This window comes from Caballeronia grimmiae, assembly GCF_000698555.1.
Classification (GTDB): Bacteria; Pseudomonadota; Gammaproteobacteria; order Burkholderiales; family Burkholderiaceae; genus Caballeronia; species Caballeronia grimmiae.
The window spans coordinates 113,711-229,053 of the sequence record NZ_JFHE01000004.1 but is presented as its reverse complement, the minus strand read 5'-3'; the positions used below and the strand labels follow the sequence as shown (position 1 = coordinate 229,053).

The 115,343-nt window shown below is 63.5% G+C and carries 101 protein-coding genes and 1 other RNA gene (2 of these 102 running past the window's edge); 57 read left to right on the top strand and 45 right to left on the bottom strand.

Annotation, left to right across the window (positions count from 1 at the left end; all coding sequences use genetic code 11):
- Nucleotides 1-1,476 carry the 5' portion of a threonine ammonia-lyase, biosynthetic gene (gene ilvA / locus BG57_RS07050; RefSeq protein WP_035961749.1) on the bottom strand. The gene continues 48 nt to the left of window position 1, outside the view, so 1,476 of the gene's 1,524 nt are visible here — the first part of the coding sequence; the start codon lies at nt 1,474-1,476; the stop codon falls past the left edge of the window.
- 523 nt (nt 1,477-1,999) lie between these two features.
- Between ilvA and BG57_RS07045 the strand changes: the two genes are divergently transcribed.
- From BG57_RS07045 to BG57_RS06960, 18 genes are all read left to right on the top strand, one after another.
- Nucleotides 2,000-6,094, top strand: a complete 4,095-nt coding sequence (locus BG57_RS07045; RefSeq protein WP_035961748.1) for a DUF3683 domain-containing protein — start codon at nt 2,000-2,002, stop codon at nt 6,092-6,094.
- Between the two features lie 37 nt (nt 6,095-6,131).
- Nucleotides 6,132-6,566, top strand: a complete 435-nt coding sequence (locus BG57_RS07040) for an HIT family protein (protein ID WP_035961746.1) — start codon at nt 6,132-6,134, stop codon at nt 6,564-6,566.
- Nucleotides 6,567-6,587: 21 nt separating this feature from the next.
- Nucleotides 6,588-6,998 carry a gamma-butyrobetaine hydroxylase family protein gene (locus BG57_RS07035; RefSeq protein ID WP_035961744.1) on the top strand — a complete coding sequence of 137 codons (411 nt, stop codon included), beginning with the start codon at nt 6,588-6,590 and terminating at the stop codon, nt 6,996-6,998.
- Between the two features lie 83 nt (nt 6,999-7,081).
- Nucleotides 7,082-7,813 (top strand): bifunctional demethylmenaquinone methyltransferase/2-methoxy-6-polyprenyl-1,4-benzoquinol methylase UbiE, encoded by a 732-nt coding sequence (gene ubiE / locus BG57_RS07030; RefSeq protein ID WP_035961923.1) that lies wholly within the window; start codon nt 7,082-7,084, stop codon nt 7,811-7,813.
- Nucleotides 7,814-7,839: 26 nt separating this feature from the next.
- The gene (locus BG57_RS07025) at nt 7,840-8,844 is read left to right on the top strand and encodes a Tim44 domain-containing protein (RefSeq protein WP_035961743.1); all 1,005 of its coding nucleotides are present in this window, start codon (nt 7,840-7,842) and stop codon (nt 8,842-8,844) included.
- A 176-nt stretch (nt 8,845-9,020) separates the two neighbouring features.
- The gene (locus BG57_RS07020; RefSeq protein WP_035961742.1) at nt 9,021-9,725 is read left to right on the top strand and encodes a ubiquinone biosynthesis accessory factor UbiJ; all 705 of its coding nucleotides are present in this window, start codon (nt 9,021-9,023) and stop codon (nt 9,723-9,725) included.
- Between the two features lie 20 nt (nt 9,726-9,745).
- On the top strand, nt 9,746-11,320 hold the full coding sequence (gene ubiB, locus BG57_RS07015) for a ubiquinone biosynthesis regulatory protein kinase UbiB (protein ID WP_035961741.1): 1,575 nt from the start codon (nt 9,746-9,748) through the stop codon (nt 11,318-11,320).
- A complete protein-coding gene (locus BG57_RS07010; RefSeq protein WP_035961738.1) occupies nt 11,317-11,925 on the top strand; it encodes a methyltransferase domain-containing protein in 609 nt (202 codons plus the stop codon). Before ubiB ends, BG57_RS07010 begins: the two co-directional genes overlap by 4 nt.
- A 132-nt stretch (nt 11,926-12,057) precedes the next feature.
- On the top strand, nt 12,058-12,408 hold the full coding sequence (locus BG57_RS07005; RefSeq protein WP_035961737.1) for an FmdB family zinc ribbon protein: 351 nt from the start codon (nt 12,058-12,060) through the stop codon (nt 12,406-12,408).
- Nucleotides 12,409-12,568: 160 nt separating this feature from the next.
- Nucleotides 12,569-13,234 (top strand): DUF502 domain-containing protein, encoded by a 666-nt coding sequence (locus tag BG57_RS07000; RefSeq protein WP_035961735.1) that lies wholly within the window; start codon nt 12,569-12,571, stop codon nt 13,232-13,234.
- 88 nt (nt 13,235-13,322) lie between these two features.
- Nucleotides 13,323-15,125 carry an aspartate--tRNA ligase gene (gene aspS / locus BG57_RS06995; RefSeq protein ID WP_035961734.1) on the top strand — a complete coding sequence of 601 codons (1,803 nt, stop codon included), beginning with the start codon at nt 13,323-13,325 and terminating at the stop codon, nt 15,123-15,125.
- A 114-nt stretch (nt 15,126-15,239) separates the two neighbouring features.
- Complete coding sequence (gene nudB / locus BG57_RS06990) at nt 15,240-15,716, top strand: dihydroneopterin triphosphate diphosphatase (RefSeq protein ID WP_035961733.1); 477 nt, start codon at nt 15,240-15,242, stop codon at nt 15,714-15,716.
- Nucleotides 15,713-16,993, top strand: a complete 1,281-nt coding sequence (locus tag BG57_RS06985; protein WP_035961732.1) for a phospholipase D-like domain-containing protein — start codon at nt 15,713-15,715, stop codon at nt 16,991-16,993. Before nudB ends, BG57_RS06985 begins: the two co-directional genes overlap by 4 nt.
- A gap of 261 nt (nt 16,994-17,254) precedes the next feature.
- Complete coding sequence (locus tag BG57_RS06980; protein WP_035961729.1) at nt 17,255-17,950, top strand: TetR/AcrR family transcriptional regulator; 696 nt, start codon at nt 17,255-17,257, stop codon at nt 17,948-17,950.
- Nucleotides 17,951-18,018: 68 nt separating this feature from the next.
- Nucleotides 18,019-19,809: an acyl-CoA dehydrogenase C-terminal domain-containing protein gene (locus BG57_RS06975; protein ID WP_035961727.1), complete on the top strand. Its 1,791-nt coding sequence runs from the start codon at nt 18,019-18,021 to the stop codon at nt 19,807-19,809.
- A 735-nt stretch (nt 19,810-20,544) separates the two neighbouring features.
- Nucleotides 20,545-22,974: a 3-hydroxyacyl-CoA dehydrogenase/enoyl-CoA hydratase family protein gene (locus BG57_RS06970; RefSeq protein WP_035961726.1), complete on the top strand. Its 2,430-nt coding sequence runs from the start codon at nt 20,545-20,547 to the stop codon at nt 22,972-22,974.
- A 25-nt stretch (nt 22,975-22,999) separates the two neighbouring features.
- Nucleotides 23,000-24,199: an acetyl-CoA C-acyltransferase gene (locus BG57_RS06965; protein ID WP_035961725.1), complete on the top strand. Its 1,200-nt coding sequence runs from the start codon at nt 23,000-23,002 to the stop codon at nt 24,197-24,199.
- A gap of 59 nt (nt 24,200-24,258) precedes the next feature.
- Nucleotides 24,259-25,023, top strand: a complete 765-nt coding sequence (locus BG57_RS06960; protein WP_035961723.1) for an enoyl-CoA hydratase — start codon at nt 24,259-24,261, stop codon at nt 25,021-25,023.
- A gap of 6 nt (nt 25,024-25,029) precedes the next feature.
- Here the strand turns inward: BG57_RS06960 and fdhD are convergent, their stop codons facing one another.
- Nucleotides 25,030-25,857, bottom strand: coding sequence for a formate dehydrogenase accessory sulfurtransferase FdhD (gene fdhD, locus BG57_RS06955; RefSeq protein WP_035961720.1), 828 nt, complete (start codon nt 25,855-25,857; stop codon nt 25,030-25,032).
- A gap of 205 nt (nt 25,858-26,062) precedes the next feature.
- Here fdhD and BG57_RS06950 point away from each other — a divergent pair, with 205 nt between their 5' ends.
- Both BG57_RS06950 and BG57_RS06945 read left to right on the top strand, forming a co-directional pair.
- Nucleotides 26,063-26,542: a nitrate reductase associated protein gene (locus BG57_RS06950; protein WP_035961719.1), complete on the top strand. Its 480-nt coding sequence runs from the start codon at nt 26,063-26,065 to the stop codon at nt 26,540-26,542.
- A gap of 171 nt (nt 26,543-26,713) precedes the next feature.
- Nucleotides 26,714-29,827 carry an EAL domain-containing protein gene (locus BG57_RS06945; protein WP_035961717.1) on the top strand — a complete coding sequence of 1,038 codons (3,114 nt, stop codon included), beginning with the start codon at nt 26,714-26,716 and terminating at the stop codon, nt 29,825-29,827.
- A gap of 13 nt (nt 29,828-29,840) precedes the next feature.
- Here the strand turns inward: BG57_RS06945 and BG57_RS06940 are convergent, their stop codons facing one another.
- Nucleotides 29,841-30,236: an acyl-CoA thioesterase gene (locus tag BG57_RS06940; RefSeq protein WP_035961716.1), complete on the bottom strand. Its 396-nt coding sequence runs from the start codon at nt 30,234-30,236 to the stop codon at nt 29,841-29,843.
- Between the two features lie 235 nt (nt 30,237-30,471).
- Between BG57_RS06940 and BG57_RS06935 the strand changes: the two genes are divergently transcribed.
- Together BG57_RS06935 and BG57_RS06930 are read left to right on the top strand one after the other, a co-directional pair.
- Nucleotides 30,472-32,358 carry an ABCB family ABC transporter ATP-binding protein/permease gene (locus tag BG57_RS06935; RefSeq protein WP_035961713.1) on the top strand — a complete coding sequence of 629 codons (1,887 nt, stop codon included), beginning with the start codon at nt 30,472-30,474 and terminating at the stop codon, nt 32,356-32,358.
- A gap of 124 nt (nt 32,359-32,482) precedes the next feature.
- A complete protein-coding gene (locus BG57_RS06930; RefSeq protein WP_035961712.1) occupies nt 32,483-32,686 on the top strand; it encodes a membrane protein in 204 nt (67 codons plus the stop codon).
- A 10-nt stretch (nt 32,687-32,696) separates the two neighbouring features.
- On the opposite strand, the gene BG57_RS06925 is transcribed toward BG57_RS06930, so the two are convergent.
- The gene (locus BG57_RS06925; RefSeq protein WP_035961711.1) at nt 32,697-34,085 is read right to left on the bottom strand and encodes an MFS transporter; all 1,389 of its coding nucleotides are present in this window, start codon (nt 34,083-34,085) and stop codon (nt 32,697-32,699) included.
- 271 nt (nt 34,086-34,356) lie between these two features.
- Here BG57_RS06925 and BG57_RS06920 point away from each other — a divergent pair, with 271 nt between their 5' ends.
- The 6 genes from BG57_RS06920 to BG57_RS06895 all read left to right on the top strand — a co-directional run bounded on the left by BG57_RS06920 (nt 34,357) and on the right by BG57_RS06895 (nt 40,118).
- Nucleotides 34,357-35,328, top strand: a complete 972-nt coding sequence (locus BG57_RS06920) for a LysR substrate-binding domain-containing protein (RefSeq protein ID WP_035961922.1) — start codon at nt 34,357-34,359, stop codon at nt 35,326-35,328.
- A gap of 108 nt (nt 35,329-35,436) precedes the next feature.
- Nucleotides 35,437-36,729: a Glu/Leu/Phe/Val family dehydrogenase gene (locus BG57_RS06915; protein ID WP_035961710.1), complete on the top strand. Its 1,293-nt coding sequence runs from the start codon at nt 35,437-35,439 to the stop codon at nt 36,727-36,729.
- Nucleotides 36,730-37,014: 285 nt separating this feature from the next.
- Nucleotides 37,015-37,908, top strand: a complete 894-nt coding sequence (locus BG57_RS06910) for a glutamate/aspartate ABC transporter substrate-binding protein (protein WP_035961709.1) — start codon at nt 37,015-37,017, stop codon at nt 37,906-37,908.
- Nucleotides 37,909-37,978: 70 nt separating this feature from the next.
- Nucleotides 37,979-38,719: an amino acid ABC transporter permease gene (locus tag BG57_RS06905; RefSeq protein WP_035961707.1), complete on the top strand. Its 741-nt coding sequence runs from the start codon at nt 37,979-37,981 to the stop codon at nt 38,717-38,719.
- Nucleotides 38,719-39,396 (top strand): glutamate/aspartate ABC transporter permease GltK, encoded by a 678-nt coding sequence (gene gltK, locus BG57_RS06900; protein ID WP_035961704.1) that lies wholly within the window; start codon nt 38,719-38,721, stop codon nt 39,394-39,396. Before BG57_RS06905 ends, gltK begins: the two co-directional genes overlap by 1 nt.
- Nucleotides 39,393-40,118, top strand: coding sequence for an amino acid ABC transporter ATP-binding protein (locus BG57_RS06895; protein WP_035961703.1), 726 nt, complete (start codon nt 39,393-39,395; stop codon nt 40,116-40,118). The genes gltK and BG57_RS06895 overlap by 4 nt, the downstream gene beginning before the upstream one ends.
- A 59-nt stretch (nt 40,119-40,177) precedes the next feature.
- Here BG57_RS06895 and BG57_RS06890 read toward each other — a convergent pair whose 3' ends face one another.
- Both BG57_RS06890 and BG57_RS32940 read right to left on the bottom strand, forming a co-directional pair.
- Entirely contained in the window at nt 40,178-41,080 is a 903-nt protein-coding gene (locus tag BG57_RS06890; RefSeq protein ID WP_075583096.1) for a class II glutamine amidotransferase, read from the bottom strand.
- A 62-nt stretch (nt 41,081-41,142) separates the two neighbouring features.
- Nucleotides 41,143-41,301, bottom strand: a complete 159-nt coding sequence (locus tag BG57_RS32940) for a hypothetical protein (RefSeq protein ID WP_160174712.1) — start codon at nt 41,299-41,301, stop codon at nt 41,143-41,145.
- A 6-nt stretch (nt 41,302-41,307) separates the two neighbouring features.
- On the opposite strand from BG57_RS32940, the gene pyrC reads away from it, so the two are divergent.
- From pyrC to rnpB, 3 genes are all read left to right on the top strand, one after another.
- Complete coding sequence (gene pyrC, locus BG57_RS06885; RefSeq protein WP_035961699.1) at nt 41,308-42,405, top strand: dihydroorotase; 1,098 nt, start codon at nt 41,308-41,310, stop codon at nt 42,403-42,405.
- Between the two features lie 6 nt (nt 42,406-42,411).
- Nucleotides 42,412-43,221, top strand: coding sequence for a DUF3025 domain-containing protein (locus BG57_RS06880; protein WP_035961698.1), 810 nt, complete (start codon nt 42,412-42,414; stop codon nt 43,219-43,221).
- A gap of 12 nt (nt 43,222-43,233) precedes the next feature.
- Nucleotides 43,234-43,648, top strand: an RNA gene (gene rnpB / locus BG57_RS31140) — RNase P RNA component class A.
- A gap of 63 nt (nt 43,649-43,711) precedes the next feature.
- Here rnpB and BG57_RS06875 read toward each other — a convergent pair.
- Nucleotides 43,712-44,134, bottom strand: coding sequence for an OsmC family protein (locus BG57_RS06875; protein WP_035961697.1), 423 nt, complete (start codon nt 44,132-44,134; stop codon nt 43,712-43,714).
- A 595-nt stretch (nt 44,135-44,729) separates the two neighbouring features.
- Here BG57_RS06875 and rplM point away from each other — a divergent pair.
- From rplM to erpA, 3 genes are all read left to right on the top strand, one after another.
- The gene (rplM, locus tag BG57_RS06870) at nt 44,730-45,158 is read left to right on the top strand and encodes a 50S ribosomal protein L13 (RefSeq protein WP_035961695.1); all 429 of its coding nucleotides are present in this window, start codon (nt 44,730-44,732) and stop codon (nt 45,156-45,158) included.
- 11 nt (nt 45,159-45,169) lie between these two features.
- A complete protein-coding gene (gene rpsI / locus BG57_RS06865) occupies nt 45,170-45,562 on the top strand; it encodes a 30S ribosomal protein S9 (RefSeq protein ID WP_008351569.1) in 393 nt (130 codons plus the stop codon).
- A 209-nt stretch (nt 45,563-45,771) separates the two neighbouring features.
- Entirely contained in the window at nt 45,772-46,137 is a 366-nt protein-coding gene (erpA, locus tag BG57_RS06860; protein ID WP_035961693.1) for an iron-sulfur cluster insertion protein ErpA, read from the top strand.
- 72 nt (nt 46,138-46,209) lie between these two features.
- On the opposite strand, the gene BG57_RS06855 is transcribed toward erpA, so the two are convergent.
- Entirely contained in the window at nt 46,210-47,340 is a 1,131-nt protein-coding gene (locus tag BG57_RS06855) for an anhydro-N-acetylmuramic acid kinase (protein WP_035961921.1), read from the bottom strand.
- Between the two features lie 258 nt (nt 47,341-47,598).
- Between BG57_RS06855 and tyrS the strand changes: the two genes are divergently transcribed.
- From tyrS to BG57_RS06840, 3 genes are read left to right on the top strand one after another with little or no spacing between them, the layout of a single operon-like run.
- Entirely contained in the window at nt 47,599-48,855 is a 1,257-nt protein-coding gene (gene tyrS, locus BG57_RS06850) for a tyrosine--tRNA ligase (protein WP_035961692.1), read from the top strand.
- Complete coding sequence (gene dtd, locus BG57_RS06845; protein WP_035961691.1) at nt 48,852-49,310, top strand: D-aminoacyl-tRNA deacylase; 459 nt, start codon at nt 48,852-48,854, stop codon at nt 49,308-49,310. The genes tyrS and dtd overlap by 4 nt, the downstream gene beginning before the upstream one ends.
- Nucleotides 49,307-49,954: a histidine phosphatase family protein gene (locus BG57_RS06840; protein ID WP_035961690.1), complete on the top strand. Its 648-nt coding sequence runs from the start codon at nt 49,307-49,309 to the stop codon at nt 49,952-49,954. The genes dtd and BG57_RS06840 overlap by 4 nt, the downstream gene beginning before the upstream one ends.
- On the opposite strand, the gene BG57_RS06835 is transcribed toward BG57_RS06840, so the two are convergent.
- The 10 genes from BG57_RS06835 to BG57_RS06790 form a co-directional block, all read right to left on the bottom strand.
- Entirely contained in the window at nt 49,951-50,850 is a 900-nt protein-coding gene (locus BG57_RS06835) for an oxygenase MpaB family protein (protein ID WP_035961688.1), read from the bottom strand. The genes BG57_RS06840 and BG57_RS06835 overlap by 4 nt on opposite strands.
- A 3-nt stretch (nt 50,851-50,853) precedes the next feature.
- Nucleotides 50,854-51,915: a Holliday junction branch migration DNA helicase RuvB gene (ruvB, locus tag BG57_RS06830; RefSeq protein WP_035961686.1), complete on the bottom strand. Its 1,062-nt coding sequence runs from the start codon at nt 51,913-51,915 to the stop codon at nt 50,854-50,856.
- Nucleotides 51,916-52,088: 173 nt separating this feature from the next.
- Complete coding sequence (gene ruvA / locus BG57_RS06825) at nt 52,089-52,670, bottom strand: Holliday junction branch migration protein RuvA (protein WP_035961684.1); 582 nt, start codon at nt 52,668-52,670, stop codon at nt 52,089-52,091.
- Between the two features lie 24 nt (nt 52,671-52,694).
- Entirely contained in the window at nt 52,695-53,237 is a 543-nt protein-coding gene (gene ruvC, locus BG57_RS06820; protein ID WP_035961683.1) for a crossover junction endodeoxyribonuclease RuvC, read from the bottom strand.
- Between the two features lie 89 nt (nt 53,238-53,326).
- Complete coding sequence (gene purH / locus BG57_RS06815) at nt 53,327-54,892, bottom strand: bifunctional phosphoribosylaminoimidazolecarboxamide formyltransferase/IMP cyclohydrolase (RefSeq protein ID WP_035961680.1); 1,566 nt, start codon at nt 54,890-54,892, stop codon at nt 53,327-53,329.
- A gap of 64 nt (nt 54,893-54,956) precedes the next feature.
- Nucleotides 54,957-55,190 (bottom strand): Fis family transcriptional regulator, encoded by a 234-nt coding sequence (locus BG57_RS06810; protein ID WP_035961679.1) that lies wholly within the window; start codon nt 55,188-55,190, stop codon nt 54,957-54,959.
- Nucleotides 55,187-56,278: a tRNA dihydrouridine synthase DusB gene (gene dusB / locus BG57_RS06805; protein WP_035961678.1), complete on the bottom strand. Its 1,092-nt coding sequence runs from the start codon at nt 56,276-56,278 to the stop codon at nt 55,187-55,189. The genes BG57_RS06810 and dusB overlap by 4 nt, the downstream gene beginning before the upstream one ends.
- A 451-nt stretch (nt 56,279-56,729) precedes the next feature.
- Nucleotides 56,730-57,929, bottom strand: coding sequence for a UbiH/UbiF/VisC/COQ6 family ubiquinone biosynthesis hydroxylase (locus BG57_RS06800; protein ID WP_035961675.1), 1,200 nt, complete (start codon nt 57,927-57,929; stop codon nt 56,730-56,732).
- A 10-nt stretch (nt 57,930-57,939) separates the two neighbouring features.
- Complete coding sequence (locus tag BG57_RS06795; protein ID WP_035961919.1) at nt 57,940-59,337, bottom strand: aminopeptidase P N-terminal domain-containing protein; 1,398 nt, start codon at nt 59,335-59,337, stop codon at nt 57,940-57,942.
- An 82-nt stretch (nt 59,338-59,419) separates the two neighbouring features.
- Nucleotides 59,420-60,721: a THUMP domain-containing class I SAM-dependent RNA methyltransferase gene (locus tag BG57_RS06790; RefSeq protein WP_035961673.1), complete on the bottom strand. Its 1,302-nt coding sequence runs from the start codon at nt 60,719-60,721 to the stop codon at nt 59,420-59,422.
- A 317-nt stretch (nt 60,722-61,038) separates the two neighbouring features.
- Between BG57_RS06790 and BG57_RS06785 the strand changes: the two genes are divergently transcribed.
- Nucleotides 61,039-61,680: a hypothetical protein gene (locus BG57_RS06785; RefSeq protein ID WP_152562536.1), complete on the top strand. Its 642-nt coding sequence runs from the start codon at nt 61,039-61,041 to the stop codon at nt 61,678-61,680.
- 44 nt (nt 61,681-61,724) lie between these two features.
- On the opposite strand, the gene BG57_RS06780 is transcribed toward BG57_RS06785, so the two are convergent.
- From BG57_RS06780 to BG57_RS06770, 3 genes are read right to left on the bottom strand one after another with little or no spacing between them, the layout of a single operon-like run.
- Entirely contained in the window at nt 61,725-63,167 is a 1,443-nt protein-coding gene (locus tag BG57_RS06780; protein WP_035961671.1) for an NAD(P)(+) transhydrogenase (Re/Si-specific) subunit beta, read from the bottom strand.
- Nucleotides 63,168-63,488 carry an NAD(P) transhydrogenase subunit alpha part 2 gene (locus tag BG57_RS06775; RefSeq protein ID WP_035961918.1) on the bottom strand — a complete coding sequence of 107 codons (321 nt, stop codon included), beginning with the start codon at nt 63,486-63,488 and terminating at the stop codon, nt 63,168-63,170.
- A 14-nt stretch (nt 63,489-63,502) separates the two neighbouring features.
- A complete protein-coding gene (locus BG57_RS06770; RefSeq protein ID WP_035961669.1) occupies nt 63,503-64,648 on the bottom strand; it encodes a Re/Si-specific NAD(P)(+) transhydrogenase subunit alpha in 1,146 nt (381 codons plus the stop codon).
- 203 nt (nt 64,649-64,851) lie between these two features.
- Here BG57_RS06770 and BG57_RS06765 point away from each other — a divergent pair, with 203 nt between their 5' ends.
- The 4 genes from BG57_RS06765 (at nt 64,852) to BG57_RS06750 (ending at nt 68,449) form a co-directional block, all read left to right on the top strand.
- A complete protein-coding gene (locus BG57_RS06765) occupies nt 64,852-65,334 on the top strand; it encodes an NUDIX hydrolase (protein ID WP_035961917.1) in 483 nt (160 codons plus the stop codon).
- A gap of 30 nt (nt 65,335-65,364) precedes the next feature.
- Nucleotides 65,365-66,504 carry a tRNA 2-thiouridine(34) synthase MnmA gene (gene mnmA / locus BG57_RS06760; RefSeq protein WP_035961667.1) on the top strand — a complete coding sequence of 380 codons (1,140 nt, stop codon included), beginning with the start codon at nt 65,365-65,367 and terminating at the stop codon, nt 66,502-66,504.
- A gap of 125 nt (nt 66,505-66,629) precedes the next feature.
- Nucleotides 66,630-67,187, top strand: a complete 558-nt coding sequence (locus BG57_RS06755; protein WP_035961665.1) for a TetR/AcrR family transcriptional regulator — start codon at nt 66,630-66,632, stop codon at nt 67,185-67,187.
- A gap of 236 nt (nt 67,188-67,423) precedes the next feature.
- Nucleotides 67,424-68,449, top strand: a complete 1,026-nt coding sequence (locus BG57_RS06750) for an alpha/beta hydrolase (RefSeq protein WP_035961664.1) — start codon at nt 67,424-67,426, stop codon at nt 68,447-68,449.
- A 39-nt stretch (nt 68,450-68,488) separates the two neighbouring features.
- On the opposite strand, the gene BG57_RS06745 is transcribed toward BG57_RS06750, so the two are convergent.
- The 5 genes from BG57_RS06745 to BG57_RS06725 all read right to left on the bottom strand — a co-directional run bounded on the left by BG57_RS06745 (nt 68,489) and on the right by BG57_RS06725 (nt 73,082).
- The gene (locus tag BG57_RS06745; protein WP_174447196.1) at nt 68,489-69,100 is read right to left on the bottom strand and encodes a glutathione S-transferase N-terminal domain-containing protein; all 612 of its coding nucleotides are present in this window, start codon (nt 69,098-69,100) and stop codon (nt 68,489-68,491) included.
- Between the two features lie 299 nt (nt 69,101-69,399).
- Nucleotides 69,400-70,083 (bottom strand): PqiC family protein, encoded by a 684-nt coding sequence (locus tag BG57_RS06740; RefSeq protein WP_035961662.1) that lies wholly within the window; start codon nt 70,081-70,083, stop codon nt 69,400-69,402.
- Nucleotides 70,080-71,741, bottom strand: a complete 1,662-nt coding sequence (locus BG57_RS06735) for a PqiB family protein (RefSeq protein ID WP_035961658.1) — start codon at nt 71,739-71,741, stop codon at nt 70,080-70,082. The genes BG57_RS06740 and BG57_RS06735 overlap by 4 nt, the downstream gene beginning before the upstream one ends.
- Nucleotides 71,734-72,423, bottom strand: a complete 690-nt coding sequence (locus tag BG57_RS06730; RefSeq protein WP_370888566.1) for a paraquat-inducible protein A — start codon at nt 72,421-72,423, stop codon at nt 71,734-71,736. Before BG57_RS06730 ends, BG57_RS06735 begins: the two co-directional genes overlap by 8 nt.
- Nucleotides 72,420-73,082: a paraquat-inducible protein A gene (locus BG57_RS06725; RefSeq protein WP_035961654.1), complete on the bottom strand. Its 663-nt coding sequence runs from the start codon at nt 73,080-73,082 to the stop codon at nt 72,420-72,422. The genes BG57_RS06730 and BG57_RS06725 overlap by 4 nt, the downstream gene beginning before the upstream one ends.
- Nucleotides 73,083-73,492: 410 nt before the next feature.
- On the opposite strand from BG57_RS06725, the gene BG57_RS06720 reads away from it, so the two are divergent.
- The 3 genes from BG57_RS06720 (at nt 73,493) to BG57_RS06710 (ending at nt 75,367) form a co-directional block, all read left to right on the top strand.
- Nucleotides 73,493-74,062: a cytochrome b gene (locus BG57_RS06720; RefSeq protein WP_035961649.1), complete on the top strand. Its 570-nt coding sequence runs from the start codon at nt 73,493-73,495 to the stop codon at nt 74,060-74,062.
- 113 nt (nt 74,063-74,175) lie between these two features.
- On the top strand, nt 74,176-74,739 hold the full coding sequence (locus tag BG57_RS06715; RefSeq protein WP_035961647.1) for a YceI family protein: 564 nt from the start codon (nt 74,176-74,178) through the stop codon (nt 74,737-74,739).
- Nucleotides 74,740-74,803: 64 nt separating this feature from the next.
- Nucleotides 74,804-75,367, top strand: coding sequence for a YceI family protein (locus tag BG57_RS06710; RefSeq protein ID WP_371875839.1), 564 nt, complete (start codon nt 74,804-74,806; stop codon nt 75,365-75,367).
- A 74-nt stretch (nt 75,368-75,441) separates the two neighbouring features.
- On the opposite strand, the gene secF is transcribed toward BG57_RS06710, so the two are convergent.
- The 5 genes from secF to queA form a co-directional block, all read right to left on the bottom strand.
- The gene (gene secF, locus BG57_RS06705) at nt 75,442-76,392 is read right to left on the bottom strand and encodes a protein translocase subunit SecF (RefSeq protein WP_035961633.1); all 951 of its coding nucleotides are present in this window, start codon (nt 76,390-76,392) and stop codon (nt 75,442-75,444) included.
- An 18-nt stretch (nt 76,393-76,410) separates the two neighbouring features.
- Nucleotides 76,411-78,480, bottom strand: coding sequence for a protein translocase subunit SecD (gene secD, locus BG57_RS06700; protein WP_035961629.1), 2,070 nt, complete (start codon nt 78,478-78,480; stop codon nt 76,411-76,413).
- 130 nt (nt 78,481-78,610) lie between these two features.
- Nucleotides 78,611-78,940: a preprotein translocase subunit YajC gene (gene yajC, locus BG57_RS06695; protein WP_035961628.1), complete on the bottom strand. Its 330-nt coding sequence runs from the start codon at nt 78,938-78,940 to the stop codon at nt 78,611-78,613.
- 206 nt (nt 78,941-79,146) lie between these two features.
- Entirely contained in the window at nt 79,147-80,307 is a 1,161-nt protein-coding gene (gene tgt / locus BG57_RS06690; RefSeq protein WP_035961623.1) for a tRNA guanosine(34) transglycosylase Tgt, read from the bottom strand.
- A gap of 47 nt (nt 80,308-80,354) precedes the next feature.
- The gene (gene queA, locus BG57_RS06685; protein ID WP_035961622.1) at nt 80,355-81,401 is read right to left on the bottom strand and encodes a tRNA preQ1(34) S-adenosylmethionine ribosyltransferase-isomerase QueA; all 1,047 of its coding nucleotides are present in this window, start codon (nt 81,399-81,401) and stop codon (nt 80,355-80,357) included.
- Between the two features lie 81 nt (nt 81,402-81,482).
- Here queA and recG point away from each other — a divergent pair, with 81 nt between their 5' ends.
- From recG to BG57_RS32220, 8 genes are all read left to right on the top strand, one after another.
- Nucleotides 81,483-83,672, top strand: a complete 2,190-nt coding sequence (gene recG / locus BG57_RS06680; protein ID WP_035961619.1) for an ATP-dependent DNA helicase RecG — start codon at nt 81,483-81,485, stop codon at nt 83,670-83,672.
- Nucleotides 83,673-83,824: 152 nt separating this feature from the next.
- Complete coding sequence (locus BG57_RS06675) at nt 83,825-84,784, top strand: hydrogen peroxide-inducible genes activator (protein ID WP_035961612.1); 960 nt, start codon at nt 83,825-83,827, stop codon at nt 84,782-84,784.
- Nucleotides 84,785-85,018: 234 nt separating this feature from the next.
- On the top strand, nt 85,019-85,384 hold the full coding sequence (locus BG57_RS06670; protein WP_035961603.1) for a DUF805 domain-containing protein: 366 nt from the start codon (nt 85,019-85,021) through the stop codon (nt 85,382-85,384).
- Nucleotides 85,385-85,684: 300 nt separating this feature from the next.
- Entirely contained in the window at nt 85,685-87,163 is a 1,479-nt protein-coding gene (locus BG57_RS06665) for a catalase (protein WP_035961597.1), read from the top strand.
- Nucleotides 87,164-87,205: 42 nt separating this feature from the next.
- The gene (locus BG57_RS32935) at nt 87,206-87,376 is read left to right on the top strand and encodes a hypothetical protein (protein WP_160174711.1); all 171 of its coding nucleotides are present in this window, start codon (nt 87,206-87,208) and stop codon (nt 87,374-87,376) included.
- 191 nt (nt 87,377-87,567) lie between these two features.
- A complete protein-coding gene (locus tag BG57_RS06660) occupies nt 87,568-88,062 on the top strand; it encodes a Dps family protein (RefSeq protein ID WP_035961595.1) in 495 nt (164 codons plus the stop codon).
- A gap of 135 nt (nt 88,063-88,197) precedes the next feature.
- Nucleotides 88,198-89,058 (top strand): 4-hydroxybenzoate octaprenyltransferase, encoded by an 861-nt coding sequence (gene ubiA / locus BG57_RS06655; RefSeq protein ID WP_035961913.1) that lies wholly within the window; start codon nt 88,198-88,200, stop codon nt 89,056-89,058.
- 379 nt (nt 89,059-89,437) lie between these two features.
- The gene (locus tag BG57_RS32220) at nt 89,438-90,601 is read left to right on the top strand and encodes a methyltransferase domain-containing protein (RefSeq protein WP_229753822.1); all 1,164 of its coding nucleotides are present in this window, start codon (nt 89,438-89,440) and stop codon (nt 90,599-90,601) included.
- A gap of 70 nt (nt 90,602-90,671) precedes the next feature.
- Here BG57_RS32220 and BG57_RS33650 read toward each other — a convergent pair whose 3' ends face one another.
- The gene (locus tag BG57_RS33650; RefSeq protein ID WP_229753821.1) at nt 90,672-90,965 is read right to left on the bottom strand and encodes a hypothetical protein; all 294 of its coding nucleotides are present in this window, start codon (nt 90,963-90,965) and stop codon (nt 90,672-90,674) included.
- 21 nt (nt 90,966-90,986) lie between these two features.
- Between BG57_RS33650 and BG57_RS06645 the strand changes: the two genes are divergently transcribed.
- Nucleotides 90,987-91,538 (top strand): FkbM family methyltransferase, encoded by a 552-nt coding sequence (locus BG57_RS06645; RefSeq protein ID WP_229753820.1) that lies wholly within the window; start codon nt 90,987-90,989, stop codon nt 91,536-91,538.
- A 16-nt stretch (nt 91,539-91,554) separates the two neighbouring features.
- On the opposite strand, the gene proC is transcribed toward BG57_RS06645, so the two are convergent.
- The 6 genes from proC to BG57_RS06615 form a co-directional block, all read right to left on the bottom strand.
- Complete coding sequence (proC, locus tag BG57_RS06640) at nt 91,555-92,367, bottom strand: pyrroline-5-carboxylate reductase (protein WP_035961586.1); 813 nt, start codon at nt 92,365-92,367, stop codon at nt 91,555-91,557.
- 21 nt (nt 92,368-92,388) lie between these two features.
- Nucleotides 92,389-93,084 (bottom strand): YggS family pyridoxal phosphate-dependent enzyme, encoded by a 696-nt coding sequence (locus tag BG57_RS06635; RefSeq protein ID WP_035961584.1) that lies wholly within the window; start codon nt 93,082-93,084, stop codon nt 92,389-92,391.
- Nucleotides 93,085-93,140: 56 nt separating this feature from the next.
- Entirely contained in the window at nt 93,141-94,367 is a 1,227-nt protein-coding gene (gene glcF / locus BG57_RS06630; protein ID WP_035961579.1) for a glycolate oxidase subunit GlcF, read from the bottom strand.
- A 22-nt stretch (nt 94,368-94,389) separates the two neighbouring features.
- Entirely contained in the window at nt 94,390-95,478 is a 1,089-nt protein-coding gene (gene glcE / locus BG57_RS06625) for a glycolate oxidase subunit GlcE (protein ID WP_035961572.1), read from the bottom strand.
- Between the two features lie 118 nt (nt 95,479-95,596).
- Nucleotides 95,597-97,150 carry an FAD-linked oxidase C-terminal domain-containing protein gene (locus BG57_RS06620; protein ID WP_052005654.1) on the bottom strand — a complete coding sequence of 518 codons (1,554 nt, stop codon included), beginning with the start codon at nt 97,148-97,150 and terminating at the stop codon, nt 95,597-95,599.
- Nucleotides 97,151-97,267: 117 nt separating this feature from the next.
- On the bottom strand, nt 97,268-98,692 hold the full coding sequence (locus tag BG57_RS06615) for an FAD-binding oxidoreductase (RefSeq protein WP_035961570.1): 1,425 nt from the start codon (nt 98,690-98,692) through the stop codon (nt 97,268-97,270).
- A gap of 170 nt (nt 98,693-98,862) precedes the next feature.
- On the opposite strand from BG57_RS06615, the gene BG57_RS06610 reads away from it, so the two are divergent.
- On the top strand, nt 98,863-99,411 hold the full coding sequence (locus tag BG57_RS06610; RefSeq protein ID WP_035961569.1) for a cob(I)yrinic acid a,c-diamide adenosyltransferase: 549 nt from the start codon (nt 98,863-98,865) through the stop codon (nt 99,409-99,411).
- An 18-nt stretch (nt 99,412-99,429) separates the two neighbouring features.
- On the opposite strand, the gene BG57_RS06605 is transcribed toward BG57_RS06610, so the two are convergent.
- From BG57_RS06605 to BG57_RS06580, 5 genes are all read right to left on the bottom strand, one after another.
- On the bottom strand, nt 99,430-100,902 hold the full coding sequence (locus tag BG57_RS06605) for a hypothetical protein (RefSeq protein ID WP_152562535.1): 1,473 nt from the start codon (nt 100,900-100,902) through the stop codon (nt 99,430-99,432).
- 184 nt (nt 100,903-101,086) lie between these two features.
- Nucleotides 101,087-102,160 carry a 3-deoxy-7-phosphoheptulonate synthase AroG gene (gene aroG / locus BG57_RS06595; protein WP_035961556.1) on the bottom strand — a complete coding sequence of 358 codons (1,074 nt, stop codon included), beginning with the start codon at nt 102,158-102,160 and terminating at the stop codon, nt 101,087-101,089.
- Nucleotides 102,161-102,484: 324 nt separating this feature from the next.
- Nucleotides 102,485-103,951: a metalloprotease TldD gene (gene tldD / locus BG57_RS06590; RefSeq protein ID WP_035961553.1), complete on the bottom strand. Its 1,467-nt coding sequence runs from the start codon at nt 103,949-103,951 to the stop codon at nt 102,485-102,487.
- A 118-nt stretch (nt 103,952-104,069) separates the two neighbouring features.
- A complete protein-coding gene (locus BG57_RS06585) occupies nt 104,070-104,903 on the bottom strand; it encodes a carbon-nitrogen hydrolase family protein (protein ID WP_035961551.1) in 834 nt (277 codons plus the stop codon).
- A 61-nt stretch (nt 104,904-104,964) separates the two neighbouring features.
- The gene (locus BG57_RS06580; RefSeq protein WP_035961548.1) at nt 104,965-109,251 is read right to left on the bottom strand and encodes a YhdP family phospholipid transporter; all 4,287 of its coding nucleotides are present in this window, start codon (nt 109,249-109,251) and stop codon (nt 104,965-104,967) included.
- Between the two features lie 215 nt (nt 109,252-109,466).
- On the opposite strand from BG57_RS06580, the gene glnE reads away from it, so the two are divergent.
- Nucleotides 109,467-112,262 carry a bifunctional [glutamate--ammonia ligase]-adenylyl-L-tyrosine phosphorylase/[glutamate--ammonia-ligase] adenylyltransferase gene (gene glnE, locus BG57_RS06575; RefSeq protein WP_035961546.1) on the top strand — a complete coding sequence of 932 codons (2,796 nt, stop codon included), beginning with the start codon at nt 109,467-109,469 and terminating at the stop codon, nt 112,260-112,262.
- 48 nt (nt 112,263-112,310) lie between these two features.
- Here glnE and recN read toward each other — a convergent pair whose 3' ends face one another.
- Nucleotides 112,311-113,963: a DNA repair protein RecN gene (gene recN, locus BG57_RS06570; protein WP_035961541.1), complete on the bottom strand. Its 1,653-nt coding sequence runs from the start codon at nt 113,961-113,963 to the stop codon at nt 112,311-112,313.
- A gap of 34 nt (nt 113,964-113,997) precedes the next feature.
- Entirely contained in the window at nt 113,998-114,891 is an 894-nt protein-coding gene (locus tag BG57_RS06565; protein WP_035961539.1) for an NAD kinase, read from the bottom strand.
- A gap of 199 nt (nt 114,892-115,090) precedes the next feature.
- On the opposite strand from BG57_RS06565, the gene hrcA reads away from it, so the two are divergent.
- On the top strand, nt 115,091-115,343 hold the 5' portion of the coding sequence (gene hrcA, locus BG57_RS06560) for a heat-inducible transcriptional repressor HrcA (RefSeq protein ID WP_035961537.1). The gene runs 764 nt beyond the window's last position; 253 of the gene's 1,017 nt are visible here — the first part of the coding sequence; its start codon is at nt 115,091-115,093; its stop codon lies off the right edge, out of view.

Below are 115,343 nucleotides of genomic sequence, written 5' to 3'. Positions count from 1 at the left end.
CGGATAGCCAAGCGTCGCGAGGAAGCGCTCGAACTCGGCGTTGTCCGACTGCGGCACCTGAATGCCGACCAGAATCGAGCTGTAATCCGCGCCCTGGTTCCGATAATGGAAGAGGCTGATGTTCCAGTCCGGCGCCATCGACGAAAGGAACTTCATCAGCGCGCCCGGCCGCTCGGGGAATTCGAAACGCAGCAGCCGTTCGTCTTGCGCGAGCGGCGAGTGGCCGCCGACCATGTAGCGGATGTGCTGCTTCGAGAGTTCGTCGTGCGACAGGTCGACGGTCGCGAAGCCATGCTCGACGAACGACGACATCATCTGCGCCGTCTCGACGCGCGACTTGATCTGCACGCCGACGAAGATATGCGCGGCGCGCGCATCCGCGATGCGGTAGTTGAACTCGGTCACGCTTCGGTCGCCGACCAACTCGCAGAAACGCCTGAAGCTGCCGCGCTCTTCGGGAATCGTCACGGCGAACACCGCTTCTCGCGCCTCGCCGACTTCCGCGCGCTCCGCGACGAACCGCATGCGGTCGAAGTTCATGTTCGCGCCCGAGGTCACGGCGATCAGCGTCTTTCCTTCGATGCCCTCGCGCTCCGCATACAGCTTCGCGCCCGCCACCGCCAGCGATCCGGCCGGCTCGAGCACGCTACGCGTATCCTGAAAGACGTCCTTGATCGCGGCGCAGAGCGCGTCCGTGTCGACGGTCAGCACTTCGTCGAGCAGTTCGCTGCACAGGCGGAACGTCTCTTCGCCGACGAGCTTCACCGCCGTGCCGTCCGAGAACAGGCCGACCTCAGTGAGCGTCACGCGTTCGCCGGCCTTGATCGAGCGCGCCATCGCGCAGGAATCTTCCGTCTGCACGCCGATCACCCGGATTTCCGGACGCACCGATTTCACATACGCCGCGACGCCCGCCGCCAGCCCGCCGCCGCCGATCGGCACGAAGATCGCGTGAATCGGACCCTGATGCTGGCGCAGGATTTCCATCGCGACGGTGCCTTGCCCGGCGATCACGTCGGGATCGTCGAACGGATGCACGAAGGTCAGGCCGCGTTCTTCCTGCAACTCGACGGCGCGCGCGTAGGCGTCGCTATACGATTCGCCCGCCAGCACGACTTCGACCGTCGGGCCGCCGTGAGCGCGGATCGCGTCGATCTTCACCTGCGGCGTCGTCGTCGGCACGGCAATGACCGCCCGGCAGCCGAGCCGCGCCGCCGACAGCGCCACGCCCTGCGCATGGTTGCCCGCCGAAGCCGTAATCACGCCGCGCGACAGCACGTCGGCGGGAAGATTCGCCATCTTGTTATAGGCGCCGCGAATCTTGAACGAGAACACCGGCTGGTTGTCCTCGCGCTTCAGATAGACGGAATTGCGCAGCCGCGCCGACAGGTTGCGGGCGGGCTCGAGCTCGCTTTCTCGCGCGACATCGTAGACGCGCGCGGTCAGCACTTTCTTCAGGTAGTCGGGATGTTTCATGCGGGAAATCGTCAGGCAGGCCGAAGCTGCGGTTTTTCAGGGCGAAAACATCAATGATAGCCGCAAAGAGACGCTTTCCCGGTTACGGGCGCGACCAACCGGCCGGACGGACGGCGAAAAGCGCGCAAATGCGCGATTTTGCGTCGAAAAAAGACGCGCAAAGACGTCTTTCGGCTGCTAGCGCCGGCAAACGGCCTTTTTCGCGATGGGTTAGAATTTCCTTTTACAAATCAGCAATCAGGATCGGCAGATGCACTGGCAGCTTCGGATCGATATGTCGGCGCGCGTCGCCCGCGAGCGTCACGCCGCGTCCGAGCGACACGCGCGCCATACGCGATCGTGGCGCTGATCTTGGGCACATCGAAGGCGTCGTCGTGAGGGTAGCCGTCACCGGCATGCCGCCACATATCGGCCATTCACCCGCCTTCGCAAGAAAAGTCTCATTCGAAAATCTGCGCCCCACGCGCATCGTCGGCGTCTCCGCTCGCAAAAGCACACGCGCCGATACACCGAACCGTCGACCATGAACGCACCTCAAGCCTTCGATCCGAACGGCGCCCATGCCGCCTTGGCGCTCGATATCGAGCCCCGTCTGCGTGAGATTCCGTATAACTACACGTCGTTTTCCGATCGCGAAATCGTCATGCGTCTGCTTGGCGACGAAGCCTGGGCCGCGCTCGACGAGCTGCGCGCGGAACGCCGCACCGGCCGCTCGGCGCGCATGCTGTACGAAGTGCTCGGCGATATCTGGGCCGTGCGCCGCAATCCGTATCTGCAGGACGACCTGCTCGACAACCCGAAGCGCCGCGCGATGCTCGTCGAGGCGCTGAATCACCGGCTCGCGGAAATCGAAAAGCGGCGCAGCGCCGACTTGTCCGAGCACAGCGCCGAAGCGGGCAGCCGTGAGCGCGCCGAACGCGTGCAACTGCTGGTCGCGGCCGCGCGCCGCGCCGTCGACGACTTCGCCGCCGAATTCGACCGCATGGCGGACTTGCGCCGCCGCGCGTCGCGCGTGCTGGGCAAGCAAACGCAGAAGGACAACATCCGCTTCGATGGCTTGTCGCGCGTCTCGCACGTGACCGACGCGACCGACTGGCGCGTGGAATATCCGTTCGTCGTGCTGACGCCGGACACCGAAGCCGAAATCGCCGGGCTCATCAAGGCGTGCTTCGAACTCGGTCTCACCGTGATTCCGCGTGGAGGCGGCACCGGCTACACGGGCGGCGCGATTCCGCTCACGCCGTTCTCGGCGGTAATCAACACGGAAAAGCTCGAACAACTCGGGCCGGTCGAGATGACCGACCTGCCGGGCGTGGATCGCAAGGTCGCGACGATTTTCTCCGGCGCGGGCGTCGTCACGCGGCGCGTCACGGAAGCGGCCGAGCAGGCGGGCTTCGTGTTCGCCGTCGATCCGACCTCGCTCGATGCGTCCTGCGTCGGCGGCAACGTGGCGATGAACGCGGGCGGCAAGAAGGCGGTGCTGTGGGGCACGGCGCTCGACAATCTCGCGTGGTGGCGCATGGTCGATCCCGAAGGCAACTGGCTCGAAGTCACGCGGCTCGGCCATAACATCGGGAAGATTCACGACGTGGATGTCGCGCGCTTCCGCCTCGACTGGTTCGACGGGAGTCGCGCGCCGGGCGAAAAGCTGATCCGCACGGAGAACCTCGATATCGCGGGCCGCACGTTCCGCAAGGAAGGGCTCGGCAAGGACGTGACCGACAAATTCCTGTCCGGTCTGCCGGGCGTGCAGAAGGAAGGCTGCGACGGGCTCATCACGTCGGCGCGCTGGATTCTGCACAAGATGCCGGCGCATACGCGCACCGTCTGCCTCGAATTCTTCGGCCAGGCGCGCGACGCAATTCCGAGCATCGTCGAAATCAAGGACTATCTGTTCGAAACGTCGAAGCAGGGCGGCGCGATCCTCGCCGGTCTGGAGCATCTCGACGAGCGCTATCTGCGCGCGGTCGGCTACGCGACGAAGAGCAAGCGCAACGCGTTCCCGAAGATGGTCCTGATCGGCGATATCGTCGGGGACGATGCCGATGCTGTCGCGCAGGCCACGTCGGAAGTCGTCCGGATGGCGAACGGCAAGAGCGGCGAAGGCTTCGTGGCAGTGAGCGCCGAGGCGCGCAAGCGTTTCTGGCTCGACCGCTCGCGCACGGCCGCCATCGCGAAGCACACGAACGCGTTCAAGATCAACGAAGACGTCGTGATCCCGCTCAATCGGATGGGCGAGTACACGGACGGCATCGAGCGCATCAACATTGAACTGTCGATCAAGAACAAGCTGCAATTGCTCGACGCGCTCGAAACCTTCTTCCGCAACGGCAAGCTGCCGCTCGGCAAGAGCGACGACGCCAACGAAATTCCGAGCGCCGAACTGCTCGAAGACCGCGTGCAGCAGGCGCTCGATCTGCTCAAGCGCGTGCGAAACCGCTGGAACTTCGTCGGCGAAAAGCTCGACATGCCGTTGCGCGAGGCGCAGCACTATCTCGTCGGACTGGGCTACGAGGCGCTCGCGGAGAAGTTCGCCGATCGCGTGGACGTGCAGCCGGACGCCAACGTGTTCCATCTCGCGCAGGACCGCACGCTGCGCGTTTCGTGGAAGCAGGAAATTCGCGCGGAACTGCGCCAGATCTTCAACGGCGGCGAGTTCAAGCCGATCCTCGACGAAGCGCAGGCCATCCACAAGCAGGTGTTGCGCGGCCGCGTGTTCGTCGCGCTGCACATGCACGCGGGCGACGGCAACGTCCACACGAACATTCCGGTGAACTCGGACAACTACGAGATGCTGCAGGACGCGCATCGCGCGGTTGCGCGCATCATGAAGCTCGCGCGTTCGCTCGATGGCGTGATCTCGGGCGAGCACGGCATCGGCATCACGAAGCTGGAGTTCCTGACCGAAGACGAGATCGGCGAGTTCCGCGCGTACAAGCGGCGCGTCGATCCGCAAGGGCGCTTCAACGCCGGCAAGCTGCTCGAAGGCGCGGACCTGCGCAACGCCTACACGCCGTCGTTCGGGCTGATGGGCTATGAATCGATCATCATGCAGCAGTCGGATATCGGCGCAATTTCCGATTCCATCAAGGACTGCCTGCGCTGCGGCAAGTGCAAGCCGGTCTGCGCGACGCACGTGCCGCGCGCGAACCTCCTGTACAGCCCGCGCAACAAGATTCTCGCGACCTCGCTGCTCGTCGAAGCGTTCCTGTACGAGGAGCAGACGCGCCGCGGCGTGTCGATCAAGCACTGGGACGAGTTCAACGACGTAGCCGATCACTGCACGGTCTGCCACAAGTGCGCGACGCCGTGTCCGGTGAAGATCGACTTCGGCGATGTGTCGATGAACATGCGCAACCTGCTGCGCAAGATGGGCAAGAAGAAGTTCAACGCCGGCAACGCGGCGGGCATGTTCTTCCTGAACGCGACGAATCCGCAAACCATCAACCTCGCGCGCACCGCGATGATGGGCGTCGGCTACAAGGCGCAGCGTCTCGGCAACGACCTCTTCAAGCGGTTCGCAAAGAAGCAGACGGCCAAGCCGCCGGCGACGGTCGGCAAGCCGACCGCCGTCACGCAGGTGATTCACTTCGTGAACAAGAAGATGCCGGGCAACCTGCCGAAGAAGACGGCGCGCGCGCTGCTGGATATCGAGGACAACAAGATCGTTCCGATCATCCGCAATCCGAAGACGACGACCGTCGATTCGGAAGCCGTGTTCTACTTCCCCGGCTGCGGCTCCGAGCGTCTGTTCTCGCAAGTCGGCCTCGCCACCCAGGCGATGCTGTGGGAAGCGGGCGTGCAGACCGTCCTGCCGCCGGGCTATCTGTGCTGCGGCTATCCGCAGCGCGGCGCGGGTCAGTACGACAAGGCCGAGAAGATCGTCACGGATAACCGCGTGCTGTTCCATCGCGTGGCCAATACGCTGAACTATCTCGATATCAAGACCGTGGTCGTGTCGTGCGGAACGTGCTACGACCAGCTCGCGGGCTATGAATTCGAAAAGATCTTCCCCGGCTGCCGGATCATCGACATTCACGAATTCCTGCTCGAGAAGAACATCAAGCTCGAAGGCGTGAAGGGCACGCGCTACATGTATCACGACCCGTGTCACTCGCCGATCAAGACGATGGACCCGGTGAAGCTCGTCAACGAACTGATGGGCTCGGAGAACGACGGCTACAAGATCCAGAAGAACGATCGCTGCTGCGGCGAGTCGGGCACGCTGGCGGTCACGCGCCCGGACATTTCGACGCAAGTGCGCTTCCGCAAGGAAGAGGAAATCCGCAAGGGCGCGGCGCAACTGCGCGGCATTCCGATCGCAGCCGTTGCCGGTTCGAACGCGATCAATCCGATGAACGCATCCGCGGGCACGGCCGGAGCGGCGCCGGGCTCGGTGTTGTCGGCGGGCGATGGCGCGCAGACCAGCGGCACGGACGTGAAGATCCTGACGAGCTGCCCGTCGTGCCTGCAAGGGCTTTCGCGCTACAACGAGGACGCGAACATCGAGGCGGACTATATCGTCGTGGAAATCGCGCGCAAGACGCTCGGCGAGAACTGGATGGAGCAGTACGTCGAACGCGCGAACAATGGCGGTATCGAGCGCGTGCTGGTGTAATAGCGGAATCGAAGTTCGATTTCGTTAGAGGGTCGCGATGGACTGTGTGTTTTGCCGTGAAGACGGCGGCGAAGTGCTATGGGCGGACGACGCATTGCGCGTCGTCCTCGCCGATGAACCCGACTGGCCGGGCCTGTGCCGGGTCGTCTGGGGCGCGCACGTCGCCGAAATGTCCGATCTGCCGGACGCGGACCGCATGCGCGTGATGACCGCCGTCAACGGCGTCGAACGTGTAATGCGCCGCGTGCTCGTGCCCGAGAAGATCAATCTGGCGAGCCTCGGCAATCAGGTGCCGCACGTTCACTGGCACGTCATCCCTCGCTTTTCCAACGATTCCCGTTTCCCGCTGCCCATCTGGGCGCCGCGTCAGCGCACGGTCTCCGAGGCGCAGCTATCGAAACGCCGCGCGCAGGCGACGCTCTTGCGCGAAGCCATCCGCAACGAGCTGAATCAGGCGTTCGGCCACCATTAATCTCAAAAGACAAGGCTCATCATGAGCGGACTGACATCGACGACGCCGATTCCCACCGGCGTCGTTCTGCATTCGAAATCCCGCGTGCTCGAACTGCAATACGGCGACGGCGAGTCGTATCGCGTGCCGTTCGAACTGCTGCGCGTCTATTCTCCGTCCGCCGAAGTGCAGGGCCACGGGCCGGGGCAGGAGACCCTGCAGACGGGCAAGCGCGAGGTGGGCATCATCGGCGTGGAGCCGGTCGGCCATTACGCGCTGCAACTCAATTTCTCGGACGGCCACAACACCGGCATTTATTCGTGGGACATTCTTTACGATCTCGCGACGCGGCAGGAAGCCCTGTGGCGCGACTATCTGGCGAAGCTGGAAGCCGCCGGTATGGACCGCGACGCGCCAATGGAGGCGAAGGCGTCGGGCGGCCACTGTCACTGAACGAACGATTCGCGGCATAACGCCGCATGGCCGGCGCGACGATTGCACGGCATATAACGAACAACAGGCGAGGAACGAGCGCGATGAGCAAGACCCACTTCGGATATGACACGGTCGACGAGCAGGACAAGGCGAAAAAGGTGGCGGGCGTGTTTCACTCCGTCGCGAGCAATTACGACCTGATGAACGACCTGATGTCCGGCGGGCTGCACCGCGTCTGGAAGCACTTCACGATCGGGCAGGCGAAGGTGCGGGCTGGGTACAAGGTGCTGGACATCGCGGGCGGCACGGGCGATCTGGCGATGGCCTTCGCGAAGCAGGCGGGCGATACCGGCGAGGTCTGGCATACGGACATCAACGAATCGATGCTGCGTGTCGGCCGCGACAGGCTCGTGGACAAAGGCGTCATCACGCCGACGCTGCTTTGCGACGCGGAGAAGATTCCATTTCCCGACAGTTATTTCAATGTGATTACAGTTGCCTTCGGTTTGCGCAACATGACGCACAAGGACCGCGCGCTTGCCGAGATGCAGCGGGTTTTGAAGCCGGGCGGCCGTTTGCTGGTGCTGGAATTCTCCACAGTGTGGGAGCCGCTCAAGAAACCGTACGACCTGTTTAGTTTCAAGGTGTTGCCGTGGCTGGGCGAGAAAGTTGCGAAAGACGCTGACAGCTATCGGTATCTGGCGGAGTCGATTCGCATGCACCCGGACCAGGAAACTTTGAAAACAATGATGGAACAAGCCGGTTTGGATCGAGTCGAATATTACAATTTGTCAGGTGGCGTGGTAGCGTTACACGTCGGGACAAAATTTTGATGTTCCACTCAACTTAAGGATTCGAAATGTCCGATTCGCGCTCACCCCAAACCCGGGGCTTCCTGAACGTCTTCTTCAGGAAGGCCGGAATCGTGGCGCTGGCTGGCGTTATTGCGGCCGGCGCAATCTTCGCGGAAACGGCGGAAGCCAAGCGCATGGGTAGCGGCCGCAGCATGGGCCGGCAGTCCGCCACGGCGACGCAGCAGCATCAGGCAACGCCGCCGTCGCAGTCTATGCAGCAGGGCCAGGCCGCGCAGCCGCAGCGTGCCCAACCCGCGCCCGCCGCGCCGGCGGCAGCCCAGCCCGCGCGCAATCGCTGGCTTGGGCCTATCGCCGGTCTGGCGGCAGGTCTCGGCATCGCGGCGCTGCTGTCGCACTTTGGCCTCGGTGAAGCTTTCGCCGGCGCCATGGCGAACATGATCATGATCGCGTTGATCGTGCTGGCCGCCGTCATGCTGTTCCGCTTCATCATGCGCAAGCGGCAGGGCAACAACGCCACGCCGGCCTACGCAGGTGCGGGTTCCGCTTCGCCTTATGGCCACACGACCGCACGCACCGGGCTGAACCAGGAGCCGGCGCGCACGTTGCAGCCGCAGGCGGGCGGTTTCGGCAGCAATGCGATCGATGCCCCGGCGACGGCCGCCGTGCAGCCGGAAGTTCCGGCAGGCTTCGATACCGAAGCCTTCATCCGTAACGCGAAGGTGTACTTCGTGCGCCTGCAGGACGCGTGGGATCGCGGCAACGTCAACGACATCCGCGAGTTCACGACGCCCGAAATGTTCGCCGAAGTAAAGCTGGACGTCGATGCACGCGGCAGCACGCCGAACCGCACGGACGTCGTGCAACTCAACGCCGACCTGCTCGGCGTCGAAGACCGCGCAGGCGAATACCTCGCGAGCGTGCGCTTCCACGGCCTGATCCGCGAGTCGGAAGGGGCGGCGGCTGAACCGTTCGTCGAGATCTGGAACCTGTCGAAGCAGAAGGCGGGCAACGAAGGCTGGCTGCTGGCCGGTATCCAGCAGGTAAGCTGATCGATGGCGGGCCGCAACGCCCAAAGGCGCTGCGGCCTGTGCGTTAGCGACAAACTGACGTCGTTGTTTCAAAAAGCCTCACCGTACGGCATGACCGCGCCGCCTGCGCGGTTATAAACCGTAGAATAGAACCCGCGCGAGCTGCCGCTTGCGCGGGTTTTTTCATCTCAGAGCCGATGACGAACGCACACGAATCATCCCGTCCCGCCACGAATCCCGCCTTAAGGACCGCGTCCACTGCGTTCGCGGCGGTCGTCAATCATTTGCTGGTGCGTGAGCCGTGGGCGCGCGAGCGCGTCAAGCCGTATGCCGGCAAGTGCGTGAAGCTCGTGTGCGGGCCGGTTTCGATTGCGCTCGTCGCGCAAGCCGACGGCCTTCTGGCGGCGATCACCGAAGCGCAAACGCCGCTCTTCGACGTAACCATCGCCGTGCCGCTCGACGCGCTTCCCGCATTCCTGCAAGGCGGACAGGCGGCGGTGATGAAGCACGTGCGCATCGAAGGCGATGCCGAATTCGCGACGACGCTTGCGAAGCTGGCCGAACATTTGCGGTGGGACCCGGAGGAAGACCTGTCGCGCGTGATCGGCGATGCCCCCGCGCATCGCGTCGGCCGCATCGCCCGGACGGTGCAGGAACAGACGCGGCGCACGAGCCGCAATGTGCTGGATTCGGTCGCCGAATATCTGCTCGACGAACGCCCGCAACTCGTGCGCAAGAGCGCGCTCGACGCATTCAACGCGGAGCTTTCGCGTGCGCGCGATGCGCTGGCGCGCGTCGAGAAGCGCATCGAGAGGATCGAACACGCAGTCCAGCAACAACCCACGGCCCGCGGCGCCTCAGCGCGGACTGGCGGCGAGTCCGTGCGCGACTCGCACGAATAACGAGCTGAAGCCAACCGACCATGCGTTTTCTGCGTTTCCTCAAGATTTTTTTCACGATCGTCCGCTTCGGCCTTGACGAGCTGGTGATGAGCGGCATCAACGATCGCCGCGTGCGCTATCTGATGCGCATCACCACCTTCGGGCGCCGCTTCGACATCGAGCGCGGCATCCGGCTGAGACTTGCGCTGGAAAGCCTCGGCCCGATCTTCGTGAAATTCGGTCAGGTGCTCTCGACGCGGCGCGATCTGTTGCCGGTCGATATCGCCGACGAGCTCGCCAAGTTGCAGGATCGTGTGCCGCCGTTTGATTCGAACCAGGCGGTCTCGTTAATCGAGAAGGCGCTCGGCGCGCCGATCGAACAGCTCTTCGACGAATTCGAGCGTGTGCCGGTGGCGAGCGCGTCGATCGCGCAGGTGCACTTCGCGAAAATCAAGCACGGGGAGCACGCGGGTAAGCCCGTCGCGGTGAAGGTGCTGCGGCCCGGCATGCTGCCCGTCATCGATTCCGATCTGGCCTTGCTGCGCGACATCGCGATCTGGGCCGAACGCCTGTGGCCCGATGGCCGTCGCCTGAAGCCGCGCGAGGTCGTCGCGGAGTTCGACAAATATCTGCACGACGAACTCGATCTCATGCGCGAGGCCGCCAACGGCAGCCAGTTGCGGCGCAATTTCGCGGGACTGGACCTGCTGCTCGTCCCGGAGATGTACTGGGACCTGTCCGCGCCGACCGTGCTCGTGATGGAACGGATGGTCGGCGTGCCGATCAGCCAGGTCGAGACGCTGCGCGCCGCGGGCGTCGATATTCCGAAGCTTGCGCGCGAGGGCGTCGAGATTTTCTTCACGCAAGTGTTTCGCGACGGCTTCTTCCACGCGGACATGCACCCGGGCAACATCCAGGTCAGTCTCGATCCGGCCACCTTCGGGCGATACATCGCGCTGGATTTCGGCATCGTCGGGGCGCTGTCGGACTTCGACAAGAATTACCTCGCGCAAAACTTCCTCGCGTTCTTCAAGCGCGACTATCACCGCGTCGCCACCTTGCACCTGGAGTCCGGCTGGGTGCCGCCGAGCACGCGCGTCGAGGAACTGGAAAGCGCCATTCGCGCGGTCTGCGAGCCGTACTTCGATCGCGCGTTGAAAGACATATCGCTGGGACAGGTGCTGATGCGGCTCTTTTCGACGTCGCGGCGCTTCAACGTCGAAATTCAGCCGCAACTCGTGCTGCTGCAGAAGACGATGCTCAACGTCGAAGGTCTCGGCCGTTCGCTCGATCCGGAACTGGATCTCTGGAAAACCGCGAAGCCGTACCTCGAACGCTGGATGAATGCGCAGATCGGCTGGCGCGGCTGGTATGAACGCCTGCAGATGGAAGCGCCGCAGTGGAGCAAGACGATCCCGCAACTGCCGCGGCTGATCCATCATCTGCTCGCGGAACGGCATGACGTGCCGAGAAGCGGCAACGAAGACACGATGCGCCTGTTGCTCGCCGAGCAAAAGCGCACGAACCGGCTGCTGATGACGCTGCTGGTCGCCGGGCTTATTACGGTGGCGGGCGCGGGCGTGGTCATCGCGCAAATGTGGATAGGCTATCCATGAGCGATCCGACTTTCACGCACCGCGATCCCAACTCGCCCGGCTTCTGGGACGAGCGGTTCGACCAACGCTTCACTCCTTGGGATCAGGCGGGCGTGCCGGAGGCGTTCCAGTCGTTCGTGGCTGCGCTGCCCGAGCCTCGCGCCAGCGAGGTGCTGATTCCCGGCTGCGGCAGCGCCTACGAAGCGTCGTTTTTGGCCGAGCGCGGCTGCACCGTGCGGGCGATCGACTTTTCGGCAAGCGCCGTCGCGGCGGCGCGCGGTCAGTTGGGCGCGCGGGCGGATATCGTCGAGCAGGCCGATTTTTTCTCCTATGAGCCGCCGTTTGCGCCGGACTGGATCTACGAGCGCGCGTTTCTATGCGCGCTGCCGAAGGGTCGCTGGGCGGATTACGCCGGCCGCATGGCGGCGCTGTTGCAACCGGGCGCGCTGCTGGCCGGCTTCTTTTTCATCGGCGCAACGCCGAAAGGACCGCCGTTCGGCGTCGAGCGCGACGAACTCGATGCGCTTCTCACGCCGCATTTCGAACTCATCGACGACCGCGAAGTCAGCGGCTCGCTTCCTGTCTTTGCCGGCCGCGAGCGCTGGCTGACCTGGCGGCGCGCTTGAAATCCATCGACCGCGCCCTCATCTGACTCGATGCTGCACGGCTCCACGCGCCCAAAAATCCGGGCCCGGGGCGGTTTGCGGCTATAATTCAAGGCTTTGCAAGCGTCGACAGATCATTGTAGGAAGAGTGCCATGCCGATTTATGCATACCGCTGCGCATCCTGCGGCCACGAAAAAGACGTGCTCCAGAAACTGAGCGATGCACCGCTCACGCAATGTCCTGCCTGTGGCAAGGACGCATTTTCCAAGCAAGTGACCGCGGCGGGTTTCCAGCTCAAGGGTTCGGGCTGGTACGTCACCGATTTCCGCGGCGGCAATAACGGCGGCTCGTCGAATGCCGCGACGGCGAAAGCCGGCGAAACGGCTGCCGCGAGCGATGGCGCAAACGCTGGCGCCGCGTCGTCATCCGATGCGTCGACGCCTGCAAGTACGACGCCCGCAGCCGCTGCGCCGGCATCGTCCAGCTCGTCGGACGCGGCCTGACGCCCGAGCGCCAGACGCGCGGCGCGGCTGAAGTCGCGGCGGCCGACGGCCCGGACCGCCGCGCATCCCGGGACGCGCACGAGCCGCAGCAAGCGCGAGCGCCGCGCTCACCCCACGCCCAGCCCGCTCAACCGCTCGCAGCGACCATACCGACTACAACGTGACGACGAAAAAGACTACGCTCAAAACCGTGTTCCTCACCGGCCTGCTCGTGCTGGTGCCGCTTGCCATCACCCTGTGGGTGCTTGGCCTCGTCATCGGAACGATGGACCAGACGCTGTTGCTGTTGCCGTCCGCGTGGCAGCCCGAGCGTGTTTTCGGTTTCCACTTGCCGGGCTTGGGCGCATTGTTGACGCTGGCGTTCATCTTCATCGTCGGCCTGCTCACGCAGAATTTCATCGGGCAGAAGCTCGTGCTGTGGTGGGACGCGATCGTTCGTCACATTCCTGTCGTCGGCCCGCTCTATACCAGCGTCAAACAAGTCTCGGACACGCTGCTCTCGTCGAGCGGCAATGCGTTTCGCAAGGCGCTGCTGATTGAATATCCGCGCAAGGGTTCCTACACGATCGGCTTTCTGACCGGCATTCCCGGCGGCGACGTGCTGAACCATCTGAAGGAAGATCACGTGAGCGTCTATGTGCCGACGACGCCCAACCCGACCTCCGGCTTCTTCCTGATGATGCCGAAGAGCGAGGTCGTCGAACTCGACATGACCGTCGACGCGGCACTGAAATACATCGTCTCGATGGGCGTGGTCGCCCCCGCTCCGAGCGCGCCGCTCGCGCCGGTTGCGCCCGCGCGCCGCCCCACCGAGCCGCCGATGTAATGCCGGCGCGCGCGCCGGGAATCGAGCCGACGAAGAGCCGACCCGCACGCGAGCCGTTGATTAACGAACAACGAAACACACACACATCATGTCGATGCGATCTGAATATTGCGGTCTGGTGACCGAAGCCCTGCTGGGCCAAACCGTCTCGCTGTGCGGCTGGGTCCATCGCCGCCGCGATCACGGGGGCGTTATCTTCATCGACTTGCGCGATCGCGAAGGGCTCGTTCAGGTCGTCTGCGATCCGGACCGCGCCGAGATGTTCAGCGTCGCGGAGGGCGTGCGCAACGAATTCTGCGTGCAAGTGAAGGGCGTCGTGCGCAACCGTCCGGAAGGCACGGCCAACGCGAACCTCACGAGCGGCAAGATCGAAGTGCTGTGCCATGAGCTGACGGTGCTGAACGCATCGGTCACGCCGCCGTTCCAGCTCGACGACGACAACCTCTCGGAAACCACGCGCCTCACGCATCGCGTGCTGGACCTGCGCCGCCCGCAGATGCAGAAGAACCTGCGTCTGCGTTATCGCGTGGCAATGGAAGTGCGCAAGTATCTGGACGAACAGGGCTTCATCGACATCGAAACGCCGATGCTCACCAAGAGCACGCCGGAAGGCGCGCGCGACTATCTCGTGCCGTCGCGCGTGAACGCGGGCCAGTTCTTCGCGTTGCCGCAATCGCCGCAATTGTTCAAGCAATTGTTGATGGTCGCGAACTTCGACCGTTACTACCAGATCACAAAGTGCTTCCGCGACGAAGACCTGCGCGCCGACCGGCAGCCGGAATTCACGCAGATCGACTGCGAAACCTCGTTCCTCACCGAGCAGGAAATTCGCGATCTGTTCGAGAACATGATCCGCCACGTCTTCAAGGAGACGATGGACGTCGCACTGCCGGAGAAATTCCCGGTGATGCTGTACTCGGAAGCGATGCGCCGCTTCGGTTCCGACAAGCCCGACCTGCGTGTGAAGCTCGAATTCGCCGACCTGACCGACGCCGTGCGCGACGTCGACTTCAAGGTGTTCAGCATGCCGGCGAACTCCAAGGACGGCCGCGTTGCTGCGCTGCGCGTGCCGAAGGGCGGCGAGCTGTCGCGTGGCGATATCGACGGCTACACGGAATTCGTGCGCATCTACGGCGCGAAGGGCCTGGCCTGGATCAAGGTCAACGACAAGACCAAGGGCCGCGACGGCCTGCAAAGCCCGATCGTCAAGAACCTGCATGACGCCGCGCTCGCTGCGATCATGGAGCGCACCGGCGCCGAGAACGGCGACATCATCTTCTTCGCGGCGGATCGCGCGAAGGTCGTGAACGACAGTCTCGGTGCGTTGCGCCTGAAGATCGGTCATTCGGAATTCGGCAAGTCGAACGGTCTGCTGGAAACCGGCTGGAAGCCGCTGTGGGTGATCGACTTCCCGATGTTCGAGTACGACGAGGAAGAGAACCGCTACGTGGCCGCGCACCATCCGTTCACGAGCCCGAAGGACGAGCACCTCGAATACCTCGAAACCGATCCGGCCCGCTGCCTCGCCAAGGCGTACGACATGGTGCTGAACGGCTGGGAAATCGGCGGCGGTTCGGTGCGTATCTTCCAGGAAGACGTGCAGAGCAAGGTGTTCCGCGCGCTGAAGATCGGCGCGGAAGAAGCGCGCCTCAAGTTCGGCTTCCTGCTCGACGCGCTCCAGTACGGCGCGCCGCCGCACGGCGGCATCGCGTTTGGTCTGGACCGTGTCGTCACGCTGATGTCGGGCGCCGATTCGATCCGCGACACCATCGCCTTCCCGAAGACGCAGCGCGCGCAGGACCTGCTCACGCAAGCGCCGAGCGAAGTGGACGAGCGCCAGTTGCGCGAACTGCATATCCGTCTGCGTCAGCCGGAGCAGAAAGCGCAGTAAGCGTCGCATTTGTCGGAATGAGAAAGGCGCGGGACCGTTTTGGCCCGCGCCTTTTTCGTTTTTTGCGTTACAGTTTCCGGGCCAAAGACATAACGAAAGCGCGTTCCTCACGTCATGCAGAAGCCGTCCAAAATCCCCGAATCGGTACTGGTCGTCATTCATACGCCCGACCTCGATGTCCTCATCATCGAGCGCGCGGACCACAAAGGGTTCTGGCAATCCGTGACAGGCTCGAAAGACACGATCGACGAACCGCTCATCGAGACTGCCGCGCGCGAAGTGCAGGAAGAGACGGGAATCATCATCGGCAGCCCGCTCGTGCCGCACGCCGCGCTGCTCGACTGGCATCACAGCATCCAGTACGAAATCTATCCACAGTGGCGGCATCGTTATGCGGAAGGCGTCATGCACAACACAGAACACCAGTTCAGTCTCTGTGTGCCGCACTGTCTGGAAGTGACACTCGCGCCGCGCGAACACACGTCCCATCTCTGGCTGCCGCTGCGCGAAGCCGCCGACCGCTGCTTCTCGTGGTCGAACCGCGAAGCGATCCTCCAACTGCCCGAGCGCCTCGCGGCGCATAGCCGATGATCGGTGTTCGGCCGCGGCGCAAATTCAAACGGTTGCGCCAGGCGCTGTTTTCCGGGCGGCGTCCGCCACGGCTTTGCTTCACCGTCGGCAACGAGGTGCGCATTTTTCAAGGCGGCGTGCAGTTTTTTCCTGCGCTGATCGAGCGGATCGACCATGCGCAGGAGTACGTGTCGCTCGAAACGTATATCTTCGCCAACGACGACAGCGGCCGCGCCGTTTCCGATGCGCTCGTGCGCGCGGCGGTGCGCGGCGTGACGGTGCGCGTGATTACCGATGGCGTCGGCACCGAACGCAATCTGCCGATGTTTGCGCAGTGGAAGGAAAGCGGCGTCGATCATCGCATCTACAACCCGCATCTGCTGTTCGGGCCGCTTGGCTTTTCGCGCACGCATCGCAAGCTCGCGGTCATCGACGGTACCTACGCGTTTTGCGGCGGCATCAATATCGTCGATGACTTCGACCAGAACGGAACGCGACTCGAGGAGCCGCGCTGGGACTTCGCGATGGAAGCGAAGGGGCCCGTCGTCAAGGACGTGCGCGATGCGTTCGACGTGCAATGGGACCGCATCCGGCTTGGCGTCAAGCCGCGCGAGCCGCGTACGGCGGACTGCGATGCGGAGCCGCCGCAAAGCCGATGGAGCTCGCGCCGTGCGAGGCGTGCACGCCAGCGTGCGCGCCTAGGCGAAATTCATGCGGTGGACCGCCCGTGCGTTGCGTTCGTCGCGCGCGACAATCTGCTGAACCGCCGCGCCATCGAGAAGGCCTACCTGCGGGCTATCGCTCATGCCGAGCGCGAAGTGCTGCTCGCCAATCCCTACTTCATGCCGGGCCGCAAATTGCGGCGCGCGCTCGTTTACGCGGCGCAGCGCGGCGTGCGCGTTTCCCTCGTGATCGGGCGCAAGGAATTCGTCGCGCTCGACTACGCGACGCCTTTTTTGTATGGCAACCTGCTAAAGCACGGCGTGCGCATCGCCGAGTATGAAAAGACGATGCTTCATGGCAAGGTCGCTGTCGTGGACGCCGACTGGGCGACGATCGGCTCCTCGAACCTCGACGCGCTCTCGCTCGTCCTGAACAACGAAGCGAACATGGTGCTCGTCAATCACCCGGAGATCGCGGGATTGCACGACGCCATTCTTCAGGCGTTTGACGAAGCCAGCCGCATCGACGAAAAGCGTTACGCTTCGCGTCCGCTAACCGAACGCGTTTTGAGCTGGCTCGCCTACAACAGCTACCGCGCGATGATGAAAGTGATCACCATCGGCCAATACGATTAAAACCAGAAAAGGCAGGGAGCGAGGCAGAATAGATGCCGGGCGTCAAGTATGCTCCCACGAAATGGGAAGTCGGGCAGTCACTTACATGCAGTCCATGCATAAAAAGCGACAATCATCAGGTCGAGTTTGAGATTCGTCTCATTGACTTCGACTAAGAGTTAGAAATGGCTTTCTAATAAATTGCTTGTTTCACCGGCGATCGGCGACAATAATAGAACGGCCGTTCGTTTTCAATCGGGTCACGAGAGGACGGTAGGGATCATGCGAAAAGGCGAACAGACGCGGGCCGCGATTCTCGACGCAGCGTTGGATCTGGCAAGCCGGGACGGGCTGGAAGGGTTGACGATCGGCCTTCTGGCCGAGCGGATGCAAATGAGCAAAAGCGGCGTGTTTGCGCATTTCGGCTCACGCGAGGACTTGCAAGTGGAAGTGGTGCGCGAGTACCACCGCCGTTTCGAGGACGAAGTGTTCTTCCCGAGCTTGCGCGAACCGCGCGGCTTGCCGCGATTGCGGGCGATGATGAGCCGCTGGATGGAGAAGCGCATCGAGGAAGTGACGACGGGCTGCATCTACATCAGCGGGGCGGTCGAGTATGACGACCGCGCGGCGAGTGCGGTGCGCGAGCAGCTCGTGAACAGCGTGACCACCTGGCGCGAGGCGCTGTTGCGGGCGATTCGCCAGGCGAAGGACGAAGGGCATTTGAAACCGGAGACGGATCCGCAACTGATGCTTTTCGAGTTGTACAGCTTCACGCTCGGCCTGCATCACGACGCGCGTTTCCTGCACATGCCGGGGGCCGTGCAACTGACGCGGGACGCGCTGGAGAAGACGATCGTTTCGTATCAGACGTCGAACATATCCGCCGATGGCGGCGCACGGCAGGCAATCGAGCCGGGCGCACTGGGAGGCGCGAGTGTGTCGGCGAACCTGACTTCGCATCAACACGGGAGTCGTTAGCGGCGCTGGCTGAATCGTGAAGGGTTCGGCGGCGCGCAACGACCAAGCTCGAGTAACTGGAGAGACTCATGGGACAGTACGCCGCCCCCCTTCGCGACATGCAGTTCGTACTGCACGAATTGCTGAATGTCGAAGCCGAACTGAAGCGCATGCCGAAGCATGCCGAGCTGGATGCGGACACCATCAATCAGGTGCTCGAGGAAGCCGGCAAGTTCTGTTCGGAGGTCGTGTTTCCGCTCAACCAGTCGGGCGACCGCGAGGGCTGCACGTATGAGGGCGATGGCGTCGTGAAGACGCCGTCGGGCTTCAAAGAGGCGTATCGCCAGTACGTCGAGGCGGGCTGGCCCGCGCTCGGCTGCGATCCCGAATTCGGCGGACAGGGCCTGCCTGCGTTCGTCAACAATGCGCTGTACGAAATGCTGAACTCCGCAAATCAGGCCTGGACGATGTACCCCGGCCTGTCGCATGGCGCATACGAGTGCCTGCACGCGCATGGCACGCCGGAGCAGAAGTCGGTTTATCTGCCGAAGCTGGTCGAAGGCGTGTGGACGGGCACCATGTGCCTGACCGAACCGCATTGCGGCACCGATCTCGGCATTCTGCGCACGAAGGCCGAGCCGAACGGCGATGGCTCCTACGCGCTCACCGGCACGAAGATCTTCATTTCGAGCGGCGAGCACGACATGGCGGAGAACATCGTGCATCTGGTGCTGGCGCGTCTGCCCGGCGCGCCGATGGGCACGAAGGGCATCTCGCTCTTCATCGTGCCGAAGTTCGTTCCGGATGCGAACGGCGCGATCGGCGAGCGCAACGGCATCAAGTGCGGGTCGATCGAGCACAAGATGGGCATCCACGGCAACGCCACCTGCGTGATGAACCTGGATGGCGCGAAGGGCTGGCTCGTCGGCGAATCGAACAAGGGCTTGAACGCCATGTTCGTGATGATGAACGCGGCGCGTCTGGGCGTCGGCATGCAGGGGCTGGGGCTGACGGAGGTGGCGTATCAGAACTCGCTCGCGTATGCGAAGGAGCGTCTGCAGATGCGCGCGCTCACCGGTCCCAAGGCGCCGGACAAGGCGGCTGATCCGATCATCGTTCATCCGGACGTGCGCCGCATGCTGCTCACGCAGAAGGCGTATGCCGAGGCGGGGCGTGCGTTCGCGTATTGGGCGGCGCTCAATATCGACAAGGAACTGTCGCACGAGGATGAATCGGTGCGCCGCGAGGCGGCGGATTTCGTCGCGCTGCTGACGCCTGTGATCAAGGCGTTTCTCACCGATAACGCGTTCGAAGGCACCAATCTCGCGGTGCAGATTTACGGCGGACACGGCTTCATTTCCGAATGGGGCATGGAGCAGTATGTGCGCGATGCGCGCATCAACATGATCTACGAAGGGACGAATTCGATTCAGGCGCTCGATCTCCTTGGCCGCAAGATTCTCGGCGACATGGGCGTGAAGATGAAGGCTTTTGGCAAGGTGGTGGCGGCATTCATCGAAGAAGAAGGCATCAAGCCCGAGATGCAAGAGTTCATCAATCCGCTTGCCGATATCGGCGAGAAGGTGCAGAAGCTCACGATGGAGATCGGCATGAAGGCCATGCAGAATCCTGATGAAGTCGGGGCTGCTGCCGTGCCGTACATGCGGACTGTCGGGCATCTGGTGTTTTCTTATTTCTGGGCTCGGATGGCCAAGGTGGCGCTGGATCGCGCAGGTTCCTCTTCTGATGCTTTTTATGCTGCCAAGCTGGCTACTGCGCGGTTCTACTTTGCCAAGCTGCTGCCTGAGACCGCTTCTACTATTCGCGCTGCGCGCTCGGGGGCTAAGTCTTTGATGGAGTTTGATGAGGCTTGGTTTTGAGGTTTCTTCGTTTTTTGAAACTTGTATTCGTGTCGGTCTATTAGTGCGCCCCTCCCCGGGGCGGGGGTCATTTTCTTGGCTGTCGACCAGAGTTGGCGCTTTAGCGCCTTACTCTGGTCCCATGCAAAGAAAGAAACCAAAGAAAGCAGCTTTTTTGGCCCGAAGCACAGTATGCGTGACCACTCCGTAGAAGATCGGTGGCACTCGAATTAATTGGCAGCCTTGAATCACCTTCCACGCCCGCTGAGCGCCACGTCCTCCGAGCCCCTTGGCTCGACAAAACCAACGGGCGGTTGACGTGGACGCAACCTTTGAAGCGCAGCACGAGCGACGAACTTCTAAGCCGCGTACTGCTCGGCATTGAAAGTACAGAAGCAATCGAGAGTGGCGAGGCAGTGAAATACGTTCGGTGTTTACGAGCCAAGGGGCTCGCAGGACGTGGCGCTCAGCGGGCGCGGAAGGTGATTCAAGGCTTTGTCAAGCTGAGTGCCACGGATGTTCTACGAAGTGGTTGCATTGTTGTTGCTTAGGGCAGCTCAGAAAAAGCTGCTTTCTTTGGTTACTTTCTTTGCATGGGACCAGAGTAAGGCGCTAAAGCGCCAACTCTGGTCGACAGCCAAGAAAGTGACCCCCCCGCCGGGGAGGCGGCTACTGAAACAAAACGCAAGCTAACGCATCAACCCAACCTTAACGCGCCGCGAAAGCAAAAAACCCCCAACCGGAGAGGTACACCAAGTGAGCACCTTGAACATCCGCAAAGTCGCCGTGCTCGGCGCCGGCGTGATGGGCGCGCAGATCGCTGCGCATCTGATCAACGCCCGCGTGCCCGTCTTGCTGTTCGATCTTCCCGCCAAGGAAGGCGCAAAGAACGGCATCGCGCTGAAGGCAATCGAGAACCTCAAGAAGCTGTCCCCAGCGCCGCTCGGGATCAAGGACGACGCCCAATACATCGAAGCGGCCAACTACGACGACGACATCGAGCAACTGAAAGAATGCGATCTCGTCATCGAAGCCATCGCCGAGCGCATGGACTGGAAGCACGATCTCTACAAGAAAGTGTCGCCGCACATCGCACCGCACGCGATCTTCGCCAGCAACACGTCCGGCCTCTCGATCACCGAACTGTCGAACGGCTTCGATGAAGAACTGAAATCCCGCTTCTGCGGCGTGCACTTCTTCAATCCGCCGCGCTACATGCATCTGGTCGAACTCATTCCGACCGCATCGACGAAACCGGAAATCCTCGATCAACTGGAAACGTTCCTCACGAGCGTCATCGGCAAAGGCGTCGTGCGCGCCAAGGACACGCCGAACTTCATCGCGAACCGCGTCGGCGTCTTCTCGATCCTCGCCGTCATCGCCGAAGCGGAAAAGTTCGGCCTGCGCTTCGACGAAGTCGACGATCTCACCGGCGCACGCCTAGGCCGCGCGAAATCCGCAACCTTCCGCACCGCCGATGTCGTCGGCCTCGACACGATGGCCCACGTCATCAAGACGATGCAGGACAACCTCGCCGACGATCCGTTCTTCCCCGTCTATACGACGCCGCCCGTGCTCGCCGAACTGGTGAAGAACGGCGCGCTCGGCCAAAAGTCCGGCGCAGGCTTCTATCGCAAGGAAGGCAAGGCGATCAAGGTCCTCGACCCGAAAACAGCGCAATACGTCGATGGCGGCGCGAAGGCGGACGAGATCATCGGCCGCATTCTCAAGCGCCCGCCCGCCGAACGCTTCAAGCTGCTGCGCGAAACGGACAACAAGCAGGCGCAATTTCTGTGGGCCATCTTCCGCGACGTGTTCCACTACATTGCGGTGCATCTCGAATCGATCGCGGACAACGCGCGCGACGTCGATCTCGCCATCCGCTGGGGCTTCGGCTGGAGCCAGGGACCGTTCGAAAGCTGGCAGGCAGCCGGCTGGCAGCAGATCGCGAAGTGGGTGCAGGAAGACATCGACGCCGGCAAGGCGCTCTCCAGCGCACCGCTGCCCGCGTGGGTGCTCGACGGCCCCGTCGCGGAGAAAGGCGGCGTCCATACCGACGAAGGATCGTGGTCGCCGAAGTCGAAGCGCTTCGAGCCGCGCTCGACGCTGCCCGTCTACAGCAAGCAGGTGTTCCGCGCACCGCTCATCGGTGAAACCGGCGCCGATCCCAAGACCTACGGCAAGACGCTCTTCGAAACCGATGCCGTGCGCGCCTGGCTCGACGATGCTCAGGGCGATGTCGTGATCGTCTCGTTCAAGACGAAGATGAACACCATCGGTCCCGGTGTCATCGACGGACTCACGCAAGCCATCGAACTCGCCGAGAAGGAATATCGCGGCGTGATCATCTGGCAGCCGGCGTCGCTCACGCTCGGCACGCCGGGCGGCGCGTTCTCGGCAGGCGCCAATCTCGAAGAAGCCATGCCCGCCTTCATGATGGGCGGCGCGAAGGGCATCGAGCCGTTCGTGAAGAAGTTCCAGCAAGGCATGCTGCGCGTGAAGTACGCGAATGTGCCGGTGGTGTCGGCGGTATCGGGCATTGCGCTCGGCGGCGGGTGCGAACTGCTGCTGCATTCGGCGAAGCGCGTCGCGCATGTCGAAAGCTACATCGGGCTCGTGGAAGTGGGCGTCGGTCTCGTGCCGGCGGGCGGCGGCATGAAGGAAGCCGCGTTGCGCGCAGCGGAAGCCGCGAGCGCCGTCAACGCAACGAGCGATCTGCTCAAGTTCCTGCAGAAGCCGTTCGAGAACGCGGCGATGGCGAAAGTCTCCGGCTCCGCGCTCGAAGCACGCGCGATGGGCTACCTGAAGCCGTCGGACACCATCGTGTTCAACGTGCACGAATTGCTCGACATCGCGAAGAAGGAAGCGCGGGCGCTGTCGGACGCGGGTTATCGCGCGCCGTTGCGCGTGAAGCAAGTGCCGGTCGCGGGCCGCTCGGCGATAGCGACGATCAAGGCGTCGCTCGTCAACATGCGCGATGGACGCTTCATCAGCGCGCACGACTTCCTGATCGCGAGCCGTATCGCGGAAGCGGTGTGTGGCGGGGACGTCGAAGGCGGCAGTCTCGTGGACGAAGAATGGCTGCTCGCGCTCGAGCGCCGGGCGTTCATCGAACTGCTGGGCACGCAGAAGACGCAGGAACGGATCATGGGCATGTTGCAGACCGGCAAGCCGGTTCGCAACTAAGGCGCGCGGAACATCGGAGCTTGATATGAGCAAACAACTTCAGGAAGCATACATCGTCGCCGCGAGCCGCACGCCGATCGGCAAGGCGCCGCGCGGCGTGTTCAGGAACACGCGTCCGGACGAACTGCTCGTCCACGCGATCAGATCGGCCGTCGCGCAAGTGCCGGGGCTCGATACCAACGTGATCGAAGACGCGATCGTCGGTTGCGCGATTCCGGAAGCGGAGCAGGGCTTGAACGTCGCGCGCATGGGCGCACTGCTCGCCGGGCTGCCGAAGACGGTCGGCGGCGTGACGGTGAACCGCTTCTGCGCATCGGGGCTGACGGCGCTCGCGATGGCGGCGGACCGCATCCGCGTGGGCGAGGCCGACGCGATCATCGCGGGCGGCTGCGAATCCATGAGCATGGTGCCGATGATGGGCAACAAGCCGTCGCTGTCGCCGCATATCTTCGATCGCAATGAGGACATCGGCATCGCTTACGGCATGGGGCTGACGGCCGAGCAAGTGGCCGAACGCTGGAAGGTGAGCCGCGAGGCCCAGGACGCGTTCGCGGTGGAGTCGCATCGCCGTGCGCTGGCCGCGCAGCAGTCGGGCGAATTCGCCGATGAAATCGCCCCATACATGCTCAACGAGCGCTTTCCCGATCTCGAAAGCGGCGAAGTGCGCGCGAATGCGCGCGAGATCGCATTCGACGAAGGCCCGCGCGCCGATACGACGCTCGAAGGTCTCGCGAAACTGCGCGCCGTGTTCGCGAACAAAGGCTCGGTGACGGCGGGCAACAGCTCGCAGACATCGGATGGCGCGGGCGCGTTGATCGTCGTGTCGGAAAAGATCCTGAAGCAGTTCAACCTGACGCCGCTCGCGCGCTTCGTGAGCTTTGCGGTGCGCGGCGTGCCGCCGGAGATCATGGGCATCGGGCCGAAGGAAGCGATTCCGGCCGCGCTGAAGGCAGCAGGGCTCAAGCAGGACGATATGGACTGGATCGAGCTGAACGAGGCGTTCGCGGCGCAATCGCTCGCGGTCATCAACGATCTCGGCCTCGACACGTCGAAGCTGAATCCGCTCGGCGGGGCCATCGCGCTCGGGCATCCGCTCGGCGCGACCGGCGCCATCCGCTCGGCAACGGTCGTTCACGGCCTGCGCCGCCGCAACCTGAAGTACGGCATGGTGACGATGTGCGTCGGCACCGGCATGGGCGCGGCGGGGATCATCGAGCGCGTTTGACCTTGAACCGTCCGCGGGCGCGATGCTCGCGGACGCCGCCATCGGAAGGAGACAGCGGAATGGATATCGTCATCGAACGCGCGCAAGGCGTGCTGAGCATCGTGCTCAATCGTCCTGAAAAGAAGAACGCGATCACCGCGGCGATGTATCAGGAAATGGCCGACGGCCTCTACGAAGCCGAGAAGGACCCGGCCGTGCGCGCCGTTCTGCTGCGCGGCAACGGCGGCGCGTTCAGCGCGGGCAACGATCTCGAAGACTTTCTGAACGACCCGCCGAAGGAGCAGGACGCGCCCGTGTTCCAGTTCCTGCGGCGGCTGTCCGGCATGCCGAAGCCCGTCGTTGCGGCGGTATCGGGCGTGGCGGTCGGTGTCGGCACGACGATGCTCCTGCATTGCGACATGGTCTATGCCGCAAAGAACGCGAAGTTCTCGCTGCCGTTCGTGCAGCTTGGGTTGTGTCCGGAGGCGGCGTCGAGTCTGCTGCTGCCGCGCATCGCAGGATATCAGCGTGCGGCGGAAAAGCTGCTGCTCGGCGAAGCGTTCAGCGTCGATGAAGCGGTGAGCATGGGCTTCGTCAACGGCGTGGTCGATGCCGCCGAACTCGATGCCTACGCGTTCGAGCGCGCGCGGCGGCTCGCGGCGCTGCCGGCCGCCTCGCTGCGTGCGACGAAAGCGCTGATGAAAGGCGAGCAGTCGGCTGAAGTGCTCGCACGCATGGACGAGGAAGCGGCGCACTTCTCGCGGATGCTCGTCGCGCCGGAAGCGCGGGAAGCGTTTGCGGCGTTCTTCGAGAAGCGGAAGGCGGATTTCACGAAGTTTCAGTGAAGTTTGTCATTCCACGTCGTACTCCACGTAGCTGTTCTCGCGCGCAAAGCTCACCAGCCGCAAACCCGCCTGCTTCGCAATGCCGATGGCCAGCGATGTCGGCGCGGAGATGGTGACGACCATCGGCACGCCCACGCGCGCCGACTTGCGCACGAGCTCGTAGCTTGCGCGGCTCGACAGGAACACGAAGCCCTGCGTCGTATCCACGCGCTGCAGCACGAGCTGGCCGATGAGCTTGTCGAGCGCGTTATGCCGTCCCACGTCTTCGAACGCGAATCGCACGGCGCCGGTGTCGTCGCACCAGGCGGCAGCGTGCAGCCCGCCCGTCAGCTTCGTCAAACGCTGATGCGCGGGCAACTCGCGCGCCGCGCGCTCGATCGCATCGGGCGCAAGCCGCGTCAGAAAGCCGGTATCCGGCACGCGCTCCGGCTGAAGATCGAGCAAGTCGATACTTTCTATTCCACACACGCCGCAACCGGTGCGGCCCGCCAGTGCGCGGCGCTTGTCCTTCAGCGCAAGAAACGCCTGCTGCACGACTTGCAGATGCACTTCGGCATGCGGCAGCGTGTGGCCATCGTCGCGGTAATAGACTTCGATATCGTGAATGTCGCTTCCGCGCTCGACGATGCCCTCGGTCAGCGAGAAGCCCATTGCGAACGCTTCGAGATCGCGCGGCGTGCACATCATCACCGCGTGCGAGATGCCGTTGAACACCAGCGCGACGGGCCATTCCTGACCAACGTTATCGCTTGCAACGGCGACCTCGCCGCGCCGATGCCTGCGCACCTGCCGCTCGATATAGCCCGGCTGATCTTCGGTTTCGAGTTGATTCACTTGACTTGCACTCCGTTGCTGCACGAACGAGGACTTCGTTAGAGTCCGGGTATAGGGCTTGCTCCATGGACTTGCTGCCCGCGCTCGTTCACAGGCGCACGCAGCGGCACACAATGCACGGTTCGAGCCCAATACCAGGCCCTACAATAACTTAAGCGGGCGATGCGCGCCGGCGCGCGCCCCTCAAACTAACGAGGCTATCGCCATGGGACTTTACGACGCCGCCCGTCTCTTCAAGTTCGAGATCGAATCCTCGGACAATCTGCGCTTCATTCCGCTTGCGGTGCGCTTCAATCTCGACCGCTTCGGCATGCGCATCACGCTCGATCAATGGCAGATGCTCCCCTACGACGATCGCGTGCTGCTCGCGCGCTTTCCGATCGAAGACGAAGCCGAGGTCGAGAAGAACTTCGATCTCGCGCTCGAAGAGATGCTGAAGACGCACGCGAACGCCGCGCCTGAGAGAATCCCGCGCGATCCCGAGCCCGTCTGGGCGCACGCCGACGCAGTGCCGGAGACCGTTATCCGTCAGAGCAGCCTGTCGGGTGTGAGCGCGCCGAGCCTCTCGCATTGGGCCGCGCTCGATCCGTTCCAGCGTTATGCGCTTGCCAAGCTCTCGCGCAATACCGACAAGGCCAATCACGACTTTCTGCCCGCGATGCGGGAGTTCGGGCTGGCGGAATAACGCGGACGGAATTTTTCTTTTCGGGCGACGCTAAAGACCGTCGAAAACCTGCCGTTATCTGCGTGATCCACTACTCGCGGTGTGAGCCCAGGCTTCACGCCGCGCTTTTGCGTGGGCGCGCGCACGCCATCGGCGTGTCCATCGCGGAACAACAGGATCGGCCCGTCGCACATGACTCGTTTCCTCTCCAGGCGTTTGCTCGTGAATATCGCCGTGGTGCTCGCCGCGCTCGGCGCGAATGCGTTCGTCGCGTGCGAGCGAATCGCCGACTTGCGCGACGGCAATGCCCGCACGCTGCGCTCGATGAGTCTGCTGCGCGATCTCGCGGCCTATCGCGACGCGCTCGGCGAAACGCTCACGCAACTGAGCCGATTCGAGGCAACGGGCGTCGTCGAGCCGGTGGCGCAACACGAGGCGCGTGAAGCGCATCTCGACGCGCTGGAAAGCGGACTGCGCGCCCAGACCGCGCTGGAACCCGGTGTCACCGGCGCGTTCGATGCGCTCGTCGCGCGCGTCGCCACCATGCGCACCGACGCCACGCTCGCCGACGAACGCGCCCGCCGCGCGCTTCCCGACGAACCGCGCACCTGGGTCGACGCCGCGTTCGTTTCGCTTGGCGCGGACCAGCAGGCGGTCGACGAACAACTGGCCGCCGTGCGTTCGCGTATCGATACGGCGACCGTCGCCGCGCTCGACCGCTCCGCGACCGGCTCGGGCGGCGCGATGCTGCTGCTCGCCTTCACGATGCTCGCCGGCAGCGGCGTCCTGATCTACCTGTTCGTGAGCCACGAGCGTTCGTCGCGCGAAAAGCTCGGCATCGCGCGGGCGAAGCATCGCAGCAACGAGCGATTCCGCAGCATGTTCGAGGCGCATCCGGTGCCGATGTGGATCGTCGATCGGGAGACGATGCGCTTCATCGCCGTGAATCCCGCCGCGGTCGAGCATTACGGCTACGCCGAAGCCGAGTTCATGGAGATGACCTTGCGCGATCTGCATGTCGCCGACGACTTCGACCGTTTCGCGGCGCGGCTCGCCCGCGGCGGCGCGGAGGCCGGCGACCGCGCGACGCGCGGCCAGCGGTCGAGCGGCGTGTGGCGCTACCGGCATCGCGATGGCTCGACGAGCAGCGCCGACGTCTCGCATCACGCGCTGACCTATTCGAACCGGCCGGGGCTGTTCATGCTGGCGAACGACGTGACCGACCGCATCAACGCGGAAGCCGAGGCGCGCCGCTCGAACGAGATGCTCGAAGCGGTCATCGACAACATTCCGCAGCGGGTGTTCTGGAAAGACCGCGAATCGCGTTATCTGGGCTGCAACAACGCTTTTGCCCGCGATGCGGGGCTCGCGTACAACGAGCAGGTCATCGGCAGGACGGACGATGACCTGCCGTGGTCCGCCGCCGCCGACACGGTGCGCGCCGACGACCAGGAAGTCATCGAGACGACCGTGCCGAAGATGCACTTCGAGCGCGACGTGCTCGTCGGCGAGACGCTGCATACGGTCGTCACGAGCCTGCTGCCGCTGCTCGATGGCGAAGGGCATACCATCGGCGTGCTCGGTTCGTACCAGGACGTGACGGAGCGCAAGCGCGCCGAACTCGCGCTGCGTCTGCAAAGCCGTGCGCTCGACGCGAGCGTGAACGCGATTCTCATCACCGGCGTCGTGAACGGCGCGAACGTGATCGAGTATGCGAATCCGGCCTTCAAGCGCATCACGGGCTACGATCCCGCCGAGGTCATCGGCCGCAACTGCGGCTTCCTGCATGGCACGGACCGGGATCAGGAAGGGTTGAAGTCGATTCGCCGCGCGCTCTCGGCGGACATGGAGACGAGCGTCGTCGTGCGGAACTATCGCAAGGATGGCGCGCTTTTCTGGAACCAGCTTTTCGTCGCGCCGGTGCCGAACGCGCAAGGGCTGACGACGCATCACATCGGCATCATCAACGACGTGACCGACCTGATGGACTATCAGGAACAACTCGAATACCAAGCGAACTACGACACGCTCACGCGGCTGCCCAACCGCAACCTGCTGCGCGACCGGCTGCAACAGGCGATCGAACAGGCGCGGCGGCGGGGGACCAAGATCGCGGTCGTGTTCATGGACCTCGACGGCTTCAAGAACGTCAACGATAGCCTCGGGCACAGCGTCGGCGATCGCCTGCTCGCGGTGATCGGCGAACGGCTCGCGCGCTCGGCGCGATCGAGCGATACCGTCGCGCGCCACGGCGGCGATGAGTTCGTGTTCGTGCTGCCCGACATCACCGACGAAGCGGGTCTCATCGCCTGGATGGAGCGCACGCGAGCGGCGATATCCGAACCCGTCTGGCTCGACGAGACCGAGCTTTACGTCGGCTGCAGCATGGGCGCAAGTCTCTTCCCGCAAGATGGCGACGACGCCGAGACGGTGCTCAAGAAGGCCGATCTCGCGATGTATCGCGCGAAGGATCTCGGGCGCAACACGTATCAGTTCTATCACCCGGAGATGAACGCGAGCGTCGGGGCGCGCATGAATCTGGAGCGGCGGCTGCGGCGCGCGCTGCGCGACGGCGAGTTCCTGCTGCACTATCAGCCGCAAGTCGATATGGCGACGCGGGCGATCGTCGGTATCGAGGCGCTCGTGCGATGGCACGATCCCGAACAGGGGCTCGTGTCGCCGGCGTCGTTCATTCCGGTCGCGGAAGAGAGCGGGCTGATCGGGCCGTTGTCGGAATGGGTGCTGCGCGAGGCGTGCCGGCAGAACAAGGCGTGGCAGGATGCGGGTCTGCCGCCCGCGCGGGTGTCGGTGAATCTGTCGGCGCGGCATTTTCAGCAGCGCGATATCGCGACGCTCGTCACTTCCGTGCTGGAAGAGACGGGACTCGAGCCGCGCTATCTGGAACTGGAACTGACCGAAAGCGCGATCATGCGCAACGCCGAAGACGCGGTGGCGATGCTGTCGGAGCTATCGGCGCTCGGCATCGGCATCGCGATCGATGACTTCGGCACCGGCTATTCGAGCCTGTCGTACCTGAAGCGCTTTCCGGTGCATCGGCTGAAGATCGACCGCTCGTTCGTCGCGGATATCGGCTCGTCGGGCGACGATGAAACCATCACCTCGGCGATCATCGCGCTCGCGCATTCGCTCGAATTGCAGGTGATCGCGGAAGGCGTCGAAACGCCCGCGCAGCACGAGTTTCTGCGCGAGCGCGATTGCGACGAAATGCAGGGCTTCCTGTTCTCGCGCCCGATGCCGCATGACGCCATTCCGGGGCTGTTGCAGCAGGGCGTGCTTTTGAATTAACGGTGAACGGGCTTCAATCCAGCGGCGGCAACGCACGCGGCCGGCGATCGTTGTCGGTCGCGACGTAAGTCAGCGTCGCTTCCGTCACCTTGACGACTTCTTCCGCGAGACTCATGCGCTGCGCATAGACCTCGACGTAGATGGTGATCGACGTATTGCCCGTCTTCACGATGTCGGTATAAAAGCTCAACAGGTCGCCGACGAACACCGGGTTCTTGAACAGAAACGAATTCACCGCGATGGTCGCGACGCGCCCATTCGCGCGGCGGCTTGCCGGAATCGAACCGGCAATGTCCACTTGCGCCATGATCCATCCGCCGAACACGTCGCCGTGCATGTTGGAATCGGCGGGCTGCGGCACGACGCGCAGGGTCACGGGCTTTTGAGGAAGTTTCGATTCTTCAGGCATGAAAGGCAGTCCGATTGCTGTCGCTCGATGCGAAGGCGGGCGCGAGCGTGGCCCTGAACCTTCTGCGACAATGCTTATGTATAGGGAAAGGCCGCGCGCATCGGCACTGCATGAGCGACGCGGCCTTCGACAAATTGTACGGGAAGCACGCACGGCGTGCGCCCGCTCCACATAAGGCGTCGCACGCCGCGCCGTGACGTGATGTTCGCGTGACGCGCCTTCACAACTCGAACTCATGCGCCGCTCTTCGAACTCCGAGCCGGGGCCAGTCGCGCAAGGTCCGCGCAACGACTGGCAGACCATCCGCTCGCTGCTGCCTTATCTGACCACCTATAAATGGCGCGTCGTGTTCGCGCTGACGTGCCTGATCGGCGCCAAAGTCGCCAATCTGGGCGTGCCGATCGTGATGAAGCGCATCGTCGATAGCCTGGCGTCGGTGCAACATCTCACCGCGCTCGGCCGCGCCAACGATGCGCCCGGCATCGTGCTGATCGGCGGCATCGGACTGCTGGTGGTCGCGTATGCAGGCGTTCGGCTCTCCACTTCACTCTTCACGGAACTGCGCGAACTGCTCTTTGCAAAGGTGACGGAGAGCGCGGTTCGGCAACTCGCCCTGAGAGTGTTTCGTCACTTGCATTCGCTGTCGCTGCGTTTCCATCTCGAACGGCAAACGGGCGGCATGTCGCGCGATATCGAGCGCGGCACGCGCGGCATTCAGCAACTCGTGTCGTATTCGCTGTACAGCATCTTGCCGACGCTGGTAGAAGTCGGTCTCGTGCTCGCGTTCTTCGTGACGAAATACGAAGCGTATTACGCGATCGTCACGCTCGTCGCGTTGTGCCTGTATATCGGCTTCACGGTGAAGGTGACGGAGTGGCGCACGCATTACCGGCGCACGATGAACGAGCTCGATTCGAAGGCCAACTCGCGCGCGATCGATTCGCTGCTCAACTACGAGACCGTGAAGTACTTCGGCAACGAGGCATGGGAAACGCGCCGTTACGACGAAAACCTCCAGCGATATCGCGCGGCGGCGATCAAGTCGCAGCGTTCGCTGTCGATGCTCAACTTCGGACAGCAGGCGATTATCGGGACCGGGCTCGTATTCATTCTCTGGCGCGCGACGCAGGGCGTGATGGCCGGGCGGCTCACGCTCGGCGATCTCGTGCTGATCAACACGTTCATGCTGCAGCTTTATATCCCGCTGAACTTTCTCGGCGTGGTGTATCGCGAACTGAAGCAGGCGCTGACCGACATGGACCGCATGTTCACCCTGCTCGGCGCGGGCCGCGAAGTGCCCGATGCGCCGAATGCGGCGCCGCTAGATGTAACCGGTGGCGAGGTGCGTTTCGAGCGCGTGAGCTTCGCGTACGAAGCGGCGCGGCCCATTCTGCATGAGGTCGATTTCACGATCGCGGCGGGTACGACGACCGCTGTCGTCGGACATAGCGGATCGGGGAAGTCGACGCTCGGGCGGCTCTTGTTCCGCTTCTACGATCTGGATCGCGAGACGGGCGGGCGCATTGTGATCGACGGGCAGGATATTCGCGATGTCACGCAGGATTCGCTGCGGGCGTCCATCGGCATCGTGCCGCAGGACACGGTGCTCTTCAACGATTCCATCTACTACAACATCGCGTATGGACGGCCATCCGCGAGCCGTGACGAAGTGATCGCGGCGGCGCGGGCGGCGCATATCCACGACTTCATCGAAGGGCTGCCGGCGGGCTACGAGACGGCGGTCGGCGAGCGAGGGCTGAAGCTGTCGGGCGGCGAGAAGCAGCGCGTGGCGATCGCGCGGACGCTGCTCAAGAATCCGCCGATCCTGATCTTCGACGAAGCCACGTCGGCGCTCGATTCGAAGTCCGAGCGCGCGATTCAGCGCGAACTCGATTCGATCGCACGCGAGCGGACGACGCTGATCATCGCGCATCGCTTGTCGACGGTCGTGCATGCGCAGCAGATCATCGTGATGGATCACGGACGCGTGGTGGAGCGCGGCACGCACGCGGAGTTGCTGCGGGCAGACGGCTTGTTCGCGCAGATGTGGGCGTTGCAGCAGCAGAGGGCAGCGGAGCCGGTCGTCGAGCAGGGGGATGCGGCGCGGGTTGACATCGGATAACAAGCGCGCAGTCGCGAATCCAGCGCGGCTGCGCGAAGCTGGTATAGTCGCTGCCCGTTAGTTAGGCATGCGGAACGATGACGCATGAGCGCGCCGCTTCGCCACACGAATCTGCGAGGAAAGAATGGGAAGTCTCAGCATCTGGCACTGGCTTATCGTTATCGGCATTGGCTTCCTGGCCTGCTATCCGTATGTGCGGATTATTCAGCGCACCGGGCATTCCGGCTGGTGGCTGCTCGCAGGACTGATTCCGGTGCTCAACCTCATCACGCTGTGGGTCTTCGCCTTCGCCCGCTGGCCGGCAATCGACGGTGATCGCCGGCCTTGAGCGTCGCGCATCACTCCATCGCGTGCGCGCCGTTGAGCGCAACTGCATCGCGCTCTTGCGCCGACAGCGCCGACCAGCGCAGCCATTGTCCGCGCACCATGAATAGCGCACCGAACGCGCACGTCGCCAGCACGCCAAACGTCGCGAAGCCCATCTGATAGCTGCCGGTGCTTTCCTTCGCGATACCCATGATCACCGGCAGATAGAAGCCGCCGATACCGCCCGCGGCCCCGACGATCCCCGACAGCAAGCCCGTCTTGCCCTTCCAGCGATGCGGCACCAGCTGAAAAGTCGAGCCGTTGCCGAGCCCGAACGCGAGATACAGGCATACGAGCAGCGCAAGGCCGCCGGTCACGGGCGGCATCCAGATCGCGAATGCGAAGTCGGCGGCGGCGATGACCGCCAGCAGCACGAGCAGCGCGCGCACGCCGGTCACGCGATCGGCCACATAGCCGCCGAACGGCCGCACGATTGCGCCAAGAAACGCGAGCAGCGACATGAAGAGCCCCGCTTCGAGCTTCGGCATCTGATAGAGCGACGTCAGAAGCAGCGTCACATACGAAGACATGCCAACAAAGCCGCCGAACGTGATGCTGTAAATCAGCATGATGACCCACGTATCGCGCTCGCCCAGCACCGAACGATATCGGCGCGGCAGTACGGCAATCGCGATCAGCGCGCCGATCACCGGCAGCAGCAGAACGCCCGCGCGGCCCGCGCCGAACACGCCGCCGTGCACCGCGAGCACGAGCACGACGAGGCTTGCCAGCGTCACCGCGAAGCTCGCGAGCGCGCGCATCGTGCTGCCGGTTTTCTCGCCGGCGTCCGACGCCCACGCATACAGCGCGACGGCCGTGATCGCGAGCAGCGGCAGCGCGGCGGCGGTTGAGAGCTTCCAGCCGAAGGCATCGGCGAGATGAGGAAACAGGAAGCCGTCGAGCACCGCGCCGATATTGCCCGCCGCAGCGAGCCCGAGCACCAGTCCCTGCACCTTCGGCGGATAGTTGCTGCCCGCCATCGGCAACGCGACGGCGAAGCTCGCGCCGCCCATCCCGAGGAACACGCCGAGCACCAGCAGCAGCGCATACGACGGCACGCCGGGCACGAGCGGCAGCACGATGCACGGTATCGACGAAAGCAGCACGCCCATCAGCGCGACGCGGCGGCCATCGGTCGACTGATAGAGATTGCCGAGCGTCACGCGCAGGATCGCGGCGGCGAGCACCGGCACCGCGACGAGAAAGCCTTGCTGCGCGGCGGACATCGTCACGTCGCGGCCGATGAACGGCGCAAGCGGCCCGTACAGCACCCAGACGGTGAAGCCCGTATCGAAGTAGAGAAAGCAGGCGAGCAGCGAGCGCCAGTTGCCGCTCTTGAGCGACGCGATCAGATTGGACATTGCGTGTTCCGGTGGAAGCAAGGTGCGCGCTTGAGAGATGCCTTCGCGGCGGCGCGAATTTTTGCAAGCATCGTGCCAATCGGATGCACGTTTTCACGGATGACGTCACGCGAGTGCTGGCTTGCGTTTGCAGCCGGACATGAGTTTGGCGACGCCGCACCTTGCGCGTGCCCGGTGCCTGCCGATGGTGCGCTGCGGCTTGTCTGCGCCATCGAATGAAGCGCCCGCGCCCGCTAAAATGCCGCATAAGCACATCAAGGCGCGACCCAGCATGGAACTGAAATGGCTAGAAGACTTCGTCTCGCTCGCGGAGACGCGCAGCTTTAGCCGCTCGGCCGAGCTTCGGCACATCACGCAGCCCGCGTTCTCGCGGCGCATTCAGGCGCTTGAAGCGTGGCTCGGCACCGAGCTGATCGATCGTTCCGTCTATCCGACGCGGCTCACGCAAGCCGGACAAGTCTTCTACGAGCAGGCGCTCGCGATGCTCTCGCAGTTCCACGAAGCACGCACGCTCTTGCGCGGACAGGGCGGCGCGCCGGCGGCGACCATCGAGTTCGCGGTGCCGCATACGTTATCGCTCACGTACTTTCCACGCTGGCTGCAGCATATCGAGTCGCGGCTCGGACGCATCCGCACGCGGCTGCGCGCGCTCAACGTGCACGACGCGGTGTTGTCGCTCGTCGAAGGCGGCTGCGATCTCGTGATGGGTTATCACCATCCGAGTCATCCCGTCGCGCTCGATCCCGCACGCTACGACATGCTCACGCTCGGCGTGGAACCGATCAGCCCGTTCTCCGCCGCGAACAAGGCAGGCCGCGCGCGCTACACGCTGCCCGCCACCGCCGATGCGCCCGTGCCGTATCTGTCGTACACGCCGAACGCGTATCTCGGGCGCATGACGGAAGTGATCATCGCGACCGCGCCGGCGCGTCTTCATCTCGACAAGGTCTATGAGACCGACATGGCCGAGGGCCTCAAGGCGATGGCGCTTGCGGGCCACGGCATCGCCTTCCTTCCGCATAGCGCGGTGGAAGATGCCGTCGATGAAGGACGGCTCATCCGGCTCGACCGGGGAACGCGCGGAACCCCCGCCGGCCAGTTCACGCTGACGATGGAAATCCGCCTCTATCGCGACAAGTTCGCCTCGCAAGGCGACGAACCTCGCCAGGCGCTGATGCGCGCGCTATGGGATGCAGTCGGTGAAGAATTGCTGAAGGCATCGGCGGAAACGCCCGCTGCGTAAGCTTTTTAGAGGTTATGCACAAAACGCATGATGGGATAAGGAAACGGCATTGGATTTGGAAACGCCGTTTTTCGACAATGCATGCATTCCACAACCGCTGGAGCATCAATGTCCTCCCCGAAGCAAGACCAGTCCATCCCCTCGTATCTGCATGCCGACGATCTCGGCCCCTGGGGTAATTATCTGCGGCAGGTCGATCGCGTAGCGCCTTATCTCGGTTCCCTCTCTCGCTGGCTCGAAACGCTCAAGCGCCCGAAGCGCATTCTGATCGTCGATTGCCCGATCGAACTCGATAACGGCACGGTCGCGCACTTCGAGGGGTATCGCGTGCAGCACAACACGTCGCGCGGTCCGGGCAAGGGCGGCGTGCGTTATCACCAGGATGTGACGCTTTCTGAAGTGATGGCGCTGTCCGCGTGGATGTCGGTGAAGAACGCGGCAGTGAACGTTCCTTACGGCGGCGCGAAAGGCGGTATCCGCGTCGATCCGCGCACGCTGTCGCGCGGCGAACTCGAGCGCGTGACGCGCCGTTATACGAGCGAGATCGGCATCATCATCGGGCCGAACACCGACATTCCCGCGCCGGACGTGAACACGAACGAGCAGATCATGGCGTGGATGATGGACACCTACTCCATGAACCAGGGGCAGACGGCGACGGGCGTCGTCACCGGCAAGCCGATTTCGCTCGGCGGTTCGCTCGGCCGCAAGGAAGCGACGGGCCGCGGCGTGTTCGTCGTCGGCACGGAAGCGGCGCGTCGTGTCGGTCTGGAGATCGAAGGCGCTCGCATCGCGGTGCAGGGTTTCGGTAACGTCGGCGGCATAGCGGCGCGTCTGTTCCAGGAGGCGGGCGCACGCGTCATCGCCGTGCAGGATCACACCGGCACGCTGTTCAACTCGAAGGGCATGGATACCGTTGCGCTGGCTGCGCACGTCGCGGAAACCGGCGGCGTCGGCGGCTTCAAGGGTGCGGATCCGGTCTCGCGCGACGAGTTCTGGACCATCGAAAGCGACATCCTGATCCCGGCCGCCCTCGAAGGGCAGATCACCGAGGAGAACGCGCCGAAGATCAAGACGAAGATCATCGTCGAAGGCGCGAACGGCCCGACGACTACCGCCGCCGACGACATCCTGCACGACAAGGGCGTGCTCGTCATTCCGGACGTGGTCGCGAACGCAGGCGGCGTGACCGTCTCGTACTTCGAATGGGTGCAGGACTTCTCCAGCTTCTTCTGGACCGAAGACGAAATCAACCTGCGTCTCGAGCGCGTCATGCGCGAAGCGTTCGCAGCGGTGTGGCAGGTTGCAAGTGAACAACAGGTATCGGTACGCACGGCGGCGTTTATCGTCGCGTGTACGCGCATCCTGATGGCGCGCGAAATGCGCGGCCTGTACCCCTGATCGGCGGGCATCGCGTGCGGCGGAGCATCCGTTGCAATCGCGGCGCGGCGCGGCCTGTGGGCTGCGTGACCGGCCGTGAAAACGAGCTTTGAATCGAGCGGGAGGCATTCTTCTGAATGCCTCCCGCTTTTTCATTTTTTTCGCGTAATATGCGCGCCTACATGCAGTTGCGCCGAGTTGCACCCAACCGTCTCGTAAATCAGACGACTAGCGGTTAACAATCATTCTTTCAGAATAATTACCCTGCTAAACTTGGCCCGTTTTTCGCCACAGGAGATCGAACAAATGAAACTTAAAAAGGCTGCGCTGCTCGTCGCTGCGCTTGGTATGTTCGCCACGGGCGCTTATGCGCAGGACGCAGGCACGCTGAAGAAAATCAAGGACACGGGCGTGATTTCGCTGGGGCATCGCGAATCGTCCATTCCGTTCTCGTACTATGACGACAAGCAAAACGTCGTCGGCTATTCGCACGAGTTCGCGCTGAAGGTCGTCGAAGCGGTCAAGCAGAAGCTGAACCAGCCGAACCTGAAGGTGAAACTCACGCCGATCACCTCGCAGAACCGTATTCCGCTCGTGCAGAACGGCACGGTGGACATCGAGTGCGGCTCGACCACGAACAACGCCGAGCGTCAGCAGCAAGTGTCCTTCTCGAACACGATCTTCGTGATCGGCACGCGCCTGATGACCAAGAAAGACTCCGGCGTGAAGGACTGGGCGGACCTGAAGGGCAAGACGGTCGTGACGACCGCCGGCACGACGTCCGAGCGCCTGCTTCGCAAGATGAATCAGGACAAGAACATGGGCATGAACATCATCAGCGCGAAGGATCACGGCGAGTCGTTCCTGACGCTGTCGACCGGCCGCGCGGTCGCGTTCATGATGGACGACGCACTGCTCGCGGGCGAGCGCGCGAAGTCGAACAATCCGAACGATTTCGTGATCGTCGGCGCGCCGCAATCGCATGAAGCGTACGGCTGCATGATTCGCAAGAACGACCCCGAGTTCAAGAAGGTGGTGGACGACGCGATCGCGAAGGTCGAAACGTCGGGCGAAGCCGACAAGATCTACAAGAAGTGGTTCGAAAGCCCGATCCCGCCGAAGAACCTCAACCTGAACTTCCCGGAAAGCGACGACATCAAGGCTCTGTACAAGAGCCCGAACGACAAGGCGATCGACTAACCGGTTCGGCTAGCGGAACGAACGAAACGGAAGGAGCCTTGCTTCTTCCGTTTCTTTTTGGAGTATGTCCATGTCTTATCACTGGAACTGGGGCATCCTGCTGAGTCCGGTTTCCACCGGCGAGCCCACTACCTACCTGGGCTGGCTGATATCCGGCTTCTGGGTGACGATTACCGTGTCGCTGGCGGCCTGGGTAATCGCGCTGGTGGTCGGTTCGTTGTTCGGCATCTTGCGCACGGTCCCGAATCGCACGCTGGCGGGCATCGGCACCGTCTACGTCGCGATTTTCCGCAACGTCCCGCTGATCGTGCAGTTCTTCATCTGGTATCTCGTAATACCGGAGTTGCTGCCGGCATCCATCGGCAACTGGTTCAAGCAACTGCCGCCTTCCGCGCAGTTCTTTTCGTCGTCGATCATCTGTCTCGGGCTCTTCACCGGCGCGCGCGTCTGCGAGCAGGTGCGCTCGGGCATCAACGCGCTGCCGCGCGGACAGCGCAACGCGGGCCTCGCGATGGGCTTCACGGAATGGCAGACGTATCGGTATGTGCTGATGCCGGTGGCTTACCGCATCATCGTGCCGCCGCTCACGTCGGAATTCCTGAACGTCTTCAAGAACTCGGCGGTGGCGTCGACCATCGGTCTGCTCGACTTGTCCGCGCAAGCGCGGCAGCTCGTCGACTACACGGCGCAGACCTATGAATCGTTCATCGCGGTGACGCTCGCTTACATGCTCATCAACCTCGTCGTGATGCTGTTGATGCGCTGGGTCGAAGCGAAGACGCGGCTGCCTGGCTACATCGGAGGCAAGTAATGCATCAGTTCAACTGGAGTGGTATTCCGGGCGCGCTGCCGACGCTGTGGACCGGCGCCGTCATCACGTTCCAGATCACGGTGCTGGCGATCGTCGTCGGCATCCTGCTCGGGACGGTCATCGCGCTGTTCCGCCTGTCGGGCGTCAAGCCGCTGCAATGGTTCGCGGGCGCTTACGTCACGCTGTTCCGCTCGATTCCGCTCGTGATGGTGCTGCTGTGGTTCTTCCTGATCGTGCCGCAACTGCTGCAGAACGTGCTCGGGCTGTCGGCGGATATCGACATTCGCCTTGCATCGGCGATGGTCGCGTTCTCGCTCTTCGAAGCCGCGTACTATTCGGAAATCATTCGTGCCGGCATTCAGGCGGTGCCGCGCGGGCAGGTGAATGCGGCGTTCGCGCTCGGCATGAACTACGGCCTGGCGATGAAGCTCGTCGTGCTGCCGCAGGCGTTCCGCGCGATGGTGCCGCTTTTGCTCACGCAGGCGATCGTGCTGTTCCAGGATACGTCGCTCGTCTACGTGATCAGTCTCGCGGACTTCTTCCGCACGGCGACGAACATCGGTGACCGCGACGGCACGACCGTCGAAATGGTCCTGTTCGCCGGGGCGTGTTATTTCGTGATTTGCGTGCTGGCGTCGGCCCTCGTCAAAAGTCTTCAGAAAAAGGTCGCAAGATGATCTCCATCAAAAACGTTTCCAAGTGGTACGGGCAGTTTCAGGTGTTGACCGACTGCACGACCGAAGTCAAGAAGGGCGAGGTCGTCGTGGTGTGCGGCCCGTCGGGTTCGGGCAAGTCGACGCTCATCAAGACCGTGAACGGACTCGAGCCGTTCCAGAAGGGTGATATCACGATTAACGGCCAGTCGCTGACGGACAAGAAGACGAACCTGTCGAAGCTGCGCTCGAAGGTCGGCATGGTGTTCCAGCACTTCGAACTGTTCCCGCATCTGTCCATCGTGCAGAACCTGACGCTCGCGCAGATCAAGGTGCTAGGCCGCTCGAACGACGAAGCCACGCAGAAGGGCCTGAAGCTGCTCGACCGCGTGGGCCTGCGCGCGCACGCGGACAAATATCCGGGGCAGTTGTCGGGCGGTCAGCAGCAGCGCGTGGCGATTGCGCGCGCGTTGTCGATGGACCCCATCGCGATGCTCTTCGACGAACCGACGTCCGCGCTCGATCCCGAGATGATCAACGAGGTGCTCGACGTGATGGTCGAACTCGCGCAGGAAGGCATGACCATGATGTGCGTGACGCACGAGATGGGCTTCGCCAAGAAGGTGGCGCATCGCGTGATCTTCATGGACAAGGGCTTGATCGTGGAGGACGACCAGAAGGAAGCGTTCTTCGCGAATCCGAAGTCCGACCGGGCGAAGGACTTTCTGGCGAAGATTCTGCACTGAGCGTTGTGCTGCTTCGGCAGAAAAAAGGGCGGCGCGTTCGAAAGGACGCGCCGCTTTTTTTATTCGATGCCGAGTTCCGATTCCACCGCCGCCGTCGTCCGCATCTCTTCGATCTTCAACGCCGAGCCGACGCACGCCTTGGCGAGCGGTTCCGCCGCTTTCTTCGCCACGGCCTCAGGCACCGGGATATTGACCGTCCGCGCCAGCGCGCCTTTCTGGAACATCGCGAGGTCGCCGGGCGCGAAGCGCGTCCAGACTTCGTTGTCCGTCAGCGGCGAAGTGGCGATGACCGCCACGCGGTCTTCGGGCGTCGTGTATTTTGCGAAGTCGATCGACATGTCCGCGTCGATCAGATGCGCCGTCGAGAACGGCCAGCTCCGCACCAGGTAGTAGAGATGCGTCGAGCAGTGCGAGAACAGCGCCTGCCCGTTGGACATCAGGAAATTGAAGACGCCGTATTGCGTGATGTCGCGCGTGAGCGTGGCGAGCGCATCGAAGAGTTCGTCGAGCGGCGGCTGCGAGTTTGGAAACGCACGGCGCAAGCCCTGCAGCAGCGCGCAGAAGGCGAGTTCGCTGTCCGTCGTGCCGACCGGCTGATACACGCCCGTCAGTTCCGGCGCGTGGCCGTTGAGATCGCCGTTGTGCGCGAAGATCCAGTGCCGCCCCCACAGTTCACGCAGGAACGGATGGCAGTTCTCGAGCAGGATATGCCCCTGCGTCGCCTTGCGAATATGCGCGATCGTGTTCTTTGACTTGATCGGATAGCGTTTCACCATCTCGGCGAGCGGCGAACTCGCGGACGACTGATGATCGATGAAAAGCCTGCACGCCTTGTCCTCGAAGAACGCAATGCCCCAGCCGTCGCCGTGATGGTCCGTCACTCCGCCGCGCGCCGCGAAGCCGGTGAACGAGAACGTCACGTCGGTCGGTTCGGCGCAATTCATTCCGAGAAGTTGGCACATTTGCTTCAGGCAGACGGGCTAGGGCCGTAAGGCCGGTTGTTACAATACGTCCGACAAGCATATCACCCGAGCCCATTGTCGAAAAAATCGAACCGCCACGCGCCGGCCGCGCGTTGTGCGTTTTCCACGGCGATTTTTTCCGGCTCGCGCCGCTTACGGTGCATCGTTTCGGCGCATCCTGCTTGCGGTCCGCTCATCTCCTTCAACGTCTTCGCCGTCATCACGCCATGTCCGCCACTTCTGTTTCGCCCGACACGACCGCTTCGACCACGACACCCGCATCGCTCACGCTCGCGCGCCCCGACGACTGGCACCTGCACGTGCGCGACGGCGCGACGCTCGCCGCCGTTCTGCCGCACACCGCGCGCCAGTTTGGCCGCGCGATCATCATGCCGAACCTGAAGCCGCCCGTCACGACGACGGACATGGCCGCCGCGTACCGTGAGCGCATCCTGGCGGCGCTGCCGAAGGACGGCGCGGCGGCGCGCTTCGAGCCGCTGATGACGCTGTATCTGACCGACAAAACGCCGCCCGAGGAGATTCATCGGGCGCGCGAAAGCGGCTTCCTGCACGGCGTGAAGCTGTATCCGGCGGGCGCGACGACCAATTCCGACGCGGGCGTGACGGATCTCGCCAAGTGCGCGAAAACGCTCGAGGCGATGCAGGCAAGCGGCATGCCGCTGCTCATCCACGGCGAAGTGACGGACGGCGATATCGACGTGTTCGATCGCGAGAAGGTGTTCATCGACCGCGTGATGACGCCGCTGCGCCGCGATTTCCCGGAGTTGAAGGTCGTCTTCGAGCACATTACGACGAGAGACGCCGCCGACTACGTGCGCGACGCCCAAGGGCCTATTGGCGCGACGATCACGGCGCATCACCTGCTGTTCAACCGGAACGCGATGCTGGTCGGCGGCATCCGTCCGCACTATTTCTGCTTGCCGGTGATCAAGCGCGAGACGCATCGCGTGGCGCTGGTCGAGGCGGCGACGTCGGGCAATCCGCGCTTTTTCCTCGGCACGGACAGCGCGCCGCATCCGAAGGGACTGAAGGAGCACGCGTGCGGCTGCGCCGGTTGCTATACGGCGCTGCATGCGCTGGAGCTTTACGCCGAAGCCTTCGACAAGGCCGGCGCGATCGACAAGCTCGAAGGCTTCGCGAGTTTTCACGGCGCCGACTTCTACGGGCTGCCGCGCAGCGCGGAGACAGTGACGCTGGAGCGCGCTTCGTGGACGTTGCCGGCGGAATTCAACGCCGGCGACACGCAGATCGTGCCGTTGCGCGGCGGGGAGACCATCGGCTGGCGGTTCGTCGACGGGAAGTGAGTCACGGTGGCGTTTCATTCGATCGACTGGACGCGCCCGTGGCTTGCGACGCTCGCAGCGCGCGGCAGGCGCTGGCAGTCCGCCGCGCTCGATGGCTACCCCAGCTACCTCGCTGAACTCAACGGCGACGCGACGCAAGCCGCGCTCGTCACCGGCCGCGGCAAGCCGCTCGCCTTCATCGCGCAGGAAGAACTGCCGCCGGGCGCGTCGTATGAAGGGTATATCGCGGAAACCGGCCGCGTGCCGACGCGCCACAATCTGCACGACTTCTTCAACGCGCTGATGTGGTTTACGTATCCGCGCACGAAGGCGGCATTGAATTCGCACCAGGCCGATCAGATCGACGCGTTCGGCGTCGGCCCGACGCGCGGCGGCTTGCGCGACGCGCTCACGCTCTTCGACGAGAACGCCGTTCTTTTCCCGTGCGCCGACCCCCGACTCGCCGATGCGCTGCGCCGCTTCGACTGGCACACGCTGTTCATCGACGAACGAGCGTCGTGGAGCACGCGATGCGAGGCGCGCCTCTTCGGCCACGCGCTGCTGGAGAAGCTCGTCGCGCCGTACAAGGCATGCACGGGGCACGCGTGGATCGTTGACGTTCCGCCGGAATACTTCGCCGCCGACGAATCCACCGCCCGCGCAATGCTCGACGAAAGCGTGTCGATGAGCCTGCTCGCGCGCCCGATCGACAGCCGCGCGTTCGCGCCGCTGCCGGTTCTCGGCGTGCCCGGCTGGTGGCCCGCGAACGAATCGCCCGAGTTCTACGGCGACGCAACTGTCTTCCGTCCGGGACGCCGCACGCGCATCCAGTGCTAAAATCGACCCCACAAAGCAGGCCAGGCAGCCGCGGCCTCGGCGCTTTCGAGCGTCGAGGGCGAGGAAAGTCCGGACTCCACAGGGCGGGGTGATGGCTAACGGCCATCCGTGGCAACACGCGGAACAGGGCAACAGAAAGCAAACCGCCGATGGCTTCGGGCGCAAGTCCGAAGATCAGGTAAGGGTGAAACGGTGCGGTAAGAGCGCACCGCGGACGTCGCGAGACGTTCCGGCACGGTAACCTCCACCCGGAGCAATTCCAAATAGGCAGGCGCGCATCTTCGCGATGCAGGACGGGGCCCCCGTTTCGTCTGCGGGTAGGAAGCTTGAGCGCGTCAGCAATGGCGCGCCTAGAGGAATGGCTGCCACGCGCGATCGTCTTCGGGCGGCGCGTGCACAGAATCCGGCTTATCGGCCTGCTTTGTCGTTATTCCAAAAAAAGCCGGCGTCATATTCGTGACGCCGGCTTTTTTTCTTCGATGCAATCCGTTCAGCGTTCGACGATATCGAACGAATGCGTCAGTTCCGCCGTCTTCGCGAGCATGATCGACGCCGAGCAATATTTGTCGTGCGACAGGTTGATCGCGCGCTCGACCGTCGCCGGGTTCAGATTCTTGCCCGTCACCGTGAAATGAAAATGGATCTTGGTGAACACCTTCGGGTCTTCGCTCGCGCGGTCGGCCTTCAGCGTCACCGAGCAGCCCTCGATCTCCTGGCGGCTTTTCTTCAGGATCATCACGACGTCATAGGCGGTGCATCCGCCCGTTCCAAGCAGCACCATTTCCATAGGGCGCGGTGCGAGGTTGCGACCGCCGCCTTCGGGTGCTCCGTCCATCGCGACGAGGTGACCGCTACCGGTTTCGGCGGCGAAAGCCATGCCGTCCTGTCCCATCCAGCTCACTTTGCATTCCATGCTCAGGCTCCCGCCGCTTGACACGTTTTCAGAGGTTCGATTGTAGCGGGTCATGCGGTTGGCGGCTTCGCGCAATCACGGGTTGACGACGTCGGAAAGCCAGACACGATTCGCTGAGTTCCAATTAATCCCTGTTCCGAATGGGGCTTCTGCAGTACGCCACGGCAAACAAAGCCGCGCAACTCGTTGATTCTTCGAGGAGAGCGGCGAAGTCCGCGATTTCATATCGTGGATTGATATTCCATGATGCAGATTTCCTTGCCTATGCGCACGAGCGTGCCTATACTCGGTTCCATTGGTTGTCGCAGTTCGACGAATCTACCGTGTCTCCTCCACCTCCTCCTTGGTGGATTGAACCCGAGCCCTCAGACGCTCGGGTTTTTTTTCGTCCCTTCCCGCCTCAGGCGCGGCCGCTTCACCGCCAAATCGGCCAACTCTTTGACTCGTCGAGTCTTTTCCCGATATAATTCAAAGTTCTCTTCGCCACACGCCCGCGGAGAGAGGCCTGGGAGAGCCTGCACGCGCCGTCGAGCGCACCTATAAGCAGGACCGAACAAGGCAAGAGCAAAAGGGCAAATTAATTTTTGGATCGATCATGAAGACGTTTTCCGCAAAAGCCGAAGAGGTGACGCGCGAATGGTACGTGATTGACGCGACGGATAAGGTTCTCGGCCGTGTCGCCAGCGAAGTGGCACGCCGTCTTCGCGGCAAGCACAAGCCTGAATTTACTCCGCACGTCGACACTGGTGATTTCATCATCATCATCAACGCCGGCAAGCTGAAGGTCACGGGCAACAAGACCACGGACAAGAAGTACTATCGTCACTCGGGCTACCCGGGCGGCATCTATGAAACGACGTTCGGCAAGATGCAAGAGCGCTTCCCGGGCCGTGCGCTCGAGAAGGCAGTGAAGGGCATGCTGCCGAAGGGTCCGCTCGGCTACGCAATGATCAAGAAGCTGAAGGTCTACGCCGAAGCAACGCATCCGCATACGGCTCAACAGCCTAAAGCGCTCGAGATCTAAGGGGAGCCCACATGATCGGTAACTGGAACTACGGTACGGGCCGCCGCAAGAGCGCCGTCGCTCGTGTCTTCATCAAGTCGGGCAAGGGCGAGATCATCGTCAATGGCAAGCCCATCGCCGACTATTTCTCGCGTGAAACGTCGCTGATGATCGTGCGTCAACCGCTCGAACTCACGAACCACGCCACCACGTTCGACATCAAGGTCAACGTGAACGGCGGCGGCGAGACGGGGCAGGCAGGCGCAGTTCGCCACGGCATCACCCGCGCGCTGATGGACTACGACGCAACGCTGAAGTCGCAACTGTCGAACGCAGGCTTCGTGACCCGCGACGCGCGTGAAGTGGAACGTAAGAAGGTCGGTTTCCACAAGGCACGCCGCAGGAAGCAATTCTCGAAGCGTTAATCGCTTCGGCATCGCCTGGAGCCGGGACTTCCGGCTTCGAAGCGAAGCTGCCGCAAAAGCCGCCCGCACGCTACGTGCCGGCGGCTTTTTCTTTGGCGCGACGGGGCGGACGTGTCGATCTTGCATATAGCCTCTTGATTTCATGGGCATTCGGCACGATTTTGAGATCAGCCCTACAATGGTGGCTAGAAGCTACTTGGAGAATTCGCATGAGCGCTGTCAGCGACACCCCCACGACCGAAATGCCGATGCCCTTCGTCTTCACTGACGCGGCTGCGGACAAGGTCAAGCAATTGATCGACGAAGAAGGCAATCCGGATCTGAAGCTGCGCGTGTTCGTGCAAGGCGGCGGATGCTCGGGTTTCCAATACGGCTTCACGTTCGACGAAGAGGTCAACGAAGACGACACCGTGATGGACAAGAGCGGCGTGCAGTTGCTCGTCGATTCGATGAGCTATCAGTATCTCGTCGGTGCGGAGATCGACTATAAGGACGATCTCAACGGCGCGCAGTTCGTGATCAAGAATCCGAACGCGACGACGACGTGCGGTTGCGGATCGTCGTTCTCGGTCTAATCGCTCATCCGGCGGTCAGAATGAGAAACGGAGCCTTCGGGCTCCGTTTTGCGTTTCCGGGCGCATGAACGCTCAATGCGGATAGATCGCGCCGAGCACGCGCTCGCCAGCCGCGCCCGTGACCGCGGCGAGATTTCCCGGCTCACGCGCGACGCAGCGCATCGCGAGCCACGCGAACGCGAACGCTTCGACCTGATGCGGGGGCACGCCGAGGGCGTCGGTGGTCATGACGGGGACGCCCGATGCGCCGGTTTGTTCGAGCGCCTGCTGCAGCATCTTCAGCAGCACTGGATTGCGTGCGCCGCCGCCGCACACATAGACCGCACGGGCATCCGCTGCATGGCGTTCGATCTCGCGTGCGACCGTCGTGCCCGTGAGGGCGGTGAGCGTCGCCTGGACATCGGCGGGAGAGAGGTTCGGAAACGCTGCGAGCTTTGCGTCGAGCCACGCCGGGTTGAACAGGTCGCGCCCGGTGCTTTTCGGCGGCGCTTCTTCGAAGAAAGGCTCGTCCAGCAGCGCGTTCAACAGCGGGCGATTGACCTCGCCGCTCGCCGCGAATTTCCCGCCATCGTCATACGGTTTCTGCAGATGCCGATGCGCCCACTCGTCGAGCAGCGCGTTAGCCGGGCCGCAGTCGAAGCCGCGCACCGCGCCGTTCGCCGCGAGAATCGTGATATTGCTGATGCCGCCCAGATTGCAGACGACGCGCGTCTCGTTCTTCGCACCGAAAACGGTCGCGTGAAACGCCGGCACCAGCGGCGCGCCTTGCCCGCCGGCGGCGACGTCGCGGCTGCGGAAATCGGCGATGACGTCGATGTTCGTCATCTCCGCGAGCAGCGCCGGATTGTTGATCTGCCGCGTATACCCTTTCTCCGGCCGATGCCGCACCGTCTGCCCGTGCACGCCGATGGCGCGCACCTTCGACGCCGAAAAGCCGCTCACGCTCTGCAACTCGTGACAGCAGACCGCGTAACGCGTCGCGAGCGCGTTGCCGGCGAGCGCCTCGCGTTCGATCTCGTTGTCGCCGGGGGCCTGGAGCGAGAAGAGGGCGTCGCGCAGGCCTTGAGCAAACGAAACGTGCGCCTCGCCCAGCACGACCGGCGGCTTGCCCGTCGTGAATTGCACCGCGACGCCGTCGACGCCGTCCATGCTGGTGCCGGACATCAGACCGAAGTACACGCCGTCCGCCTTGCCGGTTTCGATCACTTCGGCTTTCTTCCCCACGTTGCTCTCCTCGTCGATGCGCGTCCGTCAAGCCGCGATTATCCGCGCAATGAGAGGCCGCGTTAAGACTCTTGCGCACGGCGCGCCGGCGATGCAAACGCCCGGAAACGGCACGAAGCGCAACGTCATCGCGTAAAATCCTGTGCCTGAACAAGCCTTTGCGCGCGATGTCATCGCCACAAGCCGCGTTCGACGCGCGCCAGGCATCGCATCCATTACACATCACAAGCCGCAAGCATGACCACTGACTCCAACGCTTCTTCCTCGCCCGCCGCGCAGGCGCTTCCGATCACCGACGAGGTGCGCGCGGCGCTCGCCATCGCCAAGCGTGGCTGCGACGAACTGCTGATCGAAGACGAGTTCGCGCAGAAGCTCGCGAGGAGCGCCGCGACGGGCAAGCCGCTGCGCATCAAGCTCGGCCTCGATCCGACCGCGCCGGACATCCACATCGGCCATACGGTCGTGCTGAACAAGATGCGCCAGTTGCAGGACCTGGGGCATCAGGTGATCTTCCTGATCGGCGATTTCACATCCTTGATCGGCGATCCGTCCGGCCGCAACGCGACGCGCCCGCCGCTGACGCGCGAGCAGATCGAAACGAACGCGAAGACGTATTTCGAGCAGGCTGCGCTCGTGCTCGACCGCGAAAAGACCGAAATCCGCTACAACAGCGAATGGTCGATGCCGCTCGGCGCCGACGGCATGATCAAGCTGGCGTCGCGCTACACGGTGGCGCGCATTCTCGAACGCGAAGACTTCACCAAGCGTTTTCAGAGCGGCGTACCCATTTCGATCCACGAGTTCCTTTATCCGCTGATGCAGGGCTACGACTCCGTCGCGCTGAATGCGGACCTCGAACTGGGCGGCACGGACCAGAAGTTCAACCTGCTCGTCGGTCGCGAATTGCAGAAGCAATACGGCCAGGAACAGCAATGCATTCTGACGATGCCGCTGCTCGAAGGGCTGGATGGCGTCGACAAGATGTCGAAGTCGAAGAACAACTACGTCGGCATCAGCGAGAAGCCGACGGACATGTTCGGCAAGCTGATGAGCATTTCCGACGTGCTGATGTGGCGTTACTTCGAACTGCTGTCGTTCCGCAGCATGGACGAGATCGCGGGCTTCAGGCGGGAAGCGGAAGGCGGCCGCAATCCGCGCGATTTCAAGGTGATGCTCGCCCAGGAGATCGTCGCGCGCTTTCACTCCCCGGCGGACGCCGAGCGCGCGCTCGAGGACTTCAATCATCGCGCGAAGGGCGGCGTGCCGGACGATATTCCGTCGGTCACGCTCACGGGCGCGCCGCTCGCCATCGGCCAGTTGCTGAAGCAGGCGGGGCTGGTGCCGTCGACGAGCGAAGCGCTGCGCAATATCGAGCAGGGCGGCGTGAAGATCGACGGCGCGACCGTCTCCGACAAGGGCCTCAAGGTCGAGGCGGGCGAATTCATCGTGCAGGTCGGCAAGCGCCGCTTCGCCCGCGTTTCGCTGTCGGCATGATCGCCCTCATTCAGCGTGTGCGGCGCGCGGACGTGCGCGTCGGCGACCGTGTGACCGGCGCAATCGACGCCGGCCTGCTCGCGCTGGTCTGCGCCGAGCGCGGCGATAATGAAGCCGCCGCCGACAAGCTGCTCGCGAAGATGCTGGCGTATCGCGTCTTCAGCGACGCGGCGGGCAAGATGAACCTGCCGGTGCAGAACATCGACGGTGCGGGGCGTGCGGGCGGCGTGCTGCTGGTATCGCAATTCACGCTCGCCGCCGACACATCGAGCGGCCTGCGCCCGAGCTTCACGCCGGCCGCGCCTCCCGACGAAGGCGAGCGCCTCTTCGATTACTTCGTGCGCGAGGCGCGGGCGAAGCATCCGATTGTCGAGATGGGAGAATTCGGCGCCGACATGCAGGTGTCGCTCGTCAATGACGGCCCCGTCACGTTCTGGCTTCAGGTGCGTCCATGACGACTCAGGTCTTGTTCATCCGCCACGGCGAAACCGACTGGAACCGCATCAAGCGCATTCAGGGGCACATCGACATTCCGTTGTCCGCGCATGGCTTCCTGCAGGCCGAACAACTCGGTGAGCGTCTCGCGCGCGAGGGCCGGCTCGATGCGGTCTATTCGAGCGATCTGCTTCGCGCCCAGCAGACGGCGCGTCCTTTCGCCGATGCGCTCGGGCTTACCGTGCGGCTCGCGGAAGGCTTGCGCGAGCGTCAGTACGGCGCGTTTCAGGGCCACGACAGCGACGAGATCAACACGAAGTTTCCCGCTGAAAACATCGAGTGGCAGACGCGCGATCCGGGCTTTGCGCCGCCGGGCGGCGAATCGCAGCGCGTGTTCTATCACCGCGTGATTCATGCGATGGAACCGATCGTCGCCGCGCATCCGGGCGGGCGGATCGCATGCGTCGCGCATGGCGGCGTGCTCGATTGCATCTACCGGTTCGCGATGAAGCTGCCGCTGTCGGAGCCGCGCGGCTGGCCGCTGCTCAATTGCAGCGTGAATATCGTCGATTACGAGGTGGATGGCGCGACGGTCGTATCGTGGGGCGACATAAGCCATCTGGCCACCGATACCGACGACGACAACCTGCGCAAACGCGCCTAGGTCCGCTTCGCCGCGGCTCTTATCCGCGCTCGCTTCGCAATCCCGTTGACGAGCGCCCACCGCATGACGGGGGCCATTGCCCGCACGCCGGGACGCGCGATCATGCGTCTCACCGGCGCAAGCGCGGACAGTCCGAGCATCTCCTGCGCCCAGTCGGGCAGCAGGTCGACACCTGCGCTGAACACGAGCTTGCTCGCCGGCTTCATCGCGATGCTCGGCGTCGGCGCGTCCTTCAACGCGCGAATGACTTCCTGCGTGCGATCGCCGGCTTGCAGTTCGGGGCGCATGGCGGTCAGATACGCTTCGATCTGCGCGCGCGTGACCGGCACATTGCGTGCGCCGAGCATTCGCGCGATCGTCGCGGTTTCATCGAAGTAACGGTCCTGATCGGCCTCGGATAGCGCGGGATTCACGTAGCGCAGATAGCCAGCGAGAAAGCTCGACACTTCCGCGACGTGCACCCAGGTCAGCAAATCAGGATCGTCTGCGCGATACGGACGGCCATCCGGCGCGACGCCCGTGACGCCAAGATGGATCGTCCTCACCCGTTCGATGAGCGCGAGCGCGTCAGTGCGATTGCCGAACGTCGTTCCCGCGACGAAAGTCGCCGTGCGGCGCAGGCGGCCGAGGATATCCGTGCGAAATGTCGAGTGGTCCCACACGCCCGCCAGCGCCAGCGGATGCAGCGTCTGAAGCAGGAGCGCGCTGATGCCGCCTGCCATCATCGACGTGAAATCGGCGTGGACTTTCCAGCAGACGGCGTCCGGCCCGAAAAGCCCGGGATCGCCGGGCGGCGACGAGTAATCGAGCCTGGGGCCGCCGCCGGTCGTCAGACTCGTGACGCCGCGCGCAATCGATGACCGCACGCGCGTAATCAGCGTCGCCTGATCGGACATGCGCTAACCGTTGCTCGCGTCCCAGAGGTCGCGAATCGGCCCGGCATCGGGCGCGGCAATGCCGAAGTGGCGGTAGGCGAGCAGGGTCGCGACGCGTCCGCGCGGCGTACGCTGCAAATAACCTTGCTGGATCAGATACGGTTCGAGCACGTCCTCGATGGTGTCGCGCTCTTCGCCGATCGCCGCCGCGAGATTGTCGACGCCGACGGGACCGCCATCGAACTTGTGCAGGATGGCTTCGAGCAGCTTGCGGTCCATCAGGTCGAAGCCGACCGGATCGACGTCGAGCATTTTCAGCGCGGCATCCGCGACTTCGCCGGTGATGTTGCCGTCCGCCTTCACTTCCGCATAGTCGCGCACGCGCCGCAGCAGGCGGTTGGCAATACGCGGCGTGCCGCGCGAGCGCCGCGCGATTTCGAGTGCGCCCTCGGGCACGATGTCCGCCTTCAGCAGCGACGCCGAACGCGACACGATGCGCGCCAGTTCGCTCGCGTTATAGAACTCGAGCCGCGACACGATGCCGAAGCGATCGCGCAGCGGATTCGTCAGCATGCCCGCGCGCGTCGTGGCCCCGACCAGCGTGAACGGCTGCAAGTCGAGCTTCACGCTGCGCGCGGCCGGTCCTTCGCCGATCATGATGTCGATCTGATAATCCTCGAGCGCCGGGTACAAGATTTCTTCGACGACCGGCGAGAGCCGATGAATCTCGTCGATGAAGAGCACGTCGTTGGCTTCGAGATTGGTCAGCAGCGCGGCGAGGTCGCCCGCGCGTTCGAGCACCGGTCCCGACGTCTGCCGCAGATTGACGCCCATTTCCCGCGCGATGATGTGCGCGAGCGTGGTCTTGCCGAGCCCGGGCGGGCCGAACAGCAACACGTGATCGAGCGCTTCCGAGCGGCGCTTGGCCGCTTCGATGAAGATTTCGAGCTGGCCGCGAACCTTTTCCTGACCGACGTATTCGTCGAGCTGGCGCGGACGCAGCGCGCGTTCGAAGGCTTCTTCGTTCGGCGAGACGGGCGTGGCCGCGATGATGCGTTCGGCGGCGAGTTTGTCGGTTTCGATCATGGGTCGATTGTACAGCGTGCGTTTCTCGCGACGAGGCGCGAAGCGCGGCGCCGTCGGCTTGCTGCTAGCCGAATACTTCCAGTCCGTCCGGGCATGGCGCCGGTTTGTCTACGGATGCGCAGCCCGCGACGAGCGCGATCGTAATGAGTGCCGTGACAAGCAATCTCAGACCTTCATCCCTTCGACAACGCCTTCAACGCCAGCTTGATCCCCTCCGACACGCCCGTTCCCGCCGGCACGTTCTTGACGGCGGCAAGCGCTTCCTTCTCCGAATACCCCAGCGCGAGCAGCGCATTCAGAATGTCCGACGCGTGATCGGATTGCGAAGCCGCGCTCGCCATCGCGCCGAGATCCGCCCCGAGCTTGCCTTTGAGCTCGAGCAGCAAACGCTCCGCCGTTTTCTTGCCGATGCCCGGCACGCGCGTCAGGCGCGCGGTGTCCTGCGTCGTCACGGTCTGCGCGAGTTCCTGCACGCTCATGCCCGAGAGCACGGCCAGCGCCATGCGAGCGCCGATGCCGCTGATCTTCAGCAACTCGCGGAACGTCGCCCGTTCCTGCGACGTCAGGAAGCCATAGAGCAGATGCGCGTCTTCACGCACGATCATCTGCGTGAGCAGCACGACCTTTTCGCCCGCGTTCGGCAGGTTGTAGAACGTGCTCATCGGCACATCGACTTCATAGCCGACGCCGTTGCAGTCGACGAGGAGGTGCGGCGGATTTTTTTCGAGCAGAACGCCGGCAATGCGACCGATCATGTTTTCTTTCTGAGGGTAGAAGATTTAGCCGATGAGCCTGCCGCGTCGCACGCGCAAGCCTTTCTTTGCGAGCGACGGCGCGATGCCGCCGAGCGTCGCGAGCCCCGTGCCGCCATGCGCGTGACAGATCGCCATGCCGAGCGCATCGGCGGCGTCGGTGCTTGGCACGCCGGAGAGGGTGAGCAGCCGCACGACCATCTGCTGCATCTGCTCCTTCGTCGCGCGGCCATAGCCGACGACCGCCTGCTTCAACTGCAGCGCCGTGTATTCGGCCACCGGCACGCCGCTCGCAACGAGCCCGCAGATTGCCGCGCCGCGCGCCTGTCCGAGCAAAAGCGTCGATTGCGGATTGACGTTCACGAAGACCTTCTCGATCGCGGCCTGATCGGGATTGTGCTGGCGAATGAGCGTGGAGATGCCGTTGAAGATCGTATTCAAACGTGAAGGCAGATCGGCATCGGCGGTCTTGATGACGCCGCTCGTCACGTAGTTGAGCGAATGCCCGCTCACGTCGATGATGCCGAAGCCCGTCACGCGCAAGCCGGGGTCGATGCCTAGGATTCTCATTCGTTCGCGATGCGGCTCGTGGAAATCAAAATGGCCTGTTTGCGCCGTCAGCAGCGCAAACAGGCCAATAGTAAATGAAGCGAGCCGGTTTAATGGCGGAAGTGACGCGTGCCGGTGACGATCATCGCGACGTTGTGCTCGTCGGCGGCGGCGATCACTTCGTCGTCACGCATCGAGCCGCCCGGTTGGATCACGCAGGTCGCGCCCGCGTTGACGACCACGTCGAGCCCGTCACGGAACGGGAAGAACGCATCCGATGCGACCGCCGAGCCGTTCAGCGACAACCCGGCGTTCTGCGCCTTGATGCCCGCGATGCGCGCCGAATCCACGCGGCTCATCTGGCCCGCGCCGACGCCGAGCGTCATGCCGCCGCCGCAGAACACGATGGCGTTCGACTTCACGTACTTCGCGACGCGCCACGCGAACAGCAGATCGTCCATTTCCTTCGGCGTCGGATGGCGCTTCGTCACGACGCGCAGTTCGTGCGGCTGCACGTTCTTTGCATCGAGCGATTGCACCAGCAGGCCGCCGCCGACGCGCTTCAGGTCGAAGCTGTTGTGACCCGCGCCCAGCGCGATCTGCAAGAGACGCACGTTCTGCTTCGCCGCGAACACCGCGCGCGCCGCTTCGCTGAACGACGGTGCGATCAGCACTTCGACGAACTGCTTGGCGACGGCCTGCGCCGCCGCTTCGTCCACTTCGCGATTGAACGCGATGATGCCGCCGAACGCCGAGGTCGGATCGGTCTGGAACGCCTTCGAGTACGCTTCGAGCGCGTCAGCGCCAACCGCGACGCCGCACGGATTCGCATGCTTGATGATGACGCAGGCAGGCGCGTCGAAGGTCTTCACGCATTCCCAGGCCGCGTCCGAATCCGCGATGTTGTTGTACGACAGTTCCTTGCCCTGCAGTTGCTCGTAGTTGGCGAGCGCGCCGGCCGGCACGGAAAGATCGCGATAGAACGCCGCGCTTTGATGCGGGTTCTCGCCGTAACGCAGGTCCTGCACCTTCTCGAACGCGAGATTGAAGGTGGCCGGATACGTATTGCGCTCGCTGTGCTGGAGCGCTTCGGTGAGGCTTGTCAGATAGTTCGTGATCGCGCCGTCGTATTGCGCCGTGTGCGCGAACACTTTCGTCGCGAGGCGGAAGTTGGTCTCGTAGCCGACGCTGTTGCCGTTCGCGCGCATTTCGTCGAGCACGGCGGAGTAGTCGGCGGGATCGACGATCACGGTCACGTCGCGATGATTCTTCGCCGCCGAGCGCAGCATGGTCGGCCCGCCGATATCGATGTTCTCGATCGCGTCTTCCAGCGAGCACTGTTCCTTCGAGACCGTCTGCACGAACGGATACAGGTTCACGACCAGCAGATCGATGGTCGGAATGCCGTGCTGGTCCAGCGCGGCCATGTGCTCGGGCAGGTCGCGGCGCGCGAGAATGCCGCCATGCACTTTAGGATGCAGCGTCTTCACGCGCCCATCGAGCATTTCCGGGAAGCCGGTGTAATCGGCGACTTCGGTCACGGGCAGGCCCGCGTCGGCGAGCAGTTTGGCCGTGCCGCCGGTCGAGAGGATCTTGACGCCGAGTTCCGACAGCGATTTCGCGAAATCGACGATGCCGGATTTGTCGGAAACGGAGATGAGCGCTTGCTTGATCATGATGAACACTGAAACCGAAAAGGATAACCGAGCCGGACCAAGGCAAGCGCCCCAGTCCGATGAATCAAACCAATCCGTGCTGCTGGAGTTTCTTGCGTAGCGTGTTGCGGTTGATGCCGAGATACTCGGCCGCAAGCGACTGATTGCCGCCCGCTTGCTCGAGCACCACCTCGAGCATCGGTTTCTCCACGCACGAGATCACCATGTCGTAGACGTCGTGCGGGTTCGAGCCGTCCAGGTCCTGAAAATAACTGTCCAGGCTCTGGCGGACGCATTGTTCGATGTTATGTCTGCTCATGCGGCTATTAGTCGGTCGGTGTGGTCTTGCGCGCCGCACGATTCTTCCCCGGCCGCGTCCTCGGCGTCCTGCGCCTCGTCGACGTAAATGAGACGGTCCGACAACGCCTTTTGCGCGTCGAAGAATTCGTTCACAGCGAGCAATTGTTCTTTGGTCGTGTCGAGCGTATTCATCCGGTGGCGGAAGGTGCCCGCGCCGGAAAGGCCGCGAGTGTACCAGCCGATGTGCTTGCGCGCAGTCCGTACGCCCGTGAATTCCCCGTAGAACGCATAGTGATCTTCGAGGTGCTCGTTCATCACCTGCTGAATCTCGTCGATGCGCGGCATCGGCATGCGTTCGCCCGTCTTCAGAAAGTGCTCGATCTCGCGGAACAGCCACGGGCGACCCTGCGCCGCGCGGCCGATCATGATGGCGTCGGCGCCCGTCGCGGCGAGCACGTCGCGCGCTTTTTCGGGCGTGGCGATGTCGCCGTTCGCGACGACCGGAATCTTCACCGATTCCTTCACGGCCGCGATGGTTTCGTACTCCGCGTCGCCCTTGTAGAGGTCGGCGCGCGTGCGGCCGTGCACCGTGAGCATGGAGATGCCGGCATCCTGCGCGATCCGCGCGATGGTCAGCGCGTTCTTGTTCTCGCGATCCCAGCCCGTGCGGATCTTAAGCGTAACCGGGACCGCGTCCGGGCCGACGCCGACCGCCTGAACCACCGCCTCGACGATGCGCGCCACGAGCGGTTCGTTCTGCAAGAGCGCCGACCCGGCGGCGACATTGCAGACTTTCTTGGCGGGGCATCCCATGTTGATGTCGATGATCTGCGCGCCGTTGGCGACGTTGTGACGCGCGGCCTCGGCGAGCATCTGCGGGTCCGCGCCCGCGATCTGCACCGAGATGGGCTCGACTTCGCCCGTGTGATTCGCGCGGCGCATGGTCTTTTCGCTCTTCCACAACTGCGCATTGGACGCGACCATCTCCGACACCGCGTAGCCCGCGCCCATGCGTTTGCAGAGCTGGCGGAACGGGCGGTCGGTGACGCCCGCCATCGGAGCGACGAACAGGTTATTGCGCAGAACGTGTGAACCGATGGTGACCATGGAGGCTTTGGCCTCCGCGCTGGCGATTGCGCGGCACGGATGCCGGTCTCGCGTCAGGCGGATGCAAGGATGCGGAAGGGAAACGCGTATTTTAACGCTAAGCGGCTGCTGAAATTAAGAGCAATCGCGTGCAAGTCTTTAAATCTTCGATGAAAGCGGGCGAGGGGGAGGGGGATAAGTTCGGGCTTGGGGGCGGCAGAGTCGTTCGGGAAGCGTGTCGGGCACAGTGCGTTTGCCGTTTGCCGCCTGCCGTCTGCCGGTCAACGGCCGGGCTTCAAAGCTTCCATGCAAGCGCGAGCGGTCGCAGGAGAAGAAAGCGCGCGAGAAAGGCATCGACAAGGGCGTCCGCCACTGGTCGGTCGGTGAGGGAACGCCGAGTGCGCCGCCCCAGCGCGCCAATTGCGGCGGACCGGCCGAGAGAACAAGGCGCCACCACGAGCGCCCGCGTCCCTTACCGCCGTTGCCCGAACATCATCTGCCGCGCGAGCGCCGTCTTCAACGGCGGCAAAAACTCGAGCGCGGTCAGCGCAAGACCGCGCACCGCGGCCAGCGGTGCGAAATCGACGGTGAAGATTCGCGCGAGCGTATCCGTAGCGCCGATGGTGAGACGCCGGTCGAGTGCGCGGCGCTGCGCAAAATGCGCCAAGGCAAGCGGACGCGCACCATCGGCGGAGAGCGCGTCGCAAAGCGCCAGCGCATCGCGCAGACCCAGATTCAGTCCTTGACCGGCCACCGGATGCAGCGTCTGCGCCGCATTGCCGATGGCCACCGTGCGCCGGTCGACGAGCGCGTGCAGCGCCGTCAGCCCGAGCGGAAACGCCGCGCGCCCGGCGATGCGCGTGAATCGCCCCATGCGCCCGCCGAACGCGACGCCCAGTTCCGCGAGAAACGCGTCATCGTCCAGTTGCATGCGGCGCGCCGCTTCATCGGGCGGGGCGCACCAGACGAGCGAATAGTCCGCATGACGCTGCCCGCCGCAAGGCAGAAGCGCAATCGGGCCTTCGTTCGTGAAGCGCTCCCACGCGACGTTCGCTTGCGGGTCCGACACGCTCACCGTGCCGACGATCGCCGTTTGCCCGTAATCGCGCGCGCGCCTGTCGACCGGCGCCGCAGCGTCGCGCGGCGCCTGCTGATACAGCCCGCCCTCGGCGTTGACCAGCACGCGAACGCGGATCGTGCGCTCGCCGCTCGCGGATTGCAGCGGCAGCGTGACGCCGTCGTGGTCCTGCAACGGCGGGAGCGCGGAGGTATCGGTGATCCAGTCGACCGTGGTCTTCTTCACCGCGTTCGCGAGCGCCGTGACGAGCGACCCGTAACGCACGACATAACCGAGTTCCGGCAACTCGTGCTCGTCGTGCTCGATCAACGTGCGCCCGAAGTGCCCGCGTTGCGATACGTGGATGCGGCGAATCGGCGTGGCGTCGGCGGGAAAGCCGAGCGGCTGCAGCATCACGCGGCTGCCGTGCGACAGCGCGAGCGAGCGCGGATCGTTGGCGGCGGCGTCGGGCATGCGCGCGTCGATCAGCGCGATCGACAGCCGCGAGGTCGCGCTGCGCCGCGCAAGCCAGCCGGCGAGCGCGAGCCCGACCGGCCCCGCGCCGACGATGGCGATGTCGTAGTCGAAATGCGGTTCGGTGATCGCGTCGCTCATGTTCTGGTCTTCAATTGCCGTTGGATTCGCGCATCAGCGCTTCGATTTCGTCCGCCGCGACCGGCACTTCGCGCGTCAGCAGTTCGCAGCCGCCGGGCGTGACGAGCGCGTCGTCCTCGATGCGGATGCCCGTGTTCCAGTAGCGCTCGGGTACGTCCTCGGCGGCGCGCACGTACAGCCCCGGTTCGACGGTCAGCACGTTGCCCGCCGCGAGCGTGCGCCAGGGCCGCGCGCCTTGCTCGTCGCGGGGGCCATCGGCGTCGCGGTATTCGCCCGCGTCGTGCACGTCCATGCCGATCCAGTGCCCCGTGCGATGCATGTAAAAGCGCATGTAGGCGCGCTCCGCGATCACGTCGTCGACGCTGCCGAACTTCGTCTTGTCGACGATGCCGGTATCGAGCAAGCCTTGCGACAGCACTTTCACGGCGGCCTGATGCGGCGCGTCGAAGCTCACGCCGGCGCGCGTGGCGTCGATTGCGGCGGCCTGCGCGGCGAGCACGATGTCGTACAGCTCGCGCTGCGCGGGCGAGAAGCGGCCGTTCGCCGGAAAGGTGCGCGTGATGTCGGACGCGTAGCCGTCCAGTTCGCACGCGGCGTCGATGAGGATGAGGTCGCCGTCGCGTGCGATCGCGTTGCCCGCCGGATAGTGGAGCACGCACGCGTTCGCGCCCGCCGCGACGATCGAGCCGTACGCGGGCGCTTGTGCGCCGTGGCGGCGAAACGCGTAGAGCAGCTCGGCTTCGATTTCATATTCACGCATGCCGGGGCGGCAGGCGCGCATTGCACGGCGATGCGCCTCCGCCGAGATCGACCCGGCGCGCCGCATGATCGCGATTTCATGCGCGTCCTTCACGAGCCGCATTTCGTCGATGAGCGGCAGCACATGCTGCGCTCTCGCCGGCGCGCGGACGCCGCTGCGGCCTTGCGCGCGCACGGCGGCGAGCCAGTTGCGCACTTGCGCATCCAGTTCCTCGGACGTGCCGAGCGCGTAAAAGAGCGCGGGCTTGTCGGCGATCAGGCGCGCCATCTGTTCATCGAGCGCGGCGATGGGGAATGCGGCATCGAGACCGAATGCATCGCGCGCGGCCTCCGGACCGTAGCGAAAGCCTTCCCACGTTTCGCGCTCGGCGTTCTTCTCGCGGCAGAAAAGTATCGACGCGGGTTCGCCGTTCTGCGCGCTCGCATCGATCACGAGCGTCGCTTCGGGTTCGGTGAAACCGGTCAGGTAATAGAAGTAGCTGTCGTGACGGAAGGGGAAGTCCGTGTCCCGATTGCGCATGACTTCGGGCGCAGTCGCGATGATGGCGACGCCGCCGCCTTCAGCGCGCAACGCCGCGAGCAGGCGTTCGCGGCGGCCACGGTAGATATCGACGGCGATCGGGCTGGCGTGTTCGGTCATTGAGTTCATGCGCCCGATTGTAGCGCCGGGCCCGAAGCCGCGCGACCAGGCCATTCGGCCTAGTGGTGCAACTCCGGATGATGTTGCATGCTCACTCTTCCGGGCGGTTACGCACGCTTCCCGCGATCAGGTCGAAGCGGAACAGCCGGCATTCGAGCGCGCCGTTGAAGAGCGGCGTTTTCGTCGATTCGCGCAGCCGCAGCAGCCCTGGCAGCTTGCGGTCGGACGTCAGCACGTACGCGCGCCAGCCCGGGAAGCGTTGCTTGAGCGCGTTGCCGAACGAGATGAAGAATTCGGTATCGGCGGGATCGGGTTGGGCGCGGGCGAAGGCGTCGTCGTCCTCGCGACGCGAACGGGGCGTGTCGCGGACTTCGCCACGCGGCCCGCGTCCACGCACTTCGATACGCTCTCCGTACGGCGGATTCGCGATGAGGATGCCGGGCTCGTCGGTCGGCGGCGTCATGTTGCGGGCGTCGACCTGCTTGAGCGATACGTCGGCGACGCCCGCGCGGCTCAGATTCGCGCGAGCCTTTTCGAGCATGTCGCCGGAAATGTCGCTGCCGAAGATGCCGAGCTGTGCCTGCGATGCGCGCGTCGCGCGGCGTGCTTCTGTCGCGGCGGTCTTGAGCTTTTGCCACATGCCCGGATGGAACGGCTTCAGCTTCTCGAAGCCGAAGCGCCGGTCGCTGCCCGGTGCGATGTTGAGCGCGGTTTGCGCGGCTTCGGCTAGGAACGTGCCGCTGCCGCACATCGGATCGAAGAGGGGCGTGCCGGGCGTCCAGCCGGTGAGGCGCAGGATGCCCGCCGCGAGGTTTTCGCGCAGTGGCGCCGCGCCCTTGTCGAGCCGCCAGCCGCGCTTGAAGAGCGGTTCGCCGGAGGTGTCGAGATAGAGCGTGCATTCGTTCATTGTGAGGAACACGAACACGCGCACGTCGGGTTGCGCGGTGTCGATGCTCGGGCGAGCGCCGCTGATGTCGCGCAGGCGGTCGCAGACGGCGTCCTTCACGCGCAGCGTCGTGAATTCGAGGCTCTTGAGCGGCGATTTGATCGCGGTGAGATCGACGCGCATCGTCTGGCTGGGCGTGAACCATTGCTCCCAGCGCTGCCGATGCGTGAGATCGTAGATGTCGTTCTCATTGCGATACGGGCCGTGCGCGATCTTCAGCAACACGCGGCTCGCGATACGCGAATGCAGGTTCGCCGCCATGCCTGCAACCCAGCCGCCCCGGAAATGCACGCCGCCGGGCACTTGCGCGCCCACGTTCAGCGGACCGCCGCCCGAAAGCGGCGCGCTGCTGACATGGCGTTCCCCGATCTCGGCAAGCTCGGCGGCGAGCGGCGCTTCGAGACCGCGCGGGCAGGGGACAAACCAGTCGAAAAGAGGGGAAGACATGTGGGAATTCTGCGGGGTTCAAAGGCGGTATTGTACGCGGGGCCGCTCGCCGGAGTTGGGGACGCCGAAGTTCGCGACTCGTGAATCGACGTCATATCGATACGGTGCAAAGCGTCGCCCTTTCGCGTGCCCTAATGTGCCGCGCGACGGAGTAACCGAAGTTTCAGAAATAACGCCTTGCGGCGGCGCTCCTTGAGTCGTTATGTTGCAAAGAGAACTTGCTGAAGTTCACTGATTAAAACGTCATTATTGGAGAAGCCTGATTCACGCATTCGAACGTCACAGACGTACTCACGGTACTGAGCAAGATGAGACCAATGGACACATCAGCCCTCGATACGTCCTTCGAAATCACGTGCCGAAAAGTCACTAATCAATTGTTGTTTGCAAGCAGCGTCGCGTTCCTGATCTTAGTGATGTTCGTGATCTACATGCGGTTCACCGGACCGTTGACCGGACCGACTAGATGCGCGGGGCTTACCTTTGCACTAATTTGCCAAGTGCTTGCAGCATTGGCGATGCTTTCTTACGTGTGGTCGGCTATTCCGACGCTTTGGAACTTTCAACGCTACGGCGCACGCCGGCTTAACGCGGAATTCGAACACGACTCGCAAAACGCGATGCAATTGACGTCTTTCGATCGCTCGCATCTTGAAGGAGCGGACAGGTATGTCCAGTCGTTTATCGATCGCCAACGAACCTTCGTGGAAGCATTCGTTGGGCCGATGACGAATGTTGCCTTATTTTCGCTTGTCGGGTTGGCGGTCAGCGTCTACAAGGAGTTCACCAGCGACCACCCCTTGCCGTTCAATAACTACGTACAGTATGGGATGGCGTTCCTCGGCGGCATCGCATTTGGGGCGGTGCTGTTGAATCGCGTGTTGAGGCGTTACTCGTATCTGCGGGACGTGCTTGCGCTTGCATTGAGCAACAAAGGCAGTTTCGATATGAACGTCTGACCTGCGACGTGTCGCGCGCTAACGCGCGACACGTTGGTAGCGCCTCATTTCACCGCCTTCATCATCTCCTCGACAACCTTCTTCGCATCCCCAAACACCATCATCGTCTTGTCCATATAGAACAATTCGTTATCGAGCCCGGCGTAGCCCGCCGCCATCGACCGCTTGTTCACGATGATCGTTCTCGCCTTGTACGCCTCCAGAATCGGCATCCCGGCAATCGGCGACTTCGGGTCCGTCTTCGCCGCAGGATTCACGACATCGTTCGCGCCGAGCACGAGCACGACATCCGTCTGCCCGAACTCGCTGTTGATGTCCTCCATCTCCTGCACCATCTCGTAAGGCACTTCCGCTTCCGCGAGCAGCACGTTCATATGCCCGGGCATCCGCCCGGCGACAGGATGAATCGCATACCGGACATCGATGCCCTTCTCGACGAGCTTGTCCGTCAGTTCCTTCAGCGCATGCTGCGCGCGCGCCACCGCCAGCCCATACCCCGGCACGATCACCACGCTTTCTGCATTGCCGAGCATGAACGCGGCGTCATCGGCGGAACCGGATTTCACCGGCCGTTGTTCCTGCGCGCCGCCCACCGCGGCACTGCCCGCTTCGCCGCCAAAGCCGCCTAGGATCACGTTGAAGAACGAGCGGTTCATCGCGCGGCACATGATGTACGACAGAATCGCGCCCGACGAGCCGACCAGCGATCCCGCGATGATCAGCATCGGATTGTTCAGCGAGAAGCCGATGCCCGCCGCCGCCCAGCCGGAGTACGAATTGAGCATCGACACGACCACCGGCATATCCGCGCCGCCGATCGGAATGATGATCAGCACGCCCAGCGCGAACGCTATCAGCGTCATGATGACGAACGGCAACCACGCCTGCGTCACCATGAAGATGATGCCGAAGCCGATCATCGCGACCGCGAGCAGCAGGTTGATCAGATGCTGCCCCGAGTACACCACCGGCGCGCCCTGAAACAGCCGGAACTTGTACTTGCCCGACAGCTTGCCGAACGCGATGACCGAGCCTGAAAACGTGATCGCGCCGACGAACGTGCCGATGAACAACTCGACGCGATTGCCATACGGGATCGGCTCGCCGGGCGCGGCCAGCCCGAACGCGGAAGGCTCCGACACCACCCCATACGCAATGCAGACCGCCGCGAGACCGATCAGCGAGTGCATCGCCGCGACGAGTTCGGGCATCTTCGTCATCTCGACTTTCGCCGCGATATACGCGCCCGCGCCGCCGCCGATGATCAGCGCCGCGAACAGCAACGACAGCCCGAGCGCGAGATTCGCTTCGAGAAAGGCCGCCTGTTTGATGATCAGCGCAAGCGTCGTGACGATGGCGATCGCCATCCCCGCCATGCCGAATGTATTGCCGATGCGCGCGGTCTTCGGATTCGACAGGCCCTTGAGCGCCTGAATGAAGCAGACCGACGCGACCAGATACAGGAGAGTGACGACGTTCAGGCTCATTTACGCGCCCTCCTTGCTGACGAGCTTCTTCGGCTCCTTCTTCTTGAACATCTCCAGCATTCGCCGTGTGACGAGGAAGCCGCCGAACACGTTCACCGCCGCCAGCAGCACCGCGAGCGTGCCGAAGAACTTGCCCGCGCCGCCGACCGTCAGCCCGACGGCAAGCATCGCGCCGACGATGACGATCGCGGAGATCGCGTTGGTCACGGCCATCAGCGGCGTATGCAGCGCCGGCGTGACGTTCCAGACCACGTGATAGCCGACGTAGATCGCCAGCACGAAGATGATCAGGTTGATCACCGTGTGATTGATGACATCCATGTTCGTCTCCGTGTTCAGGCAGTGGCGCGCGCGGGCTGTCCGTCGCGGCACTGAAGCGTGGCCGCGACGATGTCGTCCGCGAGGTCGATGTTGAGCGTGCCTTCCTTCGTGAGGATCAGCTTCAGGAAGTCGAGCAGGTTTCGCGCGTAGAGCGCGGAGGCATCGGCGGCGACCATCGACGCGAGATTCGTATGGCCGACGATATGCACGCCGTACTTCATCACCACTTCGTCGACTTCCGTGAGCGGGCAGTTGCCGCCCTTTCGGCCTTCGAACTCGGGGCCGCGTCCGGCGGCGAGATCGACGATCACCGAGCCGGGTTTCATGTGCTTGACCGTTTCGACCGACAGCAGCGTCGGCGCGGGGCGGCCAGGAATCAGCGCCGTCGAAATGACGATGTCCGCCGCCTTCGCACGTTCATGCACCTGCGCCGATTGCCGCGCGAGCCAGCTTGGCGGCATCGGCCGCGCATAACCGCCGACGCCTTCCGCCGCTTCGCGTTCCTCGGCGGTTTCGAAGGGCACGTCGACGAACTTCGCGCCCAGCGATTCGATCTGCTCCTTCACGGCGGGCCGCACATCCGACGCTTCGACGACCGCGCCCAGGCGCTTCGCGGTGGCGATCGCCTGCAAGCCCGCGACGCCCGCGCCGAGCACCAGCACGCGCGCCGCTTTCACGGTGCCGGCGGCGGTCATCAGCATCGGCATGAAGCGCTGATAGTAGTGGCACGCGATCAGCACCGCCTTGTATCCGGCGATATTCGCCTGCGACGACAGCACGTCGAGACTTTGCGCGCGCGTCGTGCGCGGCGCGGCTTCGAGCGCGAACGCCGTGACGCCCGCCGTGGCGAGCCGCGCGGTGTTTTCGGTGTTGAAGGGATCGAGCATGCCGATCAGCACGGCGCCCGGCGTGAGCAAGCCCAGTTCGGCTTCGGCCGGCGATTGAACCTTTAGAACGATTTCGGCGGAAAAGGCGGTGGCGGCATCGACGATATCCGCGCCGGCGGAGGCGAACGCGTCATCGATATAGCTGGCTCGCACGCCCGCGCCGCTCTGCACCGAAATCCGATGCCCTTGCGCGACGAGTTTTTTCACCGTCTCCGGCGTGGCGGCGACGCGCGCCTCGTTCGCCCGCGTTTCAGCAGGCACTCCGATGTGCATTTTCGAATCCTCCGGTCTTGTTTTATCTTCCCGCGCCCTGGGGCCCGGCGGCGGAAAGATCGAGGCTGAGTTTTGTTTCAAATGCTGGATCGACGGCTAGTGCCACTGTAACCGAAGAATGCGCGCCAAAAATGCGATCCGGCACCGCGCTAACCCTTAGGCCGCGCGCGCGTGTTCGGGGCCGGGACGGTAAAATGTCGGCCATGAAATCAGATACTTGGGCTCCACATGTCACGGTTGCGGCCATCGTCGAGCGGGACGGGCGCTTTCTCGTCATCGAGGAACATACATCCGCAGGCCTGCGAATCAACCAACCGGCCGGTCACCTCGAAGCCGGCGAAACGCTCGTCGAAGCGGTGATCCGCGAGACGCTCGAGGAAACGGCGCATCGCTTCGAGTCCGAGGCGCTCGTCGGCGCGTATATGACGCACTTTGCGCGGCCGGGGCGCGATGTCACGTATCTGCGATTCACGTTTTGCGGAAAGTCCGCGGGCGAAGTGGCCGGCAGGGCGCTGGACAAAGGCATCGTCCGCGCGATGTGGCTCACGCCCGACGAACTGCGCGCGACCGTTGCGCAGCATCGGACGCCGCTCGTCATGCAGTGCGTCGACGATTACTTGTCCGGGCGGCGCGTGCCGCTCGATTTCATCCATACGCATTCGGTCGCGCCGGTCGTGCGCGCCTGACCCGCTCGCGCGGAACAAAGCGGTATTTCTATGAGCAAGCAAAGAGTGGTGGTGGGCATGTCGGGCGGCGTGGATTCGTCGGTCACGGCATGGCTCCTGAAAGAGCAGGGCTACGACGTCGTCGGCCTGTTCATGAAGAACTGGGAAGACGACGACGACAGCGAATACTGCTCGACGCGCCAGGACTGGATCGACGTGGTGTCGGTCGCGGATCTGATCGGCATCGACGTGGAAGCGGTGAACTTCGCCGCCGAGTACAAGGACCGCGTGTTCGCCGAATTCCTGCGCGAGTACTCCGCGGGCCGCACGCCGAATCCGGACGTGCTGTGCAACGCCGAGATCAAGTTCAAGGCGTTTCTCGATCACGCGATGTCGCTCGGCGCGGAAACCATCGCGACCGGCCATTACGCACGCGTGCGCGAACACGACGGCCTCTTCCAGTTGATGAAGGCCACCGATGCGACGAAAGACCAGTCGTACTTTCTGCATCGGCTGAACCAGCAGCAGCTTTCGAAGACGCTGTTTCCGCTCGGCGAAATCCCGAAGACGAAGGTTCGCGAGATCGCCGCGCAAATCGGCCTGCCGAACGCGAAGAAGAAGGACTCGACCGGGATCTGCTTCATCGGCGAGCGGCCGTTCCGTGAGTTTCTGAATCGATACTTGCCGACGAAACCCGGGCCGATGAAGACGGCGGAAGGGAAGGTCGTCGGGGAGCATATCGGGCTCGCGTTCTACACGTTAGGGCAGCGCAAGGGCATTGGCATTGGCGGCGCGAAGGACGGCAGCGGCGAGCCGTGGTTCGTCGCCGGCAAGGACATGGCGACCAACACGCTCTACGTCGTGCAGGGCCACGATCATCCGTGGCTGCTGTCGCATACGCTCGTCGCCGGCAATACGAGCTGGGTCGCGGGCTTTGCACCCGGCGACGGCGCGGCCTGCGGAGCGAAGACGCGGTATCGGCAGCAGGATGCGGCGTGCCGCTTTTCCGCTTTATCCGCCGATGACGCCCGCTTCGAGCTGCGCTTCGACGAGGCGCAATGGGCGGTCACGCCGGGTCAGTCGGCCGTGCTGTATCAGGGCGATGTCTGCCTGGGCGGCGGGATCATCGAGCGCGCGGCCGCGGGCGTCGCTCAGGGCGCGTCCGCACCGGCCGTCACGACCGCAGTCTGAAGGATCGCCCCGGCATCACCGCCGGGGCTGGCTATCGATTCGATAAAAAGTTATTTGATACAAGTGCTTGACTGTCTACCTATTAGTAGATAAATTTCACCCATCGAGAGCAGGGGAAAGAAGTCATGGACAAGAACACGGTACGCGAGTCACTGCTGGACCACGCGCAGACCATCATGATGACGCGCGGCTACAACGGCTTCAGTTATCGCGACTTGTCCGAACTGGTCGGCGTGAAGACGTCGAGCATCCATTACTACTTTCCGACCAAGGAAGATCTCGCGCTGGAAGCGGTGAACGCGTATAGCGCCGACTTCATGTCGTCGATTTACGCGATCGACAGTTCCGCTCCCGCCGAGAAGAAGCTCGATCGCTACACGCGGCTGTTCGGGCGAATCATCGGCGACGGCAAGCAGATTTGTCTCTGCGGCATGCTCGCGTCGGATATGGAGTCGCTGCCCGAAAGCGTTCGCCATGCAGTGCAGGCGTTTTTCAAGGCCAACGAGAACTGGCTCGCGAAGGTGCTTGCGGAAGGCGATGCGCAGGGCACGCTGAACGCACGCGGCAAGCCGGAAGCAACGGCCCGGGCGTTGTATGCAGCGTTCCAGGGAAGTTTGCTCGCCTGTCGCCTGTTCCAGACGCGCGCGCGGCTGGACGAAGTGGCCGATACCGTGCGCCGGTAGATAAGCCTGTGGATAACTCTGTGCAAAAGCAGGTATAAGCGTCGGACATTCTATCTTTGGATAGATAGATTTTGGCGAGGCGTCAGTGGCGGGTGAAGCAATGCCGGCTGTCGCCCGCGCGACGCAGTCGCAATCAGAAACGTCATGTTTGCTCGTAAAAGCAGCATGTTAGTCTGAAGAGTCGTCTATCTAGTAGTAGATCCAAGTCACTCGAATCTCAACCACCGGAGTCACTCATGAAAAAGCTCAAGACCGCCATCATCGCCAGCGCAGTTGCAACCGCCGTATTCGCTCACGCCGCAGCCGATGCCGCGCCTGTCCTCGAACCGGCGACACAGCAGTTCATCGATGCCCTTGCAGCCAGCAACGCCCCGCCGATCTACACGCTGTCGCCCGCCGATGCGCGCAACGTGCTGGCCGGCGCTCAGTCGCAGCCGGTGAAGAAACAGGCGGCGGCCATCGAAGACCGCGTCATCCAGGCCGGGCCGACCGGCAAGATCGCGCTGCGCATCGTGCGGCCGGAGCATGCGAAGGGCGCATTGCCGGTCATCATGTACTTCCACGGCGGCGGCTGGGTGCTCGGCGACAAGAACACGCACGATCGCCTCGTGCGCGAGATCGCGAACGGCGCGCAGGCGGAGGTCGTGTTCGTCGACTATGACCGCTCGCCGGAAACGAAATACCCGGTGCCGATCGAGCAGGCGTACGCCGCGACCCGCTACGTGGCGGAACACGCGCGCGAGTTCAACGTGGATGCGTCGCGTATGGCGGTGGCGGGCGACAGCGTCGGCGGCAACATGGCGGCGGCCGTCACGCTGCTCGCGAAGGAACGCGGCGGCCCGGCCTTGCGTGCGCAGGTGTTGTTCTATCCGGTGACCGACGCCCGCTTCGACGACGGCTCCTACAACGAGTTCGCCAACGGCCCGTGGCTGACTCGCGAGGCGATGAAGTGGTTCTGGGACGCCTACGCGCCGGACGCGGCGGATCGCGAGAAGATCACCGCGTCGCCGCTGCGCGCGACGATCGACGAATTGAAGGGCTTGCCGCCGGCCCTCGTGATCACCGATGAAAACGACGTCCTGCGCGATGAAGGCGAGGCCTACGCCCGCAAGCTGACACAGGCCGGCGTGCCGGTGACATCGACGCGATACAACGGCACGATCCACGATTTCGTGATGCTGAATGCCCTCGCGCAGACTCCGGCGACGCGAGCGGCCATCGCGCAAGCCAGCGCAACGCTGAAGGCCGCGCTCAGCAAGTAAGGATGCAAGCCGCTCCCGCCCGCGGCGGGAGCGCGCTCATCAGGCGGGCGCGGTATCGACGAACGACTGTCTCTGCGCGAGGCGCACGTAGAACTTGTCGAGCGCCGGATGCGCTTCGCGCCAGTTCAGATCGGGCATGCGAAAGTCGAGGTAGGCGAGCGTGCAGCCGCACGCAATATCCGCCAGCGTAAAGCGGTTGGCCGCGCACCACTGCTTGGAGCCGAGGCCCTGCGCCATCGCGCGCAGGCCGTCGTCGATCTTGTGACGCTGCCGCGCGATCCACGCTTGGCTGCGATGCGCCTCCTCGCGCAGCACGCCTTCGAGACGGATCAGCACGGCGGCGTCGAGCATGCCGTCCGCGAGCGCCTCCCAGCAGCGCACTTCGGTGCGCTCGCGCCGCTCTTGCGGCAGCAGCTTGCCGACGGGCGTCAGCGTGTCCACGAATTCGCAGATGACGCGCGAATCGAACACCGCTTCGCCGTCGTCCAGAATGAGACACGGGACTTTGCCGAGCGGATTGAAGTCGTGGATTGTCGAATCGGATGCCCAGACGTCTTCGAGCACCAGTTCGCAGTCGATCTTCTTTTCCGCCATCACGATCCGCACCTTGCGGACGAATGGACTCGTGTGCGAACCGATCAGTTTCATCATTTATTCTTCGCGTTTTGTTTCGGATACAGCCGACCGACGATCTTAACCGCGCATATGCGAGCAAATGGCAATTTCGAGATGGAGCGGGCGGGGGGTGTCGTCTGGCGACAACATCGCGCCGTTCCCTGCACAAGAAGCATAGGAAACCGATGTTTCGCTGACGAAGGCAAGCAGTCCAGAGCACGCTTGCATGGTCCAGACCTGCGTAGTGCGCACGACCGTTGTGGAGGATGACGAAAAGCCGGCGTCGGGCACGAAGCCCGCGTCAGAGCCGGCTGAACCCGCCGCGCGCCGGCGACTTACTGCGCGCTGGCAGTAGTAGCGCCGCCCGATGGCGGGCACGGCAGAATCGCCGGAGCGGTTTGCTTCGAGGACGACGACCCGGACGACCCCGCCGGCGCCGATCCGAGGCTTCGCACGCCCGCCGAAATGGCCGAAGCGATGTCGTTCACCGCCTTGCGATGCCCGTCGACGAGCGCATCGTAGCCATCGCCGACGCGCTCTTCGGCGATCGTCCGGCACGTCATCACCGTTTGCGACGCGCCGCCGCGCACGCTCCAGACCGCGTCGATGACCGCCTGCGATCCCGGCCACGATTCGAACCGCTGCACCTTCACCTTCACGCGATACACCCGCGCCGAATCCGGATACGGCGTGCCATAAACGTCGATCGCGTTCAACTGCTGGGCGAGATCGCCGGACAGCACGCGCCGCACTTCGTCGGCGGGAAGCGAGGCCCAGCGCTCCTGTTCGAGCACGCTCACTTGCGCGGGGCTGGACTGCACGACGAGCTGATTGCGCGCCACCTGCTGCGGCACGTCTACAGGCGCAAGCTCGAAATAGAACGACGCCGGCGCCGACGATACCGCGACCGGCGCGACCGCCGTGCCGCCGAGCGTATAGAACCGGCTCGACGGCGAGGACGAACATGCCGCGAGCACGCCCGCCGCGCCCAAAGTCAACAACAACGCGCCGATTCTCATGGCTTGTCTCCCGGTTTGCCGCGCAGCAACGATTCCGGATGACGCTCCAGATAATCGGCGAGCGAATTGAGCGATTGAAGCGTCCGCGTGAGTTCCTGCATCGCCTGATGCACGTCGGACTGAAGCGGCGAATCCTGCTGAAGTGCCGACTGCGCCTCGCCGAAGGTCTTCTTCGCCTGCGTGAGCGTATCGCGCACTTCCGGCACGACTTCTTTGCCGAGCTGATCGAAGAGCGCATTGGCGTTCTTCAGCGAGCCGTTCAGGTTCTTGCCGATCTCGTCGAACGGAATCTTGTCGAGCTTGCGCGCGATGTCTGCGATCTGCAGCTGCAGTTCGTCGAGCGTGTTGGGCACCGTCGGCAGTTCGAGCGGATCGTTGCTTGCGCTCACCTTCGCGGGCGGCGCCTTCGGGAAGAAGTCGAGCGCCACGTAAAGCTGGCTCGTCAGCAAATTGCCGGTGCGCAACTGTCCCCGCAGGCCGCGCTTCACGAGCAGTTCGAGCATGTCGTGGCTCGCCGCCGTGCCTTGCTCGGGCAACGCAGCCCGCGCGCGCCTGCCGAGGCGATCGGGGTAGAGGTCGATCGTCACCGGCATCATGAACGAATGCGACTGCTGGTCGTATCGCACGCCGATGCCCGTCACCTGGCCCAGCACGATGCCGCGGAAATCGACCGGCGCGCCCACCGACAAGCCGCGCAGCGACTGGTTGAAGTTCATCACGACACGCACGGGATCGCCGTCCGGGTCCCTCATCGCGTCGGCCTGATCGGAGGCGAGGCGGAACGTGGCGTTCTCCTTCGCCTGCGGGCCGGCTTCCTGGTTCGGCGGCGTCTGGAACGCAATGCCGCCGAGCACGACCGTGGCGAGCGACTGCGTATTGAGCGTGAAGCCGCTCGAATCGAGCCGCAAATCGACGCCGCTTGCATGCCACCAGCGCGAGTTGCCGCCGACGTATTGATCGTAAGGCGCGTTGACGAAGACTTGCATCGTCACGCCGGTGCCGTCCTTGTCGAGCGAAAACGCCGTCACCTGGCCGACCTGCACGCGCCGGTAATAGACCGGCGAGCCGATATCGAGCGATCCGAGCGATTCGCCGTGCAGCGTGAACGTGTGGCCCTTCTGGTCGCCGGTGACGGCGGGCGGCGTTTCGAGACCGACGAAGTAGGTCTGGTCCTCGGTCGACTTGCCGGCATCGACGCCGATGTAGGAACCGGACAGCAGCGTCGACAGCCCGGTCACGCCGCTCGCCGCGACGCGCGGGCGCACCACCCAGAAGCGCGTGTCCTTCACGGCGAAATCGGTGGCTTCCTTGGTGAGCTGAACGTCGACGAGCACCCGCGAATGATCCTTCGACAGCGTGATGGTCTTCACCGTGCCGACGTCCACGTCTTTGTACTTGACCTTGGTCTTGCCAGGCTCCAGTCCTTCGGCGCTGACGAAGCTGATCGTGACCGTCGGGCCGCGGCTCGATACCGTCTTGACGACGAGAAACACGCCGATCAGCGCCGCGACGATCGGGATCACCCACACGAGCGACGGCAGCCACCGGCTGCGCGGCTCGATTACCGGTTCAGGAAGATTCGGCGGCAGTCCGCCGCCGCTGCCTCGTTCGGGCGTGTCGTTCGATTTCGGCCCGTCCGGACCTTGGCCACTAGTCATATTTCTTTCCTGACGGTTCTATGTTGTCCCATATCAGACGGGGATCGAACTGCATGGAGGCGAGCATCGTCAACACGACGACCGACGCGAACGCGAGCGCCGCCGGTCCCGCCGTGATCACCGCCACCGACTTGAAGCGAACCAGTGCGACGGTGAGCGTGACTACGAAGATATCGAGCATCGACCAGCGGCCGATGCCTTCCACTACGCGATACAGCGTGGTGCGCTGGCGCGGACGCCATACGGAGCGCCGCTGCACGGTGACGAGCAGAAACCCGAGCGAGAGCAGCTTCAGCATCGGCACCAGAATGCTGGCGACGAAGATGACGATGGCAAGCGGATAGTCGCCGTCGTTCCAGAACAGCGCGACGCCGCTCATGATGGTGTCGTCCTCGGCGCCGAGGATCGACGACGTATGCAGCATCGGAAAAACGTTCGCGGGAATATAAAGGATCGCGGCGCTGATGAGTAGCGCCCATGTTCGCGCAATGCTGTCCGGATTGCGCCGGTGCACGACGGCGTCGCAGCGCGTGCATCGCTGCTTTTCGATCGTGCGGGCGAGCGGCTGCACGAGCCCGCACGAATGACACGAGACGAGCTGCGCGCGCGATGCCGTCGTATAGAGCGTGGGTGTCGGTGTTTCCGGTTCGTCGATGGCTGCGTCGAGCGATTTGTCGTTCACGTCTTGTGCCTCACGGATGGCGCGAGCGGCTTGCGCGCACGCCGCGCCGGCAATTTACTCGCGATATCCCACAGCGAGCGCGGATCGAAGCTCACGACGACCGCGACCATCAGCGTCAGTGCGCCGAAAGCGAAAAGCGCGGCTTCAGGAATCACGCGCGCGACGCTCAGCATCTTCACGAGCGTGACGAGCACGCCGAGCATGAACACTTCGATCATTCCCCACGGGCGCACGAACTGAATTGCGCGCAACGTGAGATGAAAGCCCGGCGGCACGTAACCCGCGCGCACGGGTATCAGCACGTAGAGCAGGGCGACCAGCTCGCATAGCGGGAAGAGGATCGTCGCGCAAAAGACCAGCACGGCGACGACCTGCATCTGTTCGTTCCACAGCGCGACGATTGCGCCGATAAGCGTCGTCTGCGACGTGATGCCGTTCGCATCGAGTTCGACGATGGGAAACGCCTGTGCGATGACGAACGTGATGAGCGCGGCGAGCGTCGTCGCGCAGATGCGGTCGAGATTGCGCGCGACGCCGCGATAGAGCACCGCGCCGCAACGCGGACAGTTCGCCGAACTGTGCTCGGGAAGCGCGCGCTTCGTGAAGAGCGCGTCGCATTCGTGACACGCGATCAGTGGTTCCGATTCGTTCACGTTCATAGTTCGAGGGCGAGCCTTCTCATGCGTATTCCATGCGTGTTTCGTATGCGCCGCGAGACGGGCCCGGAGCCGGACGAGCAAGTACCGAGCCAGCGGGCGATGGTAGCAGGATGGTAACAAACCGGCTTTTGCCGCGGCATGAACGGAATAAGACGGGCCGCTGCATCGTTCTGTTGTGTTCGCGGCGCGACCACGATGGACCGTTGCACAGGCAGAATAGTTCGTTGCATAAAAGGCGTGCATCGCGGCGAATCGCCCGGAAAGCCGCGCCGGGCCTGGCTTTGCCTGCTTGCGGCAGCCATTTATGCGCATACTGGCAATTCACGGACGTTGCGGTAGCATGGCGGCGCGTGCATCGGACACATCCCGAAAGCATGCGCGATTCGAACATTCCCAGGACATCACGCACCATGGAAAGCAGTGTTGGCATCACGCCGGCGGCGCCCGCCGAACGATACAGCCCTACGGCGATCGGCCTGCATTGGCTCATCGCGTTGCTGATTATCGGCGGCTTTTATCTCGGCTGGATCATGACCGATATCCCCGGCTTCACGCCGACGAAGCTCAAGTACTACTCGTGGCACAAGTGGATCGGCGTGACCGTGTTCGTGCTCGCGGCTTTGCGGCTCGCGTGGCGCGTCACGCATCGCGCGCCGGCGCTGCCGCCGGGCACGCCGCGCTGGCAGCAAGGCGCGGCGCACGTCACGCACATGCTGCTCTACGTGCTGATGCTGGTGATTCCCGCGTCAGGCTATCTGTACAGCTCGGCTGCGGGCCTGCAGGTGGTGTATCTCGGCGTGCTGCCGCTGCCGACGATCATCGGCCCCGACAAGGCGCTGAAGGCGACGCTGCGCATCGTGCACGTCGCGCTGAACTACGGCCTGCTGGTGCTCGTCGCCATGCACGTGCTCGCCGCGCTCAAGCATCACTTCGTCGATCGCGACGGCTTGCTCGGGCGCATGCTGCCTTTCGTCAAGTAAGCGTTGTCGATTGTTTCCTCGCAGTTGGCAGGACGTTTCCGGCCGGCTGTTGGAAACGGCATGCTTTTGATTTCCAATACCCGCTGTTCGTCAGAACCGTTCAGAAGGCACACATGAAAGTGAAACTCAATCGTTGGATGGCGGCCGCCGTGGCCGTGACGTCGCTTGCAGTGGCAGCGGCGGCAGCGGCGCAAGTGGATATGGCGAAGAGTTCGGTCGTCGCCACGTCGAAGCAGATGAACGTGCCCACCGACGGCAAGTTCAACAAGTTCAACGCGCAGATTGCCTTCGATCCGGCGAAGCCGACCGCGGGCAGCGCGAACATCACCATCGACACGGGCAGCTACGACCTCGGCGACGACGAGTACAACAAGCAGGTGCGCGGCAAGGAATGGTTCGATGCGGCCGCGTATCCCACGGCGACGTTCGTTTCCAGCGCGATCGCGCCGGCGGGCGGCAACCAGTACAAGGTGACGGGCAAGATCACGATCAAGGGCAAGTCCCAGACGGTCACGGTGCCGGTCACGATCACGCAGCAAGGCGCCACCGAAACGTTCGACGGCTCCTTGCCGATCAAGCGCAGCCAGTTCGACATCGGCACCGGCGAATGGAAGGACACGTCCGTCGTCGCGGACGAGGTCGTCATCAAGTTTCACATCGTCGCCGCCAAGAAGTAAGCGGCGGATATTTCACGCGAATTCAACGCACATTCTGTAGGAGAACAACTTGAAGAAGATTTCGATGATCGCAGCGGGCGCGCTCGCCGCTGGCCTGTCCTTTAACGCGATGGCTGCCGATACGTATCAGCTCGACCCGAACCACACGTATCCGAGCTTCGAGGCGGATCACTTCGGCGGCGTGTCGACGTGGCGCGGCAAGTTCAACAAGAGCAGCGGCACGGTAGTGCTCGACCGCGCGGAAAAGACCGGCACGGCGGAAGTGACGATCGATCTGGCGTCCATCAACACCGGCAATGCGAAGCTCGACGAACATCTGCAGAAGGCCGAGTTCTTCGACACCGCCAAGTATCCGACGGCGGTCTACAAGGGCACGTCGATCCGCTTCGACGGCGACAAGCCGGTTGAAGTCATCGGCTCGCTGACGATGCACGGCGTCACGAAGCCGCTGAATCTGAAGATCGAGAGCTTCAAGTGCTTCGTGAACCCGATGGTGAAGAAGGAAGTCTGCGGCACGGAAGCCACGGCGACCTTCGATCGCGGCGACTTCGGCATCGACTATGGCAAGTCGTACGGTTTCAGCCTGAAGACGGTGCTGCACATTCAGGCGGAAGGCATCAAGCAGTAACTCCCGCTGCAAACAAAAAAGCGGCCGGTCTGTGAGGACCGGCCGCTTTTTTCATGCATAGCGAACGCGTGGGATCAGACCTGCGCCCCTGCGTTCGGATCGTTCGGATCGAACTTGTCTTTCTTGTCCTTGACGAGATCCTCACGCTTCACGCCGAACCACATCGCGAGCGCAGCGGCCACGAACACCGACGAATAGATACCGAAGAGAATACCGACCGTCAGCGCCAGCGCGAAGTAATGCAGGGTCGGGCCGCCGAACAGGAACATCGACAGCACCATCATTTCCGTACAGCCGTGGGTGATGATGGTTCGCGACATGGTGCTCGTGATCGCGTGGTTGATGACTTCGGTCACCGTCATCTTGCGCTGCTTGCGGAACGTCTCGCGAATCCGGTCGAAGATAACCACCGACTCGTTCACCGAATAACCGAGCACCGCGAGAACCGCCGCCAGCACCGAGAGCGAGAACTCCCACTGGAAGTAGGCGAAGAAGCCGAGAATGATCACCACGTCGTGCAGATTCGCGATGATGCCCGCGACCGCGTACTTCCACTCGAAGCGGAACGACAAGTAAATCACGATGCCGATCACCACGCACGCGAGCGCGGCCAGGCCGTTGGTGACGAGTTCCTTGCCGACCTGCGGACCGACGAACTCCACGCGCTGCAAGCTCACTTGCGGGTCGTTGGCCTTCAGCGCGCCCATGACCTGTTCGCTCTGCTGCGCGGACGTCAGCCCTTGCTTGAGCGGCAGGCGGATCAGCACGTCGCGCGAGGTGCCGAAATTCTGCACTTGCGCGTCGGCATAACCGAGCTTGGCCATCGTGGCGCGCACGGGTTCGAGCGACACGGCTTGCGGATACTGCACCTCGACCACGGTCCCGCCGGTGAACTCCACCGACAGATGCAGCCCGCGATGCACGAGAAAGAACACGGCCGCGAGGAACGTGATGAGCGAGATTGCGTTGAAGATCAACGCGCGCTGCATCAGCGGCAAGTCACGGCGAATGCGGAAAAATTCCATGTTTCGTTACTCCGGGGCTCAGTGGGACGAGCCCGGTTTCTGTTGGTCGATGCCCGGGCCCGAACGGCGGCGCACGGTCGGCTTGCCGGAGCGCGCGGGCGTCGCCGGGACCGCGGCGCGCGGCGCGGCCGCGGCGGTCTTCTTCTTGCCCGTGGCCGTCGTGATGACCTCGTCGACAGGGGAATCGTCACCGCGCTGCGCCGCCAGATAAGCGGCTGCCGCAGCGTCGCCATCCGTGCCGTCCGGACGCCACACCTGACCGATCGCCAGCGACTTCAGCTTCTTCTTGCCGCCGTACCACAGGTTCACGAGACCGCGCGAGAAGAACACGGCCGAGAACATCGACGTCAGAATGCCGATACAGTGCACCACCGCGAAGCCGCGCACCGGACCTGAGCCGAACGCAAGCAGCGCGAGACCGGCGATCAGCGTGGTCACGTTCGAGTCGAGAATGGTCGCCCAGGCGTGCTTGAAGCCTTCCTGGATCGCGGTCTGCGGCGGCGCGCCGTTGCGCAGTTCTTCGCGGATACGTTCGTTGATCAGCACGTTGGCGTCGATCGCCATACCGAGCGCGAGCGCGATAGCGGCGATGCCCGGCAGCGTCAGCGTGGCCTGCAGCATCGAGAGAATCGCGACGAGCAGCAGCAGGTTCACCGACAGCGAGAGCATCGAGATCAGGCCAAACAGCATGTAGTACACGATCATGAAGACGGCGATCGCGGCGAAACCGTAGGTGACCGAATCGAAGCCCTTCTTGATGTTGTCGGCGCCGAGGCTCGGGCCGACCGTGCGTTCCTCGATGATGTCCATCGGCGCGGCGAGCGAACCGGCGCGCAACAGCAGCGCGAGGTCGGTCGCGGCTTGCGCGGTCGGCTGGCCGGTGATCTGGAAGCGGTCGCCCAGTTCGGACTGGATGTTCGCCACCGTCAGCACTTCGCCCTTGCCCTTTTCGAACAGCACCATCGCCATCGGCTTGCCGATGTTCTCGCGCGACACGCTCGCAATGGCGCGTCCGCCCGCCGAGTCGAGGCGGATGTTGACCGACGGACGCTGATGGTCGTCGAAGCCCGTCGACGCGTCGATGATGCGATCGCCGGTGAAGATCACCTGCTTGCGCAGCAGCACGCGGCGGTCGCCCTGCTTGAAGGCTTCGTCGCCGGGCGGCACCGGATCGTTCGGGCCGATGTACGTGTTGACCGGGTCCGCGAGACGCGCTTCGAGCGTCGCCGTGCGGCCGATGATGTCCTTCGCCTTCGCCGTGTCCTGCACGCCCGGCAGCTCGACCACGATGCGGTCCGCGCCCTGTTGCTGGATCACCGGCTCCGCGACGCCCAGTTCGTTCACGCGGTTATGCAGCGTCGTGATGTTCTGCTTGAGCGCGCCATCCTCGACGGCCCGCTGCGTCGCGGCCGAGAACGTGCCGACCACCTGGAAGCCGTCGCCGCCCTGGCGCGTCGTCCATTGCAGTTCGGAAACGCCCGTCGTGAGCAGGGTGCGCGCGTTTTCCGCCACGGCCTGATCGGAGAAGTTCACCACCACCGATTGCCCCACGCGGTTCACGCCGCCGTCGCGGATATTGCGGTCACGCAAGTAAGTGCGGGCGTCGGCTGCGTCGGAGTCGAGCTTCTTGTTCAGCGCGCCGGCCATGTCCACTTGCAGCAGGAAGTGCACGCCGCCGCGCAGGTCGAGACCGAGGTACATCGGCAGCGCGTGCAGCGCCGTCAGCCAGCGCGGCGAAGCGCTTTGCAGGTTCAGCGCGACGATGTACTGCGGATCGGCCGGGTCGCTGTTCAGCGTTTTCGTGAGCAGGTCCTTGACGCGCAGTTGCGTGTCGGTGTCCTTCAGGCGCACGCGGATGTTCGCGTTGGCCTGTGAATTGTCGAACGTGATTTCGTCCGCGGTGATCTTGCTGGCCGCGAGCGCGCCTTCGACATTGGCGAGCGTCGACGAATCGAGCTTGACCGTTGCCTTGCCGCTCGACACCTGCACCGCGGGCGCTTCGCCGAAGAAGTTGGGGAGCGTGTACACGAGGCCGATGACGAGCGCCACCAGCATCACGACATACTTCCAGAGGGGATAACGATTCATGGGGATGGCCGAACGGAAAGTTGGCTTCGGAGGAGAGGGCGTCCGGCGTTATGCGCAACGAGCCGGCTAAGTTGACTCGTCGACTCGGATGGCTCGGAGCGAGGCCGCGCCGGACGCGAAAATACTGGCCTTACAGCGACTTGATCGTGCCCTTCGGAAGAATGGTCGTGACCGACGCCTTCTGCACGGTGATTTCCGTGCCCTCGGCGATTTCGAGGCCCACATACGCGTCCGACACCTTCGTGACCTTGCCGACGATGCCGCCGTTCGTCACCACTTCATCGCCCTTGGCCATGGCCGCGAGCATGTTGCGATGTTCCTTCTGACGCTTCATCTGCGGACGGATCATGATGAAGTACAGCACCGCGAACATCAGGATCAGCGGCAGGAAGCTCATCAGGCTCGATTCAGCGCTGCCCGCGGTTGCGCCTTGTGCAAAGGCATTGGAAATGAACGACACGTTGGTCTCTCCGTTATACGTCGAAAATACGTTCAAAAACTGGGTCAGAAATTAGCCCGGTATTCTACCACTCGCCCTTGCCGCGAAAGTCCCCGGAATGCGCTTTGGCATCAAGCCGTTACGGCATCCGCACGGCGTTTTCGCGGTAATGGAAAGCTAATTGTAATGCGTAGCGGCATCCTGACGGCGAATTGCCGGTCGCCCGCTTAATCGACGCCCCGTGCGCGGTTTTCCGCGAACGTTTTGCGGAACGCCTCGAAAGTGTGTTTTTCGATCGATTCGCGCACTTCGCCGATCAACTGCAGGTAGTAATGCAGGTTGTGGATGGTGTTCAGTTGCGCGCCGAGAATTTCGCCGACGCGATGCAGATGATGCAGATACGCCCGCGTGAAGTTCTGGCAGGTGTAGCAGCCGCAGCTTTCGTCGAGCGGCTTCATCGAATTCCTGTGCGTCGCGTTCTTGATCTTCAGGTCGCCGAAGCGCGTGAAGAGCCAGCCGTTGCGCGCGTTGCGCGTCGGCATCACGCAGTCGAACATGTCGACGCCCGCCGCCACGCCCGCCACGAGATCCTCCGGCGTGCCGACGCCCATCAGGTAGTGCGGCTTGTCCGCAGGCAGCTTCGGGCCGATGTGGTTCAGCACGCGCATCATGTCTTCCTTCGGCTCGCCGACCGACAGCCCGCCGATGGCGAATCCGTGGAAAGGGATGTCCGACAGCCCCGCCAGCGATTCGTCGCGCAGGTCTTCGAACATGCCGCCCTGCACGATGCCGAAGAGCGCGTTCGGGTTGTCGAGCCGCGTGAATTCGTCGATGGAACGCTTCGCCCAGCGCATAGACATGCGCATCGAATCGGCGGCGTCCTGATGCGAGGTCGGCACGCCGTTGGTCGAATAGGGCGTGCATTCGTCGAACTGCATGACGATGTCGGAGTTCAGCACCTTCTGAATCTGCATCGACACTTCGGGCGACAGGAACAGCCGGTCGCCATTGATCGGCGACGCGAACGTGACGCCTTCTTCGGTGATCTTGCGCAGATCGCCGAGCGAAAAGACCTGGAAGCCGCCGGAATCGGTGAGGATCGGGCGGTCCCATCCCATGAAGCGATGCAGCCCGCCGTGCGCGCCGATGGTCTGGAGACCGGGCCGGAGCCACAAATGGAACGTGTTGCCGAGGATGATCTGCGCGCGAATTTCTTCGAGTTCGCGCGGCTGGATCGCCTTGACCGTGCCGTACGTGCCGACCGGCATGAAGATCGGCGTTTCGATGACGCCGTGGTTGAGCGTGAGACGGCCGCGGCGCGCCTGGCCATCGGTCGTGAGCAGTTCGAACTTGAGCCCGTTATCGGGCGGGGTGTGATTCTCGGTCATTGAGGTTCCTGCCACCGGAGAACAGTCCGGCGCAAAGTTGATGAAGGTCAGGCGGAGCGCGTGAGCAGCATCGCGTCGCCGTAACTGAAGAAACGGTATCGCTGTTCGATCGCGTGGCGGTAAGCGTCGCGGATCGTGTCCATGCCGGCGAAAGCGGAGACGAGCATCATCAGCGTCGACTTCGGCAGATGGAAGTTGGTCACGAGCCGGTCGACGACGCGGAATTCGTAACCCGGCGTGATGAAGATGTCGGTTTCGGCGCTCGTCGCGGATAGCGGGCGGCCGGCTGCGGCGGCGTCGCGGGCGGCGGCTTCGAGCGCGCGCATCGACGTCGTGCCGACGGCGATCACCCGATTGCCGCGCGCCTTGACCGCCGCGATGCGGTCGACGAGCGTCTGCGGCAGCGCATACCATTCGCTGTGCATCTTGTGCTCCGTGACGTTCTCGACGCGCACCGGCTGGAACGTGCCCGCGCCGACGTGCAGCGTGAGCGTCGCGCGCTCGACGCCGCGCGCATCGAGCCGGGCGAAGAGGGCGTCGTCGAAATGCAGGCCCGCCGTCGGCGCGGCCACGGCGCCGGGATTGGCCGCATATACCGTCTGGTAACGCGTTTCGTCGTAGGCGTCGGCGTCGTGTTCGATGTAAGGCGGCAGCGGCAAGCGCCCGTATTGCTCGATGAGCGTCAGGCAATCGGCGGGGAAATGCAGCGTGTAGAACGGTTCGACACGCTCGCCGACCGTCACGTCGAAGGCATCGGCGAGCCGGATGGTGCTGCCCGCCGCCGGGCTCTTGCTCGCGCGGATTTGCGCGAGCGCGGTCGTCGCGCCGGTCAGACGCTCCACCAGCACTTCCACGCGCCCGCCACTGGCCTTCTGGCCGAAGAAGCGCGCCTTGAGGACTTTGGTATCGTTGAACACGAGCAGATCGCCGGGCTCGACGAGATCGGGCAGTTCGGAGAAGCGCCGGTCGGTGAGCGTGGCCGGCGTACTGCGGTTGTCGACTTCGAGCAGACGGCTCGCGCTGCGCTCGGCAAGGGCGCTCTGCGCGATCAGCTCGGGCGGCAGATTAAAATCGAAATCGGAAAGCGTGAACATGGCTTGAAGTCGCACGAACGATGGCGCAAACACGCAGATCCGCGCCGAACAAACCTCACATTGTACTTGCGAAGAGATTCGATGCCCTTATCCGACCGCCGCCTCGCTTCATCGACCGATGTGCTTCCGAATGCGGAAGAAAGCGTCGCGCCGCCCGCGAGGAAGCGGGCCAAGGCTGCGGACAGCGCGGAAAAGAAGCCGAAGCCCGTCGTCAAGACGGCTGACAAGCTCGCGCGGCTCGGGCTCAAGTCGGATATCGATCTCGTCCTGCATCTGCCGATGCGCTACGAGGACGAAACATCGCTGACGCCGATTGCCGAACTCATTCCCGGCGATAACGCGCAGACCGAAGGCATCGTGTTCGACAATGAGATTGCCTACCGTCCGCGTCGCCAGTTGCTCGTCAAAATTCACGATGACGCCGGCGACGAACTCACGCTGCGCTTTCTCAACTTCTACGGCTCGCAGGTCAAGCAGATGGCCATCGGCACGCGGTTGCGGGTGCGCGGCGACGTGCGCGGCGGCTTCTTCGGGCTCGAGATGGTGCATCCGGCCGTGCGTCCCGTCGACGAAGATACGCCGCTGCCGCAGGCGCTGACGCCGGTTTATCCGGCCACGGCGGGCATTTCGCAGGCGTATTTGCGCAAGGCGATCGACAGTGCGCTCGCTCGCGTTTCGCTGCCGGAATTGCTGCCCGAGCCGGTCGCGCGGGCGCATCTCGCGCCGCTCAACGTGCCGGGCCTGCTCAATGCGGTGAAGACGCTGCATCATCCGCGCGCGGATTCCGACGAAACCGCGCTCATCGACGGGACGCATCCGGCGTGGACGCGCATCAAGTTCGAGGAATTGCTCGCGCAGCAGTTGTCGCTCAAGCGCGCGCACGCCGAGCGGCGCACGCGCGCCGCTCCCGCGATGCCGCGCCGCGCCGCCGACGACGCCGGTTCTCTCGTCGTGCGCCTCTTGCGCGCGCTGCCGTTCAGCCTGACGGGCGCGCAGGAGCGTGTGTGCGCCGAAATCGCAGGCGAACTGACGCTCGCGCATCCGATGCAGCGTCTTCTTCAGGGCGATGTCGGCAGCGGCAAGACCATCGTCGCCGCGCTCGCGGCGGCGCAGGCCATCGACGCGGGCTATCAGGCCGCGCTGATGGCGCCGACCGAAATTCTCGCGGAGCAGCACGCACGCAAGCTGCGCGGCTGGCTCGAGCCGCTCGGCGTGTCGGTGGCGTGGCTCGCGGGCAGCCTCAAGGCGAAAGAAAAGCGCGCGGCAAGCGAAGCGGCGGCGCTCGGCACCGCGCAACTCGTGATCGGCACCCACGCGATCATTCAGGATACGGTTGAATTCGCGCGCCTCGGCCTCGTCATCGTGGACGAGCAGCATCGCTTCGGCGTCGCGCAGCGGCTTGCGCTGAGGGCGAAGGCGATCAACGCGGCCGACGGCAGGCACGATTTCCAGCCGCATCAACTGATGATGTCCGCGACGCCGATTCCCCGCACGCTCGCGATGACCTATTACGCCGATCTCGACGTGTCGACCATCGACGAACTGCCGCCGGGCCGCACGCCGATTCTCACCAGGATCGTGTCCGATGGCCGGCGCGACGAGATCATTGGCCGCGTGCGCGAGGCGGCGCTGACCGGGCGGCAGGTCTACTGGGTCTGTCCGCTGATCGAAGAGAGCGAAACGCTGCAACTGCAAACGGCCGTCGAAACTTACGAGACGCTCGTCGCGGCGCTGCCGGAGCTGCGCGTCGGACTGGTGCACGGCCGGCTCGCGCCAGCGGAAAAAGCCGCGGTGATGGACGCCTTCACGCGCAACGACGTGCAGTTGCTCGTCGCGACGACGGTGATCGAAGTGGGCGTCGACGTGCCGAACGCGTCGCTGATGGTGATCGAGCATGCGGAGCGGTTCGGCCTCGCGCAGTTGCATCAGTTGCGTGGGCGGGTCGGGCGCGGCAGCGCGGCGTCGGTGTGCGTGCTGATGTACTCGAATCCGCTGTCGCAGACGGCGCGCGCGCGACTTCAGACGATGCGCGAAACCACCGACGGCTTCGACATCGCCCGGCGCGATCTCGAAATTCGCGGTCCCGGCGAGTTTCTCGGCGCGCGGCAATCGGGCGAGGCGATGCTGCGCTTCGCCAGCCTCGAAAACGACGGCTGGCTGATCGAACCGGCGCGCGAGGCGGCGCAACACTTGCTCGATGCGTTCCCGGACGCCGTCACGCAGCATCTCGCGCGCTGGCTCGGCGCGCGCGAACAGTATTTAAAGGCCTGACGAAGAACTCGCCGCCGCCTTGTCTGTCCCTATTGAATGCAACACCTGACGCACGCGGCGGACGCGCGCGCCGATGCAAGACCAGTTGGCGAACCGGCGTTCGCAGGTGTATAACTTCAACCTATCGAATCCAAGTCTTTCATTGGCCCCCAATGACGCTCACTGAATTGAAGTACATCGTCGCGGTCGCGCGCGAGCGGCACTTCGGCCGCGCCGCCGAGGCGTGCTTCGTCAGCCAGCCGACGCTGTCGGTGGCAATCAAGAAGCTCGAGGACGAGCTCAACGTGCAGATTTTCGAGCGCGGCACGAGCGAGGTCAGCGTCACGCCGATCGGCGAGCAGATCGTCACGCAGGCGCAGCGCGTGCTCGAACAGACGCTCGCCATCAAGGAAATCGCCAAGCAGGGCAAGGACCCGCTGGTCGGTCCGCTGCGGCTGGGCGTCATCTATACGATCGGGCCGTATCTGCTGCCGACGCTCGTCAAGCAGATGATCAAGGCCGTTCCGCAGATGCCGCTGATGCTGCAGGAGAACTACACGCTCAAGCTGATCGAACTGCTGAAGCAGGGCGAAATCGATGTCGCGATCATGGCGCTGCCGTTCCCCGAAACCGGGCTGATGGTGCGCGCGCTGTACGACGAGCCGTTCGTCGTCGCGATGCCGTCGGGGCATGCGTGGGAAAACCGCGGCAAGATCGACGCGGACGATCTCAAGCAGGAAACCATGCTGCTTCTTGGCAGCGGCCATTGCTTCCGCGATCACGTTCTCGGCGTCTGTCCCGAGCTGATGCGTTTCTCGCAAAATGCGGACGGCATTCAGAAGACGTTCGAAGGCTCGTCGCTGGAAACCATTCGCCATATGGTCGCGAGCGGCGTCGGCATTACGGTGCTGCCGCGCATGTCGGTGATGGAAGTGAAGCCGCACGCGCCGGGCATCGACGCTGGCTTGCTCAGTTACGTGCCATTCGACGATCCGGTGCCCGACCGGCGCGTCGTGCTCGCGTGGCGCAAGAGCTTTACGCGGATGCCCGCCATCGACGCAATCAGCGATGCAATCGCGGCGTGTGACCTGCCGGGCGTGAGGAAACTGGATATGCCGGTGGCGGTTAATTGACGAACGGTCGTCGCGCTCATTAGCGAGATTTAACGCGTCTCGCCGTGCCGCATTAGGATTATTTCAGACGCTACGGCCGTGTTTAGCGGACGCTTCCGACGAAAGTGTCCCGGTTTGTCGCTTTTGGTCAAGGAAACGGCTCAAGCCTGTTTTCGTTCTCCTTACGACCCTAGAATCGCCCGTGGTTAGCCGATCCGAATCCGGAGATCGGCGACCTCTTACCACGGAGCTTTCATGAATTTTTCGCAGGCCGTCCGCGCCGTCTTCTCCAAATACGCAACGTTCGACGGCCGTGCTCGCCGCGCCGAGTATTGGTATTTCAGTCTGTTTCTCGGACTGGTGTATGTGGCAATTTCCGTCATCGGCGTTCTCGGCGGGGACTCCATGACGAGTTTCGCGGCCGTCTTGCAAGGCGTGATCGCGCTCGGGACGTTGTTGCCGGCGCTCGCAGTCACGGCTCGCCGTCTGCATGACACCGAGCGGTCGGGCTGGTGGATGTTGCTCTCGCTGGTGCCGATCGTTGGCCTCATCCTGCTGGTCTGGTACTGCACACGCGGCACGCTCGGTACCAATCGCTTTGGTGCTGACCCGGTGGCGTAAGCCATCGAAGCCTTGTGCGGTCAACGCGCAAGGCTTTTCTAGCGCCGCGCTTTCGGCACGCACCAGGAAGCTATCGAATAGATAAAATTAATCGAATATAGCTATTCGATAGTTCCAGTTATGCTTCTCCCATAAGCCAGCCAGGAGAGAAGCGATGACCCCCAACCCGTCCCCAGCCCGCGTGCCGACCACATGGTCCGATTGGCGCGGCGTCGCGCTTCACATCCTCGCCGACTTCGCCCGCACCGCGTGAGCGACGCATCCATCATCCCAAGCGAACATAGATCAAGGAGCATCACGATGACGACCCAACGACTCACGACCGCCGCCGGCGCACCTGTCGGAGACAACCAGAACTCGCAGACCGCCGGTCCGCGCGGCCCGGTGACGCTGCAGGATTTCTGGCTCGTCGAAAAGCTCGCGCATTTCGACCGTGAAGTGATTCCCGAGCGCCGCGTGCACGCGAAAGGCTCCGGCGCATTCGGCACGTTCCGCGTGACGCACGACATCTCGCGCTACACGAAGGCGAAGCTCTTCTCCGCGATCGGCAAGGAAACGCCCATCTTCATGCGATTTTCCACGGTCGCGGGCGAACGCGGAGCCGCCGATGCCGAGCGCGACGTGCGCGGCTTCTCGATCAAGTTCTACACGGAAGAAGGCAACTGGGACGTCGTCGGCAACAACACGCCGGTGTTCTTCATCCGCGATCCGTTGAAGTTTCCTGATTTCATCCACACGCAGAAGCGCGATCCGTACACGAATCTTCGCAGCAACGTAGCGGCGTGGGACTTCTGGTCGCGTCATCCGGAATCGCTGCATCAGGTGACTATCCTGATGAGCGATCGCGGCATTCCGACGAATTATCGGCAGATGCACGGTTTCGGCTCGCACACGTTCTCGTTCCTCAACGCGGACAACGAACGTTCCTACGTGAAGTTCCATTTCAAGTCGCAGCAACCGCTCGAGAATTACACCGATCCGGAAGCCGCCGCCGTGATCGCGAATGACCGCGAAAGCGCGCAGCGCGATCTCGTCGACAACATCGACCGTGGCAACTTCCCACGCTGGAATTTCCGCATCCAGGTGATGACCGAGGCCGAGGCCGCGACCTACCGCATCAACCCGTTCGACATTACGAAGGTGTGGCCGCATGCGGACTTTCCGCTGATCGATGTCGGCGTGATCGAACTGAATCGCAATGCGCAGAACTACTTCGCGGAGGTCGAGCAGGCGGCGTTCACGCCGGCGAACGTGGTGCCGGGCATCGGCTTCTCGCCGGATCGCCTGTTGCAGGGGCGGCTGTTCTCATACGGCGACACGCAGCGCTACCGGCTCGGGATCAACCACCATCAGATTCCGGTGAACGCGTCGCGTGCGCCGATGGCGAATCCGTTTCATCGCGATGGCGCGATGCGCGTCGATGGCAACCTCGGCGGCACGGTGAACTACGAGCCGAACCGCTTTGGCGAGTTCGCGCAGGACGCGAGCGTCAATGAGCCGCCGCTCGCGGCGGGCGATGTGTATCGCTACGACCATCGTGAGGACGGCGACTATTACTCGCAGCCGGGCGCGCTGTTCCGCCTGTTCGACGATGCGCAACGCGAGCGTCTGTTCGGCAACATCGCGCGGCACATTCATGGCGTGCCGAACGGCATCGTCGCACGGCAACTGCAGCACTTCCGCCGCGCCGATCCGGCCTATGCGCAAGGCGTCGCCGATGCGCTCGCGGCACTCGGGCAGCGCGTCGACATCGACGAAAACGACACCGCAGCCGTCTGACGCGAGACGCGCGGCGACTGCGATAGATCAGGGAGAAAGATCATGGCTCAGGCTATCAACATCATCGGACAGGCGGTGAACCGCGTCGAAACGACGAGCCGCCAGGCATCGCGCGGCGTGCGGGTGGCGCTTGCGTTCGGCATCGTCGCGACCGGTTATGGGCTCGTCGTCGCGAGTGCGCTGCATGGCGCGGGTGCGGGCGTCTTTGCATGAGACGCCGGGCGGATGCGGCCGTACGACGCGGTTCGCAGCGCTTGCGTGCCTTGCAGGACAGGAAGGCACAGACGTTTCTAAGATAAACTGTCGAGCGCTCGAAAACGTCGGCCGGCGAAACGATCGGAGTCCGAGATCCGTTCGCCGGCAGGGCTTGCATAACGTTCGTATCACTCTCTTACGGAGTCATCATGGCGAAGAAAAATGGCATTCCAGCACCGGCCGTCAATATCGGCATCAGCGACAAGGACCGCAAGCGCATTGCTGACGGCCTGTCCCGGCTGCTGGCGGACACGTACACGCTGTATCTGAAGACGCACAACTTTCATTGGAACGTCACGGGTCCGATGTTCAACACGCTGCATCTGATGTTCGAGACGCAGTACACGGAACTGGCGACGGCCGTCGATTCCATCGCGGAACGCATTCGCGCGCTGGGCGTGCATGCACCGGGCAGCTATCGTGAGTTTGCGAAGCTGTCGTCGATTCCTGAAGCCGAAGGCGTGCCGGAAGCGGAAGACATGATTCGCCAGCTGGTGGAAGGTCAGGAAGCCGTCGTGCGCACCGCACGCGAAATCTTCCCGGCAACGGAAGCCGCGAACGACGAGCCGACCGCCGACCTGCTCACGCAACGCATGCAAACGCACGAAAAGACTGCGTGGATGCTGCGCTCGATGCTCGCGTAAAGCGGCACTGCGTCGATGCTGACAAAAACCCGTGCGATCCGAAGCACGGGTTTTTGCTTTTTGGGGCGTCCAGCACGCGAAGTCCGCACGCGGGACGGTGGTCTAAAATAGCCCATCGACTTCATGCCGCCCGCCATGCTCGCCCGTCTTCCGCTCTATATGCGCCTCGTGCGCCTCGACAAACCCATCGGCAGCCTGCTGCTGTTGTGGCCGACGCTCAACGCGCTGTGGATCGCGTCGGATGGCCGTCCATCGCTGATGCTGATCGTCATCTTTTCGATAGGCACGCTGCTCATGCGCTCGGCGGGCTGCGCAATCAACGATTACGCCGACCGCGACTTCGACCGCTACGTGAAGCGCACCGCCGAGCGGCCGATCACCTCCGGCAAGATCAAGGCGTGGGAAGCGGTGGCGCTCGCGGCGGCGCTGTCGCTCGTGGCGTTTCTGCTGATCCTGCCGCTCAACACGCTGACGAAGCAGCTTTCGGTTTTCGCGCTCTTCGTCGCAGGGACGTATCCGTTCACGAAGCGCTTCTTCGCGATACCGCAGGCATATCTCGGCATCGCGTTCGGCTTCGGCATCCCGATGGCCTTCGCCGCCGTCCAGGATCAGGTGCCGATGCTCGCGTGGATCATGCTCGCGGCCAACGTCTGCTGGTCCGTCGCCTACGACACCGAATACGCGATGGTCGATCGCGACGACGACATCAAGATCGGCATTCGCACTTCCGCGCTCACCTTCGGCCGATACGACGTGCTCGCCGTGATGCTGTGCTACGCGGCGACGCTCGCGGTGTATGTGTGGATCGGCGTGGCGCTTCATTTCGGCTGGCCGTACTGGCTCGGTTGGGCGGCGGCAGCGGGCTGCGCGGTGTATCACTACGTGCTGATCCGCGGCCGCGACCGCATGGCATGTTTCGCTGCGTTCAAGCACAACAACTGGCTCGGCGGCGCATTGTTCGCGGGAATCGCGCTGCAATACGCGCTCGCGAGCTGATCGTCTTTTCCGGATGAATTCCGCGCTGGTTTCGCTTTGCCGAAGCCGGCGCTCGAATGCGCATAAGGGTTCGAATTGAATCGCCGAACGATACAAATGGTCGCGTAAATCGTCGCGCGCATAGCCATTCTGTTACTGTCGAAAGTCATCGGGTTTATCTGCATTTTCGAATGCATTAACTCTTCCCGATCGTTTCCGATAGCTGTCTCGAGGCATTGCATAGCTCCTGTCGTGTTAATCACAGTAGTGACGACGCCTGTGTGCGACAGCTTGGCACCTCAATACAGGGATAGTAGTCATGGGTTCTCTCGCGCGTTTCAACGTGGCAACGCTGGTTGCTCGACACAAAATCACGCAGTTTGTCGAAACAGGTTACGGCATGGGAAACTCCTGCCGCCATGCGTTGAATAGCGGCATGCGTCACGCGCTTTCCTGCGAGCTTTACGAGGATCTTCATCGAAAGGCGGAGCAGAACGAGCGGCTATATGTCGCGAAGTCTGACAGCGTCGATTTTCTGAAATCCGGTCGCGTGCAAAGCGCAATCGCACAGCAGCGTTGCCTGATTTTTCTCGACGCCCATTTCCCTGGCGCGGACTTTGGCGGTAGCAGCTATAACGACGCAAGCCACTCGCCCTCCACGCGCCTGCCGCTCATCGACGAACTCGCATTGCTTAAGGGCCGCGCGGCCAATGCGCTGATCCTGATCGACGACGTGCGCATCTATCGCCGCGACTTCCAGGTGGCGCACGGCGCGCTGCCCGATTCCGTCGCACACGGCTTTGATCAGGAAGCGCGCTTTCTCGCATTGCTCGGCGAGTTCGAGGCCACGCACTCGCTGCACTGGCTCTCTGACGATACCGGCTATGCGGTTCTCTGGCCGCGCGCATGGGGCGACTACGACCTGAGCGCGTGGCTTCTTCCGGGCGATGTCACGCAGCCGCCCGTGCTTCACCTGAACGTTCCCGGCACGACCTGCGTCTCGCTCAACCGCCGGCTGCAGGACGCGCGCTTCAGCAATCGCTGGCTCGTGGGGATGGGTATCGATATCGGTGGAGGAAACGACAGCATCGCCGTTTATGCGCAGCTATTCCCGCGCATCCAGACCGTCACGGTCTACGACATGCCGCAGGGCGATGCGCAATACCTCGGGAACGTGCCCGACGGCGCCTTCGACTTCCTGTATTCGGGACACTGCCTGGAACACATGGTCGATCCGCGCATCGCGTTGCGGAACTGGCTACGTGTTGTGAAACCGGGCGGACACCTCGTCATTACGGTGCCGGACGAGGACATGTACGAGCAGGGCGTGTGGCCGTCCACGTTCAATTACGATCACAAGCATACCTTCACGATGTTCAAGCGCACGAGCTGGTCGCCGGTCTCGATCAACGTGCTCGACATGCTGCGCGAGTTCGACGGCGAAGTGAACGTGGCGAAAATCGAGCGCCTCGATCACGCGTTTCTGCGGGGCATAGAGCGGTTCGATCAGACACGCACCGCGTTCGCGGAGTGCGGCATCGAATTCGTGGTGCAGAAGTTATAAGGGCAGCAGCGCGGCTTTCGGGCCTCGCAATGACATGACAATCGTCGCGCTCGATCAAAGTTGCATTCGGTCATCTGGACACTACACTGACCAGATGACTTTCCAACTTTTCTGAGCCATGCCATTTCCAGAACGCCCCATTGCTTACGTTCTCGCCGCATCGAATCACGGCACCATGATCGTCAATCGAAATGATGTCGCCGTTAAGGACGGTTTTACGTATGGCGTCGGTCATCAGCTGCTCAATACATCGTGTTTCGATGCCGGCGAGATTGCGTTCGTTCTGCAATTGCTCGAACTGCGCCGTCACCATTTCGGCGATGGCGTTTTCGCGATCGATGGCGGGGCGAATGTCGGAGTTCATTCAATCGAATGGGCGCGGCGAATGTACGGCTGGGGTCGCGTGCTGAGTTTCGAGGCACAGGAAATCGTGTATTACGCGCTGGCCGGTAATCTCGCGATCAACAATTGCATGAATGCGCGTGCGAAACTCGCTGCGCTGGGCGAGCGCGTCGGTGAAATCGAAATTCCGCAGCCCGATTATTACGCGGCCGGAAGTTTTGGCAGTCTCGAACTGCGCGAAATGAAAGACACGCTGAGCATCGGTCAGGACGTGTCTTACGCTTCCGGACGCGGCGTCAAAGTGCCGATGATCAGCATCGATGCCCTGCAACTCGAACGCGTCGATTTTCTCAAGATCGATGTCGAGGGCATGGAGCTGGACGTGCTGAGAGGCGCTGAAGAAACCTTGAAACGATGCGCGCCGGTCATCCTCGTCGAAACGCTGAAAACCGACGCGCAGGACATCCGCAAACTGCTCGCGGACGTGGGTTATGCCGACTTCTACGAGATCGCCCCGAACATGCTCGCGATCAGCGAGCGCGACCCGCTGCGGCAACATATTTCGCAGCGCGATAACGTGCTTTATCTCGGGTGACGCTCGCCGCCGCCGGTTACGCCGCGCCTAATTCGTCTCCCATCTCTTTCGCCCGCGCTTGTGCGGCCAGCGCGCCGCGCACGATCGCATCCTTCACCCCCTGTGCGTCGAAGGAAGCCAGCGCCGCCGCCGTCGTGCCGCCTTTCGACGTCACGCGTTCGCGCAGCACGCTCGCCGGCTCGCCGGATTGCGCCGCAAGCTGCGCCGCGCCGGTGAACGTCGCGACGGCCAGCGCGCGGCCCTGTTCCTCGTCCATGCCGAGCGCGCGTGCCGCTTCCTGCATCGCTTCGATGAAATAGAACACGTAAGCCGGGCCGCTGCCGGAGATGGCGGTGACGGCGTCGAGCTTCGCTTCGTCGTCGAACCACACGGTCGTGCCGACCGCTTCGAGAACTTGCGATGCAAGCGCCTTCGCGGCCTCGCCGACGCCGGGCAGCGCGGCCAGCCCCGTCACGCCCATGCCGATGAGCGCGGGCGTGTTCGGCATCGTGCGCACGATCTGCGTGTGGCCGTTGAGCCAGCGCGAGAGGTCCGTCGCGCGAATCCCCGCCGCGATGCTGATGATGGTCTGCTGCGACAGATGCGGCGCCAGCGCCTCGGCGACGCTCTTGAGCACCTGCGGCTTGACCGCGAGCACGATGGCGTCGTATCCGCCGAGCGTGGCGTCGATGGCCGCGCCCGTCGCGACGCCGAACTCCTTCGCGGTCCGCGCGCGCGCGTCGTCGTTGATGTCGATGGCATAGATGTCCGCCGGCGCGACGCCGCGTTTGACGAGACCGCCGATGAGCGCCGCGGCCATGTTGCCGCCGCCGATGAATGCGATTTTCATAGAAGAAAAAGGAGTGGGTGATCAGTTCGTGTAATCGCGTGCGCCGAAGATCGCGGTGCCGATGCGGACCACCGTCGCGCCTTCGAGCACGGCCGCTTCGAGGTCGGCGGACATGCCCATCGAGAGCGTGTCGAGATCGAGGCCGTCGGCGCGCAGGGCGTCCATCAGTCCGCGCAGGCGGGCGTGGGGCGCGCGCTGGGCGTCGAGCGTATCGGCCGGTTCAGGAATCGCCATCAGTCCGCGCAGCCGCAAGCCGGGCAGGGCGGCGATCGCATGGGCGAGCGCGGCGGCGTCGGCGGGTTCGACGCCGCTCTTCGACGCCTCGCCGCTCACATTCACCTGTACGCAGACATTAAGCGCCGCCGCGCCTTCGGGACGCTGCGCGGACAATCGCTCCGCGATCTTCAGGCGGTCGATCGAATGCACCCAGTCGAACTGTTCCGCGACGAGCTTCGTCTTGTTCGATTGCAGCGGCCCGATGAAATGCCATTCGATCTCGCCGCGCAACTCGGCCAGCGCCGCGATCTTCGTCACGCCTTCCTGTACGTAGTTCTCGCCGAACGCGCGCTGGCCGGCGTCGAAGGCGGCGCGCACGTCGCCGGCGGGAAAGGTCTTGGAAACGGCCAGCAGCCTGACCGACGCGGGATCGCGCGATGCGCTTTGTGCCGCCTGCGCGATGCGTTGCCGGACTTCTGCGAGATGGTGTGCGATGGACATGCGTGAGCGGCTTTCGAAGCAAATCGGACAGTAAGCGGGCAATTATACGAATCCGCCTAGCCGTATAGCAGATGCTCCAAAAGTTGAATCCAGTGCGTGACCGGCGTCGACGTGCCGCTTTGCAGATGCGCGATGCAGCCCACGTTCGCCGACACGATCATCTGCGGTTCCGTCTTCTCCAGCCGATCGAGCTTCTGGTTGCGCAGCGCATAGGAGAGCTTCGGCTGCAGCACCGAATACGTTCCCGCCGATCCGCAGCAAATGTGGTTATCCGCGGGCAGGCGCACTTCGATGCCGAGCGCCGTCAGCAACGCCTCGACGCGCCCGCGAATCTGCTGCCCGTGCTGCAGCGTGCACGGTGGATGGAACGCGACGGTATGCACGCCCCGCCGCCGCGCGATCGATACGAGCTCTTCCTCGTACAGCGGCAGGATTTCGGCGAGATCGCGCGTCAGATCGACTATGCGCCGCGCCTTCTCCGCGTACATCGGATCGTTGCGCATCAGGTGCGCGTACTCCTTTACCGTCGCGCCGCAGCCCGACGCGTTCATCACGATGGCCTCGACGCCGTTTTCGACATACGGCCACCATGCGTCGATGTTGTTGCGCACGTCGCCGAGCGCGTCGTCGTTATAGCCGAGATGCAGGCGGATCGCGCCGCAGCAGCCGGCATCCGGCGCGGTCACGATCTCGATGCCGAGCGCATCGAACACACGCGCCGTCGCGATGTTCACGTTCGGCATCATCGCGGGCTGCACGCATCCGGCGAGCATCAGCATCTTGCGCGCGTGCTTGCGCGTCGGCTGCGCGAGCGGCTTTTGCGCGACCGGTATCTTCGCGCGCAGCGTGCGCGGAAGGATGCCGCGGAACTGCTGCCCGAGCTTCATCGCGGGCGTGAAGAGCGTGCTGTTCGGCAGAAAGCTCGCGAGCAGGCGGCGTTGCAGGCGCTGGCGCATCGGCCGTTCGACTTTCTCCTCGACCACCTTGCGCCCGATTTCGACCAGCTTGCCGTACTGCACGCCCGAAGGACACGTGCTCTCGCAGTTGCGGCACGTCAGGCAGCGGTCCAGATGCGTCTGCGTGCTGCGCGTGACGGGCGCGCCTTCGAACATCTGCTTCATCAGGTAGATGCGCCCGCGCGGTCCGTCGAGTTCGTCGCCGAGCAGTTGATACGTCGGGCAGGTCGCCGTGCAGAAGCCGCAGTGCACGCACTTGCGCAGGATGGCGTCGGCTTCGTCGCCGTCGGCCGTGCCGCGGATGAAATCGGCGAGATTGGTTTGCATCGCTCAGGTCCGCTCGGTTGGCCTAGAAGTCGGGATACAGCCGCCCGCGGTTGAACACGCGCGCCGGATCGAACACCGCCTTCAGTCCGCGATGAATCTTCATCAGCGGCGCAGGCAGCGGCGTGAATACGCCTGCATTACGGTCATAGGCCGAGCCGGCGCGGAAGATCGTCGCGTGGCCGCCCGCCTGCTTCGCGCTGATGCGAACGGTCTGCGGATCGGTGTCCGTGATCCACCAGCGTTGCGCGCCGCCCCATTCCATCAGTTGCGCGCCCGGCAGATGCAGCGGTTCCGCAATCGACGGCAGCGCGAGACGCCACAGCGCCGAGCGCGGCTCGATCACGGCGAAGAACGGGTCGGTCTGCTCGCGCATGGCAATCCAGAAGCGGTCGGCTTCGACGGCATCGACCACTTCGCCGCCGAGCGTGTTGCGCGCGGTCTTGACGGCGGCTTCGGCGCCCGCGAGACGCAGCGCCAGCGTGCCGTCGCGCCACGCGCTGCCGTTGATCGGCAACGGATGGCCGCCCCATTCGTTGAGCTTGCGCACGCCGTCGGTGGCGTGCATGTCGAATTTGAGCGTGGCTTCGGCGACGGGGCGCGGCAACACCTTGATCGACAGTTCGAGAATCAGGCCGAGCGTGCCGAGCGACCCGGCCATCAGCCGCGAGACGTCATAGCCCGCGACGTTCTTGACCACTTGCCCGCCGAAGTGCAGCACTTGCCCGTGTCCGTTCATGACGACCGCGCCCAGCACGAAATCGCGCGGCGCGCCGGTCCAGGCGCGCCGCGGCCCCGCGATGCCCGCCGCGATGCAGCCGCCGAGCGTCGCGTTGCGGCCGAAGTGCGGCGGCTCGAACGGCAGCATCTGGCCGTGCGCCCGCAGCGCGGCTTCGACTTCGGCGAGCGGTGTGCCGCTTTTCGCGGTGATGACGAGTTCCGCCGGATCGTACTCGACGATGCCGCGGTGCACGCGCGTGTCGAGAATCTCACCCTGGAGCGTCTGGCCGTACCAGTCCTTCGTCCCGCCGCCCCGGATGCGCAGCGGCGTACCGGCTTCGGTGGCCCGGGCGATCCGCTCCGACCAGCCGGCGACGATGTCGTCCTGTTCCATGGATGTCCCGCTCTTCGTTTCGACTGCTGTAGTGGCGGTGCCGCCTGTCCGGTCGATTGTACTGGCCGCTTAACGCAGCCATACCCGGACAAACGTGGATAGCGCAGCGCGTCGCCGGTTAGAAGCGCGGCAGTTCGGGATGCGGCAGCAGCCCGCCGCGAATGTGCATCTTTCCGTACTCGGCGCAGCGCGCGCGCGTCGGGATGCCCTTGTCCGGATTGAGCAGCCCCGGCGGATCGAACGCGCGCTTGACCGCGTGAAACGCATCGCGCTCCTCGGGCGAGAACTGCACGCACATCGAATTGATCTTCTCGATGCCCACGCCATGCTCGCCCGTCACGGTCCCGCCCAGCTCGACGCATGCTTCGAGAATGTCCGAGCCGAACGCTTCCGCGCGATGCCACTCGTCCAGGTCGTTGCCGTTGAACAGAATGAGCGGATGCATGTTGCCGTCGCCCGCATGAAACACGTTGATGCAGCGCAGCGCGTATTTCTTCTCCATCTCTTCGATGCGTGCAAGCAGCGGCCCGATGGCGCGGCGCGGCACCGTGCCGTCCATGCAGTAGTAGTCGGGCGAGATGCGGCCGGCGGCGGGGAACGCGTTCTTGCGGCCCGACCAGAACTTGAGACGCTCGGCTTCCGATCGCGAAATCTGGATGCGCGTCGCGCCGTGCTCGCGCAGCACCGCGGTCATGCGCACGATTTCCTCGGTGACTTCGTCGTAGGTGCCGTCGGATTCGCAGAGCAGGATGGCGGCGGCGTCGGTGTCGTAGCCCGCGTTGACGAACTCTTCGACCGCGCGCGTCGCGGGCTTGTCCATCATTTCGAGACCGGCGGGAATGATGCCCGCCGCGATGATCGCCGCGACCGCGTTGCCGCCTTTCACGACGTCGTCGAAGCTCGCCATGATGACTTGCGCGGTCTGCGGCTTCGGAATCAGCTTGACGGTGATTTCGGTGACGATCGCGAACATGCCTTCGCTGCCGATCAGCACGGCCAGCAGATCCAGCCCCGGCGCGTCCGGCCCGAGCGAGCCGAATTCGACGACATCGCCTTCCATCGTCACGGCGCGCACGCGCAGCACGTTATGCACGGTGAGGCCGTACTTCAGGCAATGCACGCCGCCCGAATTTTCGGAGACGTTGCCGCCGATCGTGCACGCGATCTGCGACGACGGGTCCGGCGCGTAATAGAGCCCAAAAGGCGCGGCGGCCTCGGATATCGCGAGATTGCGCACGCCCGGCTGGACCGTGGCGGTGCGCGCGTACGGATCGACCTCGACGATTTTGCGGAACCGCGCCAGCGACAGCACGATGCCATGCCGGATCGGCATCGCGCCGCCCGATAGCCCGGTGCCCGCGCCGCGCGGAACGATCGGCACGGCAAGCCGCGCGCAGATTTGCACGACGCGCTGCACCTGCGCCTCGGTTTCCGGCAGCACGACCGCGAGCGGCAGGCGGCGATAGGCGGCGAGGCCATCGCATTCGTAGACCGAGGTGTCTTCGTCGCGAAAGAGCAGGCAATGCGTCGGCAGCACGGCCATCAGCGCCTGCACGACTTCGCGCTGGCGCTCGGCGAGTTGCTCCGGCGACAGGTCCGGCGCAACCTCGTGCGGCAGGTTCGGCGATACGGCCGGCGTGAGCGGCGGCTTGAGTTCGTCGGGTGCGTTCATGTCTCCTCCCGGCGCCGGTCGTGATGCTGGCGCTTGTTCGATGAATGTCTCTGACGCGGCGACGCCCTATGGTGCGCGCTCGGGGCTTCCGCGTCCATCGGGCGCGCTGCCGAGGCGTTACTGCGTGAAGCTGAAAATCTTGCCCGGATTCATCAAGTTCTTCGGATCGAGCGCCTGCTTGATCGAGCGCATGACCGCGATGCCATCCTCGCCGTGCTCGTCGATCATGAAGCCCATCTTGTGCAGCCCGACGCCGTGCTCACCCGTGCACGTGCCGCCGATTTTCAGCGCACGTTCGACGATGCGCCGGTTCAGCCGCTCCGCCTCTTCCAGTTCTTCGGGCTTCGCGGGATCGAGGAGCATCGCGACGTGGAAGTTGCCGTCGCCGACATGGCCGACGATCGGGCACGGCAGCGACGAGCCGAGCAGATCCTTCTCCGTCTCCACGACGCATTCCGCGAGCCGCGAGATCGGTACGCAGACATCGGTGGTGACGGCGCGGCAGCCGGGCTTCAGTTGCAGCATCGCGAAATAGGCGCTGTGGCGTGCATTCCAGAGGCGGCTGCGGTCTTCGGGACGCGTCGCCCAGTCGAAGTCGGTGCCGCTGTTTTCGGCGGTGATGTCCTGCACAGTCTTCGCCTGTTCCTTGACGCCGGCTTCGGTGCCGTGGAATTCGAAGAACAGCATCGGCGATTCGCGCAGGCTCAGGTTCGAATGGCGATTGATTGCCCGCACGGCGAGCGCATCGACGAATTCGACGCGTGCAATCGGCACGCCCATCTGAATGGTTTCGATGACGGCGCGCACGGCGTCGCCCATCGACGGGAACGCGCAGACGGCGGCGGAGATCGCTTCCGGCTGCGGATAGAGCCGCACGGTGATTTCGGTGATGACGCCGAGCGTGCCTTCGGAGCCGACGAAAAGCCGCGTCAGGTCGTAGCCCGCCGACGATTTGCGTGCGCGCGTGCCGGTCCTGACGACCCGGCCATCGGCGAGCACGACGGTCAGCGCGAGCACGTTTTCGCGCATCGAGCCATAGCGAACTGCGTTCGTGCCGGAGGCGCGCGTCGCGGACATGCCGCCGATGCTGGCGTCCGCGCCGGGATCGATCGGGAAGAAAAGGCCGGTGTCTTTCAGCGCTTCGTTCAGTTGCTTGCGCGAGATGCCCGGTTCGACGGTCGCCGTGAGGTCTTCGGGGTTGATCGAGATGACCTTGTTCATTTCCGACAAGTCGATCGACACGCCGCCTTGCACCGCGAGCAGATGCCCTTCGAGCGACGATCCGTTGCCGTAGGGGATGATCGGCACGTCATATTGGGCGCACAGGCGGACGATGGCCTGGACTTCCTCGGTGCTGCGCGCGAAGACGACGGCGTCGGGCAGTTGCGGATCGAACGGCGATTCGTCGCGGCCGTGGTGTTCGCGCACGGCTTCCGAGGTCGAGACGCGGTCGCCGAAGTGTGCTTCGAGCGATTCGAGGAGCGCGGCGGGGAAGGGGCGGCGCGCGTGCTGGATGGCGGCGTGTTCGGCGGGGTGGTTCACGGGGTGTCTCCGGGCTTTTTGCGGCTTTTGTGCGGTTCTTGGCGGCGATCGCGGACCGTCTGCGCAATGCGGTGACGCGTTATCTCATTTTACGCGCAGGACGGAGCGGAGGAGCGGCGTGCCTATAATGGGACGGCTGGTTTTGACGCTTTGATAATCGAGGAGCAGTGATGGGACACCGCCTGAGCAAGATCGCCACGCGCACGGGCGACGATGGCACCACCGGTCTCGGCGATGGCCGACGCGTGTTGAAAGACGATGCGCGCATTGCGGCGATTGGCGATGTGGACGAGTTGAATTCGTCGTTGGGTGTTCTGTTGTCCGAGCCGTTGCCGACCGATGTTCGCGATGCTTTGACGTCTATTCAAAACGATTTGTTTGATTTAGGCGGGGAATTGTCGATTCCGGGGCATTCGATGATTTCGGATGCGCATCTCGAGCGGCTGGATGGGTGGCTGGCTGAATACAACGGGACATTGCCGCCGCTTAAGGAGTTTATTTTGCCGGGCGGGTCGAGGGCGGCAGCTTTGGCGCATGTTTCTCGCACCATCTGCCGACGGGCGGAAAGGGCGATTGTTGCGTTGGGGCGTGTCGAAGCTGAGGCGGTTAATGAGGCGCCGAGACGGTATGTTAATCGGTTGTCGGATTTGTTGTTTGTGGTGGCTAGGGTGTTGAATCGGGCGGATGGGGGGAAGGATGTGTTGTGGCACCGCATGTAGCACGTCAATTCTCCGCGACTATTCATATGGGTGGTGCTTCGCCAAATATGTGACCTCGGTAAAGGCGCCTCGCCGGCTCATTTCGGGCAGCAATTCAGGAAGTGTCGAAGGGAACAGTTGCTTGTAAGGGCCGCGCGTTACGGCCGACTCCAATGCAAAGTTGGCGACGACGCCGTGGCGAGTGGTGTCCTGTGCCACGAGCTCAAGTTCTTGTGCACTTAGCAAACGATACGGCACGTCGTTTAAAACGCTTGGGAGAATATTCTTTTTTGCGAGGCCTGCGCGGATAAATTGATCAAGGTTTGTCTGGTGAGTCGGGCTCTTGATGCGCCAGTTTTCTAGTGTAACAACGCAGTTGAACATGGGCAGCCCCCGCCATGTAAAGGAAGGGTTAGCACCGCACCGCGCGTCGTAGATATTTTGATAGTTCTGCACGAAGCATTCGGAGAGTTTGATTACGTCAGCTTCCATCGCCGAGCTGTTCCCCTCGGCTTTCGCATTGTGAGTTAGGCGCTTTGTTTTACACTCGATGAAAACGTGCCCCGTTGCATCGCTAACAATCCAGTCTGCTCCATCGCGGGGTAAGCCCTTTGCCACTTCAAAACGCTTCTCTTCTTGGATGCGGAACGTGTCTAAGGGGAGTGCCCCCAACAATACGTCGCCAATGTATGATTGAAACGAGTCGCCGAAACCCTTGTTCAAATCTTCCCGATCTCTCGGTAAGTCGTAATACAGCCCTTCTGTTATTCTCCAGATAAGCAGCTGTTGACTGAATCCGAGCAGCTTCTGTGGCGCATCACGGTGATAAATCAGTGGTTTCCCTCGAAGTGGGTTATACGTGAACGCCCACGTCTTGTCGTAGCATTGCAATTTCAGAATAATCTCGCGTAGACGAGTGCAGTCTTCCGCGATCAGTTGAAAGAATCGCTCGCTCGCTCCTTTTGCTATTCCCGGAGTCAGAGCATAGTTGCCGCTGTCTACGCATGGCGATTTGGCAAGAGAACCAGCTACCGCTAATCCGAGTGCATAAAAATCAGGAATGGATATCTTGATCTCATTTTCGATTATCCGCTTCAACGAGCAGTGATTGACGATCCTTGCGTAGCGTGAAATACGTCCAAACCAATTCTCGTCCTGCCACGGAAGCTGCTGATGAAGGTATGAGGGTATTGCAGCGATGACATCTTCGTGAGAACTCATGCTCGCTGCGGCGAGCTTATCAGTAAATTGTCTTATGTGATTGATGCCGCGCGGAACGATGTCATTATCAAGATTGATTGGCTCTGAGAAATGGTGTTCGGAATGCAACAATACTTCGCGTGCCAATATCTCTAGTTCCCAATCAAGAGGATGGAGATGCGGCTGGTCAAGCCCCGCCCTATGATTTTTACCGTCCAGTTTTCTAAATGCAGCCCATATGGCAATGAAACTTGGACCGAGACGACGAGTTCTCAGAAAATTCCGCAATGGCTTGTACTGTTCGTAGTGCATGAAGTAGCGCGGGGCGGGAAGAAGATTCGGACTGTCCTTGGTGATGGGCTATTCTAACATTAGCAAAATTGGTTTTATTAAGCTAATGAGATGTTCGGAACGAGAAAGTTTGACGCTTGTAGTGGTCCCTCAAGCCAAAAATCGGAGGTGCCTGCGCGGTCTCCGATTTTGGATTGATGCAGCTTTAGTTCCCCCCGCCTCGCACAACTCGCCGCTGCTTCACCGCAACTGCAAGCTCCTCCAGCACCCCCACACTCTCGTCCCACCCAATACAAGCATCAGTAACACTCTGCCCGTAGGTAAGCTCACACCCCTCCTTCAAATCCTGCCGCCCGGCAACAAGGTGCGATTCCACCATCACGCCGACAATCCGCTCATCCCCAGCAGCAAGTTGCCGCCCAATATCCTCGCAAACCGGAATCTGATTCTCATGCTTCTTCGAGCTATTAGCATGACTCGCATCGATCATCAACCGCGCAGCCAACCCAGCCTTGCCGATATCGCTACAAGCCGCATCGACCGAAGCCGCATCGAAGTTAGGCGATTTCCCGCCACGCAAAATGATATGGCAATCTTCATTACCGGCAGTGGAAACAATCGCCGAATGCCCGCCCTTCGTAACTGACAAGAAATGATGCGGTTGCGACGCGGCCTTGATTGCATCGACGGCGATCTTCACGTTCCCATCCGTGCCATTCTTGAACCCGACCGGACAAGAAAGCCCCGAAGCCAGTTCCCGATGCACCTGCGATTCCGTAGTCCGCGCCCCAATCGCGCCCCATGAAATGAGATCGGCGATATATTGCGGGCTGATCATATCGAGATACTCCGTGCCAGCCGGCAAACCCATCTCGTTGATATTCATCAGCAGTTCGCGCGCCTTGCGCAAACCGTCGTTGATCTTGAAGCTGTTATCCATATACGGATCGTTGATCAGCCCCTTCCAGCCCACCGTGGTGCGCGGTTTTTCGAAATACACGCGCATCACGATTTCCAGCTCGCCCGCAAACCGCTTCCGCTGCTCGATCAACCGCCCCGCATATTCCAGCGCCGCCTTCGGATCGTGAATCGAGCATGGGCCGATAATGACGATCAGCCGGTCATCCATCCCGTGCAGAATGCGATGCATCGATTGCCGCGCATTGAAGATGAGGTCGGACACCGGCTCCGTGCACGGAAATTCGCGGATCAAATGCGCGGGCGGGACGAGCTCTTTCAACTCGCGAATTCGAACGTCATCGGTATTGTGCGGGGGCATATCGGTTCTCCAACGGCATCGATCAAAAATAAGCGGCGAAAAAAAACCGCCAGACTCGCTGGCGGTTTTTCGGGAATTCGGTTTGTGTCTTTAGCTACGACTCACCCCTCTCGATCCGCCAGCGGCTTGAGATGCCAAAACAAATAAAAGTAAAACTTGGCGGACATGGCGGGTCGAAGGTGTATCGCAAAAAAGGTTGACTGACTTTATAACCTCAAACGTGCGCCGCTGACAAGCCGCAGCGCATCAAAACGCGGGAAATCCGCATCGAAGACGACCCGGACAACTGCCCGAGACAAAATCGATGCGGGAAATCCGCGCGCATCAAACCGTGCCGCCCACCGTCATCTTCTCGATGCGCAGCGTCGGCTGGCCGACGCCCACCGGCACGCTCTGGCCTTCCTTGCCGCACACGCCGACGCCGCTATCGAGCGACATGTCGTTGCCGATCATCGTCACGTACTTGAGCGATTCCGGCCCGCTGCCGATCAGCGTCGCGCCCTTCACCGGATACGTGATCTTGCCGTCCTCGATCATGTACGCCTCGGACGCCGAGAACACGAACTTGCCGTTGGTGATATCCACCTGACCGCCGCCGAAATTCACCGCGTACAGGCCATTCTTCACCGAAGCGAGAATCTCCTGCGGGTCCTTGTCGCCGTTGAGCATGTAGGTGTTCGTCATGCGCGGCATCGGCAGCGCGGCGTACGATTCGCGGCGCGCGTTGCCCGTCACCGGCATCTTCATCAGCCGCGCATTGAGCGAATCCTGAATGTAGCCCTTCAGGATGCCGTCCTCGATCAGCGTCGTGCATTGCGTCGGGTTGCCTTCATCGTCGATATTGAGCGAGCCGCGCCGATTCGGCAGCGTCCCGTCATCGACGACCGTCACGCCCTTCGCCGCCACCTGCTCGCCGATGCGTCCCGCGAACGCCGACGATCCCTTGCGGTTGAAATCGCCCTCCAGCCCGTGGCCGACCGCTTCGTGCAGCAGCACGCCCGGCCAGCCCGGCCCGAGCACCACGGTCATCGCGCCAGCCGGAGCAGGGCGCGCTTCGAGGTTGACGAGCGCAGCGTGCACGGCGTCGTCGACGTATTTGTTCAGGATGTCGTCGGTGAAATAGCCGTAGTCGAAGCGTCCGCCGCCGCCGCCCGTGCCGATCTCGCGCCGGCCGTTCTGCTCGGCGATCACCGTCACGGACACGCGCACGAGCGGGCGCACGTCCGCCGCGAGCGCGCCGTCGCTGCGGGCGACGAGCACCACGTCGTATTCGCCCGCGAGGCCCGCCATCACCTGGACGATGCGCGGATCGCGGCTGCGCGCCATTTTCTCGACGCGCTCGAGCAGCTTCACTTTCGCGTTCGCATCGAGCGAATGCAGCGGATCGGCCGGCAGATACAGATCGCGGCCCGACACGCCCGTGAGCGTGCTCGCCGGCTTTACCTTGTGCTTGCCGCCGCCCGCCTTGGCGATCGCGCGGGTCGCGTACGCGGCCTGGCGAATGGATTCGGGCGACAGATCGTCGGAATAGGCGAAAGCCGTGCGCTCGCCCGAGACGGCGCGCACGCCGACGCCCTGATCGATGCTGAAACTGCCCGATTTGACGATGCCTTCTTCGAGACTCCACGCTTCGCTGCGCGTTGACTGGAAATAGAGGTCGGCGTAATCGACGCGGTGCGTGAAGATTTCCGCGAGCGTACGCGTGATGACGCCTTCGTCGAGGCCATAGGGCGTCAGCAGGACGTCCTTTGCCGTGACGAGGTTGCGAATGCCGGGTTCGATGATGTTCATGCGGTGCCTATTGCGTGATTAGCGTGATTTAGCGTGTTCGAGCGATTGTGTCGGACTATTCTACTGTCCGGCGCCGATGAGGCCATGTGCAGGGGAGAACGCGCGTCTTCAAGTCCATTCAGCCGATCACCCGATGCCGATACGCCGGCAAGCTCTGCCGCACTTCGGCGATGCCCGCCGGATCGACCGCGCCCGCGACGACGCCCGCGCCTTCCTCGCGCATCGCGACGACTTCGCCCCACGGATCGATCAGCATGCTATGACCCCACGTGCGCCGCCCGTTCTCGTGCTTGCCGCCTTGCGCCGCGGCGAGCACGTAGCACTGGTTCTCGATCGCCCGCGCCTTCAGCAGCGTTTCCCAGTGCGCCTTGCCGGTCGTGTAGGTGAACGCGGACGGCACGACGATCAACGCGCAATCGCCCATCTTCCGGTACAGCTCCGGAAACCTGAGGTCGTAGCAGATGGACAGGCCGACGCGTCCGAACGGCGCATCGAAGGTTCGCACTTCGCCGCCGGGGCAGATGGTGCGCGCTTCGTCGAACGATTCCTCGCCCTTTTCGAAATTGAACAGGTGAATCTTGTCGTAGCGCGCGGCCTGTTTGCCGTTCGCATCGAAAACAAGCGTGGTGTTGAGCACGCGCGACGCTTCGGGCGATTTCAAAGGCAGCGTCCCGCCGATGACCCACACACGATGCTCACGCGCGGCATCGGAAAGAAACTGCTGGATCGGACCGTCGCCGGGCGTTTCGCGGATAGCGAGCTTGTCCGTGTCCTTGAAGCCCATGAAGCAGAAGTATTCCGGCAGCAGCACGAGTTGCGCGCCGCCTTGCGCCGCTTCGGCGATGAGCCGTCCTGCCTCGGCGAGATTGCGGTCGCGATCGGGCGTGCTCACCATTTGCAGCGCGGCGACGTGAAACGGCTGCGCCGCGCTTTCGCTCGATGGTTCGTTCATGTTGTGCGCCGGTTGGTGAATCTGACGGGGCGGGCGAGGCGGAACGAAGATGCGCTCCGCGTTATGGAGCGACTGACGGAATCGCGACGGCCGCGGGTGATTCGATCTTACCCTGATCGCCATGCAGACGCTGGACGACGGGCTTCGTCAACGTTCCGGTGATCGAATAGTCCATCGCGAACGCCTTCTGGATGGACTTCGAGAGCGCGAGATCGGCGGCGAGCGCGCCCAGACCGAGCAGCGGATTGATCACCGCCGCGCCGATGGCGACCGCACCCGCGCCGATCGTCGGCACGACCTTGACGCGCAAATCCTGCGTCTGCTTCGGCAGGTTCACGACGCCCTGCATCTGCACGCGGGCGGGCGGCGTGACCATCAGCAGGTCGTCGGTCCGGCTGATGCCGTTTTCAATGCGCGCGTTGCCGGTAATCTTCTCGAACGGCAATCCCTTGCCGACGACATCCTCAAAATGCAGCGTCAACAGATTGGCGAGACTGCGCAGGCTGAAGATGCCGAGCAACTTCGCCGCGCCCGGCGCGCGCAGAATTTGCCCGTGACGAAGATCGACGCCGACTTTGCCATCGAGCGTGTTCATGTCGACGGCCGCCGGACTGCCGTTCCAGGCCGCGTGCCCGGAGATCTTGCCCGCGCCGCCGTTGACGGTGTGCGGCAGGCCGAAGCGGTCAAGGAACTGTCCGCCATTGGCGACATCGAGCGTAAAGCCGAGCGTCGTGCGGCGCGGCGTCGAGTCATCGCCGCTGGCGGTCGCCGGCGCGGGCAGCGTGCGCCACGTCGCGTTGGCGGTGAGCGTCGCGTCGGGATTGGCGAGCTGGAGCTTGTCGAGCGTCCAGATCGGCTCGTCGGCGATGACTTCGTTGTGTGCGTCCACCTCGAGCCGCCCGAGGCCGTGTCCGCGATAGACCAGTTCATTGACGATCACGTCGATGGACGGCATGTTGCGCGGCGGCTTGCTCGCGAACTTTTCGGCGGGCGCGCCCGTAGCCTTCTCGGGGATCACCACCTTGTCGAGCCGCGCCTGTATCGCGCCGGGGCTTCCGTTCGGTGTGGCAGGCGTGAAGGCGACGTTGCCGGATACTTCATCCGACGCGATCTTCGCCTGCCATTTCCTCGCATCTTCTGTCGCGTTGACGTCGATGTTGTTCCAGCGACGGTCGAGCAGCTTCAGTGTCCCGATGCGAACGGCGGCGCGCGTCGGAATGAACTGTCTGATATCTGTGTTCGCGCGAGGCTCCTGCTTTGCTGGCGGCTGCGCAGGGGCGCTAACGGTAGCGGCGGTAGCGACGGTATCGGCGAAAATTTTGCGCCACGCGTCGGCGTCGAGCGTGTCCATGTCCGCGACGGCGCTCACGCCCTCGGCTGGCAAATCGGCGGGCTTGTTGAGCGCAATCGCGCCGCGCACGGCCTTGAGTTGCGCGCGCACGTTCATCGGCTCGGCGGCGTTTTGCGGATCGACTTTCACCTGCGCCCGCCCGATCTGCTGCAACTCGTAATGCGCCGCGAGCGGGCCGAAAACGAGTTGCGCATCATGCAGACCGGAAGCGCCGCCGGGCGTCGGCTGGAAGCTGAGCGAGAAGGGCATCGGCGCGCCTTTCGCCTTGCCGAACGGCGCAGGCAGATCGATGCCGATGCCGCTCAAATCCGCGCTCGCGCGCATGTTCGGCAGCGCGTTTTTCGCACCGCGCACGTGAAGTTCGTAGGGCGCCGCGCCATCGATACGCTTGAGCAGCGCCGCCGCTTGCGGTGCGATGCGTCCATCGAAACGCTGCGCCGCATCCGGGCCGATGCGCCCGTTCACGTCGAACGCGTAATTGCCGTTCGGCTGCACGCCGCCGGTCGCGCGCACGTCGCCGCCGAGCAGTTGCGCGGTGAGGGCATCGACGTTGACGGTCTTCGCGGCGAAGTTCGCCCGGCCGCGCACATGCGTGAGCGGCGGCAGCGTGCCGTACGCGACTTCGTTGTCGAGGAAGGTCAGCGAGCCCTTGTAGTCGGTGCGCAGCGGCGGTTCGGGCGGCGGCGGCCGATAGCGCGGAATGCCGAGCGTGAGCGCCAGCGCCGCGTTGCCTTTCGTGTCAAGCTTGCGTGTCGCGTGCTTGGCCATCAGGCCGAGCGAGCTGTTGTCGACATAGTCGAGCATGTCGGCGAGCGGTCCGCGCGCTTCGCCGTCGATCCGCAGCCTGGTTTCGCGATTGCCCGTATCGTCGATGCGTCCCGCCACGCGCGATACCGCGACGCCCTTGTAATGCCCGCGATGGATATCGAAGGCGAGCTTGTTTTGCGCGAGCCTGAACGTGCCGTCGATGCCCTCGAACGCCGGCCAGAAGTTCGGCAGGCCGTTCTGCAGCTTGCGCGGCGGAAACGGCGTGGGATCGAACTTGCCGCCCGTGAACGGCGCTTCGATGCGGAAAATGCCCGCGTCCGGCGCTTTCGCGTACGGAAAGCGCGTGAGGTCGCCGTGAATCTCGAGCGTGCCGTTGCGCGCGATGCCCGCCCGCAGCGCATGGCCGAGATAGACGCGCACGCGTTCGTTGAGGCTCGTCGGAAGATAGCGGACGAGGCGCGCCGCCTTCAGATAATCGACCTTCGCCTTGAGGTCGAGATTGCCGCGCCCGTGACCCTGGTTCCAGTACGCGGCGGTGACTTCGCCTTCGGCGTCGGCGTTGCGGATGCGCAGCGTGTCGAGATGAATCGTGAACGCGCGCCGCAGTTCGCCCGGCGCGATGGCGTCCGCGACGGTCCAGTTCGCGCGGCCTTGCAGGGAATCGAAGGTGAGACGGGGATCGTCGAACGCGCCGGGGATCGTCACCGCCGCGTTCTTCGTGTCGATGACGATTTTGCCTTGCGACTCGTTGGCATCGACGGCGCCCCACAGATTCTCGATGCCCGGGATGCCCGCGCGCGGCCGATTGTTGATCGTGAGTCCCGGCGGCGGTTCCTGCGCCTGCACGCTGATGCCCTGCAACTCGGCCTTGAACGCGTAATGGACGATCTTCGCATCGCCTTTATCGCGCTGCTGCTTGGCTTCTTCCTCGGTCTTGGGCGCGGCGCGTTCGGTGTAGATCGTGTAGTTGGCGACCTGCCCGCGCGGGTTGTAGCGCACGAGTTCGTTGAGCACGCGCGATGGCAGCGGGAGCGTGCGCGCGAATTCGGCGAGGATGCCGAGATCGATCTGATCGCCCGCGATGCGAAACAGCAGCCCCTTGTTCACCGACGCCGGACGATACGTGCCCGTGAGCCTCTGCATCGTGAGCAGGCGCGCGACCGTCGTGCCGTCTTCGAGCGAAGGCTGGCCGAGTTCGGCGCGAAGGTCGGAGAGGTTCAGCGTGTACGTGGTGTCCTTCTTGCCGATGGTCCATGCGAAGCGCGCCACCGGCAGATCGAGACGCGGCTGCGTCGCGCGCACGCGCAGCGCGATGTTGCCGCCCGTGAGATCGCCGTTTGCCGTCTGTAGCTGGCCACGTGCGAAGTTCAGCCAGATGCGGTTTTCGATGCGGCCATCGTAGACCGCGAACGGCATCTTTACGTAGCGCGCGAGCATCGGCAGATCGACGGGGCCCGTCGATACATAAACGCGGCCGGTCCAGTTCGCGGGCGCGCCCATCGCGGTGAACGGCTCGTGGCGAAAGTCCGCGCGAACGTCGAGCGGACCATGCAGAACGTCGCCATCGGCAGGCGCGGTCAGCGCGAGACGGTGACGCGCGCCGTCGTTCAGAGTCGCGAGCTTCAGACGCTTGAACGCGATTTCGGGTGCATCGCGCTGGGCGTCGCGCCAGCGCAGCGTGCCATCGCGCAGCAGGATGCGCTGCTGCCCGAGCAACCATGTGGTGAATGCGTTGGAGCCGGTGCGATGCGCCGGAACCGGCACGCCGGCGACCGTCAGTTCACCGTTCGCCTTGCGCGCGATGATGACGTCGGGACCATCGACGGTGAGATCGGCCAGTTTGGGTTGCAGCGCCAGCAGCGACCGCCACGCGATGCTCGCGCTCGCATGCGGAACCGCCAGACCGGGCGAGCCATCGGCGGCGTCGATGCGGAGATTATCGATATCGATGGTCGGCTGCATGCCGCTCCATCGCGCGGAAAGCCGGCCGACATGAAGCTGCGCATGAATCCGCGACGACACCGCCTGCTCGATGGTCGGCCTGAACGAATCGATCTGCGGCAGCACCACATAGCGCAAGCCCAGATAGATGCCCGCCACCGCGAAGTACATCGCCACGGCGACGATGAGGATGACTTTTAAGACACGCGACAGGACGCGCTCGGCGTTGCCGCTGGGCTTGGCTTGTCCAACTTCGGTCGGGTCGACGGATCGTCTGCTGTCGGACATGCTGCGGCTGTTCGGCGATATGGTAGTTTTGCGTGTTTGACGCTGCAATGTAACACAGGGTATGTCGTGGACGGCTTCGCCCGCGCACTCGAGAAAGCCCGGAAAGCCGCGCCCCGCAAGCCTCGCGGCGAAGCGGGCGAGGCCCGGCGGTGCAGCCGGGCGACAGCATCGGCAAGCAGCAAACGACCCAAAGCAACGAGCGAGCCTAACCATTCATGACCGATGTGACTCTGCGCAGTTCCGGCTACTCCAACTATGCGGCGCGTGTTTATGCGGCGCGTCCCGAACTTGCGCCGCTCGTGGCGCAGTGGGCGCAGACGCCCGTCACGCGCGAATGGATCGAAGCCCGTTTCGAGGAACTTTGCACGCGTTGCGGCGAAAGCGGCGCGCTCGACGAAGCCGCGCTGAAGACCGCGTTGCGCCGGCTGCGCACCGATGTTTTCTGCACCGTGATGGAACGCGACCTGTCGGGCGCGGCCGATGTTGCCGAAGTCACCGGCGCAATGACGGACCTCGCCGAGGTCACAATTCAACGCGCGCTCGCGGTGTTGTCGGCGGATCTGGAAGCGCTGTTTGGCGAACCGCGCGGACCGGACGGCGAACGGCTGACGCTCGGCGTCGTCGGCATGGGGAAGCTCGGCGGGCGCGAACTGAATGCGTCGTCGGATATCGACCTCATCTTTGTCTACGAAGAGGACGGCGAAACGGCGGGCGGCAAGCGCTCCCCGCTGACGACGCAGGAGTTTTTCACGCGGCTCGGACGGCGGCTGATCGGCGCGCTCGCGGAACTCACCGAGGATGGCTACGTGTTCCGCGTGGACATGCGGCTGCGTCCGAATGGCGATTCCGGACCGCTCGTCTGCAGCCTCGGCATGCTCGAAGAGTATTTCTACGTGCAGGGCCGCGAATGGGAGCGTTATGCGTGGATCAAGGCGCGGCTCGTTTCCGAGCGCGAGAGCGATTCCGCGCAGCGGCTCGCGAAGCAGCTCGAGTCCATCGCGACGCCGTTCATCTATCGCCGCTATCTCGATTACGGCGTGATCGCGGCGATTCGCTCGCTGCATCAGCAGATTCGCCAGGAAGCGCGGCGGCGCGCGTCGATGCGCCCCGACAAGGCCGACGACATCAAGCTCGGGCGCGGCGGCATTCGCGAAATCGAGTTCAGCGCGCAGGTGTTCCAGTTGATTCGCGGCGGACAGGCTGCGGATTTTCGTATCCGGCCGACGCTCGCGGTGCTCGAGCGCGCGGAGGCGCATGGACTCATTTCGACCGCCGTGCGCGATGGGCTCACCGGCGCGTATCTGTTTTTGCGCACGGTCGAGCATCGGCTGCAGTATCGCAACGACGCGCAGACGCATGCGATGCCCGTCGCCGACGACGAGCGCGCGCTGCTCGCGTCGTCGCTCGGCTTCACGGATTACGCGGCGCTGATGACGAAGCTGGATGCGCATCGCGAGTTCGTCGAACAGCAGTTCGATGCGATCTTCGCCGACAAAGTCAGCGGCGAAAACGGCTGCGGCGTGGCCGACGATTCGGCGGCATCGTGGATCTGGAGCAGCGCCCTCGCCGACGATTCCGCGCAGGAAGAGCTCGCCGCGCGCCTGAAGGAACTGGGCTTCGCGGACCCGTCGCCGGTGCTCGCGCGGCTGACCGGCGTGTGGAATTCATCGCGCTACGCCGGCTTGCCCGAGAGAAGCCGCGAGCGCTTCGATATCGTCGCGCAGCGCGCGCTCGAAGCGGTGCAGTCGATCGACCCCGCGCGTCGCGGCGACACCATCGCGCGTCTGTTCGATCTGCTCGAAGCCACGGCCAAGCGCGGCGCGTATCTCGCGCTGCTGACGGAATATCCGGCGGCGCTGGATCGCGTGCTGTCCGTGCTGTCGGGCTCGCGCTGGGCGGCGGGTTATCTGATCCGCCATCCGCAATTGCTCGATGAATTGCTCGACGACGAAGCCATCGCGAGTCCGTTCGACTGGCCCGAATTCAAACGCTCGCTGCTGGCGCGTCTGACCGCCGCCGAGGATGCCGAGCATCAGATGGACTTGCTGCGGCACGCGCATCAGGCTGAAGTGTTCCGCATTCTGCTGATCGATCTGGCCGGGCGGCTGAGTGTCGAGCACGTGAGCGACCGGCTGTCGGAACTCGCCGACGCCGTGCTCGACGTCACCGTGCAGACGGTGTGGAAGCAGTTCCCGAAGCGGCATCGCGAGACGCCGCGCTTTTCCGTCATCGCGTATGGGAAGCTGGGCGGCAAGGAACTGGGCTACGCGTCGGACCTGGACATCATCTTTCTCTACGACGACCCCGACGATGCCGCCGCCGACATCTACGCGATGTTCGCGCGCCGCCTCATCACGTGGCTGACGGCGTCGACCGGCGCCGGCACGCTCTTCGACGTGGACTTGCGGCTGCGGCCGAATGGCGAATCGGGCTTCCTCGTGACGAGCCTCGACGCGTTCCGCCGCTATCAGATTCGCGAAGGCGATGCGGCCAATACCGCGTGGGTGTGGGAGCATCAGGCGCTGTCGCGGGCGCGTTTCAGCGCGGGCGATGCGGACATCGGCGCGCAGTTCGAATCGATTCGCGCCGACGTGCTCGACACCGAGCGCGATGCTGCGGCGCTCGCACGCGAGATCGTCGCGATGCGCGAGCGCGTGCTGGCGGGGCATCCGAATCGCACGGAACTGTTCGACCTGAAGCACGATCGTGGCGGCATGGTCGATATCGAGTTCATCGTGCAGTACTGGGTGCTGCTGCATGCGCGGACCCATCGCGAGTTTGTGCGCAATGCGGGGAATATCACGCTGCTGAAGATTGCGGCGCGCAGCGGACTTATCGCCGGCGACGAGGCGGAAACGATCGGCGCGGCGTATCGGCGTTACCGGAAGCTGCAGCACACGCTGCGGCTCGACGGGATGGAAAAGGCTCGGGTCGATCCGGAAAGCGTGCGCGAGGAGCGCGAGGCAGTGACGAGGTTGTGGACGAGAGTGTTCGCGGAAGGGACTGAGTAAGGGGAGCTGGACGGTAGCGAAATTTTCGTGCCGTCCCCGCCTCACGCCTCACGCCGCCAACATCTCCTTCGCATGCTTGCGCGTCGTCGCGGTAATTTCGATGCCGCCGAGCATCCGCGCGACTTCCTCAATGCGCCTCGCCTTGTCGAGCGGCGTGACCGTGCTGACGGTGCCGCCCGCATCGTCGGACGACTTCGCCACCTGAAAATGCTGATCGCCGCGCGCCGCCACTTGCGGCAAGTGCGTGACGCACAACACCTGGCGATCGCGCCCGAGCTGATGCAGCAGCCGTCCGACCACTTCCGCCACGCCGCCGCCGATGCCCGTATCCACTTCGTCGAAGATCAGCGTCGGCGTCGGGCTGGCGGTGCTCGCAATCACCGCGAGCGCCAGGCTGATCCGCGCAAGCTCGCCGCCCGACGCGACCTTCGCCAGCGGCCGCAGCGCGACGCCCGCGTGACCGGCAACGCGGAACTCGATCTGCTCCAGCCCGTTCGCGCCGCCTTCCGCGAGCGGCACGAGCGCGACGTCGAAGCTGCCGCCCGCCATCGACAATTCCTGCATGCCTTCCGTGACCGCTTTCGACAGCGCCTTGGCCGCCTTCGCGCGCGCCTTCGACAGCACTTTCGCTTCGGCGAGATAGGCTTCCTTCGCCTTGTCCGCTGCGGCGTTGAGCGCGTCGAGATCGGCTGCGGCGTCCAGTTCGGCCAACTGGCGGCGGCGCGTTTCGTGTTCTTCCGGCAGCGTTTCGGGTTGCAGGCGGAACTTGCGCGCCGTCGAATGCAATTGTTCCATGCGCCTTTCGACTTGCGCGAGCCGGTCCGGATCGAGCTCCAGACGCTGCGCATAGTGCGACAGCGAATAAGCCGCTTCCTGCAATTGAATCTCGGCGGGTTCGAGCGATGCCAGCACGTCGGTCAACGCCGGATCGATATCCGCGAGGCTGCGCAATTTCGACGTGATCGCGCCAAGCTGCGAGATCATCGCCTCGTCGGATTCCGAAAGCGCGCCGAGGGCGCTCTGCACGCCGTCGATCAGACTCGCCGAATGCGACAGCCGATGATGCTCCGCGCTCACTTCCTCCCACTCGCCGGGCTGCGGCGCGAGCTTGTCGAATTCGCTCAACTGCCACGCGAGACGCTCGCGCTCCAGTTGCAGCTCGCGATCGCGGCTCTGGGCGGCGTCGACGGCCTGCTGCGCCTCGCGATACGTCCGCCAGGCACGGCTCACCGCATTCGCGGTATCGGTGATGCCAGCGTGCGTGTCGAAAAGCTCTCGCTGGGCATCCGGCCGCATCAATAGCTGATGAGCGTGCTGGCCGTGAATATCGACGAGCATTTCTCCGACTTCGCGCAGTTGCGCAAGCGTCGCCGGCGTCCCGTTGATAAACGCCCGCGAGCGTCCGCTGGAATCGATGACGCGACGCAGCATCACCGTGTCGCCATCCTGCGAGAGCGCGTGCTCGTCCAGCCAGCGCGCGGCTTGCGCGTGCGTGCCGAACTCTGCGGTGATGTCCGCGCGCGCCTCGCCGGTTCGCACGACGCTCGCGTCGGCGCGTGCGCCGAGCGTGAGGGCGAGGGCGTCGATCAGGATCGACTTGCCCGCGCCGGTTTCACCCGAAAAAACCGTGAAGCCCGAATCGAATTCGATGTCGAGCGCGGCAACGATAACGAAGTCTCGAATAGAGAGATGACGGAGCATGGACGCTTCGGGATGAGGGTTCAGCGAGATTGCGTCAGACGGACGAGTCCTGCGAGGGATGCTCGTTCCAGTGCAGTTTCCTGCGCAGCGTGGCGTACGTGCTGTAGCCGACCGGATGCAGCACCGGCACCGTATGGCGCGAGCGCCGCACTTCGATGGCGTCGTTCAGTTCGACGGCGGTGAACGACTGCATGTCGAAATTCACGTTGACGTCCCGGCCGCCGATGATCTGAATCGTGACCTTCGAATCGTCGGGCAGCACGATCGGCCGGTTCGACAGCGAATGCGGCGCAATCGGCACCAGCACGAAGCCTTGCAGTTGCGGATGCAGTATCGGCCCGGCGGACGACAGCGCATACGCCGTGGAGCCGGTCGGCGTCGCGACGATCAACCCGTCCGAGCGCTGGTTGTACATGAAGTGGCCGTCGACGGAGACGCGCAGCTCGGCCATGCCGGAAAAGCCGCTGCGATTCACGACGACATCATTGAAGGCGAGCGCGTGGTAGATCGGCTTGTCGTTACGCACGATGCGCGCTTCGAGCAGCGTGCGCTCCTCGCGTTCGAACTGGCCGGCGAGCATCTGCGGCACCCGTTCGCGCATCTCGGTGAGCGGAATATCCGTGATGAACCCGAGCCGCCCGTGATTCACGCCGATGAGCGGCGTCTTGTACGGCGCAAGCTGCCGGCCGACGCCCAGCATGGTGCCGTCGCCGCCGAGCACGACCGCGACGTCCGCGCGCGCGCCGATCTCCGCGATGGACAACGCCGGGTACTCCGTCACGCCCACGTCCTTCGCCGTGCCTTCTTCGAACACGACCTCGAACCCCTGGTTCGCAATGTGCTCCGCAAGGGATCTCAGCGGCGCCTCGATACCGGGTGTATTGGTTCGCCCGACGAGGGCGACGGTCTTGAATTGGCCAATTTCCATGCCGGCATTACACCATAGGTGGAAGGCGAAAAGAACCGGGGCGGCCCGCAGCGACGGACGACATGCCGCGACGTCGGCGCACGGTTCGTTTCTGGATAGAATGGAACAGACATTGAACGGGTCACGCGTGCTTGCGCTCGTGACATCGAAGCGGCGGCGGCGGTCGTCGCGCCCCGACACGTTGCGCTAAAATTTGCCCATGCTAGACCCACGTGCACAAACCCTCCTCAAGACGCTGATCGAGCGCTACATCGCCGAAGGTCAGCCGGTCGGTTCGCGCACGTTGTCACGGCATTCCGGTCTCGAACTCAGCCCCGCGACCATCCGCAACGTCATGTCGGACCTGGAAGACCTGGGCCTCGTCGCGAGTCCGCATACGTCGGCGGGCCGCATTCCGACACCGCGCGGCTACCGGCTGTTCGTCGATACCATGCTGACCGTCGAGGCGCCGC

Coding starts and splice junctions, on each gene's coding strand:
- BG57_RS06925 (WP_035961711.1), bottom strand. CDS start 34,085: ATGTCCAATCTGATCGCGTCGCTCAAGAGCGGCAACTGGCGCTCGCTG.
- queA (WP_035961622.1), bottom strand. CDS start 81,401: ATGTTCACGCTTTCCGATTTCGATTTTAATCTGCCGCCCGAGCTGATC.
- secD (WP_035961629.1), bottom strand. CDS start 78,480: ATGAATCGTTATCCCCTCTGGAAGTATGTCGTGATGCTGGTGGCGCTC.
- BG57_RS07020 (WP_035961742.1), top strand. CDS start 9,021: ATGACGAACGCACACGAATCATCCCGTCCCGCCACGAATCCCGCCTTA.
- glnE (WP_035961546.1), top strand. CDS start 109,467: ATGACCGATGTGACTCTGCGCAGTTCCGGCTACTCCAACTATGCGGCG.
- proC (WP_035961586.1), bottom strand. CDS start 92,367: ATGAAAATCGCATTCATCGGCGGCGGCAACATGGCCGCGGCGCTCATC.
- glcE (WP_035961572.1), bottom strand. CDS start 95,478: ATGGAACAGGACGACATCGTCGCCGGCTGGTCGGAGCGGATCGCCCGG.
- BG57_RS06770 (WP_035961669.1), bottom strand. CDS start 64,648: ATGCACATCGGAGTGCCTGCTGAAACGCGGGCGAACGAGGCGCGCGTC.
- BG57_RS06750 (WP_035961664.1), top strand. CDS start 67,424: ATGAAAAAGCTCAAGACCGCCATCATCGCCAGCGCAGTTGCAACCGCC.
- BG57_RS06915 (WP_035961710.1), top strand. CDS start 35,437: ATGTCCTCCCCGAAGCAAGACCAGTCCATCCCCTCGTATCTGCATGCC.
- BG57_RS06780 (WP_035961671.1), bottom strand. CDS start 63,167: ATGAGCCTGAACGTCGTCACTCTCCTGTATCTGGTCGCGTCGGTCTGC.
- BG57_RS06645 (WP_229753820.1), top strand. CDS start 90,987: ATGTACGGCTGGGGTCGCGTGCTGAGTTTCGAGGCACAGGAAATCGTG.
- BG57_RS06905 (WP_035961707.1), top strand. CDS start 37,979: ATGTCTTATCACTGGAACTGGGGCATCCTGCTGAGTCCGGTTTCCACC.
- dusB (WP_035961678.1), bottom strand. CDS start 56,278: ATGGTCACCATCGGTTCACACGTTCTGCGCAATAACCTGTTCGTCGCT.
- BG57_RS07010 (WP_035961738.1), top strand. CDS start 11,317: ATGAGCGATCCGACTTTCACGCACCGCGATCCCAACTCGCCCGGCTTC.
- ubiE (WP_035961923.1), top strand. CDS start 7,082: ATGAGCAAGACCCACTTCGGATATGACACGGTCGACGAGCAGGACAAG.
- BG57_RS07045 (WP_035961748.1), top strand. CDS start 2,000: ATGAACGCACCTCAAGCCTTCGATCCGAACGGCGCCCATGCCGCCTTG.
- aroG (WP_035961556.1), bottom strand. CDS start 102,160: ATGCCCCCGCACAATACCGATGACGTTCGAATTCGCGAGTTGAAAGAG.
- BG57_RS06665 (WP_035961597.1), top strand. CDS start 85,685: ATGACGACCCAACGACTCACGACCGCCGCCGGCGCACCTGTCGGAGAC.
- BG57_RS06675 (WP_035961612.1), top strand. CDS start 83,825: ATGACGCTCACTGAATTGAAGTACATCGTCGCGGTCGCGCGCGAGCGG.
- purH (WP_035961680.1), bottom strand. CDS start 54,892: ATGATCAAGCAAGCGCTCATCTCCGTTTCCGACAAATCCGGCATCGTC.
- erpA (WP_035961693.1), top strand. CDS start 45,772: ATGAGCGCTGTCAGCGACACCCCCACGACCGAAATGCCGATGCCCTTC.
- BG57_RS32935 (WP_160174711.1), top strand. CDS start 87,206: ATGGCTCAGGCTATCAACATCATCGGACAGGCGGTGAACCGCGTCGAA.
- ruvA (WP_035961684.1), bottom strand. CDS start 52,670: ATGATCGGTCGCATTGCCGGCGTTCTGCTCGAAAAAAATCCGCCGCAC.
- BG57_RS06660 (WP_035961595.1), top strand. CDS start 87,568: ATGGCGAAGAAAAATGGCATTCCAGCACCGGCCGTCAATATCGGCATC.
- ruvB (WP_035961686.1), bottom strand. CDS start 51,915: ATGATCGAAACCGACAAACTCGCCGCCGAACGCATCATCGCGGCCACG.
- BG57_RS06835 (WP_035961688.1), bottom strand. CDS start 50,850: ATGTCCGATCAGGCGACGCTGATTACGCGCGTGCGGTCATCGATTGCG.
- recG (WP_035961619.1), top strand. CDS start 81,483: ATGCCCTTATCCGACCGCCGCCTCGCTTCATCGACCGATGTGCTTCCG.
- BG57_RS06725 (WP_035961654.1), bottom strand. CDS start 73,082: ATGAACGTGAACGAATCGGAACCACTGATCGCGTGTCACGAATGCGAC.
- BG57_RS06585 (WP_035961551.1), bottom strand. CDS start 104,903: ATGAACGAACCATCGAGCGAAAGCGCGGCGCAGCCGTTTCACGTCGCC.
- BG57_RS06840 (WP_035961690.1), top strand. CDS start 49,307: ATGACGACTCAGGTCTTGTTCATCCGCCACGGCGAAACCGACTGGAAC.
- BG57_RS06710 (WP_371875839.1), top strand. CDS start 74,804: ATGATCGCAGCGGGCGCGCTCGCCGCTGGCCTGTCCTTTAACGCGATG.
- aspS (WP_035961734.1), top strand. CDS start 13,323: ATGTCGATGCGATCTGAATATTGCGGTCTGGTGACCGAAGCCCTGCTG.
- BG57_RS32940 (WP_160174712.1), bottom strand. CDS start 41,301: ATGACGGCGAAGACGTTGAAGGAGATGAGCGGACCGCAAGCAGGATGC.
- BG57_RS06940 (WP_035961716.1), bottom strand. CDS start 30,236: ATGCCTGAAGAATCGAAACTTCCTCAAAAGCCCGTGACCCTGCGCGTC.
- BG57_RS06740 (WP_035961662.1), bottom strand. CDS start 70,083: ATGAGAATCGGCGCGTTGTTGTTGACTTTGGGCGCGGCGGGCGTGCTC.
- BG57_RS06935 (WP_035961713.1), top strand. CDS start 30,472: ATGCGCCGCTCTTCGAACTCCGAGCCGGGGCCAGTCGCGCAAGGTCCG.
- BG57_RS06715 (WP_035961647.1), top strand. CDS start 74,176: ATGAAAGTGAAACTCAATCGTTGGATGGCGGCCGCCGTGGCCGTGACG.
- BG57_RS07025 (WP_035961743.1), top strand. CDS start 7,840: ATGTCCGATTCGCGCTCACCCCAAACCCGGGGCTTCCTGAACGTCTTC.
- secF (WP_035961633.1), bottom strand. CDS start 76,392: ATGGAATTTTTCCGCATTCGCCGTGACTTGCCGCTGATGCAGCGCGCG.
- BG57_RS06910 (WP_035961709.1), top strand. CDS start 37,015: ATGAAACTTAAAAAGGCTGCGCTGCTCGTCGCTGCGCTTGGTATGTTC.
- ubiB (WP_035961741.1), top strand. CDS start 9,746: ATGCGTTTTCTGCGTTTCCTCAAGATTTTTTTCACGATCGTCCGCTTC.
- rplM (WP_035961695.1), top strand. CDS start 44,730: ATGAAGACGTTTTCCGCAAAAGCCGAAGAGGTGACGCGCGAATGGTAC.
- BG57_RS06565 (WP_035961539.1), bottom strand. CDS start 114,891: ATGGAAATTGGCCAATTCAAGACCGTCGCCCTCGTCGGGCGAACCAAT.
- ruvC (WP_035961683.1), bottom strand. CDS start 53,237: ATGAGAATCCTAGGCATCGACCCCGGCTTGCGCGTGACGGGCTTCGGC.
- glcF (WP_035961579.1), bottom strand. CDS start 94,367: ATGCAAACCAATCTCGCCGATTTCATCCGCGGCACGGCCGACGGCGAC.
- BG57_RS06930 (WP_035961712.1), top strand. CDS start 32,483: ATGGGAAGTCTCAGCATCTGGCACTGGCTTATCGTTATCGGCATTGGC.
- mnmA (WP_035961667.1), top strand. CDS start 65,365: ATGAGCAAGCAAAGAGTGGTGGTGGGCATGTCGGGCGGCGTGGATTCG.
- BG57_RS06670 (WP_035961603.1), top strand. CDS start 85,019: ATGAATTTTTCGCAGGCCGTCCGCGCCGTCTTCTCCAAATACGCAACG.
- BG57_RS06755 (WP_035961665.1), top strand. CDS start 66,630: ATGGACAAGAACACGGTACGCGAGTCACTGCTGGACCACGCGCAGACC.
- BG57_RS32220 (WP_229753822.1), top strand. CDS start 89,438: ATGGGAAACTCCTGCCGCCATGCGTTGAATAGCGGCATGCGTCACGCG.
- gltK (WP_035961704.1), top strand. CDS start 38,719: ATGCATCAGTTCAACTGGAGTGGTATTCCGGGCGCGCTGCCGACGCTG.
- BG57_RS06975 (WP_035961727.1), top strand. CDS start 18,019: ATGGGACAGTACGCCGCCCCCCTTCGCGACATGCAGTTCGTACTGCAC.
- rpsI (WP_008351569.1), top strand. CDS start 45,170: ATGATCGGTAACTGGAACTACGGTACGGGCCGCCGCAAGAGCGCCGTC.
- BG57_RS06895 (WP_035961703.1), top strand. CDS start 39,393: ATGATCTCCATCAAAAACGTTTCCAAGTGGTACGGGCAGTTTCAGGTG.
- nudB (WP_035961733.1), top strand. CDS start 15,240: ATGCAGAAGCCGTCCAAAATCCCCGAATCGGTACTGGTCGTCATTCAT.
- BG57_RS06720 (WP_035961649.1), top strand. CDS start 73,493: ATGGAAAGCAGTGTTGGCATCACGCCGGCGGCGCCCGCCGAACGATAC.
- BG57_RS06610 (WP_035961569.1), top strand. CDS start 98,863: ATGGGACACCGCCTGAGCAAGATCGCCACGCGCACGGGCGACGATGGC.
- BG57_RS33650 (WP_229753821.1), bottom strand. CDS start 90,965: ATGAACTCCGACATTCGCCCCGCCATCGATCGCGAAAACGCCATCGCC.
- tyrS (WP_035961692.1), top strand. CDS start 47,599: ATGACCACTGACTCCAACGCTTCTTCCTCGCCCGCCGCGCAGGCGCTT.
- BG57_RS06635 (WP_035961584.1), bottom strand. CDS start 93,084: ATGTCCATCGCACACCATCTCGCAGAAGTCCGGCAACGCATCGCGCAG.
- BG57_RS06920 (WP_035961922.1), top strand. CDS start 34,357: ATGGAACTGAAATGGCTAGAAGACTTCGTCTCGCTCGCGGAGACGCGC.
- BG57_RS06875 (WP_035961697.1), bottom strand. CDS start 44,134: ATGGAATGCAAAGTGAGCTGGATGGGACAGGACGGCATGGCTTTCGCC.
- BG57_RS06800 (WP_035961675.1), bottom strand. CDS start 57,929: ATGAGCGACGCGATCACCGAACCGCATTTCGACTACGACATCGCCATC.
- BG57_RS06745 (WP_174447196.1), bottom strand. CDS start 69,100: ATGATGAAACTGATCGGTTCGCACACGAGTCCATTCGTCCGCAAGGTG.
- BG57_RS06950 (WP_035961719.1), top strand. CDS start 26,063: ATGGGACTTTACGACGCCGCCCGTCTCTTCAAGTTCGAGATCGAATCC.
- BG57_RS06785 (WP_152562536.1), top strand. CDS start 61,039: ATGGACACATCAGCCCTCGATACGTCCTTCGAAATCACGTGCCGAAAA.
- BG57_RS06765 (WP_035961917.1), top strand. CDS start 64,852: ATGAAATCAGATACTTGGGCTCCACATGTCACGGTTGCGGCCATCGTC.
- ubiA (WP_035961913.1), top strand. CDS start 88,198: ATGCTCGCCCGTCTTCCGCTCTATATGCGCCTCGTGCGCCTCGACAAA.
- BG57_RS06980 (WP_035961729.1), top strand. CDS start 17,255: ATGCGAAAAGGCGAACAGACGCGGGCCGCGATTCTCGACGCAGCGTTG.
- recN (WP_035961541.1), bottom strand. CDS start 113,963: ATGCTCCGTCATCTCTCTATTCGAGACTTCGTTATCGTTGCCGCGCTC.
- BG57_RS06890 (WP_075583096.1), bottom strand. CDS start 41,080: ATGTGCCAACTTCTCGGAATGAATTGCGCCGAACCGACCGACGTGACG.
- tldD (WP_035961553.1), bottom strand. CDS start 103,951: ATGAACATCATCGAACCCGGCATTCGCAACCTCGTCACGGCAAAGGAC.
- BG57_RS06810 (WP_035961679.1), bottom strand. CDS start 55,190: ATGAGCAGACATAACATCGAACAATGCGTCCGCCAGAGCCTGGACAGT.
- BG57_RS06580 (WP_035961548.1), bottom strand. CDS start 109,251: ATGTCCGACAGCAGACGATCCGTCGACCCGACCGAAGTTGGACAAGCC.
- BG57_RS06795 (WP_035961919.1), bottom strand. CDS start 59,337: ATGAACTCAATGACCGAACACGCCAGCCCGATCGCCGTCGATATCTAC.
- BG57_RS06620 (WP_052005654.1), bottom strand. CDS start 97,150: ATGAACGCACCCGACGAACTCAAGCCGCCGCTCACGCCGGCCGTATCG.
- BG57_RS06735 (WP_035961658.1), bottom strand. CDS start 71,741: ATGACTAGTGGCCAAGGTCCGGACGGGCCGAAATCGAACGACACGCCC.
- BG57_RS06985 (WP_035961732.1), top strand. CDS start 15,713: ATGATCGGTGTTCGGCCGCGGCGCAAATTCAAACGGTTGCGCCAGGCG.
- BG57_RS07005 (WP_035961737.1), top strand. CDS start 12,058: ATGCCGATTTATGCATACCGCTGCGCATCCTGCGGCCACGAAAAAGAC.
- BG57_RS06605 (WP_152562535.1), bottom strand. CDS start 100,902: ATGCACTACGAACAGTACAAGCCATTGCGGAATTTTCTGAGAACTCGT.
- BG57_RS07040 (WP_035961746.1), top strand. CDS start 6,132: ATGGACTGTGTGTTTTGCCGTGAAGACGGCGGCGAAGTGCTATGGGCG.
- dtd (WP_035961691.1), top strand. CDS start 48,852: ATGATCGCCCTCATTCAGCGTGTGCGGCGCGCGGACGTGCGCGTCGGC.
- BG57_RS07035 (WP_035961744.1), top strand. CDS start 6,588: ATGAGCGGACTGACATCGACGACGCCGATTCCCACCGGCGTCGTTCTG.
- BG57_RS06790 (WP_035961673.1), bottom strand. CDS start 60,721: ATGTCTTCCCCTCTTTTCGACTGGTTTGTCCCCTGCCCGCGCGGTCTC.
- BG57_RS06960 (WP_035961723.1), top strand. CDS start 24,259: ATGGATATCGTCATCGAACGCGCGCAAGGCGTGCTGAGCATCGTGCTC.
- pyrC (WP_035961699.1), top strand. CDS start 41,308: ATGTCCGCCACTTCTGTTTCGCCCGACACGACCGCTTCGACCACGACA.
- tgt (WP_035961623.1), bottom strand. CDS start 80,307: ATGACCGAGAATCACACCCCGCCCGATAACGGGCTCAAGTTCGAACTG.
- BG57_RS06965 (WP_035961725.1), top strand. CDS start 23,000: ATGAGCAAACAACTTCAGGAAGCATACATCGTCGCCGCGAGCCGCACG.
- BG57_RS06775 (WP_035961918.1), bottom strand. CDS start 63,488: ATGGATGTCATCAATCACACGGTGATCAACCTGATCATCTTCGTGCTG.
- BG57_RS06945 (WP_035961717.1), top strand. CDS start 26,714: ATGACTCGTTTCCTCTCCAGGCGTTTGCTCGTGAATATCGCCGTGGTG.